Consider the following 115343-nt stretch of genomic DNA (forward strand, 5'->3'; position numbering starts at 1 on the left):
GGCCTGGCCGCCGGCATATTCTTCATCGGATACGCGCTCTTCGAGGTGCCGTCCAACCTGCTGCTGCCGAAAACCGGCGCGCGCAAGGCCATCAGCAGGATCCTGGTGCTGTGGGGCCTGACGTCCGCAGCCATGGTCGCGACGCGCGATGCGACGACGTTCTATGTGCTGCGCTTTCTCCTGGGCGTCTTCGAGGCCGGATTCACGCCAGGCATCCTCTTCTATCTGACCTGCTGGTATCCCGAATCCCGCCGTGCGAAAGCCATCGCGGCGGTCATGATCGGCGGCCCCCTCGCAGGCGTGCTCGGCGGCCCGCTGTCGATGTGGATCATGACGACCTTCGCAGGCTTGGGCGGCCTGTCCGGCTGGCAGTGGATGTACCTGATCGAAGGGCTGCCGTGCGTCACGCTCGGCATCATGGCCCGCGTGCTGCTTGCCGATCGCCCCGAGACGGCATCGTGGCTGTCACCCGAGGAACGGCAGGAACTCGTCGACATGGCCGCGAAGCCTCAACATGCGGAGCGGCACGGTTTCGCGGAAGTCGTGAAGGACCCGTACGTCTATTTGATGAGCGCCGCCTATTTCTGTGTCATTTGCGGCATCTACCTGATCAATTTCTGGCTGCCCGGCCTGCTGGCGGCCAGCGGCGTCACCGATCCGATGAAGATCGGCCTCTATTCGTCGATTCCGTTCGTTGCCGCGACCATCGGCATGGTCGTCGCCGGCCGTAGTTCCGATCGCCGCAACGAGCGGCGCTGGCACAGCGCGATTCCGGCGCTGGTCAGCGCGATTTCGCTCGCCGCTACTGTCGTGTCGAGCGACAGGCTCGATGTTTCGCTGATTTGCATCACGGTTGCGACGACCGCAATGTGGATGGCCTACACGGTATTCTGGACCATTCCATCCGCCTATCTGAAAGGACCCGCCGCCGCGGGCGGCATCGCGCTGATCAATACGATCGGCGTGTTGGGCGGCTTTTTCAGTCCTGCGGCAATCGGCTGGCTGCGGACGTCGACCGGGAGCTTCCGCGCGAGCCTGCTGTTGATGGTGGCCATCATGGCCATCGGCGCCGCGCTGCTTGCGGCCACTCGACCCGCTCCCGTTTCCGTGCGCGGAAAAAAATGAAATATGCGGACGTTGATGCACGGATGGGGATTTGTTTTGTCGATCGTCACCGTCTCGGGCGCGCAGCAGACAATCGATGGTATTGCCGTCCTTGTCGACGGCCCGATAATCGGCTTCATCGGCTCGCGCTCCGTTTGATGTCGTCAGCTTATCTGACCGTCCTGACTGCGGCATCCCCCGGCGGAATTGCGGTCGGTGCCGTCGCCTGCCAGCCGCGCGCGATGCGCGGCCGATCGCGCGGCGCGCTACATGTCGAGCGCGCCGTCCGCAGCCCGCGCCATCGCCTTTGGCAGATACTCCTCGATGATATTCACGACGACCTGTGTCTTCGAAGGGACGGGCCGCGCGACCGGCAGCAGCGCATGCAGGTCGAATCCCGGTACCGTGTAATCCGGCAGCAGCCTGACGAGCCGGCCGGATTCCAGAGCGTCGATGCAGACGTGTTCCTGAAGGACGCCGATACCCGCGCCGTTCAGCAGTAGCTCGTAGACCGGCCGCCAGTGGCTGGTGCTGATGACGACGTTGATCGGCGTCGGCCGCACCGATTTCGACGGGCTCATCAGGCGAAGCTGGCCGTCGTTGAAGAGCCCCGTGACGCGAATGAATGGGTGCCCGACGATGTCGGTCGGTTCCTCTGGCAGCCCGTGCTTTTCGATATAAAGCGGCGACGCGACCAGTACGCGTCGTACGTAACCCAACCGACGCGCGACGAAATTGCCATCGCCGATCTGGCCGAGCCGCAATGAAATATCGACGCCCTCGGTGACGGGGTCGGTGATTTCGTCATTCAGGACGAGATCGATATAAAGCTGCGGATTATGTTCGCGGATTACCGTGAGGATTTCCGGTAGCACGACTTCGCCCAACCCATGCGGCGCGGCAATGCGAATGCGCCCACGCACGATCTTGTTGCCGAGCGTGACGACGGCCCGCGCCTCGTCGGCCGCGTCGAGTACGATCTTGCTTCGCTGATAGAACAGAATGCCTTCATCGGTGCACGACACCGCACGCGTGTTCCGGAGCAGCAATTTGACGCCGAGAAACCGTTCGAGCCGATCGACGCGGTCGCTAACGGTAGGTTGGCCCAGGCCGAGATCTTTCGCGGCCCTCGATAAATTGCCGCGCTCGACAACCCGAACGAATATTCGCATGGCCGCCAGCAAATCCATAGTCCCTCGATAATCGGAAGAATTTAGTTATTCTGGAAGACGAAAAAACAGGTTCGTCCGTTGTTTTCCGGCCGTCGGCGAGCGATAGGGCCCATTTGGAATGTTGCGATCTCGTTACGTGGGGCGGATGCGTAACTATACCCAATCCTGTCAATTTAAGCTGGAACTTTTGACGCATAGGAAATTCATAAGTGCCGGAGGCGGTCGGTCTGGCGCGTCGTGTGCGGCAATTAAGAGGCTGAACAGCTGGGTCGCCACGTCACTACCTAACGACTTTCGCAAATCGGCAGCATTATCGGCAGCATTTCAGCGATAGATCGGCTCTTGGGCGGTTACTGCCTCGTCACAGGGAGCCCCTCTGCTGTGATGGCTCGCTGACACGCACTTGTTGCCCCGCAGTTGATACCGATCCGGCATCCTTCGCAGCAGGGGAGCTCAAGCACGTGATGCATGACGGAAGCAATTCTGGTCACTTCCGACGAAGGCCAAGTTGATGAATTTTAATGGCAATTATTTCGAAATGGTCAAAAGTGCTGTCCGGGGCGTGCGCAAGCAATGTGGACACTTGTCGTGCGGACGAAGCAGTTCCATTCACTCGTTGGGCATGAAGAGCAATGTTGACGTCACGACGGAACACGGGGGAAACCTGGACGGCGTGAATGGCGGGAATTGTTGAAGTCCTTCAAAACTGATAATCGTGCCCGTAGATTACGCTAATGTAATATCGGGCGTTAACCGCGCGAAATAAGGCATAGCAGCGGTTTCAAACGCTTTTCCAGACGCTGCGTTCCAGAAACGTCCGAACGCTCGGATGTTCGTTTATTTTTTTAATGTGTTCGTGTTGTCCTTTGATTCCGCTAGCGTGTCTGACGAAGCTCGAGAAGGAGCGGCAATGATGGGTTCTGAAAAATAGAATAGCAATGCTAAGGAAATCGCGAGCGGCTCGATCCACCAATCGAATCCTGTCGCTTGCATCGCACCCTCCTTGAAACCGTCCCCAGCCTCAATTTTCGTCGGTCAAGTCATTGCGACGCTGTACTGCGCGCGATGAGTCACTATCGATAGAAGAGCATGTTCAAGAACTACCGCCGGTTGTGTTAGCGGAATCAACGGACACGATTAGCGCTTTAACGGACAGCATTAGCATAATCTACGAACTTCGACAGCCACAGGTTCGCATTGCCGTCCGGGCGCGGCTGCACTTGTGTGTGGGCGAGTCGAATGGCAGGCCCCGAGGTCGAGACCCTCGTCGATTTACTCGGTTGAATCGGAACTCCCAGACTTCCACGTCGGACGCGGTCTGTCGCCACGCTCCCAAGAGTCCGCAAGCTCTTTGGGCCGCCAGAACCAGTCCCGTTGCGGGCTCTTGACGTTGGTGTTCACGCATTTCTTATAGATTTTACATAATGCTGATTATCAAATTTCCTGGTGTAGTAGCTTTTTAGAAATGTCGTGTTCTAGCCATTTAGAAATGTCGCGTTTGGACCTCGGTAAGCTTGCCGGCTCCCCGTCAGATCATGGAGCCGGCGATGCACCGAACAGCACTGGTGACATTGAACATGCGAGAACTCGACCGTCTGAAGGTAATCCAGGCTGTAGTGGATTTGGGCCTGAGGCCTGGCCGCGCGGCCGAACGACTGGGCCTAACGGTCCGGCAGATCGAACGGCTAGTGATTCGGTACCGGGAGTCTGGTGCGGCTGGACTGATGTCGCGCAAACGTGGTCGTCCGGGGAACCGGCGATTGGACGAGGAACTGGCTCGGAGAGCGCTGACGATCATTCGCGAGCGCTACGCGGATTTTGGCCCGACGCTGGCCTGCGAGAAGTTGTCCGAGTGCCATGGCATCCAGTTGGCCAAGGAGACGGTCCGGAAGCTGATGACGGATGCCGGTTTGTGGGTGCCACGCCGGCAGCGGCCGCCGAAGGTCTATCAGCCGAGGGCCCGGCGCGCCTGCTTGGGTGAACTGATCCAGATCGACGGCAGCGATCATCGATGGTTCGAGGAACGGGCGCCGGCCTGCACGCTGCTGGTGTACGTCGACGACGCGACGAGTCGGTTGATGCATCTGCACTTCACGCAGACCGAATCGACCTTCAGCTACTTCGAAGCGACGCGGGCGTATCTGGAGCGTTACGGCAAACCTGGAGCGCTCTACAGCGACAAGTACAGCGTGTTCCGCAGCCCGACCGCGGGCAAGACCGGAAGCAGCGTGACGCAGTTTGGCCGGGCCATGTATGAGCTGAACATCGATACGTTTTGCGCGAACAGCAGCTCGGCCAAGGGCCGTGTCGAGCGAGCGCATCTGACCTTGCAAGACCGGCTCGTGAAGGAACTGCGGCTGCGCGGGATCAGCACGGTAGCCGAGGCCAATGCGTATGCGCCCTCCTTCATGGCAGCCTACAACACACGCTTCGCGAAGCCGCCGCGCAGCGACTTCAATGCGCATCGGCCACTGCGAGACGACGAGGATCTGGATACGTTATTGACGTGGCGTGAAACACGTCGGGTATCGAAATCGCTGACCGTGCTCCACGACCGAGTGCTTTACTTGCTGGACGACACGCCGGTCAACCGGAAGCTGATTCACCGCTACATCGATGTATGGGAGTACCCCGACGGGCGGATCGAAATCCGAGCCGATGGCAAGGTTCTGTCTTGCCGTCTTTACGACAAGCTGGCGGAAGTCGATCAAGGTGCAGTGATCGAGCAAAAGCGATTGAGTCACGTGCTACAAGTTTCGCAAGCGCTTCAGGCTCAGCGCGACAACCGTCGAACCTCCGGATCGCCGTCGCGAACCAATCAAGGTCAGGCCGTCCGCGGTTCAAAGCAACCCGTTGGCACGAAGAAGCAACGTGCATTTACGCAGGCCGACGTCGAGCAGGTAATCGTGGATCTCGCCGAACACCGACAGGCACAGAATCAACCTCGCAAACCTGGCCGACGGTCTGCGAAGACCAACGCAGTAAGCGTAAGCGCCCTGCCCGATCAGGACCAGCTCTTCGACACGGCGTGATCTGCAGCCCATGAGAAACAAATCCTGAACCCCTGAAAACACGACATTTCTATTTAGCTGGCGCCACGACATCTTGAAATGGCTACGACACCTGGTGTAGGTCCCAAGTTCAGATGTCGCGTTTCCGCTAAATAAAAATGTCGTGTTTTGGCCTGTAGGTTGATCGCCAGCCCCCTCAAGGAGTACCGGCGATGAACGCGACTGGGACGATCACTATGACGATGCGCGAAGTGGATCGACTGAAGGTCATTGAGGCGGTAGCCGAGTGCCGGCTCAAACCGGGCCAGGCAGCCGAACGGCTGGAACTGAGCGTGCGGCAAGTTGAACGCCTCGTGCAGCGCTATCGAGCGGCCGGCGTCGCAGGATTGGTGTCAGGCAAGCGTGGGCGCCCGAGCAATCATCAATTGCCCGCGGGCAAGGCGCAACGGGCGCTGGCATTGATTCGTGAGCGCTACGCCGATTTCGGGCCGACGCTGGCCTGCGAGAAGCTACGTGAATGTCATGGCATCGATCTGGCTGCCGAGACGGTTCGTACGCTGATGATGGCCTCCGGCCTATGGATTCCGCGCAAACAGCGTCCGCCGAAGGTCTATCAGCCGCGCAACCGCCGCGCGTGCCTGGGCGAACTGATCCAGATCGATGGCAGTGACCATCGATGGTTCGAGGATCGGGCGCCAGCCTGCACGCTGCTGGTGTTCATCGACGACGCGACTGGACGACTGATGACGCTGCACTTCACGGCGAACGAGTCGACCTTCAGCTATTTCGAGGCGCTGTCGAAGTATCTGGATTCGCATGGCAAGCCGATCGCGTTCTATAGCGACAAGGCCAGCGTCTTTTACGTAAAGAAGCGCTCGGAGACGGCGGGCAAAGGCGTCACGCAGTTTGGCCGAGCTCTGTACGAGCTCAATATCGACGCATTCTGTGCTAACACGAGCCAAGCCAAAGGGCGTGTGGAGCGGGCGAACCTGACGCTGCAGGACCGGCTGGTCAAGGAACTCCGATTGCGCGGAATCAGTACGCGGGAGGCCGCCAATGCGTATGCGCCCTCCTTCATCGCTGACTTCAATCGGCGCTTCGGCAAACCGCCGAGGAGCGACCACGACGCGCACCGATCGCTGCGCGCTGATGAGGATCTGAGGCAGATCTTGTCCTATCGCGTGCCACGCAGGGTATCCAATGCGTTGACGGTGCAGTACGACCGCGTGATGTACCTGCTGGCCGATTCGGCGGTCAATCGGAACCTCGTGCACGAATATGTCGAAGTTGTTGAGTATCCCGATGGCTTGATTGAGGTCCAGGCAAACGGTGTGGCGCTGTCGTGTCGGCAATACGATCGCATCACGTGCATCGATCAGGGCGCAGAGGTCGAGAACAAGCGGCTGTCTAGCGCACTGGAAGTCGCGCGGCGCGTCCAGACCATGCGTGACGATCGCCGCGCAGCCGGCTCACCGTCGCGTACTCATTGCGGTGCAGAAGTCCAGGCTAAGAAGGCGCTCATCGGGCTGAAGAAGCAGCGTGCCATCGAGCTTGCCGACCTGAATCAAGCCATTCTTGAGGTCAGCGTCGAAGGAATCAGGGGACGGGGGGCGGCTTCGCCGCCCCACCCCAACCCCATAAACAAAGACAAGGAAAAACCCAAACACCGCGACATTTCAATTTAGCTGGAAGCCCGACAATTGAACTTAGCGGGGACATGTGTGTAGTAGCTTTTTAGAAATGTCGTGTTCGGATCGGTGACGGCCGCCCACGGGTTGCCGACCAGATACCGCACAGCCCCAGCCACGTGAACGCCGCGCGAATCTAGACATTAACCCATTGTTTTATATTAATATTTATTTGGGGTCGCAAGGCAAAGCCTTGTCGGGCTTGAAGGTGTCAAACCGGAAAAACGCACGGTAATCAACGGCATCCCGGGTTCCCACTGCGGGTCGACCGGCGGACGCGATGCGCGTCGATACCCCGCCCGCACGCTCGCCGATCGACACGGAGCAGCCGGCCGCCGTCCGTCAAGGCTCGATCACACGCGGCGTCACGAGAAAGAGCCGCTCACTATGGCCGTCCTGTCTGTCGGTCGCGCGGAACAGCGCGCCGACGAGCGGCAGCTTCGACAGCACCGGTATGCCCGATTGCGTGCTCGAGCGCGCATCCACCTTGTAGCCGGCGATCAGCAGCGCCTGCCCCTGCTCGATGAACGCCTGCGTGTTGATCTCGTTCGATACGATCACCGGAATGTTATCGACCGTTTGCTGCGACAGCTCGCCGTCGACGATCCGCACGTCGAGCTTGATCTGTGTACGCCCGCCCTCCTCGACAACCATCGGCAGCACGCGCAGCGACACGCCCGTCGAGATGCTGTACAGGTCGGCCGACGTGTAGCCCGCGACGCGCACGAAGAACTGCTTCTTGTTGTCCATCACCGCTTCGACGTTGTCGAGCGTCGTGACTTTCGGGCTCGCGTCGGTGCGCGCCTGGTTCGACGATTCGAGCGCGTTGATCCGCGCGAGCAGATAGCGGCCCGCGTCGCCGAGCACGGCCGTCAGCGACAAACCGAGCGGGCTCGCCGGCAGGCCAACCGAATCGTTGCCAGGCAGCGTGATCGAACCGAATGTCGGATTCAGCGAACCGTTCGCATACGAGTTCTGCGACGTGAGCCCCGTGCCCGTCTGCAGATCGATATGGCTGTTGTGCGCGCGCCAGTCGACGCCGAGCTGCTTGAGCGCGCCTTCGTCGATCTGGATGATGCGCGCCTCGATCTCGATCAAGCGCGGCTTCACGTCGAGGAGCGCGATCAGGTCCGGATACTGCGCCATGTGTTCCGGCACGTCGCGCACGAGAATCGAGTTCGTACGCGGATCGGCCTGGATCACCGGCAGGTCGGTCGAATCGCTCGCGCCCACCGGTACGCCGTTCGCACCGCCGCTCGCGTCGGGCCAGCCGGCGCCCGACACGCGCGCCGCGCCCGGATTGGCGATCGCGGCGGCGACCATGCCGCTCGGACGCGGATCGCCGCCCTGACCGCCGAGGCCGCCGGCCGGCATGCCCGCGCCATCGCCCGACTGCGCGCCCTGCATGTACGGCGGCAGCGGCGGCAATTGCGGCACGCCGCCGCGTCCGCCGCCGAGATCCGTCATCGGTGCGGCGCGGCTGATCGGCTTGCCGACGGTCGTCTGCGACGCGCGCTTGCCGTCGCCCGGGTGATACATCCGGTTCAGCAGCGACGCGACGCCCGGCATCGTCACCGTCGTGCCGTCGACGTTGACGTCGCGGTCGGCGGCCCACGCGTGCTTCAGCGAGAACACGCGGATCGTCGTGCCGCCCGTGCGCGCGGAATTCTCGTCGAGCCGCGCGGCGACGCTCGTCACGAGCTCTACGTAGCGCGGCGGCCCCGCGACAAGCGCAGTGCGCTGCTGCGCGTTGTAGGTGACCGGATAGCGCGGATCGGCGACCTTCATCTGCTCGAGCAGGTCCCGCAGGTCGCCCATGTTCGCGTGATCGAGCTTGACGAGCGTGCTCTTCATGTCGCTCGCGGGCGTCACGTACAGCACGGTGCCGTCGTAGTACCAGACGAAGCCGAACGACGCGGAGAGCGTGTCGAGGAAGCGCTGCGGCGACATCTTCATCTTGCCGCTGACGGCGCCGCTCACGCCGGGCGCGACGTTCGCCGCGATGTTCTGGCTCGCGGAGAGGTCGCGCAGAACGTCCTTCACGTCCTTGCCTTCCGCCGCGTACTGGATTTCGGTGCTGCGCCAGCGGATCGGCGCGGCATCGACGGAAAGGCTCGCAAGCGAGCACATCAGGGACAGCAAAATGGAAATCTTGGCCTTCATGGGTCCGTCCGGTGAGGACGCGCGGCCGTCGGTCGGACAGGCGCGCGCCGCGAATGGGAGACCCGTGCAGTTAACCGCATCCGGGCGCGGCGGCGGCCGCGCGCGGCGAAGGTCCGTTCAATAGAACGAATTGATGGTCCAGCCGGTTGCGAGCGGCGTCTGAAGGAAGGTCTGGCCGCCGCCGCAATAGGAGGACGTCCACGGCGTCTTCGCGTAGCCGTCGTACGTCGCCCATTTGCTCGAAAGCCTGACCGTGTATCCGCTGCGCGGCTCGGCGGCCACGTTCAGCGTGACGTTGATCGTCGCGGCGTCTTCGCGCAATTTCGGCGACTGCGCCTCGTTGTGCGCGATCACCTTGTCGCCCTGACGGTCGATGACTTCGACGACCAGGCGCATCTGCCCTTCCCGCCCCTTCAGGTCGCAGGTCGCATAGCTCATGTGCATGTATGCGCTCACCGCGATCAGCCCATTGTTGTCGAGCTTCACCGGCCGGTCGATCGTGTACGTGTACGTGCCGTCCCGTTCGTAGGTGATGAGCGGCGGATTCGGATACCCGCCACGGTAGGTGAACCCGCACGAAAAATCACTCGCGCCAGGCGTCTCCATCAGGATCGCGCATGCCGTGTCGGTGCCGCCGATCTTGATCCCTGACTGCGGCAACCACTTGCCGTCCTGGCATGACAGCACTTGCCCGTCCTGGCCCATCGATATGAGGCCAGCAGTTGGACGATTTTTGTCGGGCGCGCACGGCGAGTTGACGACGACACGCCCGGTGATCTCGTACTGGTTCGCGGAGACGACGCCAGGCACGATCAGGTTGTCGTTCTGATCGACCGCGAGCGCCTGCCAGGCGGCGCCCGTCCACGCATAGGCGCGGAATTTGTCGAGCGTGAGGCGCACGTCGCCTTTCTCGTTCGATGCATCGGTGGGCAGATCGTTGGTCTCTTCGACAGGATCCTTCCAGTGGCCGCCCGCGCCGCGCCACACGCCACTCTTGCAACTCAGCAGATTGCCGAGTGCGTCCGCGCCAAGCTTGCCGTTCGTGAAGTTGCCGGCCGTTCCGCAGTTCGCCGCGTCGGGGTTGCCGTCCGTGAACGTGTGCGTGAGCCAGATCGGCACCTGCATCGCGTTCGCCTCCGGATGGCCGCCGACGCCAACGCGGTACAGGTAATCGCTGTTGATGTGCTGGCCCGGGCCGTTGAAGAAGATCTCGTTCGCGAGGTGTCCCACATTCGGCGGCGTGGCGCCGTTCGGACCGCAGGTTGGCGAGCTGCCGCCGAGAAACGTGCCGAGCGGCATCCGCCACGCGTCGAATGCGCCGCGCGCCTCATTCGGAAATGCCCTGCTGATCGAGCCGCCACCCGGCCCCGCACTCGCGGCGACGAGCCCGAGTTCCTTGTCGCCGATCGTCTCGCCGCCGGTCGTCACGACCAGCGCGTCGAGCCCGGTGCCGAGCGCGCTCCGCTTGACGAGTACGCACGTGTTCTGGCCGTATGCATTCGTTGGCCGAAGCGCTGCAGGCAGATCATTCGTCACCTGCAGATCGGCGAGCTTCATCACGATGGGCGTCTGCTTGTTCGCGCGCTGCAGCCAGGTATCGTAATCGCGCTTCAACGCCCGCGTGGCGGCGGCCGTCACCTGCGCCTGGTATTGCGCGACCTGCTGCGCACGCACGTCGTCCAGCGACGAATCCATCATCATCGCGATGCCGGCGAGCATCACTGCAGCGATTGCCAGCGCGCCGAGCACCTCGATCAGCGCGATGCCGCGCGCGCGGCGGCGGGAAGACTTGAAATGCATCAGTATGCTTGCCCCATCCAGACCGGCATGCCGTTCGCAATCTTCAACCCGGCGGGCAGCGGCACGCCGATCGCCGGCGCGTTCGGATTCGCGTTGGCAGGGCGCACGACCGCATTGCGATACGCGACGCCCGCGAACAGCGAACCGTCGGCGAGCATCGTGATTTCGCCCGTGATATTGACGGACGGCGCCGCCGACGCATACGCGACAACGGTGCCGTCCATGACGTAGTTGCGCCATAGCGGGTTCGCGCCCGGATACCACGCCGGAAATGGCAGCCGCGTATTCGACACCGCGCCGCGCGTGCCCGGATGCACGCGCGCGTAGTCGAGCGTCGCCTGCCGGTAGATGGCGAGGTTTTCGGCGAGCGCTTGCGCGGTGCGCGGCGGCTGCAGCGCGGGAATAGCGGACGGGCCTTGCAGCGTCGCATAGACAGCGGCGATCGACGCGAAGGCCAGTGCGACGGCGAGGGCGTACATAAGTGACGTGGGCGATGGCGAATGAGTCTGGTGGTGTCAGTTCGACGTCCAGATAATGGTGGCGCTATCGGTGCAAGCGCCCGTCGCAGCGCTCGGCGAGACCGGATAATCGATGGACGTTTCGCCAATCTTCGCCGATTTCCAGTTTCCGCCGGCCGTCAACGTGTTGACGCAGACTTCTCTCGGCACTTGCGTGTAAGTGACTGTGAAAGTCTGGTTCGCACCGATCACGGTCACAGTCCCTCCCCACGTATTCGAAACACCGCCTTTGCCGTCCTGTGTCAGCGTCCCCGGAAACACCTTCGCCGCACTCAAATTCGCGTTCATCGAATCCGAGCCGTAGTTGTTCACCTGCCCCATGTAAAGCTTTTTTGTGCCCGTCTGAATCGCATTCAGATCCTCAGTCAGCCGATTCGTATTCGCGCTCGAGAACGCCGACCCGAGCAGCGCGATCGCGCCGACGATCACGATCGCCGCGACGCCCAGATACGCGATGCTCTCGAGCAGCGACGCACCGCGCTCCTTGCGGTGCCTCCGGCAGAACGCCGGTGTGTGTCGATAGGCGGGAGGGTTGGCGAGTGGTTTCATAGTGTGTTCTCCTGAATTGAAAATGCGCGACGTCAATGCATCGCGCGCGTCATCGTGGCGATTTCCTGCTGGATGCCGAAGAAGCCCGTCACGAGCCAGCCGATCACCATCGCGAGCGCGACGATCGCGACGCCGTTCAGCACGCGCATCTGCGCGGTAATCCGCGCGACGCCCTCTTCGAGCCATTCGTCGGCGAGCATCTTGAGTGCCGCGTCGAAGCCGCCGTATTCGGCGTAGATGCACAAATCCTCGACGATCTCGCGCGACGGAAACTGATAACCGGCGTTGAGCAGCGCCTCGCCGGCGTTGAGGCCCGACTTCACGCCGACCAGCGTGTCGTCGATCCGCTCGCGCAGCCACGGCTCCGCGACCGCGCCGATCTTGAGCAGCGCCCTCTCGACCGTGACGCCCGACGCCTGCAGCGCCGAGAACGCGATCAGGAAGCCGCTGCCCGTGACGAGCCGGTAGATCGAATAAGGCGGCACGCGATCCGCGTAGACGCGCAGCGGCCCGCGCCAGCGCGGCAGCGACCACGCGAGCGCGGCGAGCACCGCGACGAGCGCTGCGACGACGACGAGCATCCAGCCCTGCACGAACAGCGACATCAGGTACAGCGAGCGCGCGGCGCCGCGCCAGTGCGTCGGATCGGCGATCAGCGCGAACTTCGGGATCACGTGCGTGCCGAACAGGTACAGATAGCCGATCACCATCACGACGAGCCCGACCGGATACGCGACGCCGCCCGTGACCGCGCGGCGGATCTTGCGGCTCGACTGCACGATGTCGGCAACCGACACGAGCGCGTCCTCGATGCGCCCCGCCTGCTCGCCCGCCGCGACGATCATCTGCTCCGTCGCGGGTACCCATGCCTCCATCGCCTCCGACAGCATCCGGCCGTTCTGCACGGCGAGCCGCCAGTCGGACAGCACGATCGCGAGCGGCTCGCGCGGCTTGCGCCCTTCGCGCGACGCGCGCCATTCGAGTTCCTCCAGCACCTTGAGGAGCGGCAGCCCGTTGCCGAGCATCTTCGCGATCTTCCGATAGACGCGCAGCCGCTCGTCGGCATTCAGGCAGAACTTCGCCCAGCGTCGATTCAGCTCAAGTGCCATAGCTGAATCCGACGAGCGACAGTTGCTGTCGCGCTTCGCCCGCAACCGGCGCGAGCGTGCCGACGACGCGCTCGACGCCGCGCGGATCGACGAGCCCCGCCGCGACCTTGCGCAGCGCGTGCTCGCCAAGCGTCATCCCGCCGCGCGTGCCGGTCCAGTACTCGAGCGCGCCGACCTTGTCGCCGTCGCGCAGGTATTCGAACAGCCGCGCGTCGGGCAGGATCACTTCGGCGACGACGGTGCGGCCGATCGTGCCGACCGTGCGGCAGTGCTCGCAGCCGTCGCCCGCGATGCACACGTCGTGCATCCGGCTGTCGAGCGCAAGCCGCAGGCGCGCGAACAGGCCCGGCTCGATCCGGTCCGGATGATCGACGAGCCGCAGCTTGCAATGCGGACACAGCAGCTTCACGAGACGCTGGCTGATGAGCCCGGAGATCACCGTGTGATCGGTGACCATCCGCGCGTGCACGCCGAGATCGATCAGGCGGTCGGCGATCGCGAGCGCGCTGTTCGCGTGCACCGTCGTCCACACCTGGTGGCCCGTCATCGACGCGCGCAACGCCGTCTGCCCGGACGCGCGGTCGCGGACCTCGCCGATCATGATCGTGTCCGGATCGAGCCGCATCGCGTTCGTGATCGCCGCCGCGAACGCGAGCGCGCGCGCGTCCTCGGTCGGCGCGTTCGCGACGGGCGTCTGCACCGCGCCGTCGATCGGATATTCGATCGGGTCCTCGACCGTGATCACGTGCAGGCTGCCGCGCGACTCGTCGATCTGCGCGGCGAGCATCCGCTGCAGCGTCGTCGATTTGCCGGAACCCGTCGGGCCGCTGATGATGTTCATCCCGTGCGGCTGTGCGCGCAGCGCACGGAACGCCGCGACGTGCTCGGGCGCGAAGCCGAGCGCCGCGAGATCGGTCGCGTCGCCCGCATCGTTGTACAGGAGCCGCAGCACCATCAGGCTGCCTTCGTTGGTCGGCGTCGTCGCGATCCGCACGCCGTACAGATCGTCCGGCAGCTTGTCGCGGTCGCCGATGCTCGCGTCCTGGCGTTCGCTCGGCCGGTAGCTGTTGTCCGACACGGTCGTCATCGCGCCGTACAGCGTCGCGAGCAGCCGCTCGCCGTGCTCGCGCGTGTGCTCGTTCACGCGCATGAGCTCGTTGTGGATCCGGAAGTAAACCTCGGTGCTGAAGCGGCGCACGCGGATATGGATGTCCGATGCGCGCTCGCGGCACGCGCGGCCGATCAGCTCCTTCGCGAGCACCTGCATCACCGTGTGATCGAGCCGCTCGCCGCCGCCCGCGGCGTTCTGCCGGTACGCCTCGCGCACCTGCATCAGCGTCGCGGGCGTCGGCCGGTACGGCCGGCCCATCCGGTCAAGCCGCGCGCGATACGACAGCACGAACGGATTCATCTCGTGGCCGTCGGCAATCAGGAGACGCCCGTCGTCGAACAGGCAGACGAACTTGCGTTCCTCGACGCTCGCGGCAAAGTCGCCCGCTTCGCTGACGGCGCGCGGGCCGCGCGGCGGCGCGGCATCGCCGCTGGCGGGCAGCGCTGCGCGCACGGGCGGCGCGTCGGGTCGTTGCGCGGCGTGGCTCATGATCCGCTCGCCGGCAGTGCGGGCAGCATCGGCGGCGGCGCGGCCGGGTCGGCCGGCAGCGGCGGATTGCCCGCGTACGACGGCGACGCCGTCGACAGCCTCGTGGTGCGCCCGCGATTCGACACGACGACCGCACGCGGCTCGATCGCGACGACGCGTCCACCGTCCGGCAGCGCGTCGCCGCGCTGCACTTCGAATTCGGCGCCGCCGTTCATCCGCAGCGTCGCGAACGCGCGCTTGCCGACGCCTTCGATCGCCGTCACCGCGAACTGCCCGGCCGGCGCGCCGCCGCGCACGCGCGCGAGCTGCGCGGATCGCTCGGCGACCTGTTGCTCGGTCTCGAGCTTCTTCAACTGCGCCTGCAGCAGCACCGTCTCGCTTTGCAACTGCGTGAGCCGCGCGGCGGTCGCGCCGTCCTCGTCGGACGACACGGGCCCCGCCGCGCGCACGGCGCCGGCGAGCACCACCAGGCCAAGTGCGCACATCCATCGGACGCGACTATTTCGCATAGAGCACTCCTTCGAGAGTCCACTGATTGTTCTGGTAAGCGAGGTGCTGCACGCGCAGCCCCGGAACGTCGATCGCGCGCACGAACTCGGGCGGCGCGACGCCGCCGAGGCTCGCGTTCAGCCGGTACGCGCGCCACCCGACCGCGGCGGCCGCCTGCTGCGCGAGATTCGCGAGCGGGGCGCGCGCCGCCTGATCGGGAAGCAGCGGGTCCAGTTTAGCCACGGCATCGAGCCATTGGAGACGCGACAGAAGTTGCGTCCTGACAACCGAATCGTCGACGAGCGGCGTGTCGCCCGCCGTCGGCGCGGCGAGCGGCACCTCGAGCGTCGCGCGTTCGCCGTCGGTGTCGACGATCGCGTCGGGCTCCGCGGCGAGCAGGTAGCGCACGTTCGAGCCGTTGCGCGCCCACGTGTAGTGCGCAGCGTCCGGTGTGCATTCGTAGCGATCGAGCCGCCAGCCGCCCGGCGCGAGCCGGCCGAAGCGCGTCGCGCACGCGCGCGCGAACCCGACCGCGTCGGGCAGCGCCGCCCACGGCGGAACGACGGGGCCGCTCTTCGCCTGCCGCGCGGCGAGCTCCGCGCGCACGCGTTCGAGCGCCGCCTCGCGTTGCTCGTCCTCGACCTTCGCGCGATGATGCCAATAGGCGAACGCGCCGCCGCCCGCGACGCACACGACCGCCGCGGCGACCAGCGCGGCGCGCGGCGACAAGCGCCGCTCGATGGGCCGCAACGCCCACCAGCGCTCGGTACGCGGCCGGCCGCCACGGCGCGGCAGCAGATCGTCGAGCCGCTTCGGCTGAAAATTCTGGAAGCCCTGTTTCTCGAGCTCCAGTTCGCCGATCACGACGTTCCAGCCGCCCCACGCGTAATCGGTATGCAGCCGTTCCAACGCTTCTTCGCGAGTGCCGACCCAGTCGCCGTTCGGCATGAACGCGTGGTCGCGCACCGCGAAGTACGCCCAGCGTCCGTCGGGCAGCGCGAACGCGCCGAGCCAGTTCGGCGCGGGCTGCCGGCGTCCGTTGTAGAACGCGCCTTCGAGCGCGATCGCGCGCGACACCATCGCGCCGAGCGACAGATGCCCGGGCGCGAAACCGTCGCGCGTGTTCGCATAGCCCGCCGCCGCGCCGCCGCGATCGATCCGCAGCACCATCAGGTCGAACTTCAGCTTCTTCGCGAGCTCGACTGCTTCGGCGCGCAGCTCGTTGCGCCTCGACAGCGACTGCCAGAACAAGCCGCCGACGAAGCGCTGGCGGCCGATTTGAATCACCTGCGCGCTCATTGCCGGCTCCGTCAGGCGCCGCCGCGCTGCGTGACGGGCGTGATCAGGATCACGATCACCTCGCGCGAGCGTTGCGCCTCGTAGCCGCCGCCGAGCGCGATCATCTTCGGCGTGCCGATGCCGCGCTCGTCGAGCGAATCGTTCGTGCCTTCGTAGCCGCTGATGACGAGCGTCTCGCCCGACTTCATCGCGACCCGCTGCAGGAAGTTGCGCATGTCGACGTCGGGCGTCTGGATCCGCGTCGCGCCGCTGCCCGTGCTGCTCGACACTTCCTTCAGCTGGAGCAGCGACGAGATGTTCGTCGAGAACTGCAGCATCACGGTGCCATCGTCGAGCACGTGCGGCAACAGCGTCATGTTGAAGCCCGTCGTTACGGTGCCCGGCGTGAGCGCGGTCGACGAGCCGACGTTCGCGGTGTTCGTCGTCGACACCGACGCGAGATAGCCCGTCTGCGTCGCGACCTGCACGGGCACCGGCTGGTTGTTGAGCGTCGTGACCGACGCCGACGTCTTGCGCCGCACCGTCCCCTGCTGCGACAACGCGCGAATCAGCAGCTTGGTGCCGTTGAAGCGGCTCGTCGGGCTGAGCACCGTCGCGGACAGATCGCCGGGCGTCACCGCGGCCGGCGTGAACGGGTTGGAGATCCCGAATTGCGCCGACACCGTCTTGTAGACGAGGCTCCAGTCGATCCCGTATGCGTCGCCCGCCTTCAGCGACACGCTGAGCACCGTCACGTTGAGCATCACCTGCCGCGACAGCGAGCGGTTCTGCTGCGTCATGAACGCTGCGACGCGCTCGATCACGTCGGGCGTGTCGGTCACCGAGATCGAGCCGGTCGCGGGCGATGCGACCGAGCTGCCGTAGCGCGACAGCATCGACTGGATCGCGCTCTGCAGCCCGTTGAACACGGACAGCTGCGAATTCACCGCGGTGTTCGCCGTATTGTTTGCGGTGAGGCCCGTCGTGCCGGAGCCGGAGCCCGAGCCGCTCGCGCCACCGCCCGAGCCGCCGGACTGCGAGCCGCCCGACGTGCCGTCGCTCGTCGCGCCGCTCACCACCGACGCGTTCAGCGACGAGTCGCCGGGAATCGCGTTGACCTGGAACGTGCGGGTATCGGTGAAGAAGAAGCGGATCGTCCCCTGCTCGTATTTCCAGAAGACGCCGAAGCGCGCGCATGCCGCGTCGAGCAGGCCGCGCAGCGTGCCGCCCGTGTACAGGATGCGCGCCGGCGCGAACGACGTGCCGCCGCCGCCGCCGTCCGCGCCGCTGCCCGCCTTGCCGCCGCCGGACGACCCGCCGCCCGGCATGCCGGGCGGCAGCGGCGGCACCGAGCGCCCGCCCGCCGCGTCGAGGAACGCGGGTGCGCCGCGCGCGACGCCGTCCGCGCCGCCGCCTTGCTGCGAACGCGCGGCCGCCTGCTGCGCGCTCGCGGCGACCTGCGTCGGTACCTGCGTGAGCCGCGTGATCTGCTCGGCGAATTCGGATAACGACGAGACCGTGCGGTCGAACGACGCCGGCTCGTCGAATAGCGCGGGGAGCTGTTCGCGGCTCTGCAGCTTCACCGCGCCCGCCGACACCCACAGGCCGTTGTCGACGACGACGGGCGACAGCGCGTGCACGCTGTTGTCGCCATCGGCGGTGCGCTTGAGGAGCGCGCCGGATTCATCCGAATCGCGTCGCACGTCCCGCTCGATGCCGCTGCGCAGCCCGGTGCAGCCGCTCAGCAGCGCGGCGGCCAGTAACGAAATGACGAAAAAGACGCGCATCAGCCCGCTCCCTGCGCGACGACGCGCAACACGTGATTGCCTTGATAGAGAATCGCCTGGATCGGCGTCGCCGTGCGGCCGAGACTCGCGACGAGCACTTGCAGCGCATCCTCGAACGAGCCGCGCAGCGTCGCCTGCGCGTCGATGCTGAAATCGACCGGCGCATCCCAGACGAGCTGCCAGCCCGCCGTGCGCGCCCATCGCAACAAGACGCCGCGGATCGTGCCGTCGGACGCGCGCACGTCCCAGACGGGTGCGTCCGCAACGGGCAGCGACGCGGGCCGCGCGGCCGTGGCTGACGTCGACGGCGATACCGCGCGCAAGACGTCGACGCGCGTTGCCGTCAGCGGTGCGTGATCGAAGCGCTCGACAAATGGGCCGCCGATCACCGGATCGGTGCCGGCGGGCGGGCCGCTCGCCGCGCAATCGGTTGCAAAAAGCGCGGTCGCGATGAACGCGGCCGCGGCGACCGTAGCGCCGTGCATCATGATTGTCCTCGTTACTCGACTGCTGCCGTGCGCCGCTGGCCCCCGCGCTTTGCTGCTCGATGATCCCGGATGCCGGGTCCGACGCCCCGGACCGCCTGCGCGACCGGAAATGGCTTTCCGAACATGGGATTACCGCAGCGTTACATAATAGGTCTACGCACGCAGTCGCATTATTGAAGTGATTATTGCGCGGCAAATATACCCCGAACAGTTTGACAAAAGCTAGTTTGCATGCAAAATTAAATAGACCATTCAATTTCCTCTTTCACCGCGCGAAATGCGCCGCCCAATCCATTCATTCGAACTGCCAAGATGAACCAGCATGCCGCCGCCGCCCCGCTGCGCGATCTCGCGGGCGAAGTGCTCGGCCTGATCGACCTGAAGCAGATGTTCACCGACATCCACATCGAGCAGGACCGCCCCGTCACGATCAAGACGCCGCGCGGCTGGGCCGAGACGAGCGACGAACCGGTGCTCCTCGACGACATGCGGCCGCTGCTCGACGCGATCGACGAGCATTGGGAAGCCGCGCTTCGTCAAGGCACGCTCGACCGCCCGTTTGTCCTCACGCGCTGCCGGCTGCGCTGCCACGTATACCGCGCGGGCGGCGGCCGCAAGATCGTGATCTCGATGCGCCGGCTGCCGCTCAAGCCGCTGCCGCTCGAGGAACTCGGCCTGCCCGTCTACGTGCGCTCGATGCTCGACAACACGAAGGGCATCATCCTCGTCACGGGCCCGACGGGCTCGGGCAAGACGACGACGATCGCGTCGCTGCTCGAGCACATCAACGCGACGCGCAACACGCATATCGTCACGATCGAGGAGCCGATCGAATACTATCTGGAGCGCCGCCAGTCAATCATCTCGCAGCGCGAAGTGCCGACCGACACGCCGAATTTCCCGCACGGGCTGCGCGAGGCGCTGCGGCAGAAGCCGGACGTCGTGATGGTCGGCGAGGTGCGCGACGCGCAGACGGCCGACACGCTGCTGCAAGCGGGTGAATCGGGGCACCTCGTGCTCGCGACGATGCACACGGGCAGCGCGGTCAGCGCGCTCAACAAGCTGCTGTCGTTCTTTCCGGTCGAGCAGCGCGACCGGCACGCGGTCGCGCTCGCCGAATCGCTGATCGGCATCGTCTGCCAGAGCCTCGTGCCGAGCGCGGACGGCGAAAGCCTCGTGCTCGCGAGCGAACTGCTGTTCAACAACAACAACCAGGTCGCGAAGCTGATCGCGGATCCGACGAAGCTGCACCTCGTCAACGAGTTCCTGCGGCGCCGCGAGGACAACATGTCGCGCTCCCTGAACGACGACCTCGCCGCGCTCGCGGCCCGCAACCGGATCTCGACGAAGGACGCGTTACGGGCGACTTACAATCGGATCGAGCTGAATGAAATGATGCAGTCGATTGTTAATCGTTAGGCGCGCATCCGATCCGATATTTCTCATGCCGATCTAAAATCGGAAACAATCGTATAAACATGCCGAATCCCGTGTTAATCGACTGGTGGAATTAATTTCAAAAGCCGATTGTCGTCGCGCGTCTAAATCATGCTAGACCGTCGTTTAATAATGCGTGGAGTTTGCATCAATTGCCGAGCAGGCGCGTCTGCGTGCTGAGGCCGAGGCCGTCCGGCGGCGTCGCCGACGAATGCGCACGTAACGTCGCGCGCTTCGCGGTTTCGGGGAAGCTGGCGATTGCGCTTGCCGCGGCCGGCGCGCGTCGCGCCTGCGCGGTCGGCGATGCCGGCGGCGGCCGGCGCACGGGATCGGCGGACGTCACGCGCGGCGTCACCAGCACGAGCTGCTGCGCTTCATGTCCGGCGGCAAGCGGCAGCGCGAGCGCCACGCATTCCCCTGCCGAGAGCGTCGCGCCGGACACGGTTTCGCGCGACGACGATGCGCCGGCCGAGCGGCTGTCGCGGTCCGCCCAGCGCTCGACGATACGCATGTCGAGCGCATAACGGCCCGCCTGCGCGGTCTCGCGCGGCGTAACCCGCATCGCGAATCCGTTCCGCTGCGCGTCGAGCGATCGCGCATCGCCGTCGCCCGACGTGACGAACACCTGCCGCAGACGGCCGAAATCCGCGCTGTCGTCGGGGAGCGTCAGCGTCGAGCCGTCGGCGTCGATCGATGCGTCGCCGTGCGCGGCAAGCTCGGCGATGCGCGCGCGCATCGGCGCGCAGCCGTCCGGCGCGGGCGCGATCGCCACGCGCGGGGCGGATGCGCCGAAGGATACGGACGCCTGCGTGTCGTCGCGCCACCACAACCCGAGCGCGTCGATCTGCGCGCGCGCGAGCGTCGCGCCGAACGCATCGATCCGAATCGGCGCGGGCAGCGTATCGAGCTGCGCGACGAGCCGTGCATCGCGTGCCAGCCGCGCGGGCACGTCGCGGATCAGCACGGTGTTCGAGCGTGCATCCGCGTCGACGATCGGCAGCGACGCCGTGAATTCGCGCACGCTGGGCACCGCGCGCGGCGCGACGCCGTCCTGCTCGAGCCGGCGGCGCAGCCGCGTCGCGAGCCCCGGCAGCGACGCATCGCCCGCGTCGCCGCGCACGGCGCGGTCAGCCGCCGCGCGCGCATGCAGCCTGAACGCGCGCGTCTCGGTCCGCACGCGCGCCTGCGCTGCTTCGTCGAGCGCGCGCGCGGCGGCGAGCACGAGCGCGACATAGCGCGGCGGGCCGGCGACCCGCACGATCCGCGCCGCGTCGTCGTAGCCGGGCCGCCAGCGCTCGTCGACGATCCGCTGCCGTGCGAGCGTCGCGCGCAGCTCGGCCGGCGTCGCGTAATTGAGCCGCACCGCCGCACGCTCGAACGCATCGGGCGCGACGAGCTGCAGCACCGCGCCGTCGTAGTACGCCGCAAGTCCGCACGTGCGCGCAACCCAGTCGACAAAACGCCGCGGCGGCAGCGCCTCGCGCACGTCGAGCCGGCACGACGCGCCTGCGTCCACGTCGATCGCGACGCCCGAGCGGCGGCTCAGTTCGCTCAACGCGGCGGCGGCGCTCACCGGCCCGACGCGATAGTCGAAGCGCGCGAGCGGCCACGCGAGCGGCACCGCATGCAGCGCCGGCGCATGGCTCGCGAGCGCGAGCACGATGGCGGCAGCCGACGCGGCCGCGCGCCACGTCACGATGCGCGATCCGCCGGCTCGGCGTCCGCGCCCAGGTTCAGGCGGTAGCCGGTCGCGTACGCCGCACGCACGGTCCAGCCGAGGCCCGCCGCTTTCAGCCGGCTGCGCAGCCGGCTCACGTACATGTCGACCGTGCGGGTCTGTGCGGACGCTTCCGCGCCCCACACAAGCCGCAACAGATCCTGCCGCTGCACGACGGCGCCGGGATGCTCGGCCAGATGCCAGAGAATGTCGAACTCCTTCGCGCTGAATGCGTGCGACGCGCTGCCGTCGGACACGGTCAGCGTCGCGCGCGACAACACGCAGCCGCCGAGCTGCATGCGCCCGCTGTCGACCGACAGCGCCGCGAAGCGCCGCAACAACGCGCGCACGCGCGCGAGCAGCGTCTGCTTCTCGAGCGGCTTGATCAGGAAATCGTCCGCGCCGGCGTCGAGAATCTTCACGATGTCTTCTTCGTCCGAATGCACTGTCTGGAAGATCACCGGGACGATCGAGCGCGCGCGGCCACGCACCCACCCGAGCAGCCGCTCGCCCGTCATCCCGGGCAGGTCCCAGTCGAGCACCAGCAGATCGGCCCAGCTGTCGCCGAGGAAGCGGCGCGCGTCGAGCCCGTCGTCGAACGCCTCGACGCGGTAGCCCTCGGCCTTGAGCCACGTGACGAGCAGCGTGCGCTGCACCGGATCGTCCTCGACGACGACGATCTGCTTGGGCTGCTGCACGGTGCGCTGCATGTTCGGTTCGGACATCGCGGAAATAGGGCTCGTCAAACGAAAAGGAAAGGATGCCGGCGCTCAGCCGTCGGGCGTGACGCTCGCGCGCCAGCGCGCGATGCCGTCCGGCACGGCCGAAGCTGCCGCGCCTGCCGGCGCGGGCATCGGCAAGCGCATCACGAACGCCGTGCCGACGCCGCGATTCGATTCGGCGTACAGCGTGCCCGCATGCGCGGCGGCGACCTGCGCGGCGAGCTGCAGCCCGAGGCCGAAGCCCATCGAGCCACGCTTCGCGAGCGGCGCGAAATCGGTCATGCGCCCGTCCGTGGCGAGACCCGGCAGGCCGCCGGCCCAATCGCGGATCGTCACTTCCGCGTGCGAGTCACGCACGTGCAGCCGGATCTCGACGCGCGCGCCCTGCCGCGACGCCTGCACCGCATTGTCGATCAGGTTCTGCAGCGCGCGGGCGACGAATACGCGCGCGCCGCGCAACCACAGCGGTACGGCGTCGTCGAGCCAGAGCTGCAACGCGACGCCGCGATAGACGGCGCCCACTTCGAGCTTCGGCACGAGCTCGCGCAGCATCGTGCGGAGGTCGAAGCGCATGAAATGGCGCTGCCGGAGATCGTCCGCCGCCGACGCGACAAGGTAGTCCTGGCCGAGCAGCAACGCGTGCCGCGCGAGTTGCGCGATCCGTTCGAGGCCGCCGCACGCGGCGAACGCGTCGGGATCGGCGTCGCGCAACTGGGTCAGCGCGAGTATCGAATTCTGCGGCGAACGCAGGTCGTGCGCCAGAAAGCGCAGCGACGCGACGCGCTCGTCGAGCGCGCGGCGCAGCGGCGTGATGTCGGCGACCGTGACCGTCGCCGCGATCGCCGGATCGTGCTCAACCGGCTGCAGCGTCAGCCACAGGATCGCGTCGTCGGTTTCGAATTCGAATCCTTGTTCGAGCGTGTCGAACAGCGCGGCGGGATCCGCGCCCGCCGCGTCGACGAGCAGCGCGTGCAGCGGCTGCCCGGCGGCGAGCGTGCGGCCTAACAGCGCGTGCGCGCGCTCGGTGGCCGCGACGATCGCGCCGTCGCGGTCGAGCGCGAGCGTGCCCCACGCCTGCCGGGCCTGCATCACCTCGAGGATTCGGGCGTCGGCCCGTTGCGACACGATCAAGTTCGACTCCGGCGGACGTCGCGGTCCGCGAATGATTGGACGGGCCGCGACGCGGCGGCGCGAGCGCGCAGTGTGCACCGATTCGAAAGCGCGTGTCCAGTGCCGCCGCGCCGCGCCGCCCGCGCGGTCAGAAGTCGTTCTTCTGGTCGACGTCGCCCGCGCTCACCGTCACTTCGTCCGGCGTGAACTCCATGTTGCCGCCGGCGCCGCGCTTGCCGACGTTCGCGTTCATGAACGGATTGCCGCCCGTCTCGAGGCGCTCCAGCTCCTTCGTCGCACCGGAGTTCAGCTTCACGTTGCCGTCCTTGTCGACGACGCCGACCGAATTGCCGCTGCCGTTGTACAGGTTGCCCTGCGAGTCCATCTTCAGGTGTAGCGCCTCGCCGCCCGCCTTCGTGTTCAGCTTGACGTCGCGCATGTCTTCGCCGGGCTTGTCGCCCGTCGACGTCGTCACGTGGTTCGTCGGGGTGTTGTTGCCCGTCGGCGTGTTGCCGTTCGAATCGCCACCGATGTCCGTGTCGTCGCCGTCGCCCGAATCGTCCTGCATCAGCAGCGCTTCGATTTCGTGGAGCAGCTTGTCGATCTTCTGATCGCGGCTGCTCGACGACGTCGACGAGGAGTTGAACTGCGACGGGTGGATAGTCGTCGATGTAATGCCGTTAACGCTCATGATCGTCTCGCTATGAATGTGAATCGACTGAAGGAAAGGGGACAGAACGTGCATGGCGCTCATGCGCCCGCGGTTCGACGACAAGCTTAGGCAGCGCGTACGCGCGCGCCGCGAACCACGCGAAGCGACGTCGCGGCGACCGAAACGATCGGTCGCGCATCGTGCGCCGCCGCCGCAACGCGCGCATCGCTTCGCCACGCACGATGTCGCTTCGCACGCACCGGCCGCTCGCGCACGTACGACGGCGATCATCGCCGACGGATCATCTCTTCTCGACGCATCGCACCGACATGGCGATCAAATCGTGCAACAAAGCCGCATTGCGCGCGCTGCTCTCGGCCTTTTCGGTCGGGCTGCGCGCGAGCGCACACGCGGACCTCGACGAACTGCTGATCGCGCTGCGCGTCCTGCAGCCGCGCAACGCCGCGGTCGACCTGTGCGACGTGCGGCTGCGGATCAGCCGGCGCGACTGGATCGGCGCGTTGCACATTCTGCGCACGCTCGAAGACCAGGAGCGCGGCACGCCGCTGTGCACGGCGCTGCAGAGCTGGTGCCTGTACGCGCTGCAAGACGACGATTGGCGGCGCTATGCGCAGACCGTGGTGCTGTCGGGGGATCGGGCGTCGACGGTGCTCGTCGGCCGGTTCCTCAAAGTGGATGAGCTCGCGGAGGGCGCCGGCGCGCACGACGGCGACGTCGCCGCACGCATCTCGCAACTGCTGCGGCTCGACCGGTATCAATGGGCGCGGCATGTGCATGCGAGCGGGATGGGGTGAAGATCGGGCGGGTTTGTGGTTTGCGGCGATCGTGGCGAGCCGCACATCGGTCGTCACCGTGTCACGCGAACCCGAATGCCGAGCGCCCGGATACGCGCGACGTTCGACCCGGCGAACCCGCATCTCCGCCGCGACTTCCGTCAATGATCGGACGCGCCGGCGAAAGTCAGCGAGACCGCACGAAATCCGCGATGCGCGTCGCAACGAGTCGGACGCAGGCAATCGATGCCCGGCGCGAGCGTAGGCGCGGATCGTCGCGGCCACCCCGCCGCCCTGGCGCTCCCGTGCAAGGTCCTCGCCGGTTCACGCCGCCTGCCGCGCCGACGCCTGCGCGTCGCGGGTCGCGACGGCCTCGCCCAATGGCCCCGGCGCCCTGGTGATCGCGAACAGATAGCTGTCGCCCGCGCTCATCCCGCGATTCGGACGCGCCTCGTAGTTGCGCACGACGCCCTCGCTGACGAAACCGAGCTTCGGCATGAACGGCGCGGCGCGGCCCGTCACCGAGCAGAACGCCTCGATCCGGTATACGCCCGGCTGCGCGATCAGCCAGTCGAGAAACCTGCGCAGCATCTCCGACCATGCGCGGGTCCGCACGCGCCCCGGCGCGAAGCTCGTCACGAGCCCGATCTCGACGCGCGGCAGGCGACCGTGCATCTCGAGGGTGCCGATCAGACGGCCGTCGCGCTTCTCGAACAGTCCCCAGCTGAAAAACGCGCCGCTGCGCCAGCCCTCGGCGAGACGACCGATGCACGCGCGCGTTTCGTCGACGCTGCGATGCATCGGCCAAGGCAGGTCGAGCGTCGTCGCCGGTTCGCCGAACAGCGCGTCGAAGGCTTCGCGTGCGTCGTCGGCGGTGAGCGGGCGCAGATGAAGGCGCTCGGTTTCGATCAGTTCGGGTGGGCGGATGGCGTTCATCGGCGGCTCCGGTTCAGGGAATGGACACGCCGATTGTCGGGCGCCGACGCGCGAGCGTGCCCCATGCGCGCGAAGCCGCAGCGGCGTATGCGAATCGCGATCGCGCGAGCCGCGTCGCTTCGGCGACGTTCGCGCGCGGGTGTGTCGCTTCGCACCGCGGTCGGCCGCGGCGCGCCTGTCGACGTACAGTGGCGCCACGTCGCCCGGTGCGCCCATTGCGCGGCAGTCGGGCGCCAAGGTCTACCTTCTTCAGGAGCCGGATTGTGCAGCCAGTATCGATCAAATCCCCCATTCAAACCGGGGGCTCGACTCCGCCTTCGCAGAACCCGCCGTCGATCGGCGCGCCCCTCTCCGGCTCCGCGGCCCCTCAACCGAAGCCGTCGGGCGTGCTGCGAGGCTTGCGACCGCAAGGCGAGTCGACGTCTCGACCCGAGGCCCGTCCGCTGAACGCGTCGGCACTGAAGCGCACCGCCGTCAAGCCGGAAGCGACTGGAAACAACGCGTCGCTACTCGAAGCCACGCCCGCCGAATTGCAGACGGTGGCACATCATCCGGTCGTGCAACCGGTCGTGCTTCATTCCGCACACCCGCACGAAGGCAACCTCATCGACCTGAGCGACCCGCCCTCCACGACGAAGCCCACCGGTACGCCATCGTCGCTGCTCGAGGCAACGCCCGACGAATTGCAGACTGTCGCGCATCATGCGGTCCTGCAACCGGCCGTGCCTCATTCCGCACATGTGCCGGAAGGCAATCTCATCGATTTGAGCGATCCGCCACCGGCACCGCAAGCCGCGCACGGGCAACCGTCGCCGCTCGGGGCCGAGCACGCTCAATCGCAGGCTGCGGGCACCCCGCCTTCGAAACCCGCATCCGCCGCCGGGCATGAAGCACACGGCGCCCACGATGCACAGACGCTTGCCGCGGCCGGGATGCCGAGTATCCAGCAGATCAATCACGAGACCGCGCAGACGATCAGGATGCAGCGTGCAATCGGTTTCGCGAACCAGCTGCTCGCGGTGGCGGAGATGATCAACAGCTTCCAGATGAAACTGATCGACATGATCAAGAAGGCGGTGTCGCGATCGTAATGCGTCGACGCGACATCGAAGCAACGCGGTGAGGCATTGGCGCGGCGAGCCCGCGCGCCGGCTTCGCCCGGCCAGAACGATCGCCCGGTGTGCAACAGCCGACCGGCGACGACGCGCTGTGCGTCGCCCCCCGCGTCCTCACCGGTCGAAGGTCTGCGAAGGCGCCTCGTCGAACATCCGCCGATAGCCGTTGACCAGCGTCGACCGATGCTGGATCCCCCAGCGGTTCGCGATCTCGAGCACGCTCGCCGCGCGCGGCCCTTCCGACAGCAGCTCGCCGCGAATCCGCTCCATCCGCTGCCGTCGGATCAGCTGGCTCGGCGACAACCCGAGAAACGTCTTGAACGCCGCCTGCAATGCGCGCTCGGTCACGTCGATGTGCGCGGCGATCTCCCGCACCGACAGGTCGCGCTGGTCGAGCCGCTCCATCAAATAGCGATACGCGCGCCGGTACTTGCCGGGCAGCCGCGCGCTGACGTCGTCGCTCGGCGCCGCCGCGTGCGTGCCGCACCGCGCGATCGCGAGCGAGGGCGCGAGCGCCGCGCCGTCCGAGCGCACGTGCCGCACCGAGGCGAGCGCATAGCGCGCATACAGCGACGACGATTCGCGAATCCGCCCCTGCTGCTCGCACACCTTCGCCGCGCAGTACAGATAGTCGAGGGTCCAGCGCACGTGCGAGCCGCAGCGCCCGGCCGCGTCGCGATACGGCGCGATCATCGCGTTGGCGACATTCGGCGCGTGCCCCGCGAGCGCCGCGAGCGCGACTTCAAGGCACACGCTGCGCTGGTAGTCGACGAGGCCCGTCTTCGCACACCAGCTCACATGCGCATCGATCCGCGCGAGCGCCGCGTGGTCGCCGGCGGCGAGCGCGCATGCCTGGCGCATGTAGTCGACGCGCATCCGCAGCAGCGGCGCATCGGCATCGGCCGCCGCCGCGCCCGTTTCCGCGAACGCCGACAACGGCAGATCGGCCAGCGCGGAGCGCCAGTAGACGTGATCGCCGAGCGCGTCGGCGCGACCGATCCGGTATTGCAGCAGCAAGTCCGCGCGCAGCGCGCCGGCGAGCTGCCGCCAGCGCGGATCGGCATCGCGAGCGGCTGCGTCGAGCCCGTCGAGCGCCACCATCGCGTCCTCGGCGCGGCCGAGATGATGCATGACGACGCACGCGCCAACGAGGCTCTCGAGCTTCTGCCCGACGCTCGCCGCGCGATCGTCGGCGATCCGTCGGAAGCCCGCCTGCGCGACGCCGAAACGGTTCTGGAAGAACGCCTGCCAGCTCGCGTTGCGGCAGGTCATCACGCGCGTCTGGTCGCGCGAATCGCGCAGAAGCTTAAGCACGCGGCGGAAAGTGTCCTCGGCCTCCTCGAAGCGGCCGAGCACGAGCTGGATGTCCGCGTACGCGCTGACGTCGCGCACGTCGTTGGCCGGGTCGCCCGGGTCGGCTTCGCAGCGCGCAGCGACGAGCGCGGCCGCTTCGGCGAAGCGGCCGTCGAACACGCGCGCTGCGTAGGCGTCGTTCGACGCCGGATTGGCAAGCGCGGCGGCGGCGGCGAAATAGAGTGTCGAAAACATGGTGGATCCTCTCGGCAAGCGGGTTCGAATACGAAGTTCGGGCTCGATCCGCGCGCCGCGCCGCCGCTCGTCGCGGGGCGCAGCGCATGGATGCGTGCCGCTATCGTCTCGTTCGCGCCGGATCCGCGCAGCAATTTGTGACGTTCCGTTACGATTGGCCCGCCGGTTGCGCGTGCCGCCGTCGGGCTCCGCTACACCCGCAGCCAGAAATATTCGCCGGACGCGATACCGCTGAACATCTCGTCGCCCGATTCGATGATGTTCTGCCGCCAGTAGCGGCCGTGCTCCGCATAGTGCGCGAACAGATCGGCGAGCGTCCCGCCCGTCACGTCCGGCGTGAGCGGCAATCGCATCAGCAGCACGATGCTGCCGGTGTCCGCGTCGATCCCGAGCTGCGCCTGGTCCTGCGCGTAGATCAGCAGGTTCGCCTCGAGCAGCAGCCGGTACACCGCGAGCGTGCGGCCCGCGCTGACGATGCCGTAATGGAAATTCATGTACATCGACTCCGGATCCTCGTCGAAGTACTCGATGCGCACGTCGAAGCCCTCGACGTCGATCGTGCGCGTCTCGAGCACGTAATCGACGTCCGGCAAGCCGACAACCGCGCATACCTCCGCGACGACCTGTGCATAACGTTCCCAACTCATGACAGTTTCACCCCGGTATCCGGCGTCCCCAAAAAAATACAGCCGGCGCTCGCGCGCCGGCCGCCCAACACGATGCCGAATGGCAGCCGGCTTACTGCGCCGGCTTCGACGCGTCGCCGACCATCTTCGTGGCCTGCTTCTTCACGTCGTTCTCCGCCTTCGTCATCTCCTGCATCTGCTGCAGTTTCGTTGCCGCCTTCGAAAACGCGATGCCTGCCATCGTGTCCTTCGTCATTTCGCCCAGTGCACCACCTACCAATGCCGACATGATTACTCTCCAGAAAGTGCGTGATTCGATCACGCGTTGACAAAGTTCCGGCGCCGCCGCTTCATGTCGCGGCCCGCCGCTTTTTTGCCGCGCAGCGTGCGGCATCGTCGGGAACGGCTCGCGCCGCTCCGTCCGCCGCCGCACGCTGCGCGGCGAAACCATGGCCGCTATGCGGCCGCCGCGTTCGCCTCGTGCAACGTCGCGACAATCCGCTGCGCCGCCAGCAAGCCGCGATAGACCTTCTGCATCGCGTCGCGGTCGTAGTCGCTCGCCGCCTGCGCGGTGGCCGCGCTCACCCGCTCGGCCGTCTCGCCGAGCGCCTGGCGGAGCACGCCGATCCGTATCGCCGCGTCAGGCGCCCCGAGCGCCTGCTCGAGCGGTCCGCATTCATCCGCTGCCCGTTCCAATGCTTCGTACATGCCGTTTCTCCCGTCAGTTGAGGTCCGGCGCGCCGTCCGCCGACGCGCCCGCAAACACGTGCTTCACGCCGTCCGGCGTCTCGATGTAGCGCACGTCGCCGATCTCGAGCATCCCCGAGTACGCGACGGGCACTGGTGCGTCGCCGGACTGGCGTGCATCGACGTCGATCGCGCGCACGTTCGGCCCGACGTCGGCGCGCACGCGCTCGATCGCCGCGCGTAGCTGCGCGATGTCCTGCACGACGCCCGACACCCGAAAGCGCCCCTGCCCCGCATACGCGACCGTCGCCCCCGACACGCCGAGCGATTCGCCGATGCTCTGCGCATCGTCCTGCGCGACGTCGTACTGGCGCTCGACGCGGTGCGCGGCGAGCCGGTCCAGCAGCTTGCGCGCGGCGAGGTCGTCGGCCGGCGTCGCGACCATCCCGGTGACCGCGACCATCGCGCCGCGCGGCGCCGTGTGCAGCTCCGCATAGCCCGCGCGCCGCAGCTCCGCGCCGATGCGCGTCGCGAGCGCGTCGGCACGCTCGACCGGGGGCGGCACGCCCGGATGGGCGCTCGCCAGCATGGCTCCCATCGCAAGCAGGCCGGCGACCAGCGCGCCGCCTGCCGCCGCGCACGCGGCGAGCTTGCGTTGCGCGCCCCGCCGCGCCGCATCGGCGCCAGGCGGCGGCGCCCACAAGGTCGCGAGCAGCTCGAGATCGCTCGGCCACTCGCCGTTCGCGGGCCCGACGCACAGCGCGGTCTCGCCGAACGGCACCGGCACGAAGTCGAGCATCAGGAGCGGCGAACCATCCGCGTCGAACGCATCGGCGGCCGTCTCGGCCGGCACGGGCGCCGCGCGTCGTGCGCGGGTTGCGCCCTGCGCATCGATCGACAGCAGCAGATCGCCGTCGCGCCAGTCGGTGATGCGAATCTCCGCGTCGTCGCCCGCGCCGATCCGGTGCTCGCCGGCATCGAGCGCGATTTCCGCACCGGCATGCAGGCCGGTCAGGATCCGCAGCAGCTTCATCGGTTGCTCCTTATCCGTGCGTCGTGTGTTTCATTTGCGTCGATCGAATCGATCGCGATCGGTGCATCCGTTCGATCGCGCCGCATCGTTCGTCCATGCAGCCAGAATAGTTCGACGCGGCATCGGGTTTCGTCCGTCGCGCGAATTCGCCGCCGCATTTGCGAAGCGTCGCGTGCGCCGCGACGTTCACGAATGCTGAGCGGCCAACACGCCCTTGTGCAACGTCTCGACGCTTGCATACGCGCGTGCGAGCTGCGCGTTCGTCGACGGACGCTCCGCGTTGAACACGATGAGCGGCAGCAGAAAATAATGCGTGCTCGCACGCTCGCTACGCGCGGCCGACGCGTCGCGCGGCGCACCGCCCGCGCTTCGCATCGCGTCGAGCAGCAACTGCTTCACGCCGCTCCAGCCGATCGGCGTCCACGGCCCGGTGCGCAAGCGGGCGGCGAGCAGGTCCGCGTTGTGATTCAGCAGCGCGGCCGTGATGCGCGCGCTGGGTTCGGTATCGACGCGCCGGCCGAGCTGGAGCAGTATGTCGGCCCACAGATGCCGCAACGCATGCTCGCGCTCCATCGGGTCCGCGAGCGTATGCGCGACGTCGCGCAGCGCGCGCTGAGCGGGCACGGGCGCCGGACGCGCTCGCGACGCGCGCACGCGCGGCAGCGCGGCGACGTTCGCCGAATCGCCGTCGCGTTCGTCCTGCTCGCGCTGCTCCCGGCCGCCGCCCTGCCCGCCCGAATGCCGGTCGTGCTCGTCGTGCGGCGCGACGTGCGCGTGCGGCACCGTCGATTCCTCTCCCGCATCGGACGCTTCGCCCTGGCTGTCGGCGCGCCGGCGCCGCCGCGATCCCGCGGCGCCCGCCTTCGGACGCGGCTTCAGCTTCGCGAGCATCTGGTTGCGCGCGGCGAGCGCGGCCGCCTGATAGCCGTTCGAATACGTGAAGCGCGTGCCGTATTTGCCGTAGATCGTCGCGGTGCGCGCGCGCACCGGCCGGCGTCGTCGCGGATCGGGCTTCGCCGCGTGGACGGTCTGCGCGATCGCGCGCGTGATGCGGCTCATGACGGCACCGCCGCCGCCAGCAAATGCTGCGCGAAATGCAGGATCTCGGCGGCCGCCCACGGCCCGGCGATCGCGACGGTCACCGTCACCGCAACCAGTTTCACGCCGTACGAGATGCTCTGCTCCTGCAGCGACGTGATCGCCTGCAGGAACGAGATCGCGAGCCCGGATGCGGCCGCGACGAGCACGACGGGCAGCGAGATGTAAAGACACAGCATCATGCCTTGCGAGGTGAGCCGGATCAGGTCATCGATTTCCATCGGACAAGCCTCCTCGGAATCGGGATCGGGACATCAGGAATAGGTCAGCACGAGGCCGTGCACGAGCGTCGACCAGCCGTCCATCACGACGAACAGCATCAGCTTGAACGGGATCGCGACGTTGGTCGGCTGCACCTGGTTCATCCCCATCGACATCAGCACGTTCGCGATCACGAGATCGACGATGATGAACGCGATATAGAGGATGAAGCCAATGCGGAACGCGTCGGTCATCTGCGCGAGCGTGAACGCGGGCGCGAGCACGATCAGGTCGTCCTCGCGCAGTTGCGCGGCCGCGGCCTTCGGCCAGATCACCGACGCGGAGCGCAGGAAGAAGCGCTTCTCGCGCTCGCGCGAGTGCGCGGCGAGGAACTGGCGGAACGGCTCCTTCGCCGCACCGAACGCCTGCAGCATCGCCTGCGTCGGCTGCGGCGACAGCGCCTGCCCCTGTAGCTGCTGCTGCGCGGCGAAACCGATCGGCGCCATGATGTACAGCGACACGAGGATCGCGATGCCGTTCAGCACCATGTTCGGCGGCACCTGCTGCACGCCGAGCGCGTTGCGCAGCAGGCCGAGCACGACGACGATCTTCGCGTACGACGTGACGACCATCGCGATGAACGGCACCATGCTCATCACGAGCACGGCGATCAGCAGGCCGGTGATGTCGTTAAACTGAACCATCGTCGCCCGCCATCCGGTCGATCCGCACGCCGAGATGCGCGCCCACCGCGACGAGCCTGCCGCCGCCGATCGCCTGGCCGTATGCGACCAGCCGCACCGGCACGTCGCGCGCGGCGAGCGGCAGCTCGAGCACGTAGCCCGGCCGCAGCGCGGCCAGCTCGGCGATCGACAGCGACAGCGTGTCGATCTCGACGTGCACGGGCAGGTCGACGTCGCCGAGCGCGGCCGGCTCGGGCGCCGCGAGCGGCGCGTCCTCGTCCGGCGCGGCGGCCGACAGGTCGCCCGCGACGATCGGCTCGTCGAGATCGTCGGCGGTGTCTGGTGTTTCGGTCATCGTCATCGTGGTTCCCTCGATCAGAACGGTTGCATGCCATTGCGTCGCGCGACGCGCGCCCCACCACGCGTGCAGCGGGCCCGCCCGCACGGCGTCGAGCGCGGCCGGCACCATGTCCAGCAGCACGTCGCCCGGCCGCAGGCTGCGCAGCACCGACAGCGGCAGCGCGCGCGAGCCGAGCCGCACGCGGCCGGGCAGGCGAATGCATGCGAGCAGGCTCGCCGTATCGCCCGTCCGCTCGCGTCGCAGCCGGGCCGCGAGCGCGTCGAGCCATGGCGTCTGAGCGTCGAGCAGCGCGCAGCGCATCGGCGCGCCGTCGAGCGCGAACGACAGCACGCAACGCGTCGCGTCGAGCGCCGCCGGATGCACGGCGCGCAGCCCGCCGATCGTCACGTCGTCGAGCCCCGCCGCCGCGAACGCGGCGACGAGCGGCGCCAGCAGCGTCGACGCGAGCGCCGTGCGCAGCGACACGCTCGCGTCGCCGGGCGCGTCGGGCGTCGGCGCGGCGACGACGTCGAGCGCCGGAAACGCCGCGAGGTCGATCGCGACGCGCGCGGTCGCGCCGTTCAGTCGCAGGTCGAGCACACCGGGGCGCTCGAAACGCGGCCGCTCGCCCGGCGCCGCGCGCCAGTCGGACAACGCCGGGAAGCGCGCGAGCCACGCGGCGAGCCGCGCATCGGCGACGATGCGCGCGAGCGCCGCGTCGAACGCGTTGCACGCGAGCAGCGGCAGCGCGGCGGCGGCAAGTTCCAGTTCGATTGCCTCGGGTCCCATGATCGCGGTCGGTCGGGTTCGGTTGTACGGGCGCTCAGTCGACGTCGATCTCGATCGTGCGCGGCGCGCCGCGATGGGCGAGCAGCGTGTCGAGTCGCGCGTGCAGCGTTGCGCCATGCGTGCAGAGTAAGTGCCGCGTCGCCGCGTCCGGCGTCTCGAACCGAAGCCGCAAGTCGAAACGCGAAAGAACGAGGTGCAGCACCGTGTCCGGCAGCAGCGCCGCGTCGAGCGGCAGGCTGATCTCCCAGTGGCCCGACGCGTCGTCGCCGCACAGCGCCGCAATCTCGGCCACGATAGCCTCGGCAACGCGCACCATCCGCTCGCGCTGCGCGAACACCTGATTGACGAACGCATCGGAGCCCGCGCACGCGCGCGCCATCGCTTCGCGCCCGGCCGCGTCCGGCAGCGCGGCCGGATCGCGTTCGAATGACGGCATCGCGCCGTCGTGCCAGGGCATCGACGCGTCGTGTCGCCGCTCGTCGTCGGCCGCGGCGCGCTCGCCGGCCGGCGCGACGCGCGAGCGCCGCATCAGTTGCGCATAGTCGAAGCCGCGCCGCGCCGTGCGCGACGCGCACGCGCCGTCCGGCCCGGCGGCAGGCTCGCCCGCGATGATTCGCACGGGCCTCAGATCGGCGGCGCTCATGCGTGGGCCGCCGCCGGCATCGTCACGCGGCCGACCGGCTTCAATTCGACCTGGTCGCCGAGCTCCTGATACGAGTAGACGGGCAGCCAGCCGAGCCGAGCCTCGATCATTCGTCGCGTGTAGCGGCGCACGTCCATCGACGTGACGAGCGCGACGTCGTCGCGCGGCGTCGCGCCGACGAACGACGCGACGCTGTCGACGAGATAGCGGACCTGCTCGGGCGGCAGCGCGAGGAAGTTGCCCGCGGGTGTCTGCTTGATCGACTGCCGGATATGCTGCTCGACCGGCAGATCAAGCAGCACGGCCGGCAGTTGCCGCGCGCCGCGCGCGGCGCGATACGCGAGATAGCGCGACAGGTCGCCGCGCACGTATTCGGCGAGCATCAGCATGTCCTTCTCCTTCGGCCCCCACGCGACGAGGCTCTCCATGATGTCGCGCGCGTTGCGGATCGGGATGTGCTCTTCGAGCAGGCGACGCAGCACGTCGGCGATCCGCTGCGTCGGCAGCGCCTTCTGCACTTCGGCGACGAGCCCCGGATAGTCGGTTCCGAGCTGGTCGAGTATCCATTGGGTTTCCTGGATGCCGAGGAACAGATGCGCGTTGCGTCGCAACAGCGCGATCGTCTCGTGCGCGATCACCTGCTCGGCACGCCACGCGCGCGCGCCGGCCGGCACCGCCTTGTCGTCGCTCCAATAGCTCTCGGCGAGCCCGCCCGCCGGGCCGCGCTTCGTGCAGCGGCCGGCGAGCGCCGGGTCCGACGCCGCGTCGGGCAGCATCGTCTGGTCGGCCGGCAATTCGAGCCGCGTCTGCGGCACGTCGCGCATCAGGATCTCGCACGTCGCTTCGGGCAGCGCGTCGCTCGTCCACAGCGTGATGCCGGGAAACGGCAGCCCCTGCTCTTCCTGCAGCTTCGCGCGCTCCTCGTCGAACGCGCGATCGAGCGCGGCGGGCGCGAGCCGCGCGACGAGATCCGGCGACACCCGCACGCCGATCGCGCACGTGAAGAGCGGCGCGCGCGGCAGGATCGACGGCGTGCTGCTTTTCGCGCCCGCGCGCTGCAGCGCGATCACCGGCTCGCCGCGCGCGGTCGTGCGGCGCGCGCCCTTCTGCAGCCGGTAGCCGGAAAACGCGAGAATCGCAGACAGCAGCACGAACAGCGCCGCCGGAAAGCCCGGCACCGCCGCGAAGCCGATCAGCAGCACCGCCGCGAAGTACAGCGCGCGATAGCTGCCGCCGAGCTGCTTCGCGATCTCGGAGCCGAGCGACGTGCCTTCGCCTTCGTCGTGATCGTCCGCGACGCGCGTGATCATCACGCCGGCCGCGACCGAGATCAGCAGCGACGGAATCTGCGACACCATCGCGTCGCCGACCGACAGGATCGAGAAGCGGTTCGCCGCTTCGCCGGCCGTCATCCCGTGATACATCACGCCGATCGCGATGCCCGCGACGATGTTGACGAGCGTGATGATGAGCCCCGCGATCGCGTCGCCCTTGACGAACTTCATCGCGCCGTCCATCCCGCCGTGCAACTGGCTCTCCTTCGCGAGCGTCGCGCGCTTGCGGCGCGCCTCGTCGGGCGTCAGGATGTTCGCGCGCAGGTCCGCGTCGATGCTCATCTGCTTGCCGGGCATCGCGTCGAGCGTGAAGCGCGCGCCGACTTCGGCAACGCGCTCCGAGCCCTTCGCGATCACGATGAACTGCACGGTCGTGATGATCAGGAACACGACGAGGCCGACGACGAGATTGCCGCCGACGACGAGCTCGCCGAAGCTCTCGATGATGTCGCCCGCGTTCGCGTGCAGCAGGATCGACTTCGTCGACGCGATGTTCAGCGACAGCCGGTACAGCGTCGTGAACAGCAGGACCGACGGAAACACCGACAGCGACACGATGCTGCCGACGTACATCGTCACCATCAGCAGCGTGACGCTGATCGCGATGTTGATGCCGAGCAGCACGTCAATCACCTCGGGCGGCAACGGCAGGATCATCAGCGAGACGATCGCGACGACCAGCACCGTGATGCCGACCTCGCCGCCGGCGGGGAGTTTGAGGGTTTTCAGCGTCATGACGACCTCGCGGAGGGAACGGCGGCGTCGGTGCGCGCGCCCGCGACCGACTCGACCCAGCGCAGGATCGCGGCCACCGTTTCAAACAGTTCTTCGGGAATCGCCGCGTCGCGCTCGACGCGGTACAGTGCGCGCGCGACGGGCGGATTGCCGACGATCGGCACGCCGAGCGCGTGCGCGTGGCGGCGCAGCGCGAGCGCGCCGTCGTCGACGGCTTTCTCGATCACTCGCGGCAGCGGATGCTCGTCGGGCGCATAGCGGATCGCGACCGCGTAATGCGTCGGGTTGACGACGAGCACGTTCGCCTGGCCGACCTTCTGCCGCGCCGGCGCGCTCGTCGCGATCTCGCGCGCGAGCCGGCGGCGCTCGCCCTTCGTGTGCGGATCGCCTTCGCTCTCCTTGTTCTCGCGCTTCGCCTCTTCCTTCGTCATCCGGTTGTCGCGCATGAACATCATGCGCGCGATCTTGTAGTCGGCCGCCGCGAACACCGTGACGACGAGCGCGACGACGCCGAGCAGCTTCATCAGCACGGTCCACAGCACGCGCGACAACTGCGGCGTCGCCTCGTACACGCTCGCGACGACCAGCGGAAACAGCGACATCATCATCTTCCAGATCACGCACGCGAGCACGACCGCCTTGACGATCATCTTCACGAGCTCGAGCAGCGACTTCATCGAGAAGATCTTCTTGATGCCCGACATCGGATTGATCGCGTCGAACTTCGGCATCACGGGCTCGAGCGTGATCATGAAACCCGCCTGCGGCGCCTGCGACACGATGCCCGCGACGATCGCGGCGACGACGAACGGCAGCATCGTCAGCGCGGCGCTCGCGGCGAGGTCGTGCAGCGCGGACAGCGTCGCCTGCGGCGTGCGTTCGCCATTCACGAAATCGAGCGCGGTGCGGATCGTGCGCGACAGGCCGCCGGTGAGCATCGATTCACCCACCGTCAGCACGCCGATCGCGGCGGCCAGCGTCACCGCGTCCGCGACGTCCTTGCTCTTTGCGACCTGGCCCTTCTCGCGGACCTTCTTCAGCTTCCGTTCGGAGGGTTCTTCGGTTTTCTCTTCGGCCATCGCCGCCGTTCCTGTCGAGAGTCGGACATGGCGCGTACGTTAGCGACACGCGGCGGCGGCCGCGCGCGCCGACCCGAAGCGACGCCGTCCGGCGCGAAGCGCGCGCGGCGCTTCGCCTCGCGCGCGCGCGCTTCGCATCGGCGGCCGGGCGGGCGCGGCGCGCTGCTACCTTGCGCTCCATACGCCATTTCCTCAACGACATGCGCCGCTCGCGCGGCGACACGGAGCGCACACCATGGACGAATCCCGGCCGACCTATCTGCGATGCAACCAAGCGGCGCTGAACGAACTGATCGACGCCGCGAGCCTCGCGCTCGGCGGCGCGCTCGACGGCCCGGCCGCCGATCCCTACGACATCGGCCTGCTGATCGACGCGCTGCGCGTGCTCGCGCCACAACTGCCCGCCGCCGACATGTTCGACGGCATGCTGCACGTCGCGCTCGGCAACTTCGACGACGCGGTGCGCGTGTTCGCGGAGATCGCGAACGGCACGACGAACACGATCTACGGCAAGGCGCTGCTCGCGTTCGCACTGCAACTGAAGCGCGATCCGGAATGGCGAATCGCCGCCGACGAGGTGCTCGCGGCCGGCAGCCCCGCGCAGGCGGTCGCGCTCGTGCGCGCGCTCGAGCGGCAGCACGACGTGATGCTCGCGAAGGAGCACGCGGATCGCACGGGTGTCTGGGAGCTTCCTGAATCGGCCGCGGCGGCCAACGGCGACACGCCCGATGCGCCGCCCCCGAACCCGGCGGGCGGCTTCGATGCGCAGGCCGCGTTCGCGCATCAGCAATATCTGCGTCTTTGACGAGGAGGCCCGCATGAATGCCCCGCTTTCCCCGGTCGACCTGACCCGCGCGCTCGACGTCGCGTTCTCCGACGCGGCGGCGGCGCCAGCCGGCGCGACCGCCGCGCCGACGCCCGACGTCCCGGCCGACGTCGCCAGCCGTTTCCAGGCGCTGATGTCGAACGCGACGCCGACGCCGCCCGTCGCGCATTCGCGCGAAGCAAGCGCCGTGTCGAAGCTCGTCGAGACGTCGGACGCCGCGATCAAGCAGGTGCTCGACAACTCCGCCTACCTGAGCCAGCACGCGGACGAACTGTCGATGAACCAGATGTTCGCGGCGTCGATCCAGGCGTCGGCCGAGGCGACCGCGATGCAGATCGACCTGCAGGCAAAGATGGGCGTCGTCACGTCGACGAAGGACGCGATCGGCTCCCTGATGAAGAACCAGTGACCATGGAACGACTCCCTTCCCCGATCGCCGCCGGCGGCCGCCGCGCGGCCCGGCTTGCCGCGCTGCTCGCGTGCGCGGCGCTCATCGCCGGCTGCCAGCAGGAGCTGTACGGCGGCCTCGCCGAGCGCGACTGCAACGAGATGATGGCCGCGCTGCTGCAGAACGGTGTCGACGCGCAGAAGAAGACGCCCGACGGCGGCAAGACGTGGACGCTCGCCGTCGACGACAAGCAGATTGTCAAGGCGATGGAAGTGCTGCGCGCGCGCGGGCTGCCCGCGACGCGCTACGACGATCTCGGCGCGCTGTTCAAGAAGGACGGCCTCGTGTCGACGCCGACCGAGGAGCGCGTGCGGTTCATCTACGGCGTGTCGCAGGAGCTGTCGGACACGCTGTCGAAAATCGACGGGGTCGTCGTCGCGCGCGTGCACATCGTGCTGCCGAACAACGATCCGCTCGCACAGGTCGCGAAGCCGTCGTCGGCGTCGGTGTTCATCAAGTACCGGCCGAACGCGAATCTCGCGACGCTGACGCCGCAGATCAAGAACCTCGTCGTCCATAGCGTCGAAGGGCTGACGTACGACGAAGTGAGCGTCACGTCGGTCGCCGCCGATCCGGTCGATCTCGTGTCGGCCGCGCAGCCGAGCGCGCGGAAGTCCGGCGGCGCGACGCTCGTCGGCCTGCTGATCGCCCTCCTCGTGTGCGTCGTGCTAGCGGCCGCGGGCGGTGTGCTGTGGTGGCGCGCGCGCAAGCACGGCGGCGCGGGCGTGGGCGGGCTGGCCGCGCGGCTGCGCGGCGGCAACGACGCACAGGCCGCGGCCGCGCCTCAACGGGCCGGTGCGCGATGAGCGGCGGTGCGCCGATCGCGAGCGTCACGGCGCGGGCCGCGTGGCTCGCCGGCTACGACGCGAACGCGCGACGCGCGGCCGACTGGGTTCACGCGAGCTGGCACGGCGCGCTCGCGCCGCTCGTCGCGACGACGCGCGCGCATGCGCCCGCGCTGCGCGCCGCGTGCTCGCTGCTGCTGTTGCGCACGCTTGGGGCGACGTCGCCGTCGCTCGACGGTTTCGATGCGCGTGCTGACCGGCTCGCCGCGCTGCCGATCGCCGACACGCTGCGGCTGCTGCGCGTGCGTGCGCTGCTGTGCCGGCGCACCGAGCTGCGCCACTGGATCGACCGTGCGAGCCGCGAGCGGCTCGCCGGCTGGGTCGGCGCCGACGGCTGCAACGCGCTCGCGGCGTTGCCCGACGCGCCGCGCGCGCGCGATCTCGATCGCCGCGAGCCGGTCGCGCCGCTCGCGCAACTGTCCGGCGACGACATCGCGTGGGAAGGCTGGTGCCTGTTCGAACGCGAACGGGCCTGGGCGCCGGCGGGGCCGATGCGCATCGTGCGCCACGCGTTGCCGCGCGACACCACGCGCCCGCCGTGGATCGAACGCGCGGCGGCGGACGCGGACGGCGCGACGCTGCTCGCGCGCCTGCCGTCGCTGTTTCCGGAGTGGTCATGGCTTTTTGGCTGAAAAACCGGCAGATTCCGCTCACCGACGATCTCTGCTTCGACGCGCCGCACGGCGTGCTGCGGCGCGACGCGTTCGAGACGGTTCAGGCGCTCGACGCCGCGCTCGACGCGCTCGCGGCCGAACGCGACGCGGTGCTGCACGCGGCCCGCGACGAAGCCGAACGGATCGGTGCCGACGCGCGCGCGCAGGCCGGCGCGCTCGTCGAAACCGCGCGGCGCGAGCACGACAGCGCATATGCGCGCGGCTACGACGCGGGCCGCGCGCAGGCGATCGCCGACTGGCACGCGCAGGCGGCCGACTCGTTCGAGCAGGAGCGGCGCGTGCGCGACAAAATGCGCGAACGGCTCGCGGAGCTCGTCGCCGCGGCCGTCCAGCAGATGGTGCGCGCGGAGGACGCGCGCGGTCTGTTCGCGCGCGCGGCGGAAACGGTCGAGCGCGTCGTCGCCGGCGCAAGCTATCTGACGGTGCGCGTGTGCGACGCCGATTACGACGTCGCGCGCGAGCAGTTCGGGCTGCTCGCCGACGCGTGGCGCCGGCAAGGACGCAACGTGCCGGTCGAGGTCGTCGTCGAGCCGCGCGTCGCGCGTGGCACCTGCGTGTGCGAATCCGACTTCGGCACCGTCGACGCGAGCCTCGACACGCAACTGAACGCGATCCGCGCGGCGCTCGGCCGCGCACTCGACGACGCGAGCCGCCCATGAACGCACTGACCGATTTGTCCCGCGTCGCCGACGCGATGGCCGCGCGGCTTGCGATCGAGCCTGCCGTCGGCATGACGGGCAAGGTGCTCGAGGTGATCGGTACGCTCGTGCGCGTCGTCGGCCTCGAAGCGACGCTCGGCGAGCTGTGCGAGCTGCGCGGCGCGTCGGGCGCGCTGCTCCAGCATGCGGAAGTCGTCGGCTTCACGCGCAACGTCGCGCTGCTGTCGCCGTTCGGCACGCTCGGCGAGATCAATCGCGGCACGCGCGTGATCGGCTTGCGGCGGCCGCTGTCGGTGAAGGTCGGCAACGGCATCCTCGGCCGCGTGATCGACAGCTTCGGCGAGCCGATCGACGGGCGCGGCCCGCTCGACTACGACGCGCTGCGCCCCGTGCTCGCGCCGCCGCCGAACCCGATGTCGCGGCGGATGGTGGACGCGTCGCTCGCGACCGGCGTGCGGATCGTCGACGGCCTGATCACGCTCGGCGAAGGCCAACGGATGGGGATCTTCGCGCCGGCCGGCGTCGGCAAGAGCACGCTGCTCGGGATGTTCGCGCGCGGCGCGTCGTGCGACATCAACGTGATCGCGCTGATCGGCGAGCGCGGCCGCGAAGTGCGCGAGTTCGTCGAGCTGATCATGGGCGAGGACGGCATGGCGCGCTCGGTGGTCGTGTGCGCGACGTCCGACCGCTCGTCGATCGAGCGCGCGAAGGCCGCGTACGCGGCGACCGCGATCGCCGAGTATTTCCGCGACCAGGGCAAGCGCGTGCTGCTGATGATGGATTCGCTGACGCGCTTCGCGCGCGCCGGGCGCGAGATTGGCCTCGCGGCCGGCGAGCCGCCCGCGCGGCGCGGCTTCCCGCCTTCCGTGTTCGCCGAGCTGCCGCGCCTGCTCGAGCGCACCGGGATGGGCGAGCAAGGCTCGATCACCGCGCTCTACACGGTGCTCGCCGAAGACGATTCCGGCAGCGACCCGATCGCCGAGGAAGTGCGCGGGATTCTCGACGGCCACATCATCCTGTCGCGCGAGATCGCCGCGCGCAACCAGTATCCGGCGATCGACGTGCTCGGCAGCCTGTCGCGGATCATGCCGCAGATCGCGACGCGCGAGCACGTCGGCGCGGCCGGCCGGCTGCGCCAGTTGCTCGCGAAGCACCGCGAGATCGAAACGCTGCTGCAGCTCGGCGAATACCAGGCGGGCAGCGACGCGGCAGCCGACGAAGCGGTCGCGAAGATCGACCGGATCCGCACGTTCCTCAACCAGCGCACCGACGAGTACGCGCCGCCCGACGCGACACTCGCCGCGCTGCACGCGCTCGTCCAATGAGGAACCGGAAACAGGGCGCCTTCGAGACGCTGCTTGCGCGGCGCGAACAGCGCGGCGCGAAGCTGCGTACCGAGCAGGCCGCGCAGCGCGCCGAACGCGACGCGGCGGCGGCCGAGTTCGCGCAGGGCGAAGCGCACGCGCACGCGAAGCTCGATGCGGCGAATCGCTATGCGGCGCGCGTCGACGCGATGGCGGCCAGCCATGCGGCGTTTGCGATCGGCGATTACGCAGCGTGTCGCCGCTATCGCGACGTGCTGCTCGACGAACACACGCTCGCGAGCGCGCAGTGCGCTCGCCTGCATGCGGCGCTGCAGGCCAAGATCGAGCAGCTCGCCGCGACCGCACGCCGGATCGCGCGCAACGACGCGCAAATCGACGTCGTGCGCGAGCGGATCCGGCGGCTCGCGTGCGCGGCCGAGGCAGCCGCCGAAGACGTACAGGACGAGGAGATCGAGGAAGGCGTGCTCGCACGCCGGCTTGCGGCCGTGCGGGCCTCGACCTGAATCCTGTTCCCGCCAATGACGGCCGGCCCTGCGAATGCATTCTCGACATCGCGGGAACGTGGCCTGGACATGCGCATGACAACCTACGACATCTTTCCGCTGCAGCACCTGGGCGACGAATTCATCGGCTTCATCGTGCTGCTCGCGCTGTCGAGCGAGCGGCTTCTCGTGATCATGACGATCCTGCCCGCGACCGCCGACAACGTGCTGAAAGGCCCGCTGCGCAGCGGCGCGGCCGCGATCTGGTGCCTGTTCGTCGCATGTGGACAGCAGGCGCTGATCCCGCAGCTTCGCGGCGCGTTCCTCGTGATCACTTGCGCGAAGGAAGCCGTGATCGGGCTCGTGCTCGGCATCGCGGCCTCCACCGTGTTCTGGGCCGCCGAGGCGATCGGCACCTACGTCGACGATGTCGCCGGCTTCAACAACGTGCAGATGCAGAACCCGAGCTCGGGCACGCAGACGTCGCTAATGGCGACGCTGCTCGGGCAACTGACGATCGCGTCGTTCTGGATGCTGGGTGGCATGACGTTCCTGCTCGGCGCGCTGTACGAATCGTATGCGTGGTGGCCGCTCGGGTCGTTCAACCCGGTTCCCGCGCCACTGCTCGAAATGTTCGCGCAGGCGCGGCTCGACATGCTGATGAACATGGTCGCGCGGATCGCGACACCGATGATGGCGATGCTGCTGCTCGTCGACCTGGGCCTCGCGTTCGTCTCGCGCTCGGCGCAGAAGCTCGATCTGATGTCGGTCAGCCAGCCGCTCAAGGGCGCGATCGCGGTGCTGATGGTCGCGGTGCTGGCGGGGAGTTTCGTGAGCGAGATGCGCGGGCAGATTTCGCTGGCGGGGCTCGCGCAGCAGGTGAAGCAACTGGCCGGCCGATAGGCGGGGCAACTGCTTTCGCACAGCGAGCGCCATCGAGACAGCGGACGTTCGGGCGGTTCCACGCGGGCATTCATGCGAAGGATGCGTCGACGTCGTGGAAGAAGCGCGCGCTGCGCGACGCGATCGACCCGCGCCCACCGGATTCCGATCCACGCGCTCGACGTTTCGCTTTCGCGCCGCTCGCTTCGCGTATCCGGCCATCACGCCCGCCGCGACGCGCATCATCCCTCCATCGATCGGCAGTTACCGTCATGCGGTTCCGACGGCGGAGCGGCCCGTCGATTTCGCCATCGAGCGCCACGGCGCCCGACGCACTTTCCTCCTCTTGATCGAAGGTACCGACCATGACAAAAATCACCGGCGGCAGCACCGCGCCTCTCGACAATCACACCACAACCACTTCGTCGAGCGACGATTCGCAGTCGGCCCGGCGTTCGAGCGATCGACCGACGGGCGGCGCGACGCTGAGCGGACTGAACAATCTGTCGACGCCGCATACACGCCGCAACGACGTAACGAACCAGGCGGCCAGCCATATGGAGAAACCGGGCGCGACGTACTATTCGGCGGCCGTGTTTGGGGTCAGCTCGGTGCTGCAGCACGGCCAGCTCGGCATCACGGAAGGCTCGCACAACAGCGTGGTGGGCAATCTCGACGGCATCTCGCAAGGCAAGCAGACGCACACGGGCGCGCACATGAACGAAAGCAAGTCGTTCGGCAAAGACGCGGTCGAGCATTTTCAGCGCGGAGAGTATCGCGACGCCGCGGTCACCGCGGCCGGTTCGGCGATCAACGCCGTGGCTTCGATGACCGTCGGGCCCGCGCGCGATTTCGAGACGGCCCGGCAACATCCGGATCCGAAAATCTCCGTGGCCGCGTCGGCGAGCCTGCATCAGGACTTCGCGACGCTGCCTTCTCCGACGCGCCCGACGCACGAATGACGCATTCGATGCGTCACGCGGCGCGCCGCCTCGCCCCCGGTCCGCGCGGGGCGCAGGCGCAGGCGGAGCAAGCAAGGTTCCTGATCAAGCTAACGAACTCGAAGTCCGAGAAATGTCTCGGGCTTATCCTTGCGCGATCCAACCTGTCTTGCCATCGCCCAATATCACCAGTGCAACCGTGGATGTAATCCAGGTCAGGCGTCGCGTGACGAGCTTAAAGAGTCGGGACTACGCCCGGGCGTGGAGTCCCGTGGCGTTCTAAGCCGATCTGCTGCCGCTACTTCGGCATCCGTTTGTTTGCTCTTCGTGCGCCCCATCACACTTTTCCCTACTCCTCTGCGCCAGCCCGATCGAAAATCTCATTTTCGATCGCGTGATCGCGCGGAGACAGGGCCGCTCGCGAAATGCCATAGCGAGCGCGATAGTCACGAGCAAGAATCAGTGCGATCTTCGCGGCACGCCATGCACGGTAATCGACGAAGAGGTGGCCGCGCAAATTCGGACAGTCGACTAAGTGGTTTGGCCGGGGCCTGAGCCAGCAATAATGCTGGCAAAGGAACCGAGGAGATGACGAAGAGAACCCGACGGACGCACTCAGCGGCGTTCAAAGCGAAGGTGGCGCTGGCCGCGGTCAAAGGCGAGCGGACGCTGGCCGAACTGGCGCAGCAGTTCGATGTGCATCCGAACCAGATCACGGAATGGAAGCGGCGGTTGCAGGAGCGCGCGGCAGACGTGTTTGGCACGGCGGGCGCGCCGTCGAGCGAGCCGCCGGTGGATGTGAAAACGCTGCACGCGAAAATCGGCCAGTTGACGCTGGAGAACGATTTTTTAAGGTTCATCGTGGATTACCGGGGAACGCGGCGCGGATCTTGAGGAAGAAGTACTCCTCGTCGCGGTACCCGTAAGCCCTGCGCTTGATGACCTTGATGGTGTTGTTGATGCCTTCGACGACGCTGGTATTGAGCGGATACCTCCAAGCATGTCCGAGCAACTGCTGCACGACGTCGAGCGGTACGTCGGCGGCCGCTGACTGCGTGCCAAACGTGTGGCGGAACGCGTGGGGCGATAGGCTGGCCAGTCGCCGACGTTCCGCCTCGGTCAAATCCGCCATCTTTTCGAGCAACTGCTCGACCGCCCATTGGAGCAGACCGCGCGCGCCGCGCACCGAGTAACCGGACGGTACCTTCCCGGTCGCACCGTCGCCGGCGTCGTACTCGCGCTCGAACTTCTCGCGCGCCCGCGGCGTGCGAGGAATCACCAGCGGCGCCACCAAGGGCAAGCATGTCTTTGTCAAAGCCGCTGCGCGCGTGAACAACCGGGCCAAGAACAGCCACCAGCCGACCCGTGAGCCGGAGCGCCGCATGCGCGGGTGACGCGACCGCACCCGCACACAAGCCTTCCTGTCGAGCTTCAGCCCCATCCGGCAACACTTCGCCCTGCAGCGGCATTTGCTGCGTGCTGCACTCTATCGTAAGCAGCTCGCCGCGCGATTCACGACATGGCGTGAATTCACCGAGCTAGCCCAAAATCCGTCCTCCGCAGCATAAGCGCCTCGCCGCCAATAGCACTTCACTGACCTTCGAGCGCCAACGTGACGACGCCCGGCCCACGTCAGTCGGCGACGATTTCGATTCTCGCGCGCTGACGGATCGCCACGTCGCAAAGCTGCGCGAACTGCCGGATGAACGTGCGCGCCGCCGGCGAAAGCCTCTCGCCCTCCGCCAGCACGACGTGAAGCTCCTCGCGCAGTGCCGACAGCGCCTTGCCTTCGAACTGCATCTCGGCGCTGGCGCCATAGTAATGACGCCAGAACGCACGCAAGCGCCGAAGCCCGGGCCAGGCCATGACGACGTCGTAGGCCTCCGCCCAGACGTCGTCGCTTTGTTTCAGACGGCTCAGCACCTGCTCTTTGCTACCCGCCGTGCGCACGAGGATGTGTCGCGTCATTGACAGGTGCCGGGCGCGCCCGAGGTTTCCGGAAACTGCGTGACGACCGTGCCGTTGGTTGCGCTGCTGGTGATCAGCCGCACGCATTTCTCGCCCACGGTGCCCACGACGATGCCGAGGTTCGCATCGTAGCGGATTCGGCCGTCCGGTTGCACGGTCCGGGTCTTGTTGGGCGCGGCCTGCACCTGCCGGCAAAGATTCTGCTGCGCCGCCTGGGTGCAATAGCTCGCGATGAACTGATTGGCGCCGGAACTCGCCGTGCAGTGGCGCTGGTAGATATGCGTAAAGCCGGTCGCGTCGACAACGCAGGCGGCATCGGCGGCGGCGGCGGCGGCAGATTCCGGCACAGTTGCAGGCGCCATCGGCGCCTGGCAGCCGGCGATCAATGCAGCGGCAAGCGCCAGGGGAACGAGTCGAAGGGTCGTGGTCATCGTTTCTTCCTTATATCAGTTTGGAGGGTCGTTGCGGTGCAGCGAATGGCATGACGTCTTCGTCATGCCGGACTTTTCGATTCCCGTCGGGCGCGTCGATGTCAGGACAGCGCCCGCAACGCCAGCACGGCGTTGAGTCCGCCGAACGCGAAGTTGTTGGAGAGCGCCGCACGTATCGTCATCGGTCGCGCCACGTTCGGCACGACGTCCAAATCGCAGTTCGGGTCGACCGCCTCGTGGTTCGCGGTCGGCGGCGCGATGCCGTGCCGCATCGCCATCAGCGTGGCCGCCATCTCGATGCCGCCTGTCGCGCCCAGCGCATGCCCGTGCATCGACTTGGTCGACGACACCGCCATGCGGTTCGCATGCTCGCCGAACACCCGGCGGATCGCCTTGCACTCCTCCACGTCGTTTACCGGCGTACCGGTGCCGTGCGCATTGATGTAGTCGACGTCGTCCGCACGCATGCCCGCCGCATCGAGCGCGGCGGCCATCGCGCGCGCCGGTCCGGCCGCCGACGGATGCACGACGTTGGAGGCATCCGCGCTCATGCCCACGCCGGCCAGTTCCGCGTAGATCGGCGCGTCTCGCGCGAGCGCGGATTCCAGCGTCTCGAGCACGACGATCCCGGCCCCCTCCGCGAGCGTCATCCCGCCGCGGCCCAGCGAGAAAGGCCGACAGGTATCCGTCGACATCACGCGCATCGATTCGAACGCCTTGATGTTCGTGTAGACCAGATTGGCCTCGCTGCCTCCGGTGATCGCCCGGTCGACGACGCCGTGCCGCACCATCAGCCACGCCTGCGCAATCGCGTGATTGGCACTGGCGCAGCCGGTCGAGATCACGAACGTCGGCCCGGTGATGCCGAACGTCATCGACACAAAGCCCGCCGACGCCTGATGGTTCGTGCGCGGCACCAGCATCGGATTGCAGCGCGTGCGCCCTTCGCCGATGAATTTCCACGCCGCTTCTTCGCGGGCCTGCTCGCCGCCCGCCCCCGAGCCGAGAATGACCGCCGTCCGGGCCCGGTCGTAATCGGCGTCGATCAGCCTCGCTTCGGCCAGCGCCTCGCGCGCCGCGACCACCGCATACTGCGCGTACGGATCCAGCAGCGCCAGGTCGTCCTCGCCGAAATGATCGAGCGGCCGGTAATCCGGCACCTCGCCGAGCGGCACCGTCACCGAGTAGCTGCCGACGCTGCGGGTCGCGGCGCGTATTCCGCATTGTCCGGCGGCCAGCGCGTCCCACACGGCATGCTTGCCGACGCCGAGCGCCGACAGGCAGCCCACCCCGCTCACTACCACGCGTCGCGTATCGCTCATCGCCACCTCGCCATGTGATGCCCAACGGGGGCCACCCCCGTGCCGAGCGGTACGTTCATGCGTTCACCTGCGCGCCGCGCTTCTCGACTACCAGCGTGGCGACCGTGATCACCGTCTCGCCGAGCGTGCGCACGGCGTCCAGGTGACGGCCGACGATGTCGATGCGAAAGAACTCCTCGACCTCGAAGACGATGGAGATGAGCGTCATCGAATCGATGCCCAGGTCCTGGAACGACGTGTCCAGTTCGACCGTCTTTTGCGCGAGCGACGGCTTGACCTGCACCATCATCGCGACGATGCCGTCACGGATGCTGCCCAGTTCACCGACCGGCATGCCGATACGCTGCGCCAACTGCTCAAGGGTGTCTGCCATGATGCCTCTTCGAAAAAGCCGCGCTACTGCGCGACGGTGACGGTAATCTGGTTGCTCTGCGTATTGCCCTTCGCATCGCCGACCACGAGCACATAGGTCGTGGTACGGTCGACCGTCACTTGGGTCGACCCGGTTCCGGTGGTGCCGTCCAGCCTGAGCGGCACCGCCTGCCCGTTGAGTTTCGCGGTCGTCGCGTTCAGCGTCTGCCAGCTGAACGTGACCTTCGCTCCCGGCAGCACCGTCTGGTTGTCGACCACGAAGTACTGGCACTCCAGCCACGGGCCCGGGCCGATGTAGCGGACCTCCGGCCCGCCCGGGCCCGTCGCGGTCAACCGCCAGATGAGCGGTGGCTGCGGCGGCAGCGGCGGCGGGTTCTGCTCGGCGGCGCCGCGCCCGTTCAGAATCTGGAATTGCGCGAACGCGCTGTCGGGCGGCAACCCGAAGTAGAGGATGGACATCGGCTTCAGGCGCACGGGCAGCTGCCGTTGCACGGGGCCGCCGTACCCTTGCAGCGTCAGCGTGAAGGTGATCTCGCTCGCGTTGTCGGGCGCCAGCTGGCCGGGCTGCACGGCACGCGAGCCCTGCACCGGCACCTGGGTGATGGTCTGCGGCGTGAGCGTCGCCCGCGTCGCATACTGCGAGCGCCACGTCAGTGTCACGGTGTCGTCGAAACCGACGTCGAGCCCGGCGGGACCGAAATCCAGCACGGCCACCCGGCCCACCTGCACGGTCACGTCGGTGCTCGCATGGCCTGACGCGTTGTCGTAGACAGTCAGCGTGTACTGGGTCGACGGCGGCTGCGGGACCACCTGGAACAGGCCCTGATAGACATCGCCGGTGCAGGTCTGGCGCTGGCCGCCTGGCATCAGCTCCACATACGCGCCGCCGATCGCGGTGAACGCGATGGTCGACGGCTGGTTGAGCGTGACCGTGGTCGGGCTGGCCAGCGCGCTGATCGACAGTTGCGGCCCGCCGATCGTCACGGGCAGCTCGGTGCTGCCGTAGGCGTCGCCGACGCTTTCGTCGATCTCCACGTCGGCGGTGGTGCCCGTCTTGCCGTCGACCTGGATGTTGTTGAGCTGCACGCCGAAGCCCTGGCCCGGCGCCAGCGTCACGCTCGCGAGCAACGGCCTGACGAGGAACGAGCCGGGCGACCCCGACAGCGCATTGATACCCCAGTCGGGCGACAGCGACCGGTAGCCGACGGCCGACAGCGCGGTGGTCAGCGTGGCGGGCAGCGTGATCGTGACGCTGTCGCTGTTCGCGCGCGTGAAGGTCACGGGCGACGTTCCCCGGTTGATCGCCGCGAACGCGAGTTCGGCGGTCGAGCCGGTGGGAACCTGGGTGGGCGCGACGTCGTAGGCCAGCAGCGTGGTCGAGGTCTCGCGCGGGCTCCGTTCGATCTGCAGTAGCACCATGTCACTCGTCCTTTCCGTTGAAAGCGCCGCCGAGCTTGAGCCAGCCTTCGCGCAGTGTCGGCGGCGTACTGGCGAGCGTCGCTTCGCCGCCCGGCTGCACGATGTTGCCGTCCTCGCGCCAGACCGACACCCCGCTGCGCTCGATCCAGGTCCAGGTGCCGCCCACCGCGCCCGGCAACGGCATGGTGAGCTGCACCGGATCGGTCAGCAGCGGCCCCATGCGGAACGTCACGTACATCGTCTGCAATGCCGTGCTGACCGGGCCGGCGGGCAGCGCCATGTAGTCGACGGGCTGCACGCCTGACACCACGGGGATCTGGCCGCGCGGGTCCACCAGCACGGTCAGGTACTGGCGGGTGGTGGCGTCGGCGGGCAGCGTGTAGGTGGCGTCCGTGACCACGTAGGGGTTCGGCGCCGGGGGCGCCGCCAGCCGCGGCAGCTCGCGCACGGCCTGCGCGAGCCGCTCGGCCATGCCGTCCGTGCGGGACGACAGCAGCCGGCGCAGCGTGCCGAGGCTCGGCGTATAGCCGTGCGCCGCGTAGAAGGTGCCGTAGTCGTCGCCGAGGTAATAGCCAGTCGTGCCGTTGTTGTCGAGCCCGTGATCGCCGACGCGCACCGGCAGCGTCACCCGCGTCAGGCCGCCGTCCTCGTCCTTGCCGGTCGCGCTCCAGTTCTGTCGTACCCACGGCTGCCCGGCCACGCCGAACGACGTCGCCATGCGCACCACCGCGAGCGGCCGCCCGACCAGCACCGACAGGTTGCCGCTGTTCGGCTGCCCCAGCGGATCGGTCTTCCACAACGTCACGTCGATCGCGTCGAGCAGCGCCTGCAGCGCGCCGACCTGGTTGCTGCCCTGCGCGAGGATGCCGTTCACCAGCCCGGCCAGGTGCGGATTGTCGATCGCGGGCGGCGCACCCAGCGCCGCGCCGACGCCGGGCACCGCATCCCAGCGCACGGCCTCCTCGCCCTGGTCGTTGACGATCATGATGAGCGCGCCCAGGTTGTGCCCGGCCGCATCGAACACCGTCAGGCTCGCGTCGAGGTGATTCGGCAGCAGCCATCCGCACACGGGGCTCGTCGCATCGGACGAATTGCTCGGCTGGCCGTCGTTCGTCGCATCGACCAGCCACGACGCCAGCCGGCTCGGCTGGAGCAGGCGCGGCACCACCTGCGCGGTGCCCGGCACGCCGGCGGTCTTCATCGATTGCGCGACGACCGGACGCACGTTGACGTTGGTATCGACGGCCTTGAGCACCTGCCCGTACGCATCCACCACCCACAGCTTCTGGATGGTGAAATGCCCCGAGCGGAACGGATAGAAGGTCGTGCCCGTCGCGGCGGGAATGAAGCCGCTGACGCCGCCCGTCATCGCTGCCTGCGGGGCTTCGATGATGCTGGTGGGCTGCGCGAGACGCATGCCGAACTGCTCGTTCAGCCCGCCGAGCGACTGGGCGAGCACGTCGAGGTTGGTCAGCGCGTCGGCGGTCTTGCGCAGCGCATCGACGTCGAACTGCAGGAGCTTCTGTACGTTGGCCGGCACGGCGAGGAACTGCTCGATCGACACGTTCAGCCCCAGCGCCTGATTCGGGGTCAGCGTCGTGCGGCCGGTGTAGATGTCGGTCGGCGGCGCGATGCGGGTGCCGTTCCAGACGTAGTCGACATCGTCGAGCGACCAGTCCGCGAGCATGCCCTGCAGGTTGCTGTCGGGGGCGCTGGGCGACCATCCCACCTGCCAGTCCAGATAGATCGGCGTCCACGGCGTCACCCACGGATCGACCGACACCACCGACGGCGGCACCCCGTCGAAGCCGACGGCGGCCGCCAGCAGGTCGCCGCCGGCGAGCGCCAGGCCCTCCTCGCTGAACGGCAGCGCCTGCTGCGCGCGGATGACGTCGGCCAGCGCCTGCAGTTGCGCGTCGGTCGGCGCGGACACCCCGGCCTTCGCATAGGCCAGCCTGGCCATCCAGCGCGCATTGGCAGGATCGAGCAACACGGTTTCGACCCAGAACGCCGGGCTTTCCTTTGGAATGCCCGACCCCGTCGGCAGGACCGACGCGAAATCGGCGGCATCGAGCGTGACCCGCGTGGCCGAACCCGGCGGCACCGCCAGCGTGAGCGCGCTCAGCGTCTGGCCGGTGAAACGCCCGTCCGCGCCGCGCGCATCGGCGAACGCGCCCGGCTGGGCCAGCTTGCTGTCGGCGCCCGCGCCGGCCACCAGCACCACCGGATCCATCGGCGCGTAGTCGCGCGGCGCCTTGATGCTGCTCAGCTCATAGTCCTTGCCGAGCAGCCCGCGCAAGGTCGTGACTTCGCCCTGCACCTGCGTCGTCAGCTGCGCGATCCGCTTCAGGGTGACCGGAATGAGCCCGGTTTCGGCGTTGGAAAGCAGTGCGACGTAATCCAGCACCTGCTGCTTCGGAATGCCGACCCGCGGCGTCCAGTTGATCTGCTTCCACAGCGCCACGTAGAGGGCCTGCTGCCACGACTGCAACGCGGCGCGCGCCTGGTCGAGCTGCTGTTGCGACGCGTTCAGCGCGCCCAGCGCCTGCGTCTGGTCGGGATCCAGCGGCAGCGTGCTGTTGCCGCCCTGCGCGGCCAGCGACTGATTGGCGTTGCCGGGCCGCGAGACCACCCAGACGTCCCCGGACGGAATCGACCCGAACCGGGCCGCCTGCGTCACCATCTCGTAGCGGGCGCGGTCGGTCGCGTAGTCGAAGATCAGGCCGCTCTGGAACGCGAGCAGCATGGTCTCGACTTCCTCCTGCACCGCCGCCGGCATGGTGCTGGCGACCCACGCGGCAAGCGCCTCGGCCGCGTTGCTGCCGATCGACACGGCCGGCGGTTCCGGCGACGTCGCCGGATCGGTGTACAGCGGATACGCGTGCGCGCCACCCTTCCATTCGATGCTGTGCAGGAACGCATGGCAGAGCGTTTGCGACGCGAGATCGTGCTGCGCCGGCGTCAGCGGCGGGCCGCCGGTAATCGGATTGGCCAGCAGCCAGGCCTGCCACGCAGCCTGCGCGGTCGGCACCGCCGTGATCACCGACCAGTCCTGCGCATCCATCAGCGCCTGCCACTGCTGTGCGTCGACGAAGCCGCCGGCCGGGCCGAACAGCGGATCGTCGCCGGGCGCCGCATACCAGCCGAGGATGCTGTATGAATACGTGCCCTGCGCCGTGTCGGGCAGCGGATCGTAGAACGCGAACACGTTGCCGACGTTCGAGTAGACCGAAGCGAACGCGACGTTGCCCGGTGCGATCGCCTGCAGGAACGGCGGCTGCGCGCCGGGCATCGCCCGCCAGCTCGCCAGCGTGACCACCTTGCCGAGCTTCGTGTAGCCGAGCGGGTCGTCGGGCGCGGGCCAGGACGTGGTGCCGTCCGCGCCGGTGTAGTCGCTCTGCAGCACCCACGCATCGAGTGCGGGCGGATTGCCGTCCTGCGCCACGTAGGAGCGCGTGACCAGCCACCGGTTCGGCACGGCGGGAAACCGCACCGCGCCTTCGGCATCGGGTTGTTGCCCGCTGCGCAGCGCCGACGGCAGCGTCCAGGTCAGGTGCAGGCCCGTGGCCGGCGTGCCGCCGTCGGTCGAGAACGGGCTTGCGGCGGGCGTGCCGTACGGCAGCGCGGAATAGTCGAAGCGCGTATTCGCCCAGGTTGCCTGCGTCTGGTTCGGCGTGCCGATCAACAGCGCGTCCGTATACATCGGCACGAACAGGCAGGGGCCTGCCCAGATCGGGTTGACGATCGCGCTCATTGGCCTGCCTCCTTTCCCGCGCCGGTCGGCGTGAACGGCTGCACGCCGGCGCTCTGCACCATTTCGATCGCGAACCCGGCACCCGTCAGGCCCTCGGCGGGCAGCGCGCCGGCCGTGCGCAGCGCGGCCGCCAGCGCCGCATGCGTCTTGCTCACGTCGACCACGTCCGCCACCGTGCCGGTGCGAAGGCTCACCGGCACGGTCTGCGTGCCGATCTGCTTGCCGGCGTTCGCGCCGCTCACGTAGCGCAGCGATGCGGAATAGTTGCCCTGGTTGTCGTCGATCACGCCGAAATGGAGGCTCTCCGCCGGCTGGTGAATGCGCACCTCGGCCGGCGTCCCGCCCAGCAGGCAGATCAGCACGTCGGTGGACAGGCGGTCGAGCCGCAGCAGCGACAGCGCGCGGCCGCTCGCGTCGGTCGCGGTCACCTCGATCCCCGGCCAGCCCGACACCGCCGCCGAGCGCAGCAGGAAGCCGCTCGGCGCGCTCGGGCTCTCGGCGGCGGGCAGGCCCGTGCGCGCCGCACGCACCGCCGTGAGACCCCGCAGGGTCTGGTTGATCACGTTCTCGATCTGGCCCAGCAACGTCACCGACTCGAGGCTGGAGCCGATCCCGATGCTCATCGCGCCGTCGATCAGCTGGTTGGTGTAGTTCTGGTCGAGATAGAAGAACCGGATGGTCTCGGGCGGCAGCATCGAGGCCGCCGGCACCAGGTAATCGAACGGCACGCCATACAGCAGCACCAGTTCGCTGAGCCAGTTCCTGCAGGCCGGCGGCAAGTCCGGCGCTATCGCGGGGGCCGGCGCTGCGCCTGCGCGCGCCGGCGCGGCGACGCCGGCCTGCCACACGACCACGTCGGCCAGGTCGGCCAGTTGCCGGGTTCGATCGATCACGGATCTCATGCGCTTCTCCCAGATGACACTGATGGCCCCGAACGGAACGTCATGAACGCCCTCCCAGCACGTCGTCGATCAATTGCAGCAGCGGGTCGCCCAGCACCTCGTCGTCGGTGAGCGCGCGCCGCACGGGCGGGCGACGCAGCGCCTTCGAGCGCAGCGCATCGGCCCGGCGCGCATGCGGAATCACCTTCGGCAGCGTCGGCGCACCGTCGCCGGCGTCCAGCAGGTAGCGCCGCGCGACGTCGAACAGCGCCGCCTTGTGCTGCAGCGCGGGGGCGACGTCGGGATGCCGCGGCGCAGCGAGCCGCGCGAGCGCCGGATCGCCGGGCAGCCGCGCCTGCAGCGCGCGTTCCGCGTGGTTCGCATACTGCTGCTGCATCACGCCGCGACGCCAGTCGAACATCGCGCGGGCGAATGCCGCGTCGGACAGCCCCAGCAGCCGGCCGATCTGCCAAGCGACGGCATAGCTCTGGTCGAACAGCCCCGTCGCCGGGTCGTAGCGGATGAACGTGTCGCTGTACTTCGCGCCCTTGACGGCCGCCGGATTGGTCGGCGCGGGCGACAGCGGCCCGCGGTACCACGAGGTGGTTTCCTCGCCGGCGCGGGTCGCGTTGACGAGCGGCACGAAGCCGATGTCGAGCGCCGTCTGTGCGTCCGGGTTGCCCACGTCGGCATCGTGCGGATACACGAGCATGCCGATGCCGCCGGGTCGCGACAGGTTACGCATCAGTCCGCTGAAGCTGCCGACGCCCGGGCTCGCGCGAAAACCCCAGGTCGCCAGCACGCAGAGCCGCAGTTGCGACGCCGCACCGGTGTGGCCGACCGGCGTGCTGCCGTCCGCGGCGTAGCCGGGCAATTGCGCGCTCCACCCTTCGAGCGACACCAGCAACGCGGTGTAGACCGTCTCCGTCGTCGACCGGGCCGGCACCAGCCGATTGCCGATCACGACCGAGAACGTGCCGTCGGCGTTGATGCCCAGCTCTTCCTTGTCGCCCGTGTTCACCTTGCGCGCATGGCACAGCAGCGGGACTTCCTGCAACGCCGGTGCGAGCGCGCCGAACAGCGCGGCGGGAAGGTCGATGACGTTGCACAGGCTCTCGCCCTCGCCGGGCAGCAGCGAGGCCGGGGCGATGGCGGGCCCTTGCGCGCCGTTGTCCGGATGCAGCAGCCCGGAAACCGGCACCGACTTCACGCCGGCGCCCGCCAGTTCGTCGTCGGTGAGCAGCAGCACCGCCAGCCAGGGCGTCGTGCCGTCGCCGCCCGGCAGCGAGCGCTCCCACGGCAAGGTCGCGCGGTTCAGCACGATGTGCGGCATCACGTCCGCGAAGTTGCCGCTCTGCGAAGCAGGCGGATACACGGACTGCACGCTGTCGGCGGGCAGCGTGAAGCGCGGGCCGGCCACCTTGAACGCCTGCGTGCCCTGGTAGGCCGGCGGCGTGCCGCTCGCCACGCCGATCACCTGCTGCTTCCACGCCAGCTGGTAGTCGCCCGCCGTCAGCGGCGGCAGGCACGCCTGGATGAACTCGATCTGCCCCGGCTGCAGTTCGCCCTCGACGTGGACGGGAATATCTTGGCCCAGGCTCATGAAACGATCTCCTCTATATCGGCAGACACCATGTGGATGGCGACACGGCTCGACGGCGCGACCGTGCTGCCCAGGCGAACGCCGTAACTCGCGGCGTGCACGGGCGCGAGGCCGACCGTCTCCGGCGCGTCGGCGAGGCCGAGCACGGCCTGCACCTCGAGCCCGTCCTGATTGCGCGTGCGCACGACGACTTCCGCCTCGCCGCCGTCGACCGCATACACGAGCAGCACCCCGTCGTCGAGACGACGGGTGACCGCCGCATGCGCGCCGTTCCCGTCGATCGACAGCACGGCCTGCGACGCCGCGTCGACGTCCTCGCTGCCCGCCACCAGCACGGCGATGCTGCGCAGCCCTGCCGGCAACACGGTATCGAACCAGCCGGGGACGATGCCCGCGTCGGTGCGTACATGGTTGTGCGCGGCGAGATCGGCCACGCTCAGTTCGGTCAGGCGCGCACGCAATGCGCGGGCGAGGTCGTAGCGCGGCGCCGCCTGCGGATGCACGCGATAACCATCGCCGATGAAGGTGTCGAATCCCGCGCGCGCGAGCCATGCGCCGGCCTCCCAGCCCACGGCCGCGTGCGGACCGACGGCGGTGCCCTGGAGCAGCACCGTGGCCGTGCCGTCGGGCGCCGCGTGCGGCACCCCGTCGTCGAGCAGCCATTCACCGAGCAGCGCATCGTTGCCGGCGAGGCACACGGCGCGCACGGGCAGCGCCCCCTGGCGCGTGAGCGCGATGCGCTCGCGCGCATCCACCGCGCAGGCGACCACGGTGCCCTCGTTCACGCGCATCGCGAGCCCGTCGTCCGCCCGCCGCGCGATGCCGAAGCTGTGAGCCAGCGCCGCCGGCGCCGTGGACAGCGCCACCGGATCGAAACGCCGGCCGCCTGTCGTCGGGCGCTCGACGCGGAAGCCCGCCGGCTGCGCCGCGCGCGGCGCGACCGTGGCCGGCATCCGGTAGCGGCGCAGGCCGCCGAGCAGCCGCACCGCCTCGCGCGGCGCGGCGTCGTGCGCCGGCTGCGCGGCGCCGGTGACAACCGGCGCCGGCAGGTTCCAGCCCGGCACCGCCGCCAGCGTTTCGGTCAGGCGGGCCAGCGTCGGCGGCGCCTGGAACAGCGCCCATCCCAGCGCGGCGACGATCGACAGGTTCGGGGTCGGCACGACGGGCACGCCCTGCGCCTGCACCGCGGCCAGGATGGCATTGCGGGCCGACACCACCGCCGGCTGCATGATGCTGTTCATGAGCCGCGTGAGCGCGTTGGCCTGATCCATCGGCGTGGCCGGGCTGTAGTGCGGCCCGCTGCCGAACGGCAGCCGGTTGGGCGGCAGCAGCGTGAAGCTGAACACCGCGTCGAGCGCCATCGGCCCGATCACGTTCTGCTCGATATCGGCGAAGGCCGACAGTGCGACGCCGTTCACCGTGTCGTCCAGCAGCTGGTCGCCCGACGACGATGGCGCCGCCGGATCGAAGGCCTGATTGCCCCACAGCGCCGCGGGCGCGCTGCCCATCTGCGCGCCGACGCGCACCCCGGCCACCGGCAGCGTGACCACCTTGCCGCTCGCGTCGAGCACGCTGACCTGCAACGGCGTGGTCACGTTCAACCGCGAACAGGGTTGCACGCCCATCTCCGGCCCGTTGGGCAGCGCATCGCCGCCCCAGTTCGCGACGCTCGATTGCGTGGCCGGAATCGCCGTCTCCACGCTGATCGTGAACGGCAGGCTCTGCAGCACCCAGGTGCCGTCGTCGAGCGTGGACAGCAGCCCGGCCAGCGCCTGCGTCTTGATGGGTTCCGGCGGCTCATCCGTCCCCGCCGCCAGGCGCACGCCGTCGCCCGCCATCGTCGGCGACTTCGCGGGCGGCAGGAACGCCTTGGCGAAGCCGGTCCAGTCGAGCGTCGCGGCGTCCTTGTTGCCGCCGCTGCCGATCGGGATCGTGAACGAGATGACGAACCAGTGCACCTTGCAGTAGCCGTGCACCGGCGGCCCTTCCAGGTGCAGCATGCAGCCGAGATCGATCGACAGCGTGATCGACACGCCGAGGATGGTGGTTTCGAACGCGGCGCCGACGTCCACGTAAATGTCCACCTCGAACCAGAACGGCTGCCAGGCGATCAGGAAATCGGCCCCCGCGTTCAGCCACGCGCGCAGCGGGCCGGCGTGGAACTGCACGCGCAAGTAGCCGCCCGCCATCACCGACGACGGCGTCAACGCGAAGTAGGCGCCGCCGGCGACGCTCACCGAGCCGGTCACCGGCCAGTTGAAGCCCAGTCGCGGCGGCGTCGGATACCACTTGGGCGGCGAGAAGACGGGGTTGTAGCCGCCCAGCGTGACGACGAAGTCGCCGCGCCGCGGGCCGCCGTCCACCGGCAGCGGGTTGAACCACAGATACGACGCGAAGCCGCCGGTGAGCCGGCATGCCGACGCGAACAGGAAGGAGTTCGGCGTGAGCTGGGCCTCCGCGTAGAACACGCCGTCGTCGGGCTTGAACGCGACGACGAGCCCCAGTTCCATGTAGACGATCGCCGCCGAGCGCGGCACCTTCGGCGGCAGCGCGGCCGCGGTCACGCCGACCAGGTCGATCTCGAAGCTGCGGCCGAACTTGACGAACAGCAGCGCGAACGTATCGAGCAGCTGGAACGAGCTGAAGCGCAGGCCCGCCGCCACCCAGTAGCGCCCGAGCGACGGCGCGACCACGTTGGCGAGCACCTGCAGCGCGCTCTCCGGCGTCGGGTCGGCGCCGAACGTGTTCGGGCTGAGCGCGCCCTGCACCAGCGGAAACTGCTGGATCTCGCCCACCGCCGGAATCGTGATGTCGCGGTTGTAGCCGAAGCCGAACGCGAGCCCCTCGACGAAGAACGGCGGCGGCCCGCCGAGCGGAATGTTCAGGTTGGCGAATGCGAACAGCGACGGCGTCGTGCCGTTCGTGGTCGGGAGTTCGGCATAGGCGCCGAGCGCGACCAGCGAGAACCCGGCCGTCTTCACCACCAGTTGGCCGGTGTAGCTCAGCATCGGCACGGTCGTCTTGAGCAGCCCCCCGCCGATGTCGATGCCGCCGCCCTTGAAGCTCGCTTCGAGGCCGCGCAGATCGAGCCGGTAGCTGTCGAAGTTGGTCGGATCGGTGACCGGGATGCCGACGTCGAGGTCGATCACGTCGAGCTGCAGGCCCGCGAGCTTCACCGAGCCGTCGAACAGCACGTCGAGAATCTTGGCGGCCTGCTGCCAGCCCGCGCCGATCGAGTTCACGTACAGCGGGCCGAAGCCGCGCTGCACCGGCACCACCACCTGCTGGGACGGCTGGCCCTGGGCATCGTAGAGCTGCACCCACAGCCCGCCCTTCGCGGGCGTCGTCTGGTGGCCATAGGCCGCCGTGGCCGAGAACGCGGGGCTGGCGGGCGGATTGGCGGCATCGGGCGACGTCTCGCTGCCGCTGCCGAGCAGGTTCTGCGCGATCGGATTCGCGCCGCGGCCGCCCGCATTCGGCACGAGCGACGGCGCGATCTGCTCGAGCAGGACGGCCCCGCCGTACTGGGTCACCACGCCGGATTGCGCGAAGTCGAAGGTCACGAGGCCGCGCGGGCCGACCGACTTCATCTTGAAGCGCGCGAGGTTCACGAGCGGATTCGCATCGCTTCCGGCGAAATCGACGCCCACGTTGACGAGCATCAGGCGCAGCCGGTCGAAGTGCGGCGTGGTGGCGTCGACCGGCACGAACACGCCGATGCCCGGTTGCAGCTGGGTGGCGTCGAGCCCCGTCTGCGCGATCCACTCGCTGTCGGTCGCGCCCAGTTGCAGCTTGAACTGCGGCACGCTGGACTTGAGGACCAGGTCCGGCAGCTGCAGCACCATGCCGTAGTTACCGGTGGTGCCGGGCTGCGGCCCGATCCACAGCCCGCCCGTCTGGTTCAGCGTGAGCACCTTGATCCGGGTGGACAGCAGCGTGGTGAGGAGGCCGGCGAGGAATTCCTGCACCGACAGCGCGCGCAGCGCGTCGAAGCTGTTGAGCACGTACTGGGCGTTCTCCTGCAGCAGCACCTGGCTGCCGACGAGGATCTGGCCGGTGCTCGGCCCCTGGCCACCGGGGAACAGCGGGGTGCCCAGCCACTTGGTCACGACCGGCGTGTTCAGCACGACCATCGACACGTAACGCGGCACCACGTTGACGAGGATCGCCAGCGCCCACTGGCCGGCGGCCGCGGCGATCGCTGTCGCATCCGTCAGGCCGAACGGCTTCGGCAGCAGCGCGCGCGACAACGGGCTGGGCGCCGCGCCGCCGCCCATCGGATCGACGCTCAGCGTGAAGCGCATCGACGCGGTGTCGAACGCGATGTCGAGCGCGGGCCCCTGCGCCCCCTCGATGGGCGCGCACACCGACGCCTGCAGCTGGAACAGCGGCGTGCCGCTCACCGGCGTCCCGTCGGCATTGAACGGCAGGCTCAGGCCGCTACGCCCGAGGCGCAGTTTCACGAGCGGAATGGCGGGCGGATCGAGCTCGACCCACAGGCCCAGCCGCCCCGGCGTGGTGCCGGTGTCCAGCCCGGCGAGCAGCGTGACGGGCAGCTTCGGCGACGGCTGGTACGCGATCAGGTTGCCCTGTTGGGTCACACCGGCCACGACGCCATTCAGCAGGGTCGTGACCGCGCCGATCGTCTGGCCCGCGTGGGCGGTGGAGAGCCGGTCGCCGAGCCACGCCAGCGCCGCGGTGGGCACTTGCGCCGGCCCGCCCACGCTCAGCAGCCGGGTCAGCAGCGCCTTCACGTCGAGCGCGGCGCCCGCCGTGCGCAAGCGCTGCGCGAAATCGGCCGCGCCGCCGTTGGCGAGTGCATCCAGCAGCGTGCCGGTCAACTGCTCGACCAGCAACGGCACGGCTTGCTGGACCGCCGCGGTGACGAGCGTCTGCCAGCCGGGGAACGGCAACACGACGAACGCCGGCGCCTGGATGCCCGTGCCGAACGACAGCAGAAAGCCACGGTCGTAGCCGCTCACCACCGCCAGCCGCTGCGCGCCGACCTGCCCGGACACCGTCACGCCCGCGGTGAACCCGGGCTGGAACGACGGATCCAGCGACAACGCGAACTGCAGCGCATCGATGCGCGCGGCGTCCACGCTCAGGTCCAGCGGCGCGGCGAGCAATGGCTTCACCATGAAACGCTGGGTGCCGGTGTCGGCGATGAGATCGATCGCGACGTTGTACGGCAGCCCGCTCACGCGGATGCCCTGCGCGACCGGCTCGACCCTGACGCCGGACGCCGATCCCGCGGCAGGAATCAGCGCCAGCACCTTGGCGATCTGCGCGATGTTGAGCCGACCGTCGAGCCCGACCACCGCGTCGTTGAGCAGCCAGCGCAGCGGCTGCTCGAACAGGCCGAGCGGCGATTTCAGGTACCAGCGCCCGCCCGCGTCCTGCCACGCGAGGCCGAACGCGCTGAACGCGGCCTGCGCGAGCGGATACGGATTGAGCAGCAGCGGCTCCACCACGCCGGTGACGAACGTGCCCAACGCGTAGGCCGGCGCGACCTTCGACAGGCTCGTCACGAAGCGGCCCGTATCGAACGGCCAGAACTGTACCGGCAGCGGCGCCGGCAGGCCGGTGCCGCCGAACGTCGCCCACGCGCTGAAGCTCGGCTCCGTCGCGCCGCCGCCGAGCGGATAGCCGAGCGCGGTCGCGATGCCGAGCCCGACCGGCGTCAGGCGCGCGCCGAACGCGACGTCGAGCGTTCCGGTCAGGAAGTTGAAGCTCGCGGCGCCGGACAGCGCGAGGATGCCGCCCACCATGACGGGCGCCGTCTCCGCGATCTCGAGGCTCAGCTGGTTGCCGTTCTTCACCGACAGCGTGAAGGGCCCGTAGGCGACCTGATCGAGATTGCTCTGCCACGCGCTCAGCAGCGCCGCGAGCGCGACCTTGTCGTTCCACAGCGTGGCGAACAGTCGCGGCAGCGTTTGCGCGGGCCGCGCGAGCAGCGGCAGCCACGCCGACGGGACGGGCGCGTAGCCCGTGTCGGCATCGGTGAGCAAGCCGAGCGCATGCCCAAGCGCGAGCAGGCTGACGGGCGTGTCCGGCGGCGTCACCCCCAGCAGCTTCCACCACAGGTCGAACAGTTGCTGGCGCGGCGTCGGACCGCCGCGCAGGCTCGCCGGCGCCTCGTCGGACAGCAGCCGCAACAGGCCCTGGCAGAGGAAATCGAGCGGATCGGACACCAGCGCGTTGAAGCCGCCGGCATTGATGCCGACGATGCGGCCGGTACTGACGTCCACCTGCATCAGGCCGAGACGCGTGAGCAGCTCCAGCACAGTCTCGAAGGTCGGGTTGGCGCCGAATTGCTGCAACACGGCGCCCACCGCGAGATTGAGCTGGCCGCCGAACGCGTCCAGCAGGTTCGGCGCGGCGCTGGTGGGCGGCAGCGACAGCGTACTCGCGGGCAGATAGCCCTTGAAGTTCACGTCGGTCAGCGTCAACAGCGGCTGCAGGACGAAGCGCCCCTGCTGCCATCCCATGGTGCAGCCGACGGTCAGACTGCCGAGCGTGCCGATCCCCGCGGGATCATCGATCAAGAGCCCGGCCGTGCCGGTGAAGACGGCCGACAGCACCGCTGCGGGCAGCATCGGCTGGGCCGGCGCCGGGGCCTTGCCCAGCGCGTACTCGACGAGATTGCCGGCGAGCGTCACGGTGCAGGCCGTATGGCCGACCGTGGTCGCGATCCCGCGCGCGGCGCCCAGCCCGACGCTGGACGCGGCCGGATCGATCCATACGCCGAGATCGAACGGCAGCGGCAGGCCGATCGGCACCCGGAACGGGGCGGCGTAGGTGCCGGCCCCCGTGATGTCCGGCGCGCGCGCGGCGGACGACGTGGCCCAGCCCGCGAGGCCGAGCGCGGCCCGGGCCTGGTCGGGGCTGGCGAACACGCCGGCCAGCTGCGCGTTGATGTCGCCGAGCGGATCGTTGAAATTGGCGGGCGTCAGCGTCGGCATCGACGCGGGCCAGGTCACGCCCGGCGGCATCTGCGCCGCGAGATCGGGCAGCAGGCCGAGGATACCGGTCAACGCGAGGCCGCCGCGCGTGCCGCTGCGGTATGCGGCTACGCCGAGCAGGCGGGTCAGCAGCGGCGCGAACGTCGCGGCCGCCTGCGTCACGAGATCCTGCAGCGCGCTCGCATCGGTGAACACCATGTCGGTGCCGACCGGCATCGACGTGCCGTTCACGATCACCGCCGGCTGGCCGACGCGCATGTCCCAGACCCAGCCCTGCCCGCGCGCCCAGCGCGCGGAGAACCCGCTGCCGGCGACGCGCAACTGCGCGCCGGCGACCGCGGGCGTCGTGTAGCCGTCGGGCAGCGCGAACGCGGCGGCCAGCGCGGGCAACACCTGCGCGCCGGCCAGGCCGGCGCCGCCGGCCGCGACCTCCAGCTGCAGCAGCTCCAGCGTCACCGCCAGCGTCAGCGCGGGGCCGCCCGCGATCGCGAGCGGCGGGGTCAACGCGAGACCGAGCACGAGCGTGCCCGCGAGCGTTCCGTCGGCGGCGGGCACCGCATACGCGAGCAGCGACACCGGCGTGCTCGACAGCGGCGCGAGCCACGGGTCGGCCCGCGTGCCGCTGCCCGTCACCGTCGCCGGCCCGGATTGCGCGAGCAGGCGGGCGAAGGTCTGCACGATGGCCTGGAACGCGGGCTTGCCGTCGACCTCGATCCCGCCGAACAGCAGCTTCGCGTAATAGGCGCCCAGCGCCCCCACCGGGTCGGCATAGGATGCGGCGATGCCCTTCGCACTGAACGGCGGCACCAGCGCATCGGGCCACGCGGCCGCGCCGGTATCCGGCGGCGTCACCCCAACGATGGCCGCCGCATAGCCGCCGAAGCTGGCGGCCGTGCTGCCGAACAGCGCGGTGAACGCGCCGGCGATCAGCGAATACACCTCGGTGATCAGCTGGTCCACCAGCTTGCCGGGCTGCAGCAGGTCGAGCTGGTCGAAACTCCCGTTGGGCGTGCTCACGCCGAGCAGCTGGAAGCGCGGCAGGATCACCGGGCCGGACGCGCTCACGCCGAGGCCGATGCCCGCCACGAGCGCGTCGAACACATAGTCCTTGCCGCCGACGCTGCCGGAAAACAGCGGTGCGCCCGCCTTCGGGCCGTCGAGGCGCAGGCCGGCGTCGAAACGGATCTGCGGCGTGACGGCCAGCCGGTTCGCCGACAGCGCGAACGCCCCCAGTTCCAGCGCGCCGCCGAAATTCAGCCGCGCCGCATTGCCGAGCGCGGTGGCCTCGGACCGCACCGACAGGCCGGGATAGAACGTGCGCAAGCCCTGCGCGTCGACGACCGTCGCGGCCGTGAAGTTCAGCGAGCCGATGCCGTCGAGATGCAGGAGCGGCAGCGCGTACGGATCGTCGCGCGTGCCGCCGCCCGTCACGTCGGCCGGCGCGCCGCCGATCAGGCCCGCCACGTAGCCGAGCCACGTGCGGCCGAGCGCCGGATCGGCGAACAGCGACGCGAACCACGTCATGAACGGCTGGGCTGGATCGCCGCCGGACACCGCCTGCTGCACCACCGTATCCCAGCGCAGCAGCGGCAGCATCGGCGCCTGAGCGTCGCCGGGCGTCGCCCGCGGGGACAGGCCGAGCACCGGCAGCAGGTAGCGCGCCTGCGGCGCATCGCCCACCACGTCGCTCAGCGCGATCACGCCCAGCGTGGCAATGGTGCTGATCAGTTCGATCGACGAGATCGCCTGCAGATCGGCCAGCGTATAGTCGCGCGGCTCGACGGCGGTCGGGAGCTGCAGTTGCTGCACCAGCACCGAGATGTCCACCGACGGCGCCGCCATGTCGATGCTCGCGGTGATCTTGCCGCCGCTGAACGACAGGCCGTCCTGATCGACGATCTTGCCGCCGCCCGTCGCGCCCACCGCGATGCCCACCTGCAGCGGATAGCCCGGCTGTCCGAGCGTGAGCGCGAACTCGCCCTTCCCGAGCTTCAGCAGCGGCAGCCTGCCCCACAGCGACACCTCCACGCTCGCGGGGCCGCTCGGCAGCGCCGACGCGGCAAACGTGCTGACGTACATCACGCCGAGGCCGAACACCTGCGCGCCGGCCGCGTCGGTCTCCGACACCAGGTACACGCCCGTCGGCTTGCCGGTGGCCGGATTGTTGATCGGCATCCATTGGCCGAGACTGCCGGGGTTCCTGACCGGCAGGCCCAGCGCGTGGCCGCCCACCTGTCCGAGCAGTTGCACCAGCAGCGCGGCCAGATCCCCGCCGTCGTCCCGGAACGCCTTGCCGATGTTGCCCACCGGATCGGCGAACCAGTCGGCGTTCAGCGCATAGACAGGCCCGTCACCGGCGACCCTCAGCAGCCCGACCGCGAGGCCGAGCGCGGCCACGGTGGGCTCGAGGCGTTGCCCGTTGATCAGGATGGGCGTGGTCGACGGACTCAACAGCTCGGGACTGGTTGGCTGGTTCATGCCGCTGGACTCCTGTACGAAGGAACGCCGCGAATGCGCCGCCCCGTTGGGTGTGAAGCCGCGTTACGCACGCTGCCGCAACGTGACCACGCTGGGCGAACCGTTCGCGCCCGCCGCGCCGCTCGGGCCGTTGGTGCCGCCCTGGCCATCCGGCCGACCCGCGCCCGCCGCGCCGCCGGCGCCGCCCGCGCCGCCGAGTCCGCCCAGTGCCGATTTCGCATCCACCGTCACGCCGCCGTCCGGCCCCAACTGATCGAAGTAGATATTCACACTCGAACCGTTCCCGCCCGGGCCGCCCGCGCCGCCGGCCCCACCCCCGCCGCCCCCGCCGCCTTGCGCATTGCCGTTGCCGCGGCCGCCCGCCCCGCCACGGCCGCCGCGCCCGCCCTGACCGCCCGCGCCGCCGCGTGCCTCCACGGTCAGACGTCCGACGATCACGCCAACGCTCCAATTGACGTTCGGCGCGTCGCCGCCCCGGCCGCCTGGCGCGCCGGAGGCGCCGCTGCCACCGGGGGAACCGCTGATGCCGGCCCCCGGCCCGTCGCCGCCGGCCGGGCCGTCACCGCCCGACAGGCCGTCCATTCCCGGCGGGCCGACGACCGTGAGCACGGGCGACGGCTCGCCACCGGACGCACCCTGCAGCAGGCCGATATTCGCGACCACCGTGGCGCCGACGTCGACGCGCGCGCCCGGTTCGAGCACGATGCTGCCCACCACGAGATGCAGCGCGTGCCCGACATCGGCCTCTATCAGCAGGCGATGCCCGGGCCGCAGACGGATGCTCTCGACGGCGAAATAGGCGTCCATGCGCCGCGGATCGAGTCCGAGGCTGGGCAGGCTGCTGGGCATCTGCGTCCGGGACGACCAGGCGATGCGCAACACCCCGTCGTCGGTCGATGCGCTGTCGAGCACGCCGCGCATGACCTGCCCCGGCGTGATGTCGCGTTGCGCGAGCGCGCGGCTGAACAGCACATGCGCCGCCGCCGGCAGCCCCGCGGCCTCCAACAGGTCGGCCATCGTCGCCTTCACGCCCGGCCCGGCGGCCACGCCGGGGTTGAGCAACGCGATGTAGCTGCTGATCGCGTGGTAGCTGTTGCCGTTGACGGGATCGGCATCCCCCCCGGTCAGCGCAACGGGATCGCCGACGCCGTATACCGTGTAGTTGAGACTGAACTGCGGCACCACGTCGGCCACCCGGGCGACCAGGAAAACCGACTTCGCCGGCACGGTCGTCTTGTAGAACCGCGTGAACGTCAGGAGTGCGAATGGGGGCGGCCCGAACGCGTAAACTTGCGCGGGCGCGGGCACGCCGTTGAGTGGGTTCTGCGTCATGTCCAGCATCGCGAGGCTCGCCAGATTGCCTCCCGCGTCGTGGCCGCAGAGCAGCAGTTGGCGGATGCCGTTGGGCAGCTTCGGGCGGGTCGCCTGGATGGCCGCCGCGACGTTGTCGCGCAGCGCATCGTAGAGCGTGCCGATGCCTTGGCCCACGCCCGCGTCGGACGGCGCACCCTTCAACCACGCCGGGTAGTAGACAGACGTATCGGCCACGCGCTGCACGAGCTCCAGCGCCGACACGGTGCCGCGGAACGCCACGGTCATCCGGCCGCCGGCGGGATCGACGAAGACGGCGCCCCACGTCACGTTGTCGCCGTCGGCGATGTCCGCCGCATAGACCCACGGCGCGGGCGGCGCGACCGCGGTTGCCGGATGCTGGAAGCGCTGATAGGCCAGCGCGCACAGGATCGACAGCGGTGCGGCGGTCTCCGGCTCGTATTGCCCGGGGGTCGCCCGCACGGCGAATCCAGCGTAGTCGCGCAATTCGTCGCCCTCGGCACAATCCGCGCAGCACGGCTGCCGAAGGTAGGTGCAGAACCCGAGCGCCTGCCCGTAGAACCACGCGGTACGCTCCGCCCACGGCGCATCGTAGGTCGGCACGCTGGCGTGCAGCGTCTGCGTTTGTCCGGTGACGGCAAGCTGGATGTTGTCCGGGCTCCGGGTCGGCGCCGACGGAAAGAAATCGACGCCGCTCGCGTTCACGGTGTAGGCGGTCGGCAATGCGCCGTTGAACGCATTCGCGAAGCTTGCGTCGCTGAACGCGGGAGACGACAGCGCGTACACGGCGATGTCGGTCACCGGCGACTGCTGCGACGGCCCCCAGTTGTTGCGCGGCGCGGCATAGGCCGCGGCAAGCTGCGCGAGCGGGCCGCCGGCCGTCATGCCGGCGAACACCACCGGGAACTGCTTCGCGAACACCTGCATCCGCCCGACATGGATCAACGCGTCCGCCAGCGCGTCCTGCACGCCGTACCACATCGACAGGTAGCCCACCTGCACCCGGCCGTCGATCCCGGCGACCGACGCGAACAGCGTCTCGTGGACGCGGGAGATGGCGCGCTCCAGCGCCGGCGCATGGTGCACCGGATCGGTCGCGGCCACCATCTCGCGCACCTGGTCGAGCAATTGCTGGCCGGCGTTGCGGGTTTCGCCGACGGCCTCGCCCGGCGCCGGACAGGCGGCCAGCCAGTCGTCGAGCGTGCTGCGAAACGCGTCGCTGTGCCGGCGCATCTGCTGAGGCAGCGCCAGCACCCGGCGCAGCTCGTCATGCCGATGCCATTCGCGCAGCGGCTTCGAGAATGCGCGCAGCTGCGTGTGCAGCGCGAGCGTGTGGCTGGCGAACGCCGGCGCCCGGCTCGCCGGCAAACCGAACGTGACGGGCGCCAGCTGGAGTCCGGACGACGTGAAGTTCTGCGTGTAGTCGTCCCACGTGCTGCCCATCGCCACGATGGCGACGATCTCGCCGTTCGACGGCAGGGTGCCCACGACGATATAGCCTTGCGCGCCATACAGGCCGTTGCGAAAGGTTCGCGCCACGCTCCAGCCGGGCGGCGGATTCACGTTGTCGAGGTTCGCCGCAGCCTGCTCGGCAAGACCCGCCATCAATGCGGCGTCCTGCGCGCTGTATGAAAAGATGCTCATGTCCGCAACCAGGTTGGTCGTGCCACCGCCGGCCCCGGCCGCGCATGACGAGGCCGGGTCGCGCTCCGCGTCATCGCACGGATGACACGGCGCGCCGCTGAAATCGACGGCAGCACCGAGGTGCAAGAAAGCCCTTGATTCACGCCGACAGAAGTGCCGTCGGCTTCGCTGTCACGACGACCTTGCCGTTACCGCCGGGCGCGCCGTTCTGGCCCGGGAATCCCACGGCCCCAGGCAAGCCCGGGGCCGCCTGCGTCTGCGGGCTCCCCTGGACCAGCTCGTTCAAGCCGCCGGCGCCGCCCAGCCCGCCGGTGCCGGCGGAGCCGCCCTGCCCGCCCACGCCGCCGATCGACGACGGTGCGATGTGCCCGGCCTGGTTCTCGGAGCTGTAGTAGACGTAGATGTCGCCGCCATTGCCGCCCGGCGCCCCGCTGCCGCCGTTGCCTCCCGCGCCACCGTTACCGCCTTCGCCGCCGTTGGCCGGCTGCACGCAGTGCTGCGTCAGGCAGGACGCCTGCGGATTCTGGCCGGCATTGCCGCCCGCTCCGCCCACTCCGCCCGCCCCGCCGTTGCCGCCGTTCCCGCCGGTGCCGCCGACACTCAGGATCGTGAGCGTGCCTTTCAGCGTGCCGCCCAGATAGATCACGCACTGCGGCGCGGAACTGCCCGTGATGCCTGCGGTGCCGTTGCTCGCCGCGCCGCCCGCTTGACCGGGCGTGCCGTTGCCCGACGGATAGCAGACGCGACCCTCGTATTTGCCGGGCAGTCCGTTTTCGCCGGGCAGCCCCTCCGTGCCCGGGCTGCCCGGACGACCGGGCCCTGCGGGCGGAGCGCTGATGGTGATGACCGGAGGCGTAGTCATTGGGCCTCCCATTCCAGCACGGATGCGAGTCGCTTCTGGATGATGCTCAACTGACACGGGCTCCCCGGGCTGCCGGGCGCCCCGGTCGAACCCGGGTTGCCGGGGCTGCCGGACGAGCCCCCGCCGGCCCCGCCCGTGCCGCCGCTCCCTGCCGAGCCACCCTCGCCGGCGGAGCCGCCGGCTCCGCCCGGCGCACCGGTCGGCTTTTGCCCCGTTCCCCAGATGATGCTGCCGGTGAGGGTGCCGTACGTTACCGTCACCGTGGTGCCGTCGCCGCCGCTGCCGCCATTGCCGCCGTTGCCGCCCTGGCCGCCGTTGCCGCCCCGACCGGCGCTCGTGGCCGAGCATTGGCCGTTGGCCCCCGCGCCGGAGCCGCCATTGCCACCGTTGCCACCGTTGCCGCCCCTGCCGCCGCCGCCGCCGGCGCCCGCGGACGTCTCGATGGAGAGGACGCCGTTGATGGTCGCTGCGGTGAACGTTATACCGACCGCGGCCGCCCCTTTGCCGCCGTTGCCACCCGTGCCGCCATACGTGCCGTTACCGCCGGTGCCACCCGCCGTTCCGCCGCTCGTGCAGCGCCCCTTGTTGTCGGTCGAACCGGAAGCACCGGAGCTGCCCGTGCCCCCTGCCGTACCCTGCGCCCCTGCCTGACCAGCGAAGCCAGGTGCGGACACCGAGCCGATCGTCGTGATACCCATGTGGATTTCCCCTGTCAGGACAGAATGTTGAACACGCCGACGTTGAACGTCACTTCGGTATTCACGAGAATCTGGCCGCCCGGTTCGACGGTGATCGAATTCGCGTTGAAGGCGACCGGCCCCGGCCCGTTGATCACGAGCGGATGGCCCGGCTGCACCACCACATCGCCCGCGTTGACCACCGTCCCCTGGAGCGGATAAGCCAGCGCATTGATGATGGGCTCCCAGTCCTTCACCCGCGCGGAATTGCCGGTGAGATACGCTTTCGACGCGCGGTCGACATCTGCGAGCGTCGCGGGATCGAGCGTGTCCTGCAGCCGGCACACATCGCCCGCATGCTGCTGCACCGCGACGAGTGCCGACTGCGGCGGCGGGGGCGGATAGTCGATATGACTGTCGCCGAAGTGTTCCTTCGTGTAGTGGTAGTCGGGCACGCCGCCGAGACGCTTCATCTCGGCGATGTCCTGCACGACCCGCACTTCGCCCGGCACGTCCGCGCCGCCGTCGGGATGCCCGAACCGCACGGCGCGCCCGGCTTCGTTGTGCGCCAGCAGCCCCGTGTTGTGCGACTTGCCCTCGAGATCGGCCAGCGTCTTGCCATAGAGCTTGAGACGTGCCTCAAGAATTTGTGCCTCGGTACTCGTCAAAGTCACCATGCAAACCCCCATGTGCTCGTGAAGTGACAGGCGAGGCGAACCTCGCCGGCTGGTAAGGCGGTGCGCCCGCGCAACGCGCGCATAGGCGGAAACGCCCGGACAGAACAGACGAACAGCAACAACCCGGCCGCCCCGGCATGCGGCACACGCGGCTTCGTCAACTCATGCGCGGCTTGGTCCGGAAGCAACGCGAAGACAGCCCCTTCGACAGGACCGACACCGGAAATGGCCTTGCCCCGGTTCGGAAAATTAAAACGAAGATGCGACGGCAACGGACCGTCATATTGATTTGAATAGTGAAATGATCAAAAAACGCATCGCTTATTTTCATGGTTTTCGTACTCATTTCGACTCATGCACATAGATATGTGCAATACATTCGTCCGCCCGATCACGTGCCGATGTCTCCAAACAGCATTCGCTGAACCGGGTCGTCTATTTGATTCGATAGGTGCGATGTCGATCGCGCGACAGGTCGATCATGTCGCGTGTGTAGCGAGACGCTAGCTAAGTGGCGTCATGCTTTCCCCGATGCGTTGGTCTGGTTACGAATAATCTACGGCCGATTCTAGTTGTGAAAAAACGTCCGTCAACCTGACAGAACTGTGGGGTTGCGGGATAGCAGATATGTTTCCTATAACCGTAAGCACGTGTGCGCAATTTTCGGGTGTTTCCTTCTCGGTTTCCGGTTGGCCGTGGTTAATTTCGACCCCGTGATTAACACATTATTTTAATCGAACAAGATGTCGAACTGTCCTGCGAAAGGGAACCGCATGAACTTGAAACTGAAGTCCTCGCTGCATTGGCTGCGCAAAAATATCGCGCTGTATAACGCGGCCTATTTGTTCATCCCGTTCTTCGATCTATTTTGCGGCGGGCGCAGGCGGCCGGTGTTCTTCGACATCGACCGCACCTACCCGTCGCTACGCTGTCTCGACCAGCACAAGGAAGAGATCCTGCGTGAACTCGACGCGCTTCTGCCGCAGCAGGATCAGATGCCGAAATATCACGAGCTGGATACGGACCTGATTCATGCGTCGGGGCGCTATCAACGCGACAAGCGCTGGAACGTGTTCATGCTGTTCAGTTACGGCGTCAAGCCGGAGCACAACCGCGCGCTCGCGCCTCGCACCACCGCGCTGCTCGATCAGATCCCCGACCTCGCGCAAGCATTCTTCTCGATCCTCGACCCAGGCAAGTCGATCCCGGCCCATTCCGCGCCAACCCGCTCCTACATCCGCTATCACTTGGCGTTGCACGTACCCGAGACCAACCCGCCGTCGATCCGCGTGAAGGATCAGGTCTACACGTGGAAAGCAGGCGAAAGCATGATGTTCGACGACAGCTGGAACCACGAGATCATCAATCACAGCGACGGGATCCGCGCGATCCTGCTGGTGGACGTGCTGCGTCCGATGCCGTGGCCGGCTCGCTGGCTCAATCGCCTCTTCTTCTGGATGGGCTGCCGCTGGTACGGGCCGCGCATCGGGAAGGCCGCTTCCAATTTCGTGGTCAGGCTGTAGATAGGGCGTCCGCCGAAGTAACGTTCATGCGTTTCCCAAATCGATGCCGATCAGCGTGACCTCGTTCATGGCGCTCTCCTCTACCGTGGACCGCCCCCCCCCTATCGTAGAACGGTCGCTGGGATCGGGCTGGCCATTTCATTTCTATGGCCAGCTCCTGATCATGATGGCGTTCGACTATCCTATCCGGCACCCGTCACCCGCGTGATCGACAATCGTGATGCGCGGAGGCCCCGTGGACAAACCCGCCGCGCTCGCTCGCCTACCGCTGCGTGCTACTCTCGCAAATGGCACCGGCCAAGACAGTTCAGTGGTGCGCGACCAGTGAACACTGTGGATTCACGCATCATGTACTCGATCTTTCCCGCGTTTGTATCTGCCTTGTTTCTCGGGTTTGGCCTCTACGTGCTGGCCACCAAGGGGCTCACGCGGGTATCCGTCCCGTTCGCGTTGATGTGCGCGACGACCTTCGTCTGGCAGGGAACGTGGGCCTTCCTGTTCCAGACGACCGAGGCGGACGTCGCCAACTTGTTAGTCAAGGCAGGCTATCTGTTCATCCTTTTTCTGCCGACGACCTTCTATCATTTCGTGACGGAGATCGTGTCGCGCCGGGACGAGCGGCCGATCATGTTCGCATCCTACGGACTCTGCGCCCTACTGGCGGTGCTGCTGGTCACGAGCAATGCGGTCGTCGATGGATTCCGCCTGCATTTCTTTGGCCCGTATCCCAAGGCGGGCCCACTGCATCCGTTGCACGTCGTGCAGACGGTACTCCTGGTCGGCCGCAGCGGTTGGCTCCTGATCGAGGCAAGACGACAGGAGCGAGCGCGAGACGTCCGGCAACTGCTCACTCAATGTCTCGTCAGCCTGGGCCTCTACTCGCTCGCGGCGACCGACTATGCGGTGAACTACGGAGTCGAGTTCTATCCGGTGGGGGTGCTGTTTATCGCGATCAGTCTCGGGATTCTCGCGACGTCGATCGTCCGCTATGGCCTGATGGGCCCCTATCTCCTGGCCGCGACGGTCGCGCACGAAGTGGCCACGCCGCTGGCGGCGATCGGCCTGCACGCGGACGAGCTGCGCAACGTCCTGCCGGTGCTGCTGCGCGGGTATCGGCTAGCGGTGGAGCACCGGTTGTGCGCCGACGGTTTGTATCCTGGACAGCTGGAGCGGCTGCCGACGCTCGCGTCGTCGATCCGGCGCCAGGTCGACACCACGAGTACCGTGGTCGAAATGTCCCTGGCGTCCTTTACGCTGGACCGACTCGATCGCCACTGCTTCGCGGCCTATCCGATACGGGCCTGTGTCGACGCCGCAGTGGATCGCTTTCCCTTCCGTCCGGGTGAGCGAGACCGCATATCGGTCGACGCGATCGATCCGGACCTTCAGTTCTCCGGATCCGACTCGCTCGTGATCTTCGTCATCTTCAATCTGCTGAAAAACGCCCTGTACGCGATCCACGCAAACGGCCGTGGGCAGATCGAGATCGAGGCCCATCGCAGCAACGGTTACTGCGTGGTGCGTTTCAGCGATACGGGCCCGGGCATCGCCCCCGATGTACTCCCTCAAATCTTCGACGCCTTCTTCTCAACCAAATCGCACGGTCGCGGTGCCGGCATGGGCTTGAGTTTTTGCCGCCGCGTATGTGAAGCGTTCGGCGGCACCATCGCATGTGAATCCGTCCCCGGCGTCCGGACCACGTTCACGATTCGGTTGCCGGAGCCCGGTTCGCCGGCGGACCAAGCATTGCGCGATCCGCCGGCGCCCACCCGGCGCTATCGCATCGGGTAAGGCGGTCTCACATTCAGTTCGCGGCGGACGGCAGGATCAGTTCATACGCCTTGACCCGCTCGATGATGCCCGGCGGAAACCGGCGGATCCGCTTGTCGGAACCGGCAAACACTATCTGCTGATACCCCAGCGACACTTGTCGTCCGTCAACGTAGAAGCGAAACAGCAGATAGGCCGAACATTGCCGAACCTCGAACGTATTGAGAAAGCAATCGACCCGCTGGAACGGAAACGTCTCTTGGATGTATTCCTGATGCGCGCGCTTCGTCACGAACGACCCGCCGGCCGCCAGCAGATTGTTGTGGATGCATTCGTGAAACCAGCGTTCACGGCACACGCCCTGCCATTCGAAGTAGCGTGCGAAATAGGTGTTCATGAAAGCATTTGAATCCTTGAGGTAAATGTCGATCACGTGGTGGAAGGTTTTCTCGGACAGATTTGCCGTTTCGTCGGAAAGGACGTGAAGAATCGCGTCTCGCGTCAACATGGATAACTCCTTGAGTCGCTACTGGCGGTAGCTGCGCATTCCTTCAACGAGAAGGAATGGCCCGATTCTCCCCGTGCAATTCTGCCGAGCGGCGCGGTCAAAACGTGCCGAATTCGCGGATGACGAGCAGTTGATGTGCGTCCCACTTTCGCCGGATAATTGCCGCGGTCGTGCAACGCGACCGTCATTCGCGGTAACGCGTCTCCGGTACCGCATCTTCTTCTGCTGATTTATCGAGACTCGTATGCAACCCTTCGTTAGGCAGCCGGTGCTCTATCCCGTGTCCGTGGTGTTTGTCGATGACAATCCGGATTTCCTGCAGGCGCTGCGGGGCGCATTTCCGGACGAACACCTGAACCGCTTTTTTACGCAACCCCAGGCGGCGCTCGACTTCGTGTCGTCGCGTGACGCGGAGATGCCACCAACGGCCGCGGACTATTTTGGTGCGGAGAAAAAAGGCGGAAATGCGATCGGCCAGGATGCGCTCACCGATCCCGCCCGATTCGAGGCGGTGGGCGCGGTGGTCGTCGACTATTCAATGCCGGAGGTCGACGGCATCCAGTTTCTGTCCTCCATCCGCAACGCGAACTGCATGAAAATCCTGCTTACCGGCGTCGCCGACGAGCGCGAGGCGGTGGACGCGTTCAACGCGGGACTGATCGATTGCTATCTGAAGAAAACCGACGTCGAGATGGCGCGCAAGCTGGCAACCGTGCTGGACAACGCGAAGCGCAAGTACTGTGCGGCCCGCGGGCACATCAGCCTGCATGAAGCGGGGTCGACCTACCGGGATCCGCGGATCGTCAAACTGATCGACGAGGTGGCCGCGCGGGAAGGCATCGTCGAATACTACTGGCGCCCCAATCAGGACGCGGTGCTGATGTTCGACGCCGCCGGCGCGCCAAGCGTATTTCTCGCCTGGAACGAAGAGGACTGGTCGTTCCACTGCGATATCGTGTCCGACGCGGACGGACCGGCCGAATTGTGCCACGGCATGGAAGCGCGCCGTATCATGCCGCTGTTCTGGCCGTCTCAGGCCTATCGGCCGGGCCTCGTGGACATTCACTGCGCGGCCCCGCTACCCGTTCCGGGATGGCACGGCACGTTTTATAGCTGGACCCGTTTGGATGATACGGCCACCGAGCGCGAGCTGCCCACGTTGGCAAAATGGCGTCACGCGTAAGAAATAATCCGCCCATCTCCAAACGGAAAGGATAGGCGAGGCGGTGCTGTCGTCGACTCGGTAGCAACTCGAATTGGAGCAATCCCTGTCAATGTTGCCAGTTATCAGCGGCATGGACTTTTGTTCCAGTAGCACCCTATTCCGAGGGCCGCCCCTTTTCCATTAGACGGCACGTCCGTTCAGAGCAGGCCGTTGACCAGCGGCCTGCACCGCCACCCGATATCGATCGATTCTCGATCCGATGTTGTCATCACGCTTCACGAAAGCTGCAGCGACAAGCGATCCGTGAATTTCCGACGGCGCATCGAGGCTCGTTTTCACGGCGCGTCAACGTCACCGCAAGGGCCCGGGTCGCGTCTATGCTGGATGGCTGGAGCAGCCCCCTGAAACACCGGACACTGCCTCCCACTTAACATAACGGGTAGGCATAAGACTGTGTTTTTGACTAACACCGGGCAGGAAGTGATGGATGTGTTGACGGGCCCGGAGCGTCGGCGGCACCGGACGGCGGAACAGAAACTGGCGATGGTGCGCGAGAGTTTCGAGCCGGGGAAATCGGTTTCGCTGGTCGCGCGGCAGCACGGCGTGAACCCGAACCAGTCGTTCCATTGGCGCAAGCTGTACCAGGATGGGAGCCTGTCAGCGCTCAAGGCTGGAGAAGAAGTGGTTCCGGCGTCGGAACTGGCCGATGCACTCAAGCAGATTCGTGAGCTGCAACGGGTACTCGGCAAGAAGACCGTAGAGAACGAAACACTTCGCGAGGCAGTCGAACATCCGAAACCGCTGAAGACCTTGAAGTCGCAACTAAAGAGCGAGGCCGACGCGCACTTGGAGGTGCACAAGGCTGCCCTAAAGTGTGGCGGCGACGCCGATATCGAAAAGCTGCGTAACGAGCTTATTGCGGTCACGAAGGACTGCAACTCCCTGATGGGCGCACTGATCCCGCGCCGCTTGACGCGATCGCCGCGTTCACGCGGGTCTGGTGAAGTTCCACAAGGCGCTCTTGGGTTTGACGGCCGACTTCCGGCCGAACCTCTCATAGGTGCCTGCGAATATCGCCTGGGACACCGCGGCGTCATCCAATGAATTGCCATTTTCTGCGCGCCGCCGGCGCATCCCACCGCTTCCCCCTTTGAAACATGGCCGCCGTTCGTTCGCTGGACGTCCATTGCAAATTTAAAGACATTCGCCGCGTAAATGACGAACGCAGCGCCATGGACCAATTTCATTTACACGCATACGAAGGCAACAATCAAAGCGAATATTTAATAAAATAAATTCCGACCGTCGTTGTCGTTCCGCTTCGCATCGCCCGTTCCGATCGAGTGGCGTCACGGCCTCGCTCCGCCCCGCGCCCAGGTCTCCCGCCGCTCCCCAAGCGCACCCCGCCAGCGCGATGTTGCCGATCCCGCGAACGCAGCCGACAAGATCATTTCATATTTCTCACCAAATCCTGACTCGATTAACGCCGCCATGATTAAAAATTAATTTATTAGAAAATATCTTGTAATTATAAAAACGCTCTTCTAGCATGCCCCTGCGGTTCGCGACATGTCTCATATCAAAGTTGGTCCTTGATGCATTCCTCGAAAATCACGCATTTATTCATAATCTGGGGGATTACATGAAGAAACTGTCTCGTCTGCTGTCCGTCACCGCGATTACCGTCGCGAGTCTCAGTGCTTTTGCCCAAGCCGGCGACCAGCCGGCCGCGGTCGACAGGGCGCTGCAACTGATCCAGCAGAACCCGTCCGCCTTCAGCCTGGCTACCGGCAGCGCCGCACGCACGTTGAAGTTCGCGGCGCCGCAGGCGAACGCGCCGACGGACGGCGACCAGTTCCAGGTACGCGACGTGATCGTCGATCCCGACGGCACCGAGCACGTGCGCTTCGACCGCTTCTACGCGGGCCTGCCCGTGATCGGCGGCGACGTCGTCGTCCATTCGAACCACGGGCAGCTGAAGCAAGCAAGCCTGACCCTGCCCGCGCCGATCAATCTCGCCGGCAAGATCGGCAAGGTCGGCGACCGCTTCGTGGTGCGCAACGCGCCCGACGTGGGCGCGGCCAGGGTCAAGCGCATCGCGGCCGCGCGTTTCAGCTCGGACGTGCGCCGCGTCGACGACGCGGAACTCGTCGTGTTCGCGCGCGACGTCACGCCGACGCTGGCCTACGCGGTGCGCGTATACGGCAAGGCGACCGACGCGCACGGCGATGCCGTGCTGTACTACGTCGACGCTCGCACGGGCACCGTGCTCGACGCTCAGGACCTGATCAAGACCGCCGCCGCGACCGGCACCGGCCGCTCGCTGTACTACGGCAACCTGACGCTGACCACCGACCAGACCGGCACGAACGCGTACCGGATGCTCGATCCGACCCGCGGCAGCGGCTCCGTCTACGACGGCCGCGGGCTGATCGCAGAGGATGTCGAGCAAGCGACCGACCTGCCGATCTTCACGAGCAGCACGAACGTGTGGGGCAACAGCTCGACCACCGACCGGCAGACCGTCGCCGCCGACATCGACTACGGCCTCGCATTGACTTGGGACTACTACAAGACTGCGCACAACCGTAACGGCATCTTCAACGACGGGCGCGGCGTGAAGAGTTTCGCGCACGTAGTGTTCGACACCGGCAGCGGCACGACTGGCGCGAACGCGGCATGGATGCCGTCGCACATCATGGTGTACGGCGACGGCCAGTCGGGCACGAGCCTGCCGAAGCCCGTCGTGTCGGTCGACGTGGCCGGGCACGAGATGAGCCACGGCGTGACCGAGGCCACCGCCAACCTGAATTATTCGGGCGACGCGGGCGGCATGAACGAGTCGACGTCCGACATCTTCGGCACGCTCGTGAAGTTCTACGCGAACAACCCGAACGATCCCGGCAACTACGTGATCGGCGCGCGCGTGGTGAGCGGCGGCCTGCGCAAGATGTACAAGCAGGATCTCGACGGCCGGTCGTTCAGCTGCTATCCGTCCGGCGGCTTCTCGTGGGCGAATCCGCGCCACGATCCGCACTTCACGTCGGGCGTCGGCAACCGCTTCTTCTACCTGCTGTCGGAAGGTCCGGCCGTGCCGTCGACCGATACCGGTCTGTCGAGGACGCAGCTGGTCTGCAACGGCGACACGACCTTCAGCGGCCTGGGCCGCGAGAAGGCCGGCAAGATCTGGTACCGGACGCTGACCGTGTACCTGAACGCCAACTCGAGCTACCCGGGCGCGCGGCGTGCGTCGATCCAGGCGGCGAACGACCTGTATGGCACAAACTCGGCCGAGAGCGCAACAGTCGCGCGCGCGTGGAGTGCGGTCGGGGTGAACTGACGGCACTTGTGTGGGCGTGTTGAACGCCGGAAGGTCGTGTGGCGGTACTTCGGTTCGGAGGAAAGCGAGCCGATCGACGTCACGCGGCGCTCAGGCGTGAGGACGGCAGGTGTTGATCAGCCGCCTGCGATTGCAGGCGGCTGATCGGCGGACAATTCATTCGGGCCTTGCGCGCCCACTCGGCGCTCAGCACATCGGGTGAGCCCCTCCCCGGGCGCAATCCGAACCAGCTGGCGCATCGGCGAATTTTCCCGGGCGGACCGAACGTCGAAGTGTGCAGCGGCTGCAGTTCAAGCCGTAGCCTGCGCTGTCTCGCCGCGCCGTGACGCGAACGAGCCGGCGGGAACGCAAACCGTCCCGCCGGACGCATCCGCCCGGCTGGCCGTCACCGGTCGTACTCGAAGGCCTCGGTAAAGAGCGTGTCGATCGTGTCGGACCAGCTCAGGTTCACGAACGAGAAGTCGCCGCCGCCCGTCCAGCCGGCCACCGACGGAAACGCGACACCCTGATCGCCCGGCACGTTGAGCGTCACCGCGGCGCCCGGCAGGACCGGCACGGCCGGTGCCGAACCGTTGACGAACGTCGCCGCTGCCTGCCCTGCCGCGGTTGCGCGAATCTGCACGTTGCCGCGCTTGACGAACGGCAGCCCCGCTTTCGACGTCCAGCTCAGCGGGAAGGTCGCGCCGCCCGCGAACGTGCCGGCGGTGCCCGGCGTCAGCCTGTCGCGTGTGGACTGCGCCAGATCGTGCCACGCGTACTGGCGCAGTGCGTCGGGCGACGGCGACGGCGTACGCAGCCGGACCGTATAGTGCCTGGCCGGCGCCGCGGTGTTGCCGTTCTGGTAGACGTCGATCGTATAGGCGCTGAACGGCTTGATGTCGGCCAGCTCGGCGGCGCTCAATTGCGGCTTCGCCCACGCGGTATTGTTGCGCGGCGCGTCGCCGGGCCACGAAAACAGGCTCTGGTTGGCCGGGTCCTGCGCGACGCCGGCCAGGCGGAAATTGTTGCGACACTGCGCACTCTTCGCCAGTGCGGCAAGCTGGACCGGCGTCTGCCCGCTCGCGACCTGCGCGCGGATGTTCAGCGTGTCGCACGTGCCGCTCGACGGCTGGAGGAACACGCCGTTGCGTAATCCGGGGCCGTTGACGATCGCGAAGTCCACCGCGGTGCCTGCCGCATCGACGGTCCCAACCTGCAGGTTGAGCGAATCGACGAACGCGTTGGTCCCCGTCGACGGATTGGCCGGATTCAGCCAGTCCCACTTCTGCGCGTTCGCGTTCACCTTGCTCAGTACCGCGCGCTGATTGCCGACCACGCGCCAACCGTTGTCGCCGCTCGCGAGGCTGCTCGCCCGCACGGCGAGTTGCACATGCTGCTGCATGCCGTCGCGAATGCCGTCGGCGCGCGTCCACGCGAGCTTGACCCACATCGTGTCGCCGGCGACGACGCGGATGACTTCCGGCAAGCTGAAGCTGGCGTTGTTCATCGCATCGTCGGCCACGATGCCCGGCGTGCCGCCGGCCGGCGCACCGAACTCCTGGTCGACCGACATCCCGTTGTTGAGGTACTTGGCGGGCACACCGGCGTTCAGCGCGCCCGACGCGACGTCATCGACGAAGATCCGGCCGCACGCCGACACGCTGCCGCCGACGCGCGCAGCGCCGGTCGAACCGGTGAAGCACTGGTTGAGGGCACCCTGCAATCCCGCCAGGTCGCTGGCGCTCGGCAGGTTCGACACCACCGCGCCATTGATGGTCGCGACGGCCGGCAGGCTGGCCTTGTCGCTGGCCTGCGGGGCGACGCCGGGTGCGAGCTGAAGCTGCACCGGCGCATCGCCGGACGCACCCGCCACCGAGCTGATCTGGACGCCGCCATCCGGCAGGACGTTGATCTTCACCTGGTCGAGCAACCGGTCGAGACCCGGTGCGCCCGCGGTCAACGAGCCGGAAATCAGGTCGACGCCCGTATTGCCGGTCGCGGCCAGCACGTCGGCCAGTGCCGAGGAATAGGCCTGCACCGTGCTGGCAACGGCCTGGGCGGTGACCTTGCTCTGCAGCAGCCCGGTATCGGCCAGCAGCTTCGTCGGGTTGCCGCCGACGATCGTGGCGGCGATCGCGTTCGTGATCGGCGTGATGTTGATCGTCTGCGTGCCGGCCGTGGCGCTCAGTGCGATCAGCGTGGCTTGCGAATCGGCGACGTTGCCGTAAGCCGACAACGCGAAAGGCGCGGTCAGGCCGGTCACGGTGCAATGAAACGCGCCGGTCGACGCATCGGCCGGGCAGTCGACCGATTTGCCGGTCGCATCGACCAGTTTCACGGTTGCGGCCTGCATCGCCGCGCCGGCGGCCGCGACGCCGCTGACCGTCTGCGCGGCGGGTTCATTGGGGGGAGACGACGACGAACTGCCGCCGCCACAAGCCGACAGGACGAGTGCTGCAATACCGGACACGACAGGTGTGAGTTTCATTGCGTTTTCCCCGAGAGTCTTCTGGTTGATGCGTGTCACACGCACCGCGCATGCACGCTGAATGGCGGGGATTCTCGCAAAGCCGGTTTTTGCGATCATCATTCAGGTGAATGAAAATCGGGAAATAACACGGCACGGAACGCAAATAACCTGTGTTAGCCTGAAAAAAATTCGGCATTCGAATCAATATCCTCAGACAAAACTCCACATACCAAGATCGCGACGCGGCGGGGGAAAGCATGCAACGGGACCAACTCATCGGGGACCTCTATGAGGCCGCGCTGTGTCCGGATGGTTTTCTCGACGTATTCCACCGGGTATCCGAAACGCTCGGCGCAAACGTTTTTCATATGTTCAGTTGGGATGCCGCTCGCAATGCACCGAAATTCTCGATTTACTCGCCGCGCGCGGAGTTCGACGAGGTCGTCGCGCTCTACGACCAGTATTACGGCGCGCTCGATCCGCGCCGCGGCTTTGTCGAGAACGCACCGCTCGGCGAATTCGTTTGCTGTCAGGATCACCTGACCGAGCGCGACGTCGAGCGCAGCGAGTTCTTCCAGGACTTTCAGATTCCGTCGGGCTTTCGCTACCTGATGGGGGTTCGCTTCGCGCGCCCGGGCAGCGACAACATCTTGCTCGGGTTACTGAGAGCGTGCGGCCGACCGCCCTATTCGCCGGAAGAACGCGCGACCCTGACGGGCATGGCAGTGCATCTGCAACGCTCGATCAACCTCTGGCAGGATGCAAGAGTGCTGCTTCGAGACGCTGCGCTCGGCACCGAACTGATGGAGGAACTGGGCTTGTCCGTCTTCGCACTGGACAGGCATTCGCGCGTCGTGTTCGTCAACCGGGCCGCAGAGTCGATGCTGCGCGCGACCACCTGCTTCAAGCTCGAGCACGGTCATCTGAGCGCGGCGAGCGCGCCGCAGAATGACGCACTCAAGGCGGCGCTTGCGCGCGTCGCGAAGACCCGCAAAAGCGAGAGCCTCGCCCTTTCCGGCACCTTGAGCGCCGCGCACGAAATCTTTCTCGGCATCGCCGCCCTGTCGGGACAGGCGCGCCATGCCGCCGTCGGCGACGCGACGCTGCTGGTCACGGTCAGGCAACGCAGCGCCGCCCCGCTCGTCGTCGCGCAACAGTTGCGGCAGGCCTTTGGCTTGTCGAGCGCCGAAGCCGCCGTCGCCGAAGCGTTGATCGGCGGCAAGACGCCGGACGAATGCGCGGCCAGCGCCGGCGTGTCGCTCGCGACCATTCGTACCCAGTTGCGCGCGATCTACGAGAAGACACATTCGCGGAATCAGGCCGAGGCGGTGGGACGGATGCTCTGGGTGCTCCCGCAGCACAAGCGCGACGATTGATGCTTTGAAACCGCGGGCCAGTCGTCACCGCAACGGTTTTTCGATCTTTACGGTTCGCAGGTCAAGCAACTGGCCGCCCCGCCAATCTGCACGGAGCCGAAACGCCTCTGCATCCGGGCAGCCGCTTCTCGAACCCCGTGCGCGAGGCATTCAATCTCGCATCAGCGCCCGTAAAAAACGACCGGTTCGGGTTCCACGCCCCGCTTCATCGCGTCGACGCGGGCCGTCCGCCCGCGTCGCGCGTCTTCGGTGTTGTGCAACGGCATCCCGAGATCGAGCACCACCTGGTCGGCGCCCGGCACACCGCCCGCCGACCAGGCTTTCAGCAGCGCGCGGATGGCCGCATACGAGCGCGTCGGACCGTTCGAAAGCCGGATCGCCAGATCCAGCGCAGCTTTTTCCACATCGGCTTCCGGCACCACGAATGCGGCGATGCCCAGTTCACCCGCCGTCGTACCCGACATCACCTCGCTCAACATCACGTAGCGTGCCGCGCGTGCCGGCCCCGCACGTTCCGCAATCCGTTGAACGGCACCGCAGACGGGGATGGTGCCGACCGACGGCTCGATGCAGCGAAACGATGCGTTATCCGCAGCCACGACCAGGTCGCAAGCGAGCGCCAGTTCGAACGCGCCGCCCCAGGCCCGGCCGCGCACGGCACACACGGTCGGAATCTGCAGCGCTTCGATTTTGCGATACGAGTGATGCATGTCGCTGATGAAGGTGCGCCACGCATTGAATTCCTTGTCGATGAAATCCAGGATATCGCCGCCCTGGCTGAAGTTCGGGCCTTCCGCGCGCACGAGAAGCGCCCGGATGTTCGCTTCGCTGGCCTCGTGGACGGCTTCGCTCAGGTGTTCGGAAAACGCGGTTGCAATCAGGTTGAGCGGCGGATTCCCGAGCACGATGTGGCCAACGGAATCGCGGCGCTCGAAACGGACGGATGTCATGTGTATCTCCTTGATCAGGCAGTTCTGCTTACATTCAGATCGAGTTCCCGGATCATGCTTTCGCGCATGGCGAACTTCTGCGCTTTTCCAGTCACCGTCATCGGCATGTCTTCGACGAAGCGGATATAACGCGGGATCTTGAAGTGCGCGATCCGGTCCCGGCAGAAGTCACGGATCTCGTCCTCGGACGCCTCCTGGCCCGGCTTGAGCACGATCCACGCGCAAATCTCCTCGCCGTACTTCCGATCGGGCACCCCGAATACCTGCACGGTCTGCACCTTGGGATGGCGGAACAGGAACTCTTCGATCTCGCGCGGGTAGACGTTCTCGCCGCCGCGAATGAGCATGTCCTTCACACGCCCGACGATATTGCAGTAGCCGTCGGCATCGATCGTCGCGAGGTCGCCGGTGTGCATCCAGCCGTCGCGGATCGCGTCGCGCGTTCGCGCTTCGTCATCCCAGTAGCCGAGCATGACCGAGTAGCCGCGGGTGCACAGTTCGCCCGTCTCGCCAACCGGCACGACCTTCCCGTCCACGTCGACCACCTTGCACTCGAGATGCGGCTGGATGCGGCCGACCGTCGACACCCGCTTGTCGAGCGGATCGTCCGTTGCGCTCTGGAACGACACCGGGCTGGTTTCCGTCATGCCGTAGGCAATGGTGACCTCCGTCATGTGCATGGTCGACACGACCCGTTTCATCACCTCGATCGGGCACGGCGCGCCGGCCATGATGCCGGTGCGCAGGCTGGAGAAATCGTATTGAGCGAAATCCGGGTGGTCGAGCTGCGCGATGAACATCGTCGGGACACCGTGCAGCGCGGTGCAACGCTCGTCGCTCACGGCCGCCATGGTGGCCAACGCATCGAACGCCTCGCCCGGGAAGACCATGCACGCGCCGCTGACCGTACACGCGAGGACCGACATCACCATGCCGAAGCAGTGATACAGCGGTACGGGCACGCACAGCCGGTCCCCTTCCCGCAAGTTCATGGCCGCGGCCACGAACCGTGCGTTGTTGATGATGTTCCGGTGCGTCAACGTGGCGCCCTTGGGCGCGCCGGTGGTGCCGCTGGTGAACTGGATGTTGATCGGGTCGTTGGCGTCGAGCCCCGCGGCAATCGCATCCAGCTCGTCCATCGACACGCCTGCGCCACGCGCAAGCACCTGCCGATACGTCAGCATGCCCGGTGTGGGCACATCCTCCATGCGAATCACCCATCGCAGCGTGGGCAGCCTTGCCGCACGCAAATCGCCGGGCTCGCAGTGCTTCAGCTCGGGAGCCAGGGTCTGCAGCATGTCCAGGTAACGGGACGTCTTGAACGACTCGGGCGCGACGATGGCCTTGCAGCCCACCTTGTTCAGCGCGTATTCAAGCTCCGCAAGCCGATACGCCGGATTGACGTTGACCAGTATCAGACCGAGCCGGGCGGTCGCAAACTGGGTCACCGTCCACTCGAACCGGTTGGGTGACCAGATGCCGATACGGTCGCCTCGGCGCAGGCCCATCGCATGCAGGCCGGCCGCCATCGCGTCGACCTCGTCGGCGAACGCCTGCCAATTCCAGCGAACGCCCTGCGCGCGGAATACGACGGCGGGCCGTTCGCCGTGGCGCTTCACGGTTTCGGCCAGCAGGGCCGGCACGGTCAGTTCGCTCAACGCGGAACCGGTGTCGCCTTTGACGCAGGACAGTCCATCGACCGGCAGCGTCGCATCGTTGCCGGGCCCGGATGTTCCAGTCTGAATCTTCATACGTGTCTCCAGAGTTTCACCGGCGCAAGGCTCGCCACGACTGGTGCGTGGGCTTCGTCCGATAAGTTTCTGGAGTGCATCTTTGTATCTTCCCAGGAAGATGTCAAGAAGGGATTTTACCCGCATCGCGATGAGGGGTGCTTGCGAACAAATAATCTATGAAAAACGGCATTCTTCACGATTTCCGCCCGGAAAATCGAGTGAAGCGATGCGCAGCCGCTCTATCGTCATGCGACATAACACCATCCTCGGAAGAAATTCCGAAAATGTCTTCTCTGCAGGAAAGGCGGCGACGACCGGACATCCCGAAGGACATCCGTCGCCGGCACACGCATCGCAATGCGCGTGCCGTTTCTTCAGAACATATGGCGAATGCCGAGCATCACCCCGGTCTGATCCACGCCCGCCGCCGGCCACGAAGCAGTGCCCGCGGTGCCGCCGTCGATCGTGAGCACGGAGTTGCGCTGATTGAAGATGCGCCCTGCCGTCACGTACACCGAGCTGCGCTTCGACAGCAGATACATCGCGCGCGCCGCGATCACGGACGCGCCGGCATCGTGTCCGCTCACCGTGAGATGGCCGAACTGCGCGTCGAGGACGATCGTTGGAACCGGCAGATAAGTCGCGCCGAGCCACCAGTAATTGCTGCTCGCATCGACGACGCCCGGCGCCAGCTCCCCGTGGTTGATGCGGTGCAGGAAGCCGCCGCCGATCGTCGCGGTGCCGAACTTCACGTAGCCGTCGATGACGGCGCGCGTGTCGGTCTGCGAGCTGCGCGGCAGCGGCGAGCCGGGCCCGCCGCCGCCATTGTTCCGGTCGATCGCGGTCGCGATGCCCCAGCTCTGCGCTTCGTATTTCACCATCGCGGCGATCGTCTTGCACGCGCGGTAGTCGGTCGGCGACTGGCCCGCGCATCCGCCGGCGGCCGCGGGCGCGACCGCGTCCCGGCCGAGCGAATAACTGACGCCGAAAGTGAAGCCCGACGACGTAATGCTGTAGACGATCGTGTTGTCGAGACGCGCCTGGGCCAGATACGTGTCGAGCAGCCCCGCCGCATAGATGTTCGGCCCCATCGTGTCGCCCGGTATCGCCCAATAGATCTGCGAATACTGACGGCCGAACGACAGCGTGCCCCACCGCCCCGACAGCCCGACGTACGCCTGCCGGCCAAACAGGCGGCCGCTCTGGTTCAGCGTCCCCTGCCCCGGCGAGAAGCCCGACTCCAGCACGAAGACCGCGCTCAGGCCGCCGCCCAGATCCTCCTTGCCACGAATGCCCCACCGCGACGGCAACGACCCGGTGAGTTGCGGCACCTTCGCCACACTCTGCTTCTGGGGCCCGACATTCGTCACGTATTCGACGCCGGTATCGATGATCCCGTACAGCGTCACGCTCGATTGCGCGTGAGCGGCTCCCGACGCGCACACCGCGAGCGTCGAAAGTCCGAGCCAGACCGCCTTGCGCCGCGCCAGCCCTTCTCCAAACCCATTTGTCCGCAGACTCATTTTTGCCGCCTCCATGTAATTCTCGTCTTCCACGGAAGATAGTAATCGCACATCTTCCATGTCAACCGAAAGACGGATCGTGAGTTACCCTATGTCAGCTCGAAGCGGCGCTAGTACGGGGTACTTCCGCGAATTTCAGCCACTCATAGTTTTCCCTGACTCGACATCCGGTTCTTCGTTATCTATCTTCCACGGAAGACGAATATGATTCGTCTGATCCAGTTCATGTAGCGAGATATGAAAATGAAAGAATCAGAAGATCATCAGGCTGGCGCCCATCCCCGGAGCGTGCCGTCGCCGGCCGAAACCGCCGGCTTCGTCTGGAACGACGACTACGCGCTCGGCCACGGATCGATGGACGACACGCACCACGAATTCGTCGAATGCGTGAACGCGCTGCTCATGACATCGGACGACGACCTCGAGCGCGCGCTCGACGCCTTTGCCGAGCATGCGCACCGCCACTTCGGTGACGAGGATGCCGCGATGCGCGACACGGCCTATGGCTCCGCGGGCTGCCATATCGACGAGCACGCGGCCGTGCTGCGGTCGACCGACGAAGTTCGCGCCGCGCTGGCCGAAGGCCGGCCGCAGGTCGTCCGTTCATTTGCCCGCGCATTGGCCGGGTGGTTTCCCGAGCATGTGCGCGTGATGGACCAAGGGCTCGCGCGCTGGCTCGTTCAGCAACAACTGGGCGCGTCGCCGGTGGTCATCCGGCGCCGTCTTCCTGTCGCGGCCTGACGCACGCCCCTTTCATACGAGCACTCATCATGGAACGGAACACCCCCCCATCGAACGCGTTGCTGCAAGTCGGCGTATCCGCGAAGACGTGGCTGGCCGACGATATCGTCGGCTATGAATTCGAGCCGCTGTCGGACGAGCGGCTGCCCGACTTCGAAGCGGGTGCGCATATCGACGTGCACCTGCCGGGCGGGCTCGTGCGTCAGTACTCGCTGTACGACCTGCCCGGCGAGCCGTCGCGCTATCGCATCGGCGTACTGCGCGACCCGCAATCGCGCGGCGGATCCGCGAGCCTGCACGACGACGTCCGCGCGGGCGACACGCTGTCGATCAGCGCGCCGCGCAATCACTTTGCGCTGCACCGCGGCCCCGAGCGGTCGCTGCTGTTTGCGGGCGGCATCGGCATCACGCCGATCCTCGGCATGGCGCAGCAACTGGCGCGCGAGAGCCGGCCGTTCGTCATGCACTACTGCGGCCGCTCGCTGTCGCGGATGGCGTTCGTCGAGCGCGTGCAGCAGATGTCGTCCGGCGACGATTCGCACGCACGGGTGCATGTTCACGTCGACGACGGCCCGGCCGCGCAGCACCTCGACGCGCGCGCCGAGATCGGCTCGCCGTCGGCCGACACGCATCTGTATGTCTGCGGGCCGACGGGCTTCATGGATCTCATCCTGCAGACCGCCCGCGCGCTCGGTTGGGACGAAGCGCATCTGCACCGCGAATATTTCGCGGCGGCGCCGGTCGAGCCGTCGGATGAAGACGCTCCGTTCGAAATCGAAATTCACGGCAGCGGCGACGTGATCCGGGTGGGTGCCGGCCAAAGCGCTGCGCATGCGCTGCTGGACGCGGGATTCAACCTGCCGCTGTCGTGCGAACAAGGCGTTTGCGGCACCTGCATGACCCGGGTGCTGGCCGGCGAGCCCGACCATCGGGATCTCTATCTCACCGACGACGAGAAAGCGCGCAACGACAGCTTCATGCCGTGCTGCTCGCGCGCGAAGACTGCGCGGCTGGTACTCGATCTCTGATGCCGCCGCTCGCGTACCGCTGAAACCTGGAACGAGGGAATCAACATGTTGACCAAGCAGGACAATGAACTGATGTGCCGCACGGGCCCGGGCACCGCGATGGGCAATGCGATGCGCCGCTTCTGGCTGCCGGTGATCCAGTCGTCCGACCTCCCGCAGCCGAACGGCGACCCGAACACGATCGAGCTGCTCGGGCAACGTTTCGTGGTCTGGCGCGACCGGGACGGCCGGCCCGGCCTCTACGACGAAGGCTGCCTGCACCGCGGCGCGTCGATGCAACTCGCCCGCGCGGACGGCGACGGCCTGCGCTGCATCTATCACGGCTGGAAATTCGCGGTGGACGGCACGGTGCTCGAAACGCCGAACGTTCCCGATCCGAAGTTCAAGAGCCGTATCAGGGGCCGCACGTACCCGGTGCGCGAAGCGGGCGGCCTGATGTGGGCGTACCTCGGCCCGGAGGGCAACGCGCCGCCGTTCCCGCACCGGGCCTTCATGGACCTGCCGGATGCCCATCGCATCAACGTGTGCGCGATCGTCAACTGCAATTTCGTGCAGGTGATCGAAGGGCTCGTCGACTCGTCGCATCTGACCGTGCTGCACAGCTCCGCGCTGGCCCGGACCAACGACTCCGACCTCGACTACGCGGGGAAGATCACGCACATGCAGTTCGACGCGGCCCCGACGATCGAGGCGGACGAGACGGATTTCGGCTTTCACTACGTCGCGATCCGCCAGGCCGGCGAAAACCGCATCGCCCGCGTCACGTCGTTCATCGCGCCGGGCTTCATCGCCAACGCGAACGGCGACGTGTGGCTCGCCGCGGTCCCGATCAACGACGAGCGCTGCTACTTCTTCCACGTGTGGTGGGATGCCGAAAAGCCCGTCGGCGAAGAGCCGCTGCGCAGCGCGCAGCTCAAGTTCGTGGGCCTCGACGAGCCGACGCTGCGCAAATACGGGATGACGCTCGACACCTGCGACTCGCCGGCGGCGATGTCGTTTGCCAACGGCTATCGCCAGGATCGCCGGGCCCAACGCGACGGCCACTTCACCGGATTCGACAGCATCACGCAGGAAGACGCCGCATGCAGCATCTCGAGCGGCGCGATCCGCGACCGGTCGCAGGAAATGCTGTCGACCGCGGATCTCGCGATCAGCCGCCTTCATCGCACGCTGCTCGCGTGCGCGCGCGCGGAGCGCGATCAGCAGGACATTCCGGCGCTGCGCGCGGAATCCGGCCGCGCGATCGGCGTGTCCGGCGAAATCGGCCCGGGCGAGGACTGGCGGCGGCTGGTTCCGCACCACCGGATCGTGTCGTCTTCCGGCGCACGCACGCAGCGCAACACATAACCCGAGTTGAAACAGGAGTTCGATATGTTGAGCCACGAAGATAACGAAATGTTGTGCCGCGTCGGCCCGGGCACGCCCGGCGGCGCATTGATGCGACGTTACTGGCACCCGGTCTGCACGTCCGCGCAACTGCCGGATCCGGACGGCGCACCGCTGCGCGTGCGTCTGCTCGGCGAGCAGTATGTCGCGTTCCGGGACACGAACGGCCAGGTCGGCCTGCTCGAGGAGCTGTGCATGCACCGCGGCGCGTCGCTCGCACTCGGCCGCGTCGAGGAAGGCGGCATTCGCTGCCTGTATCACGGCTGGAAGTTCAGCGTGTCGGGCGCCGTGATGGAAACGCCGAACCATGCGGACCCGAAGTACGCGGCACGGATGAAGGCGCCCGCGTTTCCGGTGCGCGAGGCCGGCGGCATCGTGTGGGCCTACGTCGGCCCGCAGGAGCAGGAGCCCGCGTTCTCGCGCTACGCGTTCATGGATGCGGAACCGAACCATCGCGTCGTGCTGCGCATCAACGTCGCGTGCAACTACCTGCAACTGGTCGAAGGCGGCGAGGACAGCTCGCACGTCGGCGTGCTGCACACCAACATGGCGCGGCCGGGCTGGAAGGACGATGCGTTCACGCGCAATCCGGATGTCGTGAACCCGGCCGCGCTCGCGTCGAACGACCTCGAGCCGTCGCTGAAAATCGAGGACACGGCGTTCGGCTTTCACTACGTCGCGCTGCGCAAGACCGACGAGCCGGGCGTACGCAACGCGCGCGTCGTTCCGTTCATCGTGCCGTACGGCCGCATCATTCCCGCGCCGGCGTTTCTGTTCACCGTGCTCGAAGTGCCCGAAGACGACACGCACACGAGCACCTACATCGTCGTGCACGGCGACTCGCCGATCACCGAGGAAAAGATCGTCGAGCTGCTCGGCCTGGACGATCCGAAGTATTACGATCGCAAGAACTGCACGTTCAACGCGAGCTGGGCCGATTCGTTCGGCCAGAGCCGCGCGCTGATGAAGGAAAACTGGACCGGCCTGCGCGGCGTCGAAGTCGAGGACGCGACGATCGGGCTGTCCCAGGGCCCGCTCTACGACCGGTCGCGCGAGCATCTGGTGCCCGCGGACCAGGCCGTCGTGCGCGTGCGCCGCGCGCTGCTGGCAGCGGTCAAGCGCGTGATGAACGACGAGCCGCCGCCGGCGCTCGGGCTCGATCTGCGCGGCGTCGGCGCGTGCGACCGGCCACTCGCGGACGATGCATCCTGGCAGGATCTGCTGCCGTCGCATCGCGAAACCATCGAAGCGTAAGGAGCACCTTGATGACGAACGATCCAACCCGCAGCCACACGCCGGACTACCTGTCGCTGCTGCGACTCGACGGGCGCGGTTTCGTCCTGCTCGGCGCCGGCCAGGGCATCGGCGAGCAGACGGTTCATGCGCTGGCCCAGGCCGGTGCGCGCGTGCTCTGCGTCGACCGCGACGAAGCACTCGCCCGCCGCATCGCCGAAGCCGTCGACGGGATTCCTTGCGCGGCCGACGCCACATCGCGCGACGACATGCAGCGCGTGTTCGACACGGCGCGCCGGCACTTCGGCCGCATCCACGGCGTCGTCGACATCATCGGCGTCGCGGGCATCAAGCCGCTGGCCGCTGTCGACGATGCGTCGTGGAATCAGCAGTTCGACATCGTCGTGCGCCACGCGTACCTCGCGCTGCAGATCGGCGGCGAGATGATGAAGGCCGACGGCGGCGGCACGTTCGCGTTCGTCGGCTCGCTCGCCGGCGATCGCGCGGTGCCGAGCGAGGTCGCGTATGCGGCGTCGAAGGCCGCGCTGCACCATCTCGTGCGCTGCGCGGGCGTCGAGTATGCGCCGTACAACGTGCGCATCAACGCGGTGTCTCCCGGGTTCGTGCGCACGCCGCGATTGAATCAGCGGCTGGACGAAGCGACCTGGACGCGGATCGGCGAAGCGATCCCGATCGGGCGCGCGGCCACGCCCGCGGAAATCGCCGGCCACCTGCTGTTCCTCGCGTCCGACCTGAGTGCCCACATGGCCGGCGAAATCGTCACCGTCGACGGCGGGCTGAGCGTGAAGGCCGCCATTCCTGCCATTACGTTTGCCCCGTCGGCAACACCCACGCCATGAGCCAGATGAAACATCCGTCGCCACGCGACCTGATTCATCCGTCGCTGCGCGCGTTCGCCGACGCGGCCGCCACGCGGCCGAGCCTCGCGCAGATGAGCGCCGACGACGCGCGCGCCGGCATCGCCGCGCGCACGGCCACGCGCACGCCCGGCCCCCGCGTCGACAAGGTCTTCGACCTCGCGATTCCCGGCCCGGGCGGCGACATCCCGGTGCGCATCTACCATCCCGCCGGCGCCGCCGGCGCGACGATGGCCTTTCATGGCGGCGGCTGGCGGATGGGCAATCTCGACAGCTTCGACGCCGTGTGCCGGCATCTGGCCAGCGACGCGGGGCTGGCCGTGATCAGCATCGACTATCGGCTTGCGCCCGAGCATCCGTTCCCGGCGGCGCTGGAAGACGTGTGGGCGGCGACCTGCTGGGCTGCCGAGCACGGGCATGAGCACGGGCTTCCGACCGGGCGGCTGACCGTGTTCGGCGAATCGGCCGGCGGCAATCTCGCCGCCGTCGTGTGCCTGCTCGCGCGGGAACGGGCACAGCCGCGCATCCTTGCACAGGCGCTCGTGTATCCGGCGACGGACGCCACGCAGGAGCACGCGTCGCTGTCCGTTTATGCGGAAGGCTTCGTGCAGCGCACCGCCGACGTCGCGCATGCATTCCGCGAGTACGCGCTCGATCACGGCGTGTCGCCGTCGACCTGGACGCTGTCCCCGTTCCATGCGGACAGCCACGCGGGCCTGCCGCCGGCCCTCGTGATCACGGCCGAGTGCGACGTTCTGTGCGACGACGGCGAAGCCTATGCGCGCAAGCTCGCCGAAGCGGGCGTGCCAACGACGTGCGTACGTTATACGGGCATGCTGCACACGTTCTACGGCATGCGCGGCGAGGTCGACGCCGCCGCACTGGCCCAGCGGCAGGTCGCCGACATGTTGCGTACTGCCGTGCAGGCCGGATAGCGATGCCTGCGGACGTGCGACCGGGAAACTTACGTACAATGGCGGACAGCGACACCGGTCGCAGCCCCGTTACGATCGACCCGGTCGCATGCCCTTCCAAGGAAGCCATCGAGATGAGCACCGCAGACGCGAAGCAGCCCGCCCGCCGCCGCACCGGCACAAGAACAGCGTCGGCGCCGACGGAATCCGCCCCCAGGGCGAGCCTGCCGCGTCACAGCCTGATCGAGCTGATCACGCTGCAATGGCAGCACGAGCACAGCGATCTCGATCTGTCGAATTTCCTGCTGGCGATCTACTTCATGCGGATCGGCACCCTCGTCGAGCAGTCGTTCGACAAGATGTGCCAGCGCATGTGGGGCATCAGCGGATCCGACATGCGCGTGCTGCTCGCGCTGCGCCGCAGCGGGCACCCGTACGCGAAACGTCCGACCGATCTGTACCGTGCGCTGCTCGTGACGTCGGGCGCCATCACCAAGAAGATCGACCGCCTCGCGAGCCTCGGGATGGTGGAGCGTCAGCCCGATCCGGGCCACGCGGGCGGATTCATCGTCCACCTCACCAGGAAAGGTCTCGACGTCGTCGAGAAGGCCGTCGTGAAGCTCGCGAACGAATCGTCGATCGGACCGGCGATGGCGCATTTTTCCGATGCCGAGCGCGCGGCCGGCAACGAGTTCTGCCTGCGCACGCTGGCGTTGATGGAAGAGCTGGTGCTCCCGGAAGTCGACGACACCGACAGCGCGCCATCCGCGGCGCGAACCCGGCAAACGCGCCGCACGCCGCGCAACGGGAAGTAAGCGGCGGGCCGACGCCTGGAGGCCGTTATCGGGATCGCGAGCGATCACGGGAAGTTGCCGCTGGCGACGCAAGAATGACAGCGCCCCTCCACGTCGATCCAGCCGACGTGCCCGCGCCGGTCACCGCGACGGCGGTTCGCCGGGCCGATGCGTTCACGTCGAAGTTGCCGAATTCGTTTCCGGGCCGTTTAAAGCGTCCCAAGCCCCGACATCAGGTGCGATTGATCGATACCCCCCCGTCAACCAGCAGCGCCCCGCCGGTCATGAACGAGGAGGCGCTGGAAGCCATGTAGAGGACCGACTGCGCGAGTTCCTCCGGCGTGGCAATACGTTTGAGCGCGTGTAGTCCTGCCACATGAGCCATTGCTTCGGGCGACGCACTCATTGCGCGCCCCATCGGGGTGTCGACTCCACCAGGAAGGATTGCGTTGACGCGAATGGCCTTCGGTCCAAACTCCGCGGCGAGTGACTGGGTCAATCCGATCAATCCTGCCTTGCTGGCGGCGTAGGCTGCGACGCCGGGAAAGCCGACCGTGTACCCGACAAAAGTCGAAGTAAAGATGACGCTTCCCGAGCCACGAAGCATCATCGCCGGGATCTGATGCTTCGCGCCGAGGAATGCGCTCGTGAGATTGGTATCGATCGTCTCGCCCCAACCCGTCTCGGATATGTGTGGCGTGGGCCCCATTTCGCCAAGCGTCCCCGCGTTGTTGAACGCAATGTCCAGGCCACCGAAGCGGTCAACGGCCGTCTGAACGAGCGTCTGCGCATAAGTCTCGTCCCTGACGTCGCCCGCGACGCATACCGCCGTTCCTTTATGCGCGGTGATTTCCTTCACAAGGCTTTCCAGCTCAGCCTTGCGACGGGCGGCAACGACCACCGCTGCGCCCTCGCGAGCGAAAAGCAACGCGGTCGCGCGTCCAATTCCGGAACTGGCGCCGGTGATGATGGCAACCTTGTTTGCAAGCACGTTCATTGTCTTTTCTCATGTCCGGATTGATCAGTGCTTAGTCTGGTCGCATCCAGCCGCGCAAACATTCCGTTTCTTGCTATTCAATTCGGGCGGAATTTTCCATGGCTGCCTGCCCGCCAGGAAAATAAAAACGTCTCAAGCGATTTTGAGCCGGCCTCTTATGGCGCAATCCATCAGGCGATTCTCGAATGGCCTGGAACCGATCGACGACGATCCGAAATACGCACATCTGCAATGGACGGAAATCACCGAGCCATCGCGCACCCGCGCGTTCATCGACATGCATGCCCGCGCCGGTGGTTGAGCGTGCGATATATCAGGATTTCTGACTGAAAGGTGTGGGCGCCGCACAAGCCATTCGCGGCTTGCACTTGCCGGAACCTGTCGCCGGGCGTATGGTTTATTTCTCTGTCGCCCTTTTCTGGGAGATATCGAAATGGCTGCCATGCAATCCGCGGCCACGCCCCTCTCCGACGAGGAAGCCCGGCGCCAGTTGCGCCGCGCCGTCATCGCCAGCACGATTGGCACCACGATCGAATGGTATGACTTTTTCCTCTACAGCACGGTCACCGGCCTGGTCTTCGCAAAGCTGTATTTCCCGCAGTCCCACCCTCTCGTCGGCACGCTGCAGGCGTTCCTGATCTATGCGGTCGGCTTTGTCGCGCGGCCGGTCGGCGCGGCGATCTTCGGCCATTACGGCGACCGCATCGGACGCAAGGCCACGCTGATCGTGACCCTGTTGCTGATGGGGCTCGCCACGTTCGCCGTGGCCTTCGTTCCGACCTACGCAACGATCGGCATCTGGGGCGCCGTTTTCCTCACGGTGCTGCGCTTCATCCAGGGCGTCGGCGTTGGCGGCGAATGGGGCGGCTCGGTCCTGATGTCGATGGAGTGGGCGCGCACCAATGCGCATCGCGGCTTCGTCGCGTCGTGGCCGCAGTTCGGCGTGCCGGCGGGATTGTTCCTCGCCAACCTCGCCGTGCTGGCCATGAGCTGGTTTTCCGGCAGCAGTTTCCTCGCGTGGGGCTGGCGCGTGCCGTTTTTCCTCAGCATCCTGCTGGTCGCGATCGGGCTCTATATCCGCCTGAATATTCTCGAGACGCCGATCTTCGCGAAGCTGCTGGCCGAGCGCCGGATCGAGAAGACGCCGATGCTCGAAGTGCTGCGCAAGCAGCCGAGGGATATCGTGCTGTCGGCGTTTGCGCGGATGGCCGAACAGGCGCCGTTCTATATCTTTACGGCGTTCGTGTTCACTTACGGGATCACGGCGCTGGGCGCCACGCGCGAACTGCTGCTGACGGCGGTGCTGGTGGCGTCCGTGGTCGAATTCTTCACCATCCCGCTGTTCGGGCACGTGTCGGATCTGATCGGGCGGCGGCGGATGTACATGATCGGTGCGGCCGCCGTCGGTGTGTTCGGATTCCTCTACTTCGCGATGGTCGATAGCCGGAATCCGGCATGGATCTTCGCGGCCATCGTGCTGTCGCTGGTCCCGCATTCGATGATGTACGGGCCGCAGGCTGCATTGATTGCCGAGTCGTTTACCGGGCGGTTGCGGTATAGCGGTGCGTCGATGGGTTATCAGCTCGCTTCGGTCATTGCAGGTGGCCCGGCACCGCTGATCGCGACGGCGCTGTTCGCCTACTACCATTCGGGGTATGCGATCGCGGTGTACGTGCTGGTGTGTGCGGTGCTGAGCCTGGTCGCCGCATCGAAGCTCGGGGACTACACGAACAAGGATATTTCGCGGGAATACGATGACGCGCGGGGCCTGGAGGATCATGGGCACGCGCCGCCGCTGACCTGACGGATTGGCCGGCTCGATCGAGCCATCGAGGATGTATGGGGTGACGAGGTGGCTGCCGGCCGGCTTTCCGCACCCCGCCTCGATTCAGCGCAACGCGCGCACCCGGAACAACACGACGACTTCTCGATGACGGGCAGTCGAGTTCACGCTCGTTCAACCGCGCCCCACTCACTTCTTGTGATCCGCGCGAACGGCGCCCAGCGCTTCGAGCAACGGCCGGAGCGCATCGAGTTCCGCGCCGAAGCCGGCCCAATCCCCCGCCTTCAGCCGCTCGATCGCGCGGTCGTAATGGGCAAGCGCGTCGCGGGCGCGCGCATCCGCCGCGCCGCTGGCCGGCGCCGCCACCGGCCGCGTCTCCTTGAAGAGCGCTGCGAGCGCCTCGCTCAGGTTTTCCTCCATCACGACGCGATCGCCATAGGCCGCGATCACCCGTTTCAGCTCGGGCAATTGGCCCGACGCCGCGCGCAGATAAAGCGGCGACACGTAGAGAATCGAGTTCTCGATCGGCACGACCACGAGATGGCCGCGGATCACGCGTGAGCCCATCTGGTTCCACAGCGAGATCTGCTGCGAGATTTCCGTGCTCTGCTGGATGCGCGCCTCGATCTGGTACGGCCCGTAGATCAGCTTGTCCTTGGGGAACGCGTAGACGATCAGCTTGCCGTACCCGGGCGGATCGCAACGCGCGGCCAGCCAGGCGATCATGTTCTCGCGCTGGCTCGGCACCATCGGCAGCATGAGCACGAAGCCGGCCTGCGCGTCGCCGGGCAGCCTCATGATCGTGTAGTACGGCGCCATCTGCGTGTTCGCGGCGTTGCTCCCGTCGATATCGCCCAGCGCGCGAGGAAACTGCCAGAGGTCCTCGCGGTTATAGAACACTTCCGGTGCATCCATGTGATAAGCGCGGTAGAGGTTCGCCTGGATCAGGAACAGATCTTCGGGGTAGCGGATATGCCGTTGAAGATCCTGCGGCATCGCGTCGAGCGGCTTGAACATGCCGGGGAAGATGCGCGCGTAAGTCCGCACCAGCGGATCGGAAGGATCGCTGACATAGAAGTCGACCGTGCCGTTGTACGCATCGACCACCACCTTGACCGCGTTGCGAATGTAGTTGGCGCCGTCGCCGACACCGGGCGGCGCATACGGAAACCAGCGGCTGGTCGTATAGGCGTCCTGCATCCAGAACAGGCGTCCGTTGCTTGCCACGACATAGGGGTCGTGGTCGAGCGCGAGAAACGGTGCAATCATGCGTATCCGGTCCCGGATGTTGCGGTGAAACAGGATCCTGCTCTCGTTCGTGATGTAGTGCGTCAGCAGGATGTTGGGATCGTCGAACTGCCACGCGAAGAGGCTGCGCCGCGCCGCGCCGTCGATCGCGACACCGTCGCGCCCGCTGTAGGACGTGTAGACGTTGCTGTCTCCTTTCGGGTAGTCGAATTCGGGCACGCTGCCCTTCACGATCACATAGCCCTGCCCGCCTTCGCCGAAGTAAATGCGCGGTTCGTGGATCGCCGGTCCGCCCTCCGCGACAGGCGGAATGTCGCGCAGATAGAGCGACGGCAAGCCTTCCGTGGATTTCTCCGTGACCGGCGACATCACGACGCCGTTGCCGTGGGTGAACAGCAGATGCAGGTTCACCCAGGTTCGGGCGTTCTCCGGCAGCATCGTCTGCTCCAGTTCGCGCGCCGACAGCATGACCTGCCGGTAGCCGGAGTCGAGCCGGTAGCGATCGATATCCACGGAGAAGAACTTGTAGTAAGTCCTGATCTCCTGCAACTGCGCATAGGTATCCATCAGCGGCTGCACATCCCACAGGCGGATGTTGTCGACGGTCGCGCGATTGGCCTGCAGCGACGCGAGATTCAGGCCCTGCCCGGCCGAAAACGGCTTGACCTCGATCTGCGCGAGACCGTAAGCCTGCCTCGTCAACGCGATGTTGTGCTGGATATAGGGCGTCTCGAGCTGCAGCTCGCTCGGCTTGACGTAGAAGCGCTGGAACAGCGCGGGGTAGACGATGCCGAGCGCAAACGAAGTACCGAACACGAGCAGCGCCGTCGCGGCCGGCAGCCGATAGCCGGGCCGGCGCATGTTGACCAGCATCGCAACGGCCGACGCAGTGGCGAGGCCGACGAGCAGCCACAGCACCGGCAGCATCACGTGGACATCCGTATAGCCGGCGCCGACCACGACACCGTTGTTGTCGTAGAGCAGCAGAAAGCGTTCGAGCCACCAGGACCAGGCTTTCAGCAGGAAGAAGAGAGCCAGCAGCGCCGAACCGTGAACGGCAGCAGCCGACGACAGCCCCTTCGGCGGACGAAGCATGATGTCGCCGCGCAGCCAGTAGACGCTACCTGCGACGATCGCGCAGCAGACGACCACTTGCAGCAGCAAGTTCTTCAGCACGATCCAGACGGGCAGCGCGAACAGATAGAAACCGATGTCCTTGCCGTAAATCGGATCGTGCGCGCCGAACGGCACCTGATGCAGAAAGCGCAGCGCAACATCCCAGCTCGACATCGCACCGGCGGCGATCGCAAGCCCGAGAAAAACGGCACCGGCGGCGATGACCGCGCGCCAGGGAATGCGCGACGCGACCTCCCCTGCCAGCGCCCGAAGGACATCCTCCGCGCGCGTCGACGCAGTGTCCTCGACCTGCCAGACGTCGACGGGCCTCGCATGACGATGCGCGAGCAACCCCGACGCGCCGATCGCGGCCGCCGACACGGCGAACACCGCGACGAACAGCAGCACCCTCGTGGACAGGATCGTCCAGAAGACGCCGGCATAGCCGATCGACGAGAACCATAGCCAGTCGACCAGGATACCGGTGATGCGCCCGATGGCGATCAGGCAGGCAATGACGACCGCAGCCGCGATCCCATAGCGCCTCAGGCGCGAGACGGACGTTGCTTGCGAGCGCATCGAGGCTCCTTTGCCGGGCCGTCATGCGTGGCCGGCCGCGGCCGGATCGGGGTGTGCCGCCGATCCGTCAGTCGGGATCGCGGCCGGCCGCATGTCTGAATGCTACGCCCGTTGCCGGCACGTCGCCATCCGACGGCATGCGTGACGTCACCTGGGGCAATCGAGTGCACTGCAGCAAATTCGATCGCGCCCGCCCGCGGGACGCCATGCGAAGCCGGGCGAGCGCACGGTCAAGGGGGCGTTTGCACGCCATCCGGGTAACGCTCACAATAATCGCTCGGGCGGCTTGCCGCGCCGGAACGGACGGAGGGCGAAATGGACGATCCGCATGATCTTCAGCGCTTTGTCGACGCACAGGATTCGGTGTATGCCCAGGTATGCGACGAGCTCAGGAACGGACACAAGCGAAGCCACTGGATGTGGTTCGTGTTTCCGCAGATCGAAGGGCTTGGCGACAGCGCGATGGCGCAACGATACGCGATCTCGACACTGGCCGAAGCCGCCGCGTATCTTCAGCATCCGCTGCTCGGAGAACGGCTGCGGGAATGCACGCGGCTGGTCAATCAGGTCGAAGGCAGTTCGATCCAGACGATTTTCGGGTATCCGGATTACCTGAAATTCCGGTCGTCGGTCACGTTGTTCGCGCATGCGACTGCGGACAACGCGGTGTTCGTGGAGGCGCTCGAGAAATATTTCGGCGGTGAGGCCGATCACAACACGCTCGCGCGAATCTAGGCGGTGTGGGCCGCAAGCGGCCAGGCCCTGTCGAAGTGACGTGCGTGCGCGCTGATGTCGGTGGCGCGATCTTCATTGCATTACGAATCGAAGCTGGCCGCGCGAGATTGCGGCCGGCGGTCGCCGTGTCGGGCTTGGGCGTGAAGTCACGTAGCCGCGCTTCATCGTCTTCACGAAGCGCTCCGCCATGCCGCTACTTTGTGGGCTCATCCCCAAAATTGGGGATGAACGCATTGGCCAGATGCGAGAAACTTCGATCGCCCGCCGCATCCGGAAAGGGATGATCGGTCATGTGCCAGATCGTCGAGAAGCCGCACACGACAAGCGGAATATAAAAAGCACCAATTGACTCAGGGGATACCATGAACTGGATATCGGTCGGTTCACGGGCGGGGTTCGCGCTTGCCTGTGCAGCAGTGCTGTCTGCCTGCGCGGTCAAAGACGTGCCCTCGCACCTCGTATGCAGCGGCGAGGCAAGTTGTCGAGCCGCCGAACTCGAGCACGCGGTTGTCACTCAACGGTGTTCGCTCTCGCCAATCGGACGCGATGCGGTCTGCGAGCCGGAGCGGAATCCTGGTGCGGTCGTTGGGGTTGAATCCGACGTCGCGCACGTTCGGCTCGCGTACCTCGAGTACGACAGTCACGGACATCGCTACGATCCGAACCAGCACACTGCGATTGTCGACGAGATCCGTCGCGTCGCGGCATCTGGAAAAACGCTGCTGATCGTCACCTATGTTCACGGCTGGCATCACAACGCGTCGGCGGCGAGCAGCAATGCCCGTGATTTTCCGCTGCTGCTCGCACGTTACGCAGACGGTCTACGACACACCGATCAAGCAAACATCGAGGTACTTGGCGTGTACGTCGGTTGGCCCGGTGAGATTACGACCGCCCCGATACTGACTCAACTGTCTATCGGCAACCGCGCGCAAGTGGCTGATCGCGTTGCGTTGGGTGATGGATCGGACGGCTCGACGCACAGCGACGCCATCGCCGATCTACATGGCATCGCCGACGCGATGCACACGGCGAACGCGGCGAACCGGATGATCGTGACCGGCCATTCGCTCGGCGGCCGCTTGCTGTCTCGAGCCTTCCTCGCCGAGCTTGAGCGACCGGACCCGGTACTGCTCGGCGCTGGCGTGCTGATGGTCACCGTGAATGCCGCGATCGATGCAGACGCGTACCGTGCGCTATATACCGAGTCTCGCACCAGCCGCGACGTACGCCGGCCGCTCTGGATCAACTTCACATCGTCCGACGACACCGCGACAGGACATATCTACCCTCTCGCCATCTGGTCCGGTGTGCTGCCCCGCATCGATACGGAGCATCGTCAAACGAGACAGACGATTGGCCACCACAACGACTACGTTACACACGAGCTCGGCGTCGCGAATTGCGGGGCCCCGAATACCGACGGCATAACGCGGTGCGGCCCGCAGTCGTCACTCTCGCGCCTGCCCGCTTCTCCATGGACATCAGGTGCTTTCCGCGCTGCGGCGCTGATCTATGGCCCTGTCGCATCGCAAGGCCGGCCAGAGTTGACCCACTGCGTGCTGCTGAACCGCTATCCGGTGACGTCGGCAATGGCAACCGCCATCGTGCGGCCAACCGTTTGCAACGCGCTGTTCAAGAAGGACTTCGACCGTGCATCGGCCTCGCACCCGGTTCCGGCCTACGGCCGTCTGTGGAATGTGCTGACCGACAAGAGCCTGATTGATTTCGAACAGCCGAGTTTCTGGCGAGCGTCGACGCACAATGGCTGGATCCAGACCGATCTTGCAGTGATGCTGTTGCAACTGGCATTCGCACCCGATGCCGCGTTCGCTGAGTGAAATCGGCGGTGTTCCGTGGCCGGGAAAGTACCCGGGACGCACGGTTGGGTAGCGTGACGACATGCTGTCGAACGTGATACCGCGGTGACATTATCCGAAGGATCGGATGCACCCGCCCAGCATTCCACTCGGAAGTTCCGTGCGACACCTGGCGGACCAGATGATTTCTTTTTTGACGGCAAAGCACAGCCCGAGGTCGAGAAATCGACCTCGGGCCATGAACTGGTCGCAAGCACCGGGTACCACACGCATTGCCGGCGCTTCCGAACGTTCAACGCGTCGCGAACGACATCAGAACTGATAACCCGCGCCGACCACCGCACCGAAGTCCGACCGGCTGTTGCCCGTCACCGACGCCTTGACGACCCAGCGGTTGCTTTCAGTCACATACGAGTACCCGGCGGCAAACCCCTGCTGGCCGTGATAATTCGCGGTCGCCGCCGACACCATCGAGCGACCGGCACCCGTCGGCTGCGGCAGCCCGGCCACCGCCATCGCCGACGCGACGCCGCCGTACATGTCCTTCTTCAGGTCGTTGAACGAGTTGTACACCTGCCCGATGCGCTGGTCGGTGTAGCCCTTCGCCTGCGTCGAAGCGGTCGTGAGGTTGTCGTTCAGTTGCTGCACGTTCACCGCGTCGGTCGGCGCCGTCCCGGCCGCGACGTTCGTGACCTGGCGCTCGCTGCCCTTCGCGCCGACCGAGAACGAGTTGTCGCGATCGGCGACCGAGCCCTGGCCGACTGCCACCGCGTTCTTGCCGGTTGCCGTCGCCGTCGTCCCGATCGAACCCGCGTCGGCACGCGCGATCCACGTCGTATTCGCATCGGTTGCCGCCGCGCGGACCTGGTCGTTGGCCGCCACGCTCTTCATCGCGTTGTTGAACTGGCCGACGTTGACCGCGTCGTTGTCGTTCACGCCCGCCGCGACGCCGGTCAGCACGCGGTCGCCCGCCGTGCCGGAGAAATTCACGCTGGTACCGCCGGTGCCCTTCCCGACCGTGATCGCGCCGTTCGGATCCTGCTGCTGCACGAGGCCGGCCTTGCCGTTCGCGATGTTGGTCACGTTCCCCTGCAGGTTCGAGATGTCGGTCGTGTTCTTCGACACCTGCTGGTTGGTCGCGTAGAGCTGCGAGCCATTCACCGCGTCCGTGCTGGTTGCGCCGAGCGTGCCGGCCTGCACGTTGGTGATGCGCGTGCCGCCCGCACCGCCGAGCGTGATCGTACTCTTCGAGCTGTCGTCGTACTGCACCGCGAGCGCGCCGAGCTGGTTGAGATTCGACTGCACGCCCTTCAGTTGCTTCACGTTCACCGCGTCCGTATCGTTGGTGCCCGCCGCAACGTTCTTCAGCACGACCGCCGAATTGGCGTCGCCGCCGACGAGCGACACCGAATTCAACCGGTTGCCGTTCGTGTCGACGTCGTACTTGACGACGTTCTTCACGGCTTCGCCGGTCTGGTTCGACACCTGCGTGATCTGCTGCTGGAGATCGGATTTCACGCCCGACAACTGGCCGCCGTTCACCGCGTCCGTGCTGCCCGCCGCGACGTTGCCGTCGGCCACGTTCGTCAGCTTCGTCGGGGCACCGGCGCGCGCCGCGCTGTAGGCGCCGAGTTTCGGGTCGAACTGCAGCGCATCCTGCTGCAGCCCGGCGATCGCGGCCGTATTGCCGGCGATGTTCGTTTCGGCATTGCCGAGGCGCGTTTCGTGATTCTCGAGCGTCGTCGTGTTGCTGCCGACGCGGCCGTCGAGGTTCGTCAGCGCGTCGCCGACGTTGTTGAACGAGCCGCCGCCAACCTTGTAGGCCGGCGCGCCGATCGAGCCGTCCGGATTCGCCGTCGCACCGCCGCCGAGCGCGGCCGCGGTGGCGTCGGTCGCGCGGCGCAGTTGCGCGCCGTTCACCGCGTCCGTGCTGCCGGACGCCACGTTGCCTTCCGCGACATTGGTCACGCGCACCGGGCTCCCGCCGTTGCCCGCGCCGAGCGAAACCTGCCGCTTGCTCGCATCGTCGTACTTCACGGCCAGCGCATCGAGCTGGCTCGTTCCGTCGTGAATCGCCGCGGTCAACTGGTCGACGTTGACTGCGTCGGTCCCGCTCTTGCCGGCCGCGACGTTGCTGATCAGTTGCGGGCCGTTGCCGCCGTGGCTTGCATCGTACGCGCCCAGGCCCGCGTTCCACTGGAGCGCATCCTGTTGCAGTGCCGCGATATTGCCCGTATTCGTCGTCACCTGGTTGCCGAGCGTCGTCACGTTGTTGCCGACGGTCGTGATCGACTGATTGAGCGTGTCGGTCGCCTTGCCGAGCTGGCCGACGTTCACCGCGTCGCCGGCGGCAATGCCGTCCGCGACGTTGTGCAGGCCGACCGGCGCCTGCGCGCCCTTGCCGCCGAGCGTGACGCCCCCGTGCGCGTCGTCGTCGTACTGCACGGCGTTCTTCGTCGCGCTGCCGATCTGGCTGGTGATCGACGTGCTCAGGTTGCCGAGCGTCGTGCTGAGGTTGTTCGTCACGCTCGTGCTGAGCGATGCGAGGCCGCCGTTCAGTTGCCCGACGTTGACGGCGTCGTGCACGTCCTTGCCGTCCGCGACGTTGTGCAGCGTCGTGCCGTTGGTGCCGGCGAACGTCACCGAATCGAACCCGCTCGCGCCGTCGTATTTCACGTTGCGCGTATCGGCCGCCTGCAGGGTGCCGATGTTCGAGGCCGCCGTGCTCAGCGACGTGTTGATGCCGGAAACGCTGTTCTGCAGGTTCGTGATGTTCGAAGCCGCCGTCGAAATGGACGTTTGCAGCGGCGCGACACTACCCTTCAACTGACCGACGTTCACCGCGTCGGTATCGGCGACGCCGGCCGCGACACCGCCGATCGTGGTGCCGTTGCTGCCGTCGAGCGTGATCGCCGCATGCGAATCGTCGGTGTATTTCACGACGTTCTTCGTTGCCGAAACGATGCTCGTGCTGAGGCTGTTGCCGACGCTGGTCACGCGCTGGTCGACGTTCGTGATCGAGGTCGACAGCGAATTGCCGACCGACGTCACGCGCGCGTCGACGTTGCCGATGCTCGTGCTGAGCGTGCTGTTCACGTTCTTCAACTGCTGGACGTTGACGGCGTCGGTATCGGCCGCGCCGGCCGCGACGTTCTTGAGCTGGCGCTCGTTGCCGACCGCACCGAACGACACCGCACCGCCGACCGGCGCAGCCGTGCCGCCGAACACCGGCGTACCGCCATTGTTGGCACCGATGCTGCCCGAACCGATCGCCACCTGGTTGTTGTCGTTCGTCTGCGCGCCCGCGCCGATCGCCACGGATTGCGTACCGCCGGCACGCGTCTGCGTCGCCGCGTCGTACGCAGCGCCGTTCGATACGCCGTCGCTCGACGTCGGATTCGCGCCGCCGATTGCAATCGAGCGATCGCCGCTGGCCAGCGCCGAGTGACCGAGCGCGATCGAGCTCGTGCCGTGCGCATCGGCGACGTTGCCGAGCGCCATCGAGAAATCGCCGATCGCGGCCGACTGGCGGCCGATCGCGAGCGCCGTATTGCCTTGCGCGACCGCCACCGTGCCGATTGCCGTGGACGAGTTCGCCAGCGCCTGCGAGCCGACACCGATCGCAATCGCGCCGCCGCTGCTGGTGCCGCCCTTGCTGCTTGCATTCGACTGGTCGCCGATCGCGATACCGCTGGTACCGGCCTTGGCATTCGTTCCCTGCGTCACGTTCGCGGTGCTCACTGCCACGAAACTGCCGCTCTTCGTGGCCACGCAGAGCGGGTTCGTCCCGTCGATGCACTGGCCGTTCAGCGCGTTGTCCGGGTTGCCACGGTCGACGAAATTGTCCGCGTGTGCGACTCCCGCGATCAGGACACCTGCGCCCGTGAACATGGCGGCGGCAAGCGCCGAAATCTGATTCCTCTTCATGCTGTTCTGCTCCGTTTTGTAGCGTCTGGTTTGAATACGGACTACTTACTTTTATTGATAGCTTCGACTTCGACTGCGATTGCGACTTCAGTGCGGAACCTGATTCCGATGCCCGGCCTGGCCATGTCGAAGGCGACAAGCATCGACCGCGCATGTCGACAGGGCGTTCGAAAGCCCGGGCACGCCGTCTCGTTACGGCCCGTTCCGTTAATTCGCCATTTACATTAGGAATACGTATTGTTATTCATGGACGAGCTCACCCCCGACTGAATCCAGAGATTCAACCCGTCTTTATAGCCACCCGGAATCCAATGTCGCGCCGACCGCGACCAACCCCGTCTCTTTTATTTCATCTCCGGCAACCGGATTTGCGTTTCCGTGCGCAAGACATTCTTTCAGACATGCATCAACTGATGCTTCGGACTCGAATCGCGCAACGTCCGTCGCGGTTCGCGATGACTTCCCGTGTCCTGTGCCATCCGTTGCTCAAAGTTCGGACGAATTATGAGACACGATCGATAATTATCAAAGGTGACATTGTTTATAGATTGCAAAATCCAATATATTCAATGAGTTACTTAAAATATTTCCATCTCGCAAACGATTGCGAACCGCCACGATTAATCGAAATGTTTTTCGAAGCGGATAAATACTTTGCCGAAGCGGATTTAAATTAAATGCATTCGAACAAGCCGCAACCAGAGAGCCGGTCGACTGCGCGATTGTGCGCCGAACATGCATGGAATCTACGAGTATTGACGAACATCAACGCGCGACACCGCAGACGCAAACCGCAACGCATCCTGAAAACGAGTAAATCGACATGACGCGAATATCGACAACCCATCTGGCGGGATTCGAAATATGCTCCTACAATTCCGCTCGCATCGATACCGGCAGCCGCGACCATTCACGACGCGGCCACGGCAATCGTCCGCGTCTTTACCGGCTCAGTGATCAAAACAACGAACGCCGGGTAATGCGCAGACCGGTTGCCTGCCGCGCAGTCCGGCGCAATCCGAATATCGATGCGAGCGTGCGATGCGTTTGCGCGTCGTCATAGAGCGGCTTCCGACGATTACCCCGAACCGGGCAGGCCACCCGCGGGATCGCAGCCAGCCGCCGTTCCAGAACAGGTGCACGATGCCTCCATCGATCTCCGCATTGAGCGACGCCCATCTCCTGATCGTCGACGATCAGCCCGACCAGCTCCGTTTGCTGATCGATATCCTGCGCAGCACGGGCTGCCGGATCAGCATCGCATCCGACGGGGCGCAAGCGTGCCAGCGCGCGCAGGCGCTGATGCCCGATGTAATCCTGATGGATGTCCGCATGCCGCGCATGGACGGGTTCACCGCGTGCCGGCTGCTTGCCGCCGATCCGCTGACGCGCGCGATTCCGGTCATTTTCCTGACTGTGGCCGGCGACTTGCACGAACGCCTCGAGGGACTCGAAATCGGCGGCGTCGACTACGTGGTGAAGCCGTTCGAACCGGCCGAAGTGCTCGCGCGAATTCGAGTGCAGCTCGCACGGACGAAGCGAGAAAGGCCCGCGGACACGGAAAACCCGTTCGCCGCCGGCACGGACGACGACATCATCGTGCGCGCAGCCATTCGCCACCTGTCGCGGACGCTGAACGATCCGCCGACGGTCGAGCAACTGGCGCGCGCGGTCGGCACGCATGAAAAGCGGCTGTCGCGCGCGTTTCGCGACAATCTCGGCCAGACGGTGTTCGAGTACCTGCGGCACGAGCGGCTGCGGATCGCACAGGATCTGCTGGATTCGACGTCGCTCAGCATCGCCAGCATCGCGAAGGAAATCGGCTTTTCCACGCCGGCGAACTTCGCGACCGCGTTTCGCGAACGTTTCGGCATCACGCCGACCGAGTGGCGGCGCCAGCGCCACGCGAGCCGGCGCGTCGCGACCCGCGAACCGCAACGCGGCACATAGGCCGCGTTCGGCGCGATCCTGACTACCAGTTGTATTTCGCGCTGGCCAGCACGGTCCGCTCGTTGCCGAATACGCACACGGCATACGACTGGCAGCCGCTGACGTAGCGCCGGTCGAACAGGTTCGCAACGTTCAATGCGAACCGCCAGTGCCGCATGTCGTAGTGCATCGCCAGGTCGTACAGCGTATAGCTGGACACCGTCAGCGAATTGTCGGGCGCGCCGGCCGACGCGCTCTGGTAGCGCACGCCGCCGCCGATCCCCAGGCCCGACAGCGCGCCCGTATGCCACGTCCAGTCGGCCCACATCGACGCCATCTGCCGCGGCAGCGGCACGGCCACCGGCCAGTTGTTCAGCGACGCGCCGTTCGCCTGCACGTTCTTGACGTCCTGATACACATACGATGCGACGACCGACAGCTCGCGGGTCACCTTGCCGACCGCGCTCAGCTCGATGCCGCGCGAGCGCACCTTGCCGGTCTGCACGGACGACGTGCCGGTGCGGTCGAGATTCACCGGCGTCGGCGTCACGACGTTGGTCTGGTCGATCTGGTACACGGCCGCGCCCAGCATCAGGTTCTGGCCGGGCGGTTGCCAGCGCAGCCCGGCCTCCGTCTGCGTGCCGCGCGTCGGCTTCGGCAAGCCGCCGCCATACATCCGCACGCCGATGACGGGATCGAACGACGTCGAATGACTCACATACGGCGACAGCCCCGCGTCGCCCCGATAGGTGAGCCCGACACGCCCGGAGAACGCACTGACGTCCTGCCGCGCCTGCGTACCGGCCGTCCGGTCGTCGAACCGCGCATTCACGCGATCCTCGCGGCCGCCGAGCGTCAGCGTCCAGCGCTGCCAGCGGATCTGGTCCTGCGCGTACACGCCGAACGCGTTCATCGCCGTGTACTGGTCGACGTGGCCGAGCGACGTCGGGCCGGAGAAGATCGCGGCCGTGACGGGCCGATAGACGGGGTGGTACAGGTTGAGCGACGGCGCCAGCGCGAGCCATACGCTGTTGGTGGTCGTCTGCCGGTCGAACTGCAGGCCGAGCAGCAGCGTATGTTCGAGCGGCCCCGTGCCGAGGCGCGCCTGCGCGTAGTTGTCGATATCGAGCCGGCTGTAGTTGAGCTGGAACAGCCCCGCGAAACGCATCATGTTCGTCGTGCTGCGGGGCGCCAGGCCGTTGCCGAACACCGTCGCGTCGTCGAGCGACAGGTGCGACCAGCGCACGTCCTGGTGCAGCGTCCACATCGCATTCACGCGGTGCTCCAGCGCGTAGCCGAGCGACCATTGCTTCTTCCGGTAGTCGTTGAACGACGGGTCGCCCATGTAGATGTCCTGCGACAGGCGACCGTTCGGGTTCGGCAGCACGGTGCCCTGCGCGGGCAGGAAGTTCGACGAGATGTCGCCGCTGTCCTGCAGGAACGACGCGGAGAATGTCAGCGACGTGTCGGCGTTCGGCCGCCATCGGAACGACGGCGCCAGCGCGACGCGCCGGTCGCCGTTCGGGCCGGTCACCGCATTGCCGTCGCGCGCAACGCCGACGAAGCGATACGCATACCGGCCGTCCCGGTCGAGTTGGTCACCGACGTCAAGCATGAATTGCTTGCGCGCATAATTGCCGATCTGCATGCCGGCTTCGCGCACGCGCTCGCCGTCGGCGAGTTTCGTATGCGCGTCGACGATCGCGCCGGGTTCGCCCGCACCGTACAGCACCGACGTCGGCCCGCGCAGCACCGCGATCGAGTCGATCGTGTACGGGTCGACACGCCAGTTCGCGATGACGGCCGTATTCGGCGCCGGCACGCCGTCGACGTACAGCGTCGGCGTGAAGCCGCGCAGCGCCGCATACCAGTCGGTCCGGCTGTCGGCGCCGAACGACGCGAAGCCCGGCACGTAGCGCAGCGCCTGGTTCAGGTCGGCCGCGCCGGTCATCTCGATCTGTTGCGCGGTCACGATGTTGGTCGTCTGCGGGATCTCGGCCACCGGCGTGTCGGTCTTGGTTCCGGCGGCGGTGCGCAGCCCGACGAGCCCGACGGACGATCCGCCGGCCTTCTCCGTCACGTCGATGGGCGGCAGCACGGCCACCACCGCGCCGGCCTGCGCCACCGCCGTGGCGTTCGACGCCTGCGCATGCGCGCCGCCCGCCGCGGCCACGCACAACGTTCCCCCGGCAGCGATCGCCCTTGCGCGTCGCGCCGCACCCGTCCCCGTTCCCATCGTTCAATGCTCCATCGTGCTGGTGGCCGATTCGGCCCGATCGACGCACGGTGCGCCGCCGGCGACCGCCCTGCGCTGTCGTGATTGTCGTGCTGGTGATGTCGGTTGCGCGCGAGTCGGTATGCACCGGCCAATGGCGTCGTTCGCGAGCGCAGCGATCATACCGGGCGAACGTGGCGCGGTCTTTAAAAAAGTGCGTGGGCGGGCGAATCGCGGGTTCGTGGCGTTGGGGGGCAGGTCAGGAAACGGTAAGGTGTGACGGATCGTCCGCCTTTCGACAGCGGGCCGGCGCAACGGACACGGGCTTGCATCGCGCCCGCTTCGCGGGAACCGTGAAGGGAGAAGGTTCGGGCCCGGCTGGCCCCGTTGCGTCGCGCTTTGGCGGTCGTGCCTGCCGTGTCGATCAGCGCCGGGGTAGTTCGAGCGCACGCGAAAAAACTGCCGCGCCGATATCGCACGCGCTCCTCTCGATCGCCGACTCCACATCATCGGCAGAAGCGACGTCAAAGCGGACTGCGTGAGGCTGCGCCCCCTGGGCACGAAGCCGCGCAGCGGCTTGCCCGAGCCGGTCGGGATCGCGTCCTTTCAGAACGACTTCAGCGCCGGCCTCCGACAGTCCCGTCGCCAGGGCAACGCCAACACCGGTACTCGATCCGGCGATCGGCGTCCGACGGCCCGACGAATCGAACAAGTTCAATCCTTGTGCGACCGGGCCACGCCTGTAGCGAGACGTCGTCACTCGCCGACGGTATCCATCGATCCATCCAGCCATCGAACGATCGACGCGAGATTCCGCTCTTGTCGGTCGCGGGCGAGCAAGCACAGCACGCGATCCTCGCCGACCGGCGACTCGAGGGTGTCGAACTGATTCGACACGAGTCCGGCTGGAAACGCGTGCCCGACTCGATCCGATACGCGCTTCAGTGCCTCTTCCATCCCGATTTCGAGGTAGACGAACCGCAACCCGGGAACGCGCGCGCGCAGCCGGGTGCGATAAGCGGCCCGCAGCGCCGAGCACGACAACACGACGGAAGCGCTCGAGGCCGTCATCATGCTTGCCAGCACGTCCAGCCATGGCTGCCGATCGGAATCGTCCAGCGCGATGCCGTTGCGCATCTTGTGCTTGCTTTCCGGCAGGTGGTAATCGTCGCCCTCGACGAACACGCCGCCGAGGGCAGCCGCCAGCATCGCGCCAAGCGTCGACTTCCCGCAACCGGACACGCCCATCACGACGATCCTGTGTCTCGACTCTACCGATGCCATTCCGATTCTCACTGGCAAGCTCCGGGTGCCGGCTGCCCCGGCCTGGATGGCGTGTTGCCGCGCCATCGAACGGCCACGTTACGAAACCGGCGTGAACTTCAGCTGATTGATCGGCGTCACCTTGTCGGTCCGCACCAGACCGTACGGCGTCTTCGGTCCCAGCCATTTTTCGAAGATGGCCTGCATCTGCCCGTTCTGTTCGAGCGACGCCAGCGCCTGGTTCACGGCGCCGAGCATCCCCTGCTCGCTCAGACGCAACCCGACGGCAATCGGCTCGATCAACATCGGCTCGGCCGCAATGGTGACCGCGCCGTCCGTGCCCTCGACCTGTTTCGCGATCTTGATCGCCGTCATCTGGTTGGTCACGAAACCCTTCACCTTGCCTTGCGCGAGGGCGAGAAACGCCGAACTCGTGTCGTGGAACGTCACCGCCTGGCCATCCTTGATCGACAGCGGGATCGATTGCGCCGACGTCGATCCATCGGCCGCGCTGATCTTCTGGCCCGTGAAATCGGCCAGCTTCTTGCCGCCGTCGGCCTTTTTCACGACCAGCACTTCCTTGGTGGAGTAATACGCATCGCTGAACGCGATCTGGGTCGCCCGCGTCTTCGTATAAGCGAGGTTGGCGACGACGATATCCACGCGCCCGAGCTTCAATTGCGGAATGCGCGCCTCGACGGCCAGCGGCGAGAGTTTCGCCTTCACGCCGATCTGCTTCGCGATCGCGTTGCAGAGGTCGACGTCCATCCCCTCGAGCTGGCGCGTTTGCGCGTTCGGATAGGAAAAAGGCTCGACGTTCGAATACACGCCGCAGTTCAGTTCGCCGTGTGCCTTGACATCGGCCAACTGATCGGCGCGAGCGGGCGCGACGTACATGAAGATGCCGACCGACAGCAGCATTCCCGCGATGACTTTCAACTTTTCCATCGTGTAACCCCTTGAGGCTTGACTGACAAACTTGTTTTGAAATGAACTACGGAGGACCTGCAGTGCCCGGCCGGCCGCGCTCGCGATCAATGCGAACGCAGATCCGACAGGAATTTTTTCGCGCGCGCGTGCTTCGGCGCAGTGAAGAACGCGTCGGGCTCGGCCGTCTCGAGAATCGTTCCCGCGTCCATGAACCAGATGCGGTCGGCCACTTCACGCGCAAACCCCATTTCGTGCGTCACGCACATCATCGTCATGCCTTCCTGCGCGAGACTCTTCATCACGCTCAGCACCTCGCCGACCATCTCCGGATCGAGCGCGCTGGTCGGTTCGTCGAACAACATCGCCGGCGGGTTCATCGCGAGCGCCCGTGCAATCGCAACGCGTTGCTGCTGCCCGCCCGACAACTGGGGCGGATAGGCGTTCGCCTTGTTCGACAATCCGACACGGGCGAGCAAATCCAGTGCCTTGCTCTGCGCCTCCGCGCGCTTCACGCCGCTGACGCGAATCGGCGCGAGCGTGATGTTCTCCAGCACCGACAGATGCGGGAAGAGATTGAATTGCTGGAACACGAACCCGATACGGCTTCGATATGCGTTCACGCTCATCTTCCGGTCGTGGATGTCCTGTCCGTCGAACGAAATCTGGCCGCGATTGATTTCTTCCAGCCGGTTGACCGTGCGAATCAGCGTCGACTTCCCGGAACCCGACGGCCCGCAGACAACCACCACTTCGCCCTTGCGCACCTCGGCGTTGATGTCGACGAGCGCGTGATATTCGCCATACCACTTGTTGACGTTGGAAAACTTGATCATCGGAGTTCCTTGAGAGAGTCGGGTCACTCAGTTCCCGGTGGATACCGAGCCGGCCAGCGAAACCGCGTTCGCCGATTTCGCGCGGGCGTTCATGCCGGCGCGTTTGCGCGTCACACGGCGTTCCAGGTATTGCGCGAACTGCGTCAGCGCATAACAGAGCGCGAAGTAGCAGAGCGCGAGGATCAGATAGACCGGGAACGGCTTCGTCAGCAGCCGGTTGTTGATCTGGTCGGCCGCGAACGAGATCTCCTGGACGTTGATGATGTAGCCGAGCGACGTCTCCTTGATGGTCGACACGAACTGCGTCATCATGCTCGGCACCACGTTGTACAGGGTCTGCGGCAGCACCACGCACCGCATGGTCTTCAAGTAGCTCATGCCGAGTGCACGCGACGCTTCGACCTGCCCTTTCGGCAGCGCTTCGATACCGCCGCGAATGATCTCGCCGAGATACGCCGAGTCGTAGACGACGAGCGCGCACAGCATCGTGACGAACCCCGTGACCGGATAGCCGGTGAGCACGGGCACGAGGAAGTACACCCAGAACACGACCATCAGCAGCGGCACGCCGCGAACCGCGTAGACGAGCGCGGTGGCCGGCGCGCGCAGCACCCGGAACGGGCTGATTCTCGCGAGCGCAACGAGTATCCCGAGCGGAAAGGCGATCGCGAGCGCGGCGACCGAAAGCAGGATCGTCAGCACGATGCCGCCGAGCGGCCCGTGCGGATACTGCCCGATCAGCAACAGCGCCCAGTTGTCTCGAATGATCTCGAACATGGTCACTTCACTCCCGGAATACGGTAGAAGGCTGCAAGCCGTGCGCCCAGGAGCATGATCAGCAGCGAGATGGCCAGATACATCACGGTTGCGACGAAATACGATTCGAACGACAGGAACGTGTCGTTCTCGATCTGCCGCGTCACGTAGGTGAGCTCCGCGGCGCCGATCGCCATCGCGAGGCTCGTGTTCTTGAAGAGCAGCACCGCATGATTGACCATCGGCGGGATTGCGTTTCGCAGCGCCTGCGGCAGGACGACATGACGCATCCCCTTCAGGAAGTTCAGGCCGAGCGCGCGGCAGGCTTCGTACTGGCCATACGGAACGGCGCGCAGCCCGCTGCGGATGTCTTCCGAGAAATAGGCGCCGCTGCACAGC

General features: G+C 66.9%; 90 protein-coding genes and 6 pseudogenes (2 of these 96 cut by a window edge). 36 read left to right on the forward strand and 60 right to left on the reverse strand.

The window, feature by feature from the left end; all coding sequences use genetic code 11:
* Nucleotides 1-1125, forward strand: the 3' portion of a protein-coding gene (locus tag JYG32_RS35375) for an MFS transporter (protein ID WP_213268208.1). The gene continues 180 nt to the left of window position 1, outside the view; 1125 of the gene's 1305 nt are visible here — the last part of the coding sequence; the start codon falls outside the window, past its left edge; its stop codon occupies nt 1123-1125.
* Between the two features lie 3 nt (nt 1126-1128).
* The gene (locus tag JYG32_RS39525) at nt 1129-1263 is read left to right on the forward strand and encodes a hypothetical protein (RefSeq protein WP_283842771.1); all 135 of its coding nucleotides are present in this window, start codon (nt 1129-1131) and stop codon (nt 1261-1263) included.
* 107 nt (nt 1264-1370) lie between these two features.
* Here the strand turns inward: JYG32_RS39525 and JYG32_RS35380 are convergent, their stop codons facing one another.
* A complete protein-coding gene (locus JYG32_RS35380; RefSeq protein WP_174379075.1) occupies nt 1371-2294 on the reverse strand; it encodes a LysR family transcriptional regulator in 924 nt (307 codons plus the stop codon).
* A 1529-nt stretch (nt 2295-3823) separates the two neighbouring features.
* Between JYG32_RS35380 and JYG32_RS35385 the strand changes: the two genes are divergently transcribed.
* Together JYG32_RS35385 and JYG32_RS35390 are read left to right on the forward strand one after the other, a co-directional pair.
* Complete coding sequence (locus JYG32_RS35385; protein ID WP_213264851.1) at nt 3824-5308, forward strand: ISNCY family transposase; 1485 nt, start codon at nt 3824-3826, stop codon at nt 5306-5308.
* Nucleotides 5309-5499: 191 nt separating this feature from the next.
* Complete coding sequence (locus tag JYG32_RS35390) at nt 5500-6972, forward strand: ISNCY family transposase (protein WP_213268209.1); 1473 nt, start codon at nt 5500-5502, stop codon at nt 6970-6972.
* Between the two features lie 345 nt (nt 6973-7317).
* On the opposite strand, the gene sctC is transcribed toward JYG32_RS35390, so the two are convergent.
* From sctC to JYG32_RS35440, 10 genes are all read right to left on the reverse strand, one after another.
* Nucleotides 7318-9138: a type III secretion system outer membrane ring subunit SctC gene (gene sctC / locus JYG32_RS35395; RefSeq protein ID WP_213268210.1), complete on the reverse strand. Its 1821-nt coding sequence runs from the start codon at nt 9136-9138 to the stop codon at nt 7318-7320.
* A gap of 117 nt (nt 9139-9255) precedes the next feature.
* Entirely contained in the window at nt 9256-10938 is a 1683-nt protein-coding gene (locus JYG32_RS35400; RefSeq protein ID WP_213268211.1) for a type II secretion system protein, read from the reverse strand.
* On the reverse strand, nt 10938-11417 hold the full coding sequence (pilM, locus tag JYG32_RS35405; protein ID WP_174379140.1) for a type IV pilus biogenesis protein PilM: 480 nt from the start codon (nt 11415-11417) through the stop codon (nt 10938-10940). The genes JYG32_RS35400 and pilM overlap by 1 nt, the downstream gene beginning before the upstream one ends.
* A gap of 36 nt (nt 11418-11453) precedes the next feature.
* Nucleotides 11454-12005: a type 4 pilus major pilin gene (locus JYG32_RS35410; RefSeq protein WP_213268212.1), complete on the reverse strand. Its 552-nt coding sequence runs from the start codon at nt 12003-12005 to the stop codon at nt 11454-11456.
* Nucleotides 12006-12037: 32 nt separating this feature from the next.
* Nucleotides 12038-13114, reverse strand: coding sequence for a type II secretion system F family protein (locus tag JYG32_RS35415; RefSeq protein ID WP_213268213.1), 1077 nt, complete (start codon nt 13112-13114; stop codon nt 12038-12040).
* The gene (locus JYG32_RS35420) at nt 13104-14714 is read right to left on the reverse strand and encodes a GspE/PulE family protein (RefSeq protein WP_213268214.1); all 1611 of its coding nucleotides are present in this window, start codon (nt 14712-14714) and stop codon (nt 13104-13106) included. The genes JYG32_RS35415 and JYG32_RS35420 overlap by 11 nt, the downstream gene beginning before the upstream one ends.
* On the reverse strand, nt 14711-15199 hold the full coding sequence (gene pilP / locus JYG32_RS35425; protein ID WP_213268301.1) for a type IV pilus biogenesis protein PilP: 489 nt from the start codon (nt 15197-15199) through the stop codon (nt 14711-14713). The genes JYG32_RS35420 and pilP overlap by 4 nt, the downstream gene beginning before the upstream one ends.
* Before the next feature lie 13 nt (nt 15200-15212).
* Nucleotides 15213-16502, reverse strand: coding sequence for a type 4b pilus protein PilO2 (pilO2, locus tag JYG32_RS35430; RefSeq protein ID WP_213268215.1), 1290 nt, complete (start codon nt 16500-16502; stop codon nt 15213-15215).
* A gap of 11 nt (nt 16503-16513) precedes the next feature.
* Nucleotides 16514-18268: a PilN family type IVB pilus formation outer membrane protein gene (locus JYG32_RS35435; protein WP_213268216.1), complete on the reverse strand. Its 1755-nt coding sequence runs from the start codon at nt 18266-18268 to the stop codon at nt 16514-16516.
* A complete protein-coding gene (locus JYG32_RS35440; RefSeq protein WP_213268217.1) occupies nt 18268-18756 on the reverse strand; it encodes a toxin co-regulated pilus biosynthesis Q family protein in 489 nt (162 codons plus the stop codon). The genes JYG32_RS35435 and JYG32_RS35440 overlap by 1 nt, the downstream gene beginning before the upstream one ends.
* Nucleotides 18757-19068: 312 nt before the next feature.
* Here JYG32_RS35440 and JYG32_RS35445 point away from each other — a divergent pair, with 312 nt between their 5' ends.
* Nucleotides 19069-20175 carry a type IV pilus twitching motility protein PilT gene (locus JYG32_RS35445; protein ID WP_213268218.1) on the forward strand — a complete coding sequence of 369 codons (1107 nt, stop codon included), beginning with the start codon at nt 19069-19071 and terminating at the stop codon, nt 20173-20175.
* 166 nt (nt 20176-20341) lie between these two features.
* On the opposite strand, the gene JYG32_RS35450 is transcribed toward JYG32_RS35445, so the two are convergent.
* From JYG32_RS35450 to JYG32_RS35465, 4 genes are all read right to left on the reverse strand, one after another.
* Nucleotides 20342-21889, reverse strand: coding sequence for a secretion protein (locus tag JYG32_RS35450; protein ID WP_213268219.1), 1548 nt, complete (start codon nt 21887-21889; stop codon nt 20342-20344).
* Complete coding sequence (locus JYG32_RS35455; protein ID WP_174384139.1) at nt 21886-22635, reverse strand: response regulator transcription factor; 750 nt, start codon at nt 22633-22635, stop codon at nt 21886-21888. Before JYG32_RS35455 ends, JYG32_RS35450 begins: the two co-directional genes overlap by 4 nt.
* A gap of 45 nt (nt 22636-22680) precedes the next feature.
* A complete protein-coding gene (locus JYG32_RS35460) occupies nt 22681-23757 on the reverse strand; it encodes a sensor histidine kinase (RefSeq protein ID WP_213268302.1) in 1077 nt (358 codons plus the stop codon).
* 133 nt (nt 23758-23890) lie between these two features.
* Complete coding sequence (locus JYG32_RS35465) at nt 23891-24496, reverse strand: hypothetical protein (protein ID WP_213268220.1); 606 nt, start codon at nt 24494-24496, stop codon at nt 23891-23893.
* Between the two features lie 227 nt (nt 24497-24723).
* Here JYG32_RS35465 and JYG32_RS35470 point away from each other — a divergent pair, with 227 nt between their 5' ends.
* Nucleotides 24724-25209 carry an HrpB1 family type III secretion system apparatus protein gene (locus JYG32_RS35470; protein WP_006761741.1) on the forward strand — a complete coding sequence of 162 codons (486 nt, stop codon included), beginning with the start codon at nt 24724-24726 and terminating at the stop codon, nt 25207-25209.
* 303 nt (nt 25210-25512) lie between these two features.
* On the opposite strand, the gene JYG32_RS35475 is transcribed toward JYG32_RS35470, so the two are convergent.
* Nucleotides 25513-26124: a GNAT family N-acetyltransferase gene (locus JYG32_RS35475; protein ID WP_174384136.1), complete on the reverse strand. Its 612-nt coding sequence runs from the start codon at nt 26122-26124 to the stop codon at nt 25513-25515.
* A 20-nt stretch (nt 26125-26144) separates the two neighbouring features.
* On the opposite strand from JYG32_RS35475, the gene JYG32_RS39330 reads away from it, so the two are divergent.
* The gene (locus tag JYG32_RS39330) at nt 26145-27215 is read left to right on the forward strand and encodes a hypothetical protein (protein ID WP_249744973.1); all 1071 of its coding nucleotides are present in this window, start codon (nt 26145-26147) and stop codon (nt 27213-27215) included.
* A 138-nt stretch (nt 27216-27353) separates the two neighbouring features.
* On the opposite strand, the gene JYG32_RS35485 is transcribed toward JYG32_RS39330, so the two are convergent.
* The 12 genes from JYG32_RS35485 to sctU all read right to left on the reverse strand — a co-directional run bounded on the left by JYG32_RS35485 (nt 27354) and on the right by sctU (nt 38035).
* Nucleotides 27354-28787, reverse strand: coding sequence for a helix-turn-helix transcriptional regulator (locus tag JYG32_RS35485; RefSeq protein WP_213268221.1), 1434 nt, complete (start codon nt 28785-28787; stop codon nt 27354-27356).
* A 191-nt stretch (nt 28788-28978) separates the two neighbouring features.
* The gene (locus JYG32_RS35490) at nt 28979-29434 is read right to left on the reverse strand and encodes a CesT family type III secretion system chaperone (RefSeq protein ID WP_174384134.1); all 456 of its coding nucleotides are present in this window, start codon (nt 29432-29434) and stop codon (nt 28979-28981) included.
* A 91-nt stretch (nt 29435-29525) separates the two neighbouring features.
* Nucleotides 29526-29702, reverse strand: a complete 177-nt coding sequence (locus JYG32_RS35495; protein WP_174384133.1) for a hypothetical protein — start codon at nt 29700-29702, stop codon at nt 29526-29528.
* Between the two features lie 167 nt (nt 29703-29869).
* Complete coding sequence (locus JYG32_RS35500) at nt 29870-30121, reverse strand: type III secretion protein (protein ID WP_174384132.1); 252 nt, start codon at nt 30119-30121, stop codon at nt 29870-29872.
* A 13-nt stretch (nt 30122-30134) separates the two neighbouring features.
* Nucleotides 30135-31133: an HrpD5 family protein gene (gene hrpD5, locus JYG32_RS35505; protein WP_213268222.1), complete on the reverse strand. Its 999-nt coding sequence runs from the start codon at nt 31131-31133 to the stop codon at nt 30135-30137.
* 186 nt (nt 31134-31319) lie between these two features.
* Complete coding sequence (locus JYG32_RS35510) at nt 31320-32192, reverse strand: type III secretion system protein (protein WP_213268223.1); 873 nt, start codon at nt 32190-32192, stop codon at nt 31320-31322.
* Nucleotides 32189-32452 carry a type III secretion system export apparatus subunit SctS gene (gene sctS, locus JYG32_RS35515; protein ID WP_213268224.1) on the reverse strand — a complete coding sequence of 88 codons (264 nt, stop codon included), beginning with the start codon at nt 32450-32452 and terminating at the stop codon, nt 32189-32191. The genes JYG32_RS35510 and sctS overlap by 4 nt, the downstream gene beginning before the upstream one ends.
* A gap of 33 nt (nt 32453-32485) precedes the next feature.
* The gene (sctR, locus tag JYG32_RS35520; protein ID WP_010109702.1) at nt 32486-33136 is read right to left on the reverse strand and encodes a type III secretion system export apparatus subunit SctR; all 651 of its coding nucleotides are present in this window, start codon (nt 33134-33136) and stop codon (nt 32486-32488) included.
* Nucleotides 33123-34244 (reverse strand): type III secretion system cytoplasmic ring protein SctQ, encoded by a 1122-nt coding sequence (gene sctQ / locus JYG32_RS35525; protein WP_213268225.1) that lies wholly within the window; start codon nt 34242-34244, stop codon nt 33123-33125. Before sctQ ends, sctR begins: the two co-directional genes overlap by 14 nt.
* A gap of 34 nt (nt 34245-34278) precedes the next feature.
* Nucleotides 34279-34887: a type III secretion system protein SctP gene (gene sctP, locus JYG32_RS35530; protein ID WP_213268226.1), complete on the reverse strand. Its 609-nt coding sequence runs from the start codon at nt 34885-34887 to the stop codon at nt 34279-34281.
* A complete protein-coding gene (gene sctV, locus JYG32_RS35535) occupies nt 34884-36956 on the reverse strand; it encodes a type III secretion system export apparatus subunit SctV (RefSeq protein ID WP_213268227.1) in 2073 nt (690 codons plus the stop codon). Before sctV ends, sctP begins: the two co-directional genes overlap by 4 nt.
* Nucleotides 36953-38035: a type III secretion system export apparatus subunit SctU gene (gene sctU, locus JYG32_RS35540; protein ID WP_174384505.1), complete on the reverse strand. Its 1083-nt coding sequence runs from the start codon at nt 38033-38035 to the stop codon at nt 36953-36955. The genes sctV and sctU overlap by 4 nt, the downstream gene beginning before the upstream one ends.
* 235 nt (nt 38036-38270) lie before the next feature.
* Between sctU and JYG32_RS35545 the strand changes: the two genes are divergently transcribed.
* The 8 genes and pseudogenes from JYG32_RS35545 to sctT all read left to right on the forward strand — a co-directional run.
* Nucleotides 38271-38840 carry an HrpB1 family type III secretion system apparatus protein gene (locus JYG32_RS35545; protein ID WP_213268228.1) on the forward strand — a complete coding sequence of 190 codons (570 nt, stop codon included), beginning with the start codon at nt 38271-38273 and terminating at the stop codon, nt 38838-38840.
* Between the two features lie 13 nt (nt 38841-38853).
* Nucleotides 38854-39270: a type III secretion protein HrpB2 gene (locus tag JYG32_RS35550; RefSeq protein WP_072436863.1), complete on the forward strand. Its 417-nt coding sequence runs from the start codon at nt 38854-38856 to the stop codon at nt 39268-39270.
* A 2-nt stretch (nt 39271-39272) separates the two neighbouring features.
* Nucleotides 39273-40115: a type III secretion system inner membrane ring lipoprotein SctJ gene (sctJ, locus tag JYG32_RS35555; RefSeq protein WP_213268229.1), complete on the forward strand. Its 843-nt coding sequence runs from the start codon at nt 39273-39275 to the stop codon at nt 40113-40115.
* A complete protein-coding gene (locus JYG32_RS35560; protein WP_213268230.1) occupies nt 40112-40786 on the forward strand; it encodes a type III secretion protein HrpB4 in 675 nt (224 codons plus the stop codon). The genes sctJ and JYG32_RS35560 overlap by 4 nt, the downstream gene beginning before the upstream one ends.
* Nucleotides 40771-41487 carry a type III secretion system stator protein SctL gene (gene sctL, locus JYG32_RS35565; RefSeq protein ID WP_213268231.1) on the forward strand — a complete coding sequence of 239 codons (717 nt, stop codon included), beginning with the start codon at nt 40771-40773 and terminating at the stop codon, nt 41485-41487. Before JYG32_RS35560 ends, sctL begins: the two co-directional genes overlap by 16 nt.
* Nucleotides 41484-42812 (forward strand): type III secretion system ATPase SctN, encoded by a 1329-nt coding sequence (sctN, locus tag JYG32_RS35570; RefSeq protein ID WP_174383664.1) that lies wholly within the window; start codon nt 41484-41486, stop codon nt 42810-42812. The genes sctL and sctN overlap by 4 nt, the downstream gene beginning before the upstream one ends.
* Complete coding sequence (locus JYG32_RS35575) at nt 42809-43315, forward strand: type III secretion protein HrpB7 (protein ID WP_213268232.1); 507 nt, start codon at nt 42809-42811, stop codon at nt 43313-43315. Before sctN ends, JYG32_RS35575 begins: the two co-directional genes overlap by 4 nt.
* 75 nt (nt 43316-43390) lie before the next feature.
* Nucleotides 43391-44188, forward strand: a pseudogene (gene sctT, locus JYG32_RS35580) (type III secretion system export apparatus subunit SctT); the annotation flags it as partial.
* Nucleotides 44189-44267: 79 nt separating this feature from the next.
* On the opposite strand, the gene JYG32_RS35585 reads toward sctT, so the two are convergent.
* Entirely contained in the window at nt 44268-44543 is a 276-nt protein-coding gene (locus JYG32_RS35585) for a hypothetical protein (protein ID WP_174383661.1), read from the reverse strand.
* On the opposite strand from JYG32_RS35585, the gene JYG32_RS35590 reads away from it, so the two are divergent.
* Both JYG32_RS35590 and JYG32_RS35595 read left to right on the forward strand, forming a co-directional pair.
* Entirely contained in the window at nt 44542-45138 is a 597-nt protein-coding gene (locus JYG32_RS35590; protein WP_174383660.1) for a hypothetical protein, read from the forward strand. The genes JYG32_RS35585 and JYG32_RS35590 overlap by 2 nt on opposite strands.
* A gap of 567 nt (nt 45139-45705) precedes the next feature.
* A pseudogene (locus JYG32_RS35595) lies at nt 45706-45966 on the forward strand (transposase); the annotation flags it as partial.
* Between the two features lie 7 nt (nt 45967-45973).
* Here JYG32_RS35595 and JYG32_RS35600 read toward each other — a convergent pair.
* Both JYG32_RS35600 and JYG32_RS35605 read right to left on the reverse strand, forming a co-directional pair.
* Nucleotides 45974-46111 (reverse strand): annotated as a pseudogene (locus tag JYG32_RS35600) (transposase); the annotation flags it as partial.
* A gap of 3 nt (nt 46112-46114) precedes the next feature.
* Nucleotides 46115-46411 (reverse strand): annotated as a pseudogene (locus JYG32_RS35605) (tyrosine-type recombinase/integrase); the annotation flags it as partial.
* A 4-nt stretch (nt 46412-46415) separates the two neighbouring features.
* Here JYG32_RS35605 and JYG32_RS39335 point away from each other — a divergent pair.
* Nucleotides 46416-46685 (forward strand): annotated as a pseudogene (locus JYG32_RS39335) (IS6 family transposase); the annotation flags it as partial.
* 64 nt (nt 46686-46749) lie between these two features.
* Here JYG32_RS39335 and JYG32_RS35610 read toward each other — a convergent pair.
* From JYG32_RS35610 to JYG32_RS35670, 13 genes are all read right to left on the reverse strand, one after another.
* Complete coding sequence (locus JYG32_RS35610; protein ID WP_174383659.1) at nt 46750-47085, reverse strand: hypothetical protein; 336 nt, start codon at nt 47083-47085, stop codon at nt 46750-46752.
* Nucleotides 47082-47516 (reverse strand): hypothetical protein, encoded by a 435-nt coding sequence (locus JYG32_RS35615; protein WP_213268234.1) that lies wholly within the window; start codon nt 47514-47516, stop codon nt 47082-47084. The genes JYG32_RS35610 and JYG32_RS35615 overlap by 4 nt, the downstream gene beginning before the upstream one ends.
* A 101-nt stretch (nt 47517-47617) precedes the next feature.
* Nucleotides 47618-48838 (reverse strand): beta-ketoacyl-[acyl-carrier-protein] synthase family protein, encoded by a 1221-nt coding sequence (locus tag JYG32_RS35620; RefSeq protein WP_174383657.1) that lies wholly within the window; start codon nt 48836-48838, stop codon nt 47618-47620.
* Between the two features lie 55 nt (nt 48839-48893).
* Complete coding sequence (locus tag JYG32_RS35625; protein WP_174383656.1) at nt 48894-49211, reverse strand: phosphopantetheine-binding protein; 318 nt, start codon at nt 49209-49211, stop codon at nt 48894-48896.
* Nucleotides 49212-49234: 23 nt separating this feature from the next.
* Nucleotides 49235-50629, reverse strand: coding sequence for a hypothetical protein (locus JYG32_RS35630; RefSeq protein ID WP_213268235.1), 1395 nt, complete (start codon nt 50627-50629; stop codon nt 49235-49237).
* 1 nt (nt 50630) lies between these two features.
* Nucleotides 50631-54383: a hypothetical protein gene (locus JYG32_RS35635; protein ID WP_213268236.1), complete on the reverse strand. Its 3753-nt coding sequence runs from the start codon at nt 54381-54383 to the stop codon at nt 50631-50633.
* A complete protein-coding gene (locus tag JYG32_RS35640; protein ID WP_213268237.1) occupies nt 54380-55285 on the reverse strand; it encodes a hypothetical protein in 906 nt (301 codons plus the stop codon). Before JYG32_RS35640 ends, JYG32_RS35635 begins: the two co-directional genes overlap by 4 nt.
* 40 nt (nt 55286-55325) lie before the next feature.
* Complete coding sequence (locus JYG32_RS35645) at nt 55326-56867, reverse strand: hypothetical protein (RefSeq protein WP_213268238.1); 1542 nt, start codon at nt 56865-56867, stop codon at nt 55326-55328.
* Nucleotides 56864-66310, reverse strand: a complete 9447-nt coding sequence (locus JYG32_RS35650) for a DUF6603 domain-containing protein (RefSeq protein WP_213268239.1) — start codon at nt 66308-66310, stop codon at nt 56864-56866. Before JYG32_RS35650 ends, JYG32_RS35645 begins: the two co-directional genes overlap by 4 nt.
* Before the next feature lie 63 nt (nt 66311-66373).
* Nucleotides 66374-69286, reverse strand: a complete 2913-nt coding sequence (locus JYG32_RS39530; protein ID WP_213268240.1) for a lipase family protein — start codon at nt 69284-69286, stop codon at nt 66374-66376.
* 139 nt (nt 69287-69425) lie between these two features.
* The gene (locus JYG32_RS35660) at nt 69426-70148 is read right to left on the reverse strand and encodes a hypothetical protein (RefSeq protein ID WP_174380158.1); all 723 of its coding nucleotides are present in this window, start codon (nt 70146-70148) and stop codon (nt 69426-69428) included.
* Nucleotides 70145-70846 carry a hypothetical protein gene (locus JYG32_RS35665; protein WP_174380157.1) on the reverse strand — a complete coding sequence of 234 codons (702 nt, stop codon included), beginning with the start codon at nt 70844-70846 and terminating at the stop codon, nt 70145-70147. Before JYG32_RS35665 ends, JYG32_RS35660 begins: the two co-directional genes overlap by 4 nt.
* Nucleotides 70847-70860: 14 nt before the next feature.
* The gene (locus tag JYG32_RS35670) at nt 70861-71502 is read right to left on the reverse strand and encodes a hypothetical protein (protein WP_174380156.1); all 642 of its coding nucleotides are present in this window, start codon (nt 71500-71502) and stop codon (nt 70861-70863) included.
* 773 nt (nt 71503-72275) lie between these two features.
* Here JYG32_RS35670 and JYG32_RS35675 point away from each other — a divergent pair.
* The gene (locus tag JYG32_RS35675) at nt 72276-73025 is read left to right on the forward strand and encodes an aspartyl/asparaginyl beta-hydroxylase domain-containing protein (protein ID WP_213268241.1); all 750 of its coding nucleotides are present in this window, start codon (nt 72276-72278) and stop codon (nt 73023-73025) included.
* 348 nt (nt 73026-73373) lie between these two features.
* Nucleotides 73374-74816: a sensor histidine kinase gene (locus JYG32_RS35680; protein WP_213268242.1), complete on the forward strand. Its 1443-nt coding sequence runs from the start codon at nt 73374-73376 to the stop codon at nt 74814-74816.
* 13 nt (nt 74817-74829) lie between these two features.
* On the opposite strand, the gene JYG32_RS35685 is transcribed toward JYG32_RS35680, so the two are convergent.
* Nucleotides 74830-75303: an acyl-CoA thioesterase gene (locus JYG32_RS35685; protein ID WP_213268243.1), complete on the reverse strand. Its 474-nt coding sequence runs from the start codon at nt 75301-75303 to the stop codon at nt 74830-74832.
* A 244-nt stretch (nt 75304-75547) separates the two neighbouring features.
* Here JYG32_RS35685 and JYG32_RS35690 point away from each other — a divergent pair, with 244 nt between their 5' ends.
* From JYG32_RS35690 to JYG32_RS35700, 3 genes and pseudogenes are all read left to right on the forward strand, one after another.
* Complete coding sequence (locus JYG32_RS35690) at nt 75548-76486, forward strand: response regulator (RefSeq protein WP_213268244.1); 939 nt, start codon at nt 75548-75550, stop codon at nt 76484-76486.
* A gap of 465 nt (nt 76487-76951) precedes the next feature.
* Nucleotides 76952-77275 (forward strand): annotated as a pseudogene (locus JYG32_RS35695) (transposase); the annotation flags it as partial.
* 835 nt (nt 77276-78110) lie between these two features.
* Nucleotides 78111-79808 carry a M4 family metallopeptidase gene (locus tag JYG32_RS35700; protein ID WP_213268245.1) on the forward strand — a complete coding sequence of 566 codons (1698 nt, stop codon included), beginning with the start codon at nt 78111-78113 and terminating at the stop codon, nt 79806-79808.
* 385 nt (nt 79809-80193) lie between these two features.
* On the opposite strand, the gene JYG32_RS35705 is transcribed toward JYG32_RS35700, so the two are convergent.
* Nucleotides 80194-82275, reverse strand: a complete 2082-nt coding sequence (locus tag JYG32_RS35705; RefSeq protein WP_213268246.1) for a hypothetical protein — start codon at nt 82273-82275, stop codon at nt 80194-80196.
* Nucleotides 82276-82514: 239 nt separating this feature from the next.
* Here JYG32_RS35705 and JYG32_RS35710 point away from each other — a divergent pair, with 239 nt between their 5' ends.
* A complete protein-coding gene (locus tag JYG32_RS35710; protein WP_213268247.1) occupies nt 82515-83633 on the forward strand; it encodes a helix-turn-helix transcriptional regulator in 1119 nt (372 codons plus the stop codon).
* A 161-nt stretch (nt 83634-83794) separates the two neighbouring features.
* Here the strand turns inward: JYG32_RS35710 and JYG32_RS35715 are convergent, their stop codons facing one another.
* From JYG32_RS35715 to JYG32_RS35725, 3 genes are all read right to left on the reverse strand, one after another.
* Nucleotides 83795-84538, reverse strand: a complete 744-nt coding sequence (locus JYG32_RS35715; RefSeq protein WP_249744974.1) for an enoyl-CoA hydratase/isomerase family protein — start codon at nt 84536-84538, stop codon at nt 83795-83797.
* A gap of 59 nt (nt 84539-84597) precedes the next feature.
* On the reverse strand, nt 84598-86334 hold the full coding sequence (locus tag JYG32_RS35720; protein WP_213268248.1) for an AMP-binding protein: 1737 nt from the start codon (nt 86332-86334) through the stop codon (nt 84598-84600).
* A 356-nt stretch (nt 86335-86690) separates the two neighbouring features.
* Nucleotides 86691-87839 carry a porin gene (locus JYG32_RS35725; protein ID WP_213268249.1) on the reverse strand — a complete coding sequence of 383 codons (1149 nt, stop codon included), beginning with the start codon at nt 87837-87839 and terminating at the stop codon, nt 86691-86693.
* 243 nt (nt 87840-88082) lie between these two features.
* Here JYG32_RS35725 and JYG32_RS35730 point away from each other — a divergent pair, with 243 nt between their 5' ends.
* The 7 genes from JYG32_RS35730 to JYG32_RS35760 all read left to right on the forward strand — a co-directional run bounded on the left by JYG32_RS35730 (nt 88083) and on the right by JYG32_RS35760 (nt 94834).
* Nucleotides 88083-88580, forward strand: a complete 498-nt coding sequence (locus JYG32_RS35730; RefSeq protein WP_174380146.1) for a bacteriohemerythrin — start codon at nt 88083-88085, stop codon at nt 88578-88580.
* Nucleotides 88581-88609: 29 nt separating this feature from the next.
* Nucleotides 88610-89608, forward strand: coding sequence for a PDR/VanB family oxidoreductase (locus JYG32_RS35735; RefSeq protein WP_213268250.1), 999 nt, complete (start codon nt 88610-88612; stop codon nt 89606-89608).
* A 45-nt stretch (nt 89609-89653) separates the two neighbouring features.
* Nucleotides 89654-90955 carry a Rieske 2Fe-2S domain-containing protein gene (locus JYG32_RS35740; RefSeq protein ID WP_174380144.1) on the forward strand — a complete coding sequence of 434 codons (1302 nt, stop codon included), beginning with the start codon at nt 89654-89656 and terminating at the stop codon, nt 90953-90955.
* A gap of 24 nt (nt 90956-90979) precedes the next feature.
* Entirely contained in the window at nt 90980-92248 is a 1269-nt protein-coding gene (locus JYG32_RS35745) for a Rieske 2Fe-2S domain-containing protein (RefSeq protein WP_174380143.1), read from the forward strand.
* Between the two features lie 11 nt (nt 92249-92259).
* Nucleotides 92260-93087: an SDR family NAD(P)-dependent oxidoreductase gene (locus JYG32_RS35750; protein ID WP_213268251.1), complete on the forward strand. Its 828-nt coding sequence runs from the start codon at nt 92260-92262 to the stop codon at nt 93085-93087.
* Complete coding sequence (locus JYG32_RS35755) at nt 93084-94040, forward strand: alpha/beta hydrolase (protein ID WP_249744975.1); 957 nt, start codon at nt 93084-93086, stop codon at nt 94038-94040. The genes JYG32_RS35750 and JYG32_RS35755 overlap by 4 nt, the downstream gene beginning before the upstream one ends.
* Before the next feature lie 113 nt (nt 94041-94153).
* Nucleotides 94154-94834 carry a MarR family winged helix-turn-helix transcriptional regulator gene (locus JYG32_RS35760; RefSeq protein WP_249744976.1) on the forward strand — a complete coding sequence of 227 codons (681 nt, stop codon included), beginning with the start codon at nt 94154-94156 and terminating at the stop codon, nt 94832-94834.
* Nucleotides 94835-95045: 211 nt separating this feature from the next.
* Here the strand turns inward: JYG32_RS35760 and JYG32_RS35765 are convergent, their stop codons facing one another.
* Nucleotides 95046-95810, reverse strand: coding sequence for an SDR family oxidoreductase (locus JYG32_RS35765; protein WP_174380141.1), 765 nt, complete (start codon nt 95808-95810; stop codon nt 95046-95048).
* On the opposite strand from JYG32_RS35765, the gene JYG32_RS39350 reads away from it, so the two are divergent.
* Both JYG32_RS39350 and JYG32_RS35775 read left to right on the forward strand, forming a co-directional pair.
* On the forward strand, nt 95779-96111 hold the full coding sequence (locus tag JYG32_RS39350; RefSeq protein WP_249744977.1) for a hypothetical protein: 333 nt from the start codon (nt 95779-95781) through the stop codon (nt 96109-96111). The two genes, JYG32_RS35765 and JYG32_RS39350, sit on opposite strands and share 32 nt — an antisense overlap.
* 132 nt (nt 96112-96243) lie before the next feature.
* The gene (locus JYG32_RS35775; protein ID WP_174380140.1) at nt 96244-97614 is read left to right on the forward strand and encodes an MFS transporter; all 1371 of its coding nucleotides are present in this window, start codon (nt 96244-96246) and stop codon (nt 97612-97614) included.
* Nucleotides 97615-97782: 168 nt separating this feature from the next.
* Here JYG32_RS35775 and JYG32_RS35780 read toward each other — a convergent pair whose 3' ends face one another.
* Nucleotides 97783-100536: a UPF0182 family membrane protein gene (locus JYG32_RS35780; RefSeq protein WP_213268252.1), complete on the reverse strand. Its 2754-nt coding sequence runs from the start codon at nt 100534-100536 to the stop codon at nt 97783-97785.
* 315 nt (nt 100537-100851) lie between these two features.
* Here JYG32_RS35780 and JYG32_RS35785 point away from each other — a divergent pair, with 315 nt between their 5' ends.
* Nucleotides 100852-101271, forward strand: coding sequence for a DUF1810 domain-containing protein (locus JYG32_RS35785; protein ID WP_213268253.1), 420 nt, complete (start codon nt 100852-100854; stop codon nt 101269-101271).
* A 193-nt stretch (nt 101272-101464) separates the two neighbouring features.
* On the opposite strand, the gene JYG32_RS35790 is transcribed toward JYG32_RS35785, so the two are convergent.
* Nucleotides 101465-101635: a hypothetical protein gene (locus tag JYG32_RS35790; protein WP_213268254.1), complete on the reverse strand. Its 171-nt coding sequence runs from the start codon at nt 101633-101635 to the stop codon at nt 101465-101467.
* Between JYG32_RS35790 and JYG32_RS35795 the strand changes: the two genes are divergently transcribed.
* Nucleotides 101634-103112, forward strand: a complete 1479-nt coding sequence (locus tag JYG32_RS35795; RefSeq protein WP_213268360.1) for a hypothetical protein — start codon at nt 101634-101636, stop codon at nt 103110-103112. The genes JYG32_RS35790 and JYG32_RS35795 overlap by 2 nt on opposite strands.
* Before the next feature lie 291 nt (nt 103113-103403).
* On the opposite strand, the gene JYG32_RS35800 is transcribed toward JYG32_RS35795, so the two are convergent.
* Nucleotides 103404-107018 (reverse strand): YadA family autotransporter adhesin, encoded by a 3615-nt coding sequence (locus JYG32_RS35800; protein WP_213268255.1) that lies wholly within the window; start codon nt 107016-107018, stop codon nt 103404-103406.
* Nucleotides 107019-108161: 1143 nt separating this feature from the next.
* On the opposite strand from JYG32_RS35800, the gene JYG32_RS35805 reads away from it, so the two are divergent.
* Complete coding sequence (locus tag JYG32_RS35805; protein WP_213268256.1) at nt 108162-108968, forward strand: response regulator transcription factor; 807 nt, start codon at nt 108162-108164, stop codon at nt 108966-108968.
* Nucleotides 108969-108990: 22 nt separating this feature from the next.
* On the opposite strand, the gene JYG32_RS35810 is transcribed toward JYG32_RS35805, so the two are convergent.
* The 7 genes from JYG32_RS35810 to JYG32_RS35840 form a co-directional block, all read right to left on the reverse strand.
* The gene (locus JYG32_RS35810; protein WP_213268257.1) at nt 108991-111183 is read right to left on the reverse strand and encodes a TonB-dependent siderophore receptor; all 2193 of its coding nucleotides are present in this window, start codon (nt 111181-111183) and stop codon (nt 108991-108993) included.
* A 403-nt stretch (nt 111184-111586) separates the two neighbouring features.
* Nucleotides 111587-111874: an SDR family NAD(P)-dependent oxidoreductase gene (locus tag JYG32_RS35815; protein WP_213268258.1), complete on the reverse strand. Its 288-nt coding sequence runs from the start codon at nt 111872-111874 to the stop codon at nt 111587-111589.
* 44 nt (nt 111875-111918) lie between these two features.
* Nucleotides 111919-112512 (reverse strand): gluconokinase, encoded by a 594-nt coding sequence (locus JYG32_RS35820; protein ID WP_213268259.1) that lies wholly within the window; start codon nt 112510-112512, stop codon nt 111919-111921.
* 12 nt (nt 112513-112524) lie between these two features.
* Complete coding sequence (locus JYG32_RS35825) at nt 112525-113373, reverse strand: transporter substrate-binding domain-containing protein (protein WP_174380134.1); 849 nt, start codon at nt 113371-113373, stop codon at nt 112525-112527.
* Nucleotides 113374-113459: 86 nt separating this feature from the next.
* Complete coding sequence (locus JYG32_RS35830) at nt 113460-114188, reverse strand: amino acid ABC transporter ATP-binding protein (RefSeq protein WP_213268260.1); 729 nt, start codon at nt 114186-114188, stop codon at nt 113460-113462.
* Between the two features lie 27 nt (nt 114189-114215).
* A complete protein-coding gene (locus JYG32_RS35835; protein WP_213268261.1) occupies nt 114216-114965 on the reverse strand; it encodes an amino acid ABC transporter permease in 750 nt (249 codons plus the stop codon).
* A 2-nt stretch (nt 114966-114967) separates the two neighbouring features.
* On the reverse strand, nt 114968-115343 hold the 3' portion of the coding sequence (locus JYG32_RS35840; protein WP_174380132.1) for an amino acid ABC transporter permease. The gene runs 326 nt beyond the window's last position; only the last 376 of its 702 coding nucleotides appear in the window; the start codon falls outside the window, past its right edge — the gene reads right to left on this strand; its stop codon occupies nt 114968-114970.

This window comes from Burkholderia pyrrocinia (assembly GCF_018417535.1).
Classification (GTDB): domain Bacteria; phylum Pseudomonadota; class Gammaproteobacteria; order Burkholderiales; family Burkholderiaceae; genus Burkholderia; species Burkholderia pyrrocinia_E.

What these genes read in the sequence shown, in the direction of transcription:
- JYG32_RS39525 (WP_283842771.1), top strand. Translation starts at nt 1,129, where the DNA reads ATGCGGACGTTGATGCACGGATGGGGATTTGTTTTGTCGATCGTCACC.
- JYG32_RS35380 (WP_174379075.1), bottom strand. Translation starts at nt 2,294, where the DNA reads ATGGATTTGCTGGCGGCCATGCGAATATTCGTTCGGGTTGTCGAGCGC.
- JYG32_RS35385 (WP_213264851.1), top strand. Translation starts at nt 3,824, where the DNA reads ATGCACCGAACAGCACTGGTGACATTGAACATGCGAGAACTCGACCGT.
- JYG32_RS35390 (WP_213268209.1), top strand. Translation starts at nt 5,500, where the DNA reads ATGAACGCGACTGGGACGATCACTATGACGATGCGCGAAGTGGATCGA.
- sctC (WP_213268210.1), bottom strand. Translation starts at nt 9,138, where the DNA reads ATGAAGGCCAAGATTTCCATTTTGCTGTCCCTGATGTGCTCGCTTGCG.
- JYG32_RS35400 (WP_213268211.1), bottom strand. Translation starts at nt 10,938, where the DNA reads ATGCATTTCAAGTCTTCCCGCCGCCGCGCGCGCGGCATCGCGCTGATC.
- pilM (WP_174379140.1), bottom strand. Translation starts at nt 11,417, where the DNA reads ATGTACGCCCTCGCCGTCGCACTGGCCTTCGCGTCGATCGCCGCTGTC.
- JYG32_RS35410 (WP_213268212.1), bottom strand. Translation starts at nt 12,005, where the DNA reads ATGAAACCACTCGCCAACCCTCCCGCCTATCGACACACACCGGCGTTC.
- JYG32_RS35415 (WP_213268213.1), bottom strand. Translation starts at nt 13,114, where the DNA reads ATGGCACTTGAGCTGAATCGACGCTGGGCGAAGTTCTGCCTGAATGCC.
- JYG32_RS35420 (WP_213268214.1), bottom strand. Translation starts at nt 14,714, where the DNA reads ATGAGCCACGCCGCGCAACGACCCGACGCGCCGCCCGTGCGCGCAGCG.
- pilP (WP_213268301.1), bottom strand. Translation starts at nt 15,199, where the DNA reads ATGTGCGCACTTGGCCTGGTGGTGCTCGCCGGCGCCGTGCGCGCGGCG.
- pilO2 (WP_213268215.1), bottom strand. Translation starts at nt 16,502, where the DNA reads ATGAGCGCGCAGGTGATTCAAATCGGCCGCCAGCGCTTCGTCGGCGGC.
- JYG32_RS35435 (WP_213268216.1), bottom strand. Translation starts at nt 18,268, where the DNA reads ATGCGCGTCTTTTTCGTCATTTCGTTACTGGCCGCCGCGCTGCTGAGC.
- JYG32_RS35440 (WP_213268217.1), bottom strand. Translation starts at nt 18,756, where the DNA reads ATGATGCACGGCGCTACGGTCGCCGCGGCCGCGTTCATCGCGACCGCG.
- JYG32_RS35445 (WP_213268218.1), top strand. Translation starts at nt 19,069, where the DNA reads ATGAACCAGCATGCCGCCGCCGCCCCGCTGCGCGATCTCGCGGGCGAA.
- JYG32_RS35455 (WP_174384139.1), bottom strand. Translation starts at nt 22,635, where the DNA reads ATGTCCGAACCGAACATGCAGCGCACCGTGCAGCAGCCCAAGCAGATC.
- JYG32_RS35465 (WP_213268220.1), bottom strand. Translation starts at nt 24,496, where the DNA reads ATGAGCGCCATGCACGTTCTGTCCCCTTTCCTTCAGTCGATTCACATT.
- JYG32_RS35470 (WP_006761741.1), top strand. Translation starts at nt 24,724, where the DNA reads ATGGCGATCAAATCGTGCAACAAAGCCGCATTGCGCGCGCTGCTCTCG.
- JYG32_RS35475 (WP_174384136.1), bottom strand. Translation starts at nt 26,124, where the DNA reads ATGAACGCCATCCGCCCACCCGAACTGATCGAAACCGAGCGCCTTCAT.
- JYG32_RS39330 (WP_249744973.1), top strand. Translation starts at nt 26,145, where the DNA reads ATGGACACGCCGATTGTCGGGCGCCGACGCGCGAGCGTGCCCCATGCG.
- JYG32_RS35485 (WP_213268221.1), bottom strand. Translation starts at nt 28,787, where the DNA reads ATGTTTTCGACACTCTATTTCGCCGCCGCCGCCGCGCTTGCCAATCCG.
- JYG32_RS35490 (WP_174384134.1), bottom strand. Translation starts at nt 29,434, where the DNA reads ATGAGTTGGGAACGTTATGCACAGGTCGTCGCGGAGGTATGCGCGGTT.
- JYG32_RS35495 (WP_174384133.1), bottom strand. Translation starts at nt 29,702, where the DNA reads ATGTCGGCATTGGTAGGTGGTGCACTGGGCGAAATGACGAAGGACACG.
- JYG32_RS35500 (WP_174384132.1), bottom strand. Translation starts at nt 30,121, where the DNA reads ATGTACGAAGCATTGGAACGGGCAGCGGATGAATGCGGACCGCTCGAG.
- hrpD5 (WP_213268222.1), bottom strand. Translation starts at nt 31,133, where the DNA reads ATGAAGCTGCTGCGGATCCTGACCGGCCTGCATGCCGGTGCGGAAATC.
- JYG32_RS35510 (WP_213268223.1), bottom strand. Translation starts at nt 32,192, where the DNA reads ATGAGCCGCATCACGCGCGCGATCGCGCAGACCGTCCACGCGGCGAAG.
- sctS (WP_213268224.1), bottom strand. Translation starts at nt 32,452, where the DNA reads ATGGAAATCGATGACCTGATCCGGCTCACCTCGCAAGGCATGATGCTG.
- sctR (WP_010109702.1), bottom strand. Translation starts at nt 33,136, where the DNA reads ATGGTTCAGTTTAACGACATCACCGGCCTGCTGATCGCCGTGCTCGTG.
- sctQ (WP_213268225.1), bottom strand. Translation starts at nt 34,244, where the DNA reads ATGGGACCCGAGGCAATCGAACTGGAACTTGCCGCCGCCGCGCTGCCG.
- sctP (WP_213268226.1), bottom strand. Translation starts at nt 34,887, where the DNA reads ATGAGCGCCGCCGATCTGAGGCCCGTGCGAATCATCGCGGGCGAGCCT.
- sctV (WP_213268227.1), bottom strand. Translation starts at nt 36,956, where the DNA reads ATGACGCTGAAAACCCTCAAACTCCCCGCCGGCGGCGAGGTCGGCATC.
- sctU (WP_174384505.1), bottom strand. Translation starts at nt 38,035, where the DNA reads ATGGCCGAAGAGAAAACCGAAGAACCCTCCGAACGGAAGCTGAAGAAG.
- JYG32_RS35545 (WP_213268228.1), top strand. Translation starts at nt 38,271, where the DNA reads ATGGACGAATCCCGGCCGACCTATCTGCGATGCAACCAAGCGGCGCTG.
- JYG32_RS35550 (WP_072436863.1), top strand. Translation starts at nt 38,854, where the DNA reads ATGAATGCCCCGCTTTCCCCGGTCGACCTGACCCGCGCGCTCGACGTC.
- sctJ (WP_213268229.1), top strand. Translation starts at nt 39,273, where the DNA reads ATGGAACGACTCCCTTCCCCGATCGCCGCCGGCGGCCGCCGCGCGGCC.
- JYG32_RS35560 (WP_213268230.1), top strand. Translation starts at nt 40,112, where the DNA reads ATGAGCGGCGGTGCGCCGATCGCGAGCGTCACGGCGCGGGCCGCGTGG.
- sctL (WP_213268231.1), top strand. Translation starts at nt 40,771, where the DNA reads ATGGCTTTTTGGCTGAAAAACCGGCAGATTCCGCTCACCGACGATCTC.
- sctN (WP_174383664.1), top strand. Translation starts at nt 41,484, where the DNA reads ATGAACGCACTGACCGATTTGTCCCGCGTCGCCGACGCGATGGCCGCG.
- JYG32_RS35575 (WP_213268232.1), top strand. Translation starts at nt 42,809, where the DNA reads ATGAGGAACCGGAAACAGGGCGCCTTCGAGACGCTGCTTGCGCGGCGC.
- JYG32_RS35590 (WP_174383660.1), top strand. Translation starts at nt 44,542, where the DNA reads ATGACAAAAATCACCGGCGGCAGCACCGCGCCTCTCGACAATCACACC.
- JYG32_RS35585 (WP_174383661.1), bottom strand. Translation starts at nt 44,543, where the DNA reads ATGGTCGGTACCTTCGATCAAGAGGAGGAAAGTGCGTCGGGCGCCGTG.
- JYG32_RS35610 (WP_174383659.1), bottom strand. Translation starts at nt 47,085, where the DNA reads ATGACGCGACACATCCTCGTGCGCACGGCGGGTAGCAAAGAGCAGGTG.
- JYG32_RS35615 (WP_213268234.1), bottom strand. Translation starts at nt 47,516, where the DNA reads ATGACCACGACCCTTCGACTCGTTCCCCTGGCGCTTGCCGCTGCATTG.
- JYG32_RS35620 (WP_174383657.1), bottom strand. Translation starts at nt 48,838, where the DNA reads ATGAGCGATACGCGACGCGTGGTAGTGAGCGGGGTGGGCTGCCTGTCG.
- JYG32_RS35625 (WP_174383656.1), bottom strand. Translation starts at nt 49,211, where the DNA reads ATGGCAGACACCCTTGAGCAGTTGGCGCAGCGTATCGGCATGCCGGTC.
- JYG32_RS35630 (WP_213268235.1), bottom strand. Translation starts at nt 50,629, where the DNA reads ATGGTGCTACTGCAGATCGAACGGAGCCCGCGCGAGACCTCGACCACG.
- JYG32_RS35635 (WP_213268236.1), bottom strand. Translation starts at nt 54,383, where the DNA reads ATGAGCGCGATCGTCAACCCGATCTGGGCAGGCCCCTGCCTGTTCGTG.
- JYG32_RS35640 (WP_213268237.1), bottom strand. Translation starts at nt 55,285, where the DNA reads ATGAGATCCGTGATCGATCGAACCCGGCAACTGGCCGACCTGGCCGAC.
- JYG32_RS35645 (WP_213268238.1), bottom strand. Translation starts at nt 56,867, where the DNA reads ATGAGCCTGGGCCAAGATATTCCCGTCCACGTCGAGGGCGAACTGCAG.
- JYG32_RS35650 (WP_213268239.1), bottom strand. Translation starts at nt 66,310, where the DNA reads ATGAACCAGCCAACCAGTCCCGAGCTGTTGAGTCCGTCGACCACGCCC.
- JYG32_RS39530 (WP_213268240.1), bottom strand. Translation starts at nt 69,286, where the DNA reads ATGAGCATCTTTTCATACAGCGCGCAGGACGCCGCATTGATGGCGGGT.
- JYG32_RS35660 (WP_174380158.1), bottom strand. Translation starts at nt 70,148, where the DNA reads ATGACTACGCCTCCGGTCATCACCATCAGCGCTCCGCCCGCAGGGCCC.
- JYG32_RS35665 (WP_174380157.1), bottom strand. Translation starts at nt 70,846, where the DNA reads ATGGGTATCACGACGATCGGCTCGGTGTCCGCACCTGGCTTCGCTGGT.
- JYG32_RS35670 (WP_174380156.1), bottom strand. Translation starts at nt 71,502, where the DNA reads ATGGTGACTTTGACGAGTACCGAGGCACAAATTCTTGAGGCACGTCTC.
- JYG32_RS35675 (WP_213268241.1), top strand. Translation starts at nt 72,276, where the DNA reads ATGAACTTGAAACTGAAGTCCTCGCTGCATTGGCTGCGCAAAAATATC.
- JYG32_RS35680 (WP_213268242.1), top strand. Translation starts at nt 73,374, where the DNA reads ATGTACTCGATCTTTCCCGCGTTTGTATCTGCCTTGTTTCTCGGGTTT.
- JYG32_RS35685 (WP_213268243.1), bottom strand. Translation starts at nt 75,303, where the DNA reads ATGTTGACGCGAGACGCGATTCTTCACGTCCTTTCCGACGAAACGGCA.
- JYG32_RS35690 (WP_213268244.1), top strand. Translation starts at nt 75,548, where the DNA reads ATGCAACCCTTCGTTAGGCAGCCGGTGCTCTATCCCGTGTCCGTGGTG.
- JYG32_RS35700 (WP_213268245.1), top strand. Translation starts at nt 78,111, where the DNA reads ATGAAGAAACTGTCTCGTCTGCTGTCCGTCACCGCGATTACCGTCGCG.
- JYG32_RS35705 (WP_213268246.1), bottom strand. Translation starts at nt 82,275, where the DNA reads ATGAAACTCACACCTGTCGTGTCCGGTATTGCAGCACTCGTCCTGTCG.
- JYG32_RS35710 (WP_213268247.1), top strand. Translation starts at nt 82,515, where the DNA reads ATGCAACGGGACCAACTCATCGGGGACCTCTATGAGGCCGCGCTGTGT.
- JYG32_RS35720 (WP_213268248.1), bottom strand. Translation starts at nt 86,334, where the DNA reads ATGAAGATTCAGACTGGAACATCCGGGCCCGGCAACGATGCGACGCTG.
- JYG32_RS35725 (WP_213268249.1), bottom strand. Translation starts at nt 87,839, where the DNA reads ATGAGTCTGCGGACAAATGGGTTTGGAGAAGGGCTGGCGCGGCGCAAG.
- JYG32_RS35730 (WP_174380146.1), top strand. Translation starts at nt 88,083, where the DNA reads ATGAAAGAATCAGAAGATCATCAGGCTGGCGCCCATCCCCGGAGCGTG.
- JYG32_RS35735 (WP_213268250.1), top strand. Translation starts at nt 88,610, where the DNA reads ATGGAACGGAACACCCCCCCATCGAACGCGTTGCTGCAAGTCGGCGTA.
- JYG32_RS35740 (WP_174380144.1), top strand. Translation starts at nt 89,654, where the DNA reads ATGTTGACCAAGCAGGACAATGAACTGATGTGCCGCACGGGCCCGGGC.
- JYG32_RS35745 (WP_174380143.1), top strand. Translation starts at nt 90,980, where the DNA reads ATGTTGAGCCACGAAGATAACGAAATGTTGTGCCGCGTCGGCCCGGGC.
- JYG32_RS35750 (WP_213268251.1), top strand. Translation starts at nt 92,260, where the DNA reads ATGACGAACGATCCAACCCGCAGCCACACGCCGGACTACCTGTCGCTG.
- JYG32_RS35755 (WP_249744975.1), top strand. Translation starts at nt 93,084, where the DNA reads ATGAGCCAGATGAAACATCCGTCGCCACGCGACCTGATTCATCCGTCG.
- JYG32_RS35760 (WP_249744976.1), top strand. Translation starts at nt 94,154, where the DNA reads ATGAGCACCGCAGACGCGAAGCAGCCCGCCCGCCGCCGCACCGGCACA.
- JYG32_RS39350 (WP_249744977.1), top strand. Translation starts at nt 95,779, where the DNA reads ATGATGGCAACCTTGTTTGCAAGCACGTTCATTGTCTTTTCTCATGTC.
- JYG32_RS35765 (WP_174380141.1), bottom strand. Translation starts at nt 95,810, where the DNA reads ATGAACGTGCTTGCAAACAAGGTTGCCATCATCACCGGCGCCAGTTCC.
- JYG32_RS35775 (WP_174380140.1), top strand. Translation starts at nt 96,244, where the DNA reads ATGGCTGCCATGCAATCCGCGGCCACGCCCCTCTCCGACGAGGAAGCC.
- JYG32_RS35780 (WP_213268252.1), bottom strand. Translation starts at nt 100,536, where the DNA reads ATGCGCTCGCAAGCAACGTCCGTCTCGCGCCTGAGGCGCTATGGGATC.
- JYG32_RS35785 (WP_213268253.1), top strand. Translation starts at nt 100,852, where the DNA reads ATGGACGATCCGCATGATCTTCAGCGCTTTGTCGACGCACAGGATTCG.
- JYG32_RS35795 (WP_213268360.1), top strand. Translation starts at nt 101,634, where the DNA reads ATGAACTGGATATCGGTCGGTTCACGGGCGGGGTTCGCGCTTGCCTGT.
- JYG32_RS35790 (WP_213268254.1), bottom strand. Translation starts at nt 101,635, where the DNA reads ATGGTATCCCCTGAGTCAATTGGTGCTTTTTATATTCCGCTTGTCGTG.
- JYG32_RS35800 (WP_213268255.1), bottom strand. Translation starts at nt 107,018, where the DNA reads ATGAAGAGGAATCAGATTTCGGCGCTTGCCGCCGCCATGTTCACGGGC.
- JYG32_RS35805 (WP_213268256.1), top strand. Translation starts at nt 108,162, where the DNA reads ATGCCTCCATCGATCTCCGCATTGAGCGACGCCCATCTCCTGATCGTC.
- JYG32_RS35810 (WP_213268257.1), bottom strand. Translation starts at nt 111,183, where the DNA reads ATGGGAACGGGGACGGGTGCGGCGCGACGCGCAAGGGCGATCGCTGCC.
- JYG32_RS35820 (WP_213268259.1), bottom strand. Translation starts at nt 112,512, where the DNA reads ATGGCGCGGCAACACGCCATCCAGGCCGGGGCAGCCGGCACCCGGAGC.
- JYG32_RS35825 (WP_174380134.1), bottom strand. Translation starts at nt 113,373, where the DNA reads ATGGAAAAGTTGAAAGTCATCGCGGGAATGCTGCTGTCGGTCGGCATC.
- JYG32_RS35830 (WP_213268260.1), bottom strand. Translation starts at nt 114,188, where the DNA reads ATGATCAAGTTTTCCAACGTCAACAAGTGGTATGGCGAATATCACGCG.
- JYG32_RS35835 (WP_213268261.1), bottom strand. Translation starts at nt 114,965, where the DNA reads ATGTTCGAGATCATTCGAGACAACTGGGCGCTGTTGCTGATCGGGCAG.